We start from the raw sequence: 111948 nt of genomic DNA on the forward strand, positions 1-111948 counted from the left end.
GGCCGACAGCGGATAGTGCGCGCCCTGCTTGGTCAGGACGGGCAGGCCGGCGTTCGGCATGCAGGACAGCGGGATGCGCGCGTTGCGCGCCAGGTAGCGCAGGTGCTCGCTCATCTCGGCGGGACCCGTCGCGCAGTTCAGGCCGATCATGTCGATGCCCAACGGCTCCAACGCCGTCAGCGCCGCGCCGATCTCCGAGCCCAGCAGCATGGTGCCCGTGGTCTCGACGGTGACGGAGCAGATCAGCGGGACGGAGATGCCGAGCGCCTCCATGGCGCGGCGGGCGCCGATGATGGAGGACTTCGTCTGGAGCAGGTCCTGGGTGGTCTCGACGAGGAGGGCGTCGGCGCCGCCGGTGATCAGGCCCTCGGCGTTGATCTGGTAGGCGTCGCGGATCTGGGCGTAGGTGATGTGGCCCAGGGTGGGCAGCTTGGTGCCGGGGCCCATGGAGCCGAGGACCCAGCGCTGCTGTCCGGTGGAGGCGGTGTACTCGTCGGCGACCTCGCGGGCGATGCGGGCGCCGGACTCCGACAGTTCGAAGTTGCGTTCGGGGATGTCGTACTCGGCCAGGGCGGCGAAGTTCGCGCCGAAGGTGTTCGTCTCGACGCAGTCGACGCCGACGGAGAAGTAGGCCTCGTGGACCGAGCGGACGATGTCCGGGCGGGTGACGTTCAGGACCTCGTTGCAGCCTTCGAGCTGCTGGAAGTCCTCCATCGTCGGGTCCTGCTCCTGGAGCATCGTTCCCATGGCTCCGTCGGCGACGACCACGCGGGTGGCGAGCGCCTCTCGGAGGGCGTTCGCCCGGGTCTGGGTGTCTGCGGGCGGGTTCGGCAACGAGGCCATGGTTGAGCTCCCTGGGATGCGACGGCTGTCGGCTTTGCACCCCCTCGTGTCAAGGGTGCACGCGGTCAGGGTAACCGTGTGGCAGTGGACCCGGTGGGGGCGTCCCACGTGGCGGACTGCATTCTGTGCGCGGGACTACGCGGGTGGTGTGACGGTGTGCACTGTCCGCAGGAATCGCCCAACCATGCACGAGGTCGGCATCGACCGATAGTGTTCAGCATTGTCGAACTACGTCAGCAGGAGGCTGCGCGATGGCACGGAACATCCAGTCGCTCGAACGAGCCGCTGCGATGCTGCGGCTCCTGGCGGGCGGGGAGCGCCGGCTGGGACTGTCGGATGTGGCGTCGTCCTTGGGTCTGGCCAAGGGCACGGCGCACGGGATCCTGCGCACCCTGCAGGCCGAGGGTTTCGTCGAGCAGGACCCGGCGTCGGGGCGCTACCAGCTGGGCGCGGAGCTGCTGCGCCTGGGCAACAGCTATCTGGACGTGCACGAGCTGCGCGCCCGCGCGCTGGTGTGGACGGACGACCTGGCCCGGGCGAGCGGCGAGAGCGTGTACGTGGGTGTGCTCCACAAGAGCGGGGTGCTGATCATGCACCACGTGTTCCGGCCGGACGACAGCCGTCAGGTGCTGGAGGTGGGGGCGATGCAGCCGCTGCATTCCACGGCCCTGGGCAAGGTCCTGTCGGCCTGGGATCCGGTCGCGCACACCCAGGTGGTGGAAGTGGAGCGGGAGTCGTTCACGCCCCGCACGGTCACGGACGCGGCGGGTTTCGAGGAGGTCCTGGACCTGACCCGGGCGCGCGGCTGGGCCGCGGACGTGGAGGAGACCTGGGAGGGCATCGCCTCGGTGGCGGCGCCGATCCTCGACCGGCGCCGGATGCCGGTGGGCGCGGTGGCGGTCGCCGGGGCCGTGGAGCGGGTCTGCGGGGAGGGCGGGGAGCCCCGGGCGTCGCTGGTGGCGTCGGTCCGGGACTGCGCACGGTCGGTTTCGCGCGATCTCGGGGCGGGCCGGTTCTGAGCTTGACTTGATTCGTTCGGCCCACCCGAGGGGCGCTTCTGGCGCTCTTTGGGTGGGTTTTTTCGTTTCCCGATCGCCCGATGGCCTGATTTGGGCGATCGTACCGCGTGGTAACGATCCGGTTCTTTGACCTGGCCAACCCTTGACGCGTTCTTCATTCAGGCGGAAAACTGCCGTTCATCGGTCGGCATTGTCGAACACCTACCGGCAATACGCGTTAGGCTATGGCGAGGCCAAGGACCGGTGCAGCACTCACCGAGTGTGTGGACCACCGGAGGGACCCGGTGTCCGCCCACCCCTGGACGTAAGACAAAGGAGTCGCGGGTGTCCAGCTCCGACATCTTCATCGGCGAGACCATCGGTACCGCCCTGCTCACTCTGCTCGGTGGTGGCGTCTGCGCCGCCGTCACCCTCAAGAGCTCCAAGGCCCGCAACGCGGGCTGGCTCGCGATCACCTTCGGCTGGGGATTCGCCGTACTGATCGGCGCCTACGTCTCCGCTCCGCTCTCCGGGGCCCACCTGAACCCGGCGGTCACGTTCGGCATAGCCGTCAAGACCGGCGAGTGGGGCGACGTCCCCGTGTACCTCGCGGGCCAGCTCCTCGGCGCCATGCTCGGTGCCGTCCTGATGTGGATCACGTACTACGGCCAGTTCCGCGCGCACCTGTCCGACCCGGAGCACATCCGCGACGCCAAGCTCGGCCCCGAGGACCCGCACCCGCACGACCAGGCCGGCCCGGTGCTCGGCGTCTTCTCCACGGGCCCCGAGATCCGTAATGTCGTCCAGAACCTCGCGACCGAGATCATCGGCACCGCCGTCCTGGTGCTGGCCATCCTGACCCAGGGCCTCCAGGACGACGGCAAGGGACTCGGTGTCATAGGCGTCCTGATCACCTCGTTCATGGTCGTCGGCATCGGCCTCTCGCTGGGCGGTCCGACCGGCTACGCCATCAACCCGGTCCGCGACCTCGGTCCGCGCATCGTGCACGCCCTGCTCCCGCTGCCCAACAAGGGCGGTTCGGACTGGGGGTACTCCTGGATCCCGGTCGTCGGCCCGCTCGTCGGTGCCGTACTCGCCGGTGGTCTGTACAACCTCGCGTTCGCCTGATCAGCACCTGCAGCGCTCGTAAGATCCGCACCGCACTCCTGATTCCGCCAACTCACCAGACCTGCCAGGAGCAGCCATCATGACCAGCAGCACCGGCCCCTTCATCGCCGCGATCGACCAGGGCACCACTTCCTCCCGCTGCATCGTCTTCGACCGCGACGGGCGCATCGTCGCCGTCGACCAGAAGGAGCACGAGCAGATCTTCCCGAAGCCGGGCTGGGTCGAGCACGACGCCGCGGAGATCTGGACCAACGTCCAGGAGGTCGTCGCCGGAGCCATCGCCAAGGCGGAGATCACCGCCGCCGACGTCAAGGCCGTCGGCATCACCAACCAGCGCGAGACCACCCTGCTGTGGGACAAGAACACCGGCGAGCCGGTGCACAACGCGCTGGTCTGGCAGGACACCCGCACCGACGCCCTGTGCAAGGAGCTCGGCCGCAACGTCGGCCAGGACCGCTTCCGCCGCGAGACGGGCCTCCCGCTGGCCAGCTACTTCGCCGGCCCCAAGGTCCGCTGGCTGCTCGACAACGTCGAGGGCCTGCGCGAGCGCGCCGAGGCGGGCGACATCCTCTTCGGCACCATGGACTCGTGGGTCATCTGGAACCTCACGGGCGGCGCCCGGGGCGGCGTGCACGTCACCGACGTCACCAACGCCTCGCGCACCATGCTGATGAACCTGCACACGCTGGCCTGGGACGACAAGATCGCGGAGTCCATGGGCGTCCCGCTCAACGTCCTCCCCGAGATCAAGTCCTCCGCCGAGGTCTACGGCCACGTCAAGGACGGCGTCCTCGCCGGTGTCCCGGTCGCCTCGGCGCTCGGTGACCAGCAGGCCGCCCTCTTCGGGCAGACCTGTTTCGCCGAGGGCGAGGCGAAGTCCACGTACGGCACCGGCACGTTCATGCTGATGAACACCGGCGACAAGATCATCAACTCCTACAGCGGCCTGCTGACCACGGTCGGCTACCAGATCGGCGACCAGCAGCCGGTCTACGCCCTGGAAGGCTCCATCGCCGTCACCGGCTCGCTCGTCCAGTGGATGCGCGACCAGATGGGCCTGATCAAGTCGGCCGCCGAGATCGAGACCCTGGCCTCCTCGGTCGAGGACAACGGCGGCGCCTACTTCGTGCCGGCCTTCTCCGGCCTGTTCGCCCCGTACTGGCGCTCCGACGCCCGCGGTGTGATCACCGGCCTGACCCGGTACGTCACCAAGGCGCACATCGCCCGTGCCGTCCTGGAGGCCACCGCCTGGCAGACCCGCGAGATCACCGACGCCATGACCAAGGACTCCGGCGTCGAGCTGGCGGCCCTCAAGGTCGACGGTGGCATGACCTCCAACAACCTGCTGATGCAGACGCTCTCGGACTTCCTGGACGCCCCCGTGGTGCGCCCGATGGTCGCCGAGACCACCTGCCTCGGCGCCGCCTACGCCGCCGGCCTGGCCGTCGGCTTCTGGCCCGACACCGACGCCCTGCGCGCCAACTGGCGCCGCGCGGCGGAGTGGACCCCGCGGATGCCCGCCGAGCAGCGGGACCGCGAGTACAAGAGCTGGCTCAAGGCCGTGGAGCGGTCCATGGGCTGGGTCGACGACGAAGACGCCAGCTGACCGCACCGGCTGACGAATCGACGAGGAGCTAAAGAGACATGAGCAGCCCGCAGAGCGTCCCCACCCTGGGTACGCACCCGACAGCCGGTTCCCACGCGAGCCGCGCCGAGACCCGTGAGCAGTTGGCCAAGGCCACGTACGACCTGCTGGTCATCGGCGGTGGAATCCTGGGCACCTCGGTGGCCTGGCACGCCGCGCAGTCGGGTCTGCGGGTCGCCATGGTGGACGCCGGCGACTTCGCCGGCGCCACCTCCTCCGCCTCCTCCAAGCTCGTCCACGGAGGTTTGCGCTACCTGCAGACCGGCGCGGTCAAGCTCGTCGCGGAGAACCACCACGAGCGCCGGGTGCTGGCCAAGGACGTGGCCCCGCACCTGGTCAACCCGCTGACCTTCTACCTGCCCGTGTACAAGGGCGGTCCGGTCGGTGCGGCGAAGCTGGGCGCGGGCGTGTTCGCGTACTCGGCGCTCTCGGCCTTCGGTGACGGGATCGGCAAGGTCATCTCGCCGGCCCGCGCCGTCGCCGACAACCCGGGCCTGAAGACGGACAACCTGAAGGCCGTCGCGGTCTACTACGACCACCAGATGAACGACTCCCGCGTCGCCGTCATGACGGTCCGCGCGGCCGTCGAGTCGGGTGCGGTCGTCCTCAACCACGCCGAGGTCACCGGGCTGCGCATGACGCGCGGCCGGGTCTCCGGAGCCGAACTCAAGGACCGCCTGGACGGCACCGAGTTCGGTGTCGACGCGCGGGTCGTGCTCAACGCCACCGGCCCGTGGGTGGACCACCTGCGGCGCATGGAGGACAAGCACTCCATGCCGTCGATCCGGCTGTCCAAGGGCGCGCACATCGTCATGAAGCGCAAGTCGCCGTGGAAGGCCGCCATGGCCACCCCGATCGACAAGTACCGCATCACGTTCGCCCTGCCGTGGGAGGACCAGCTGCTCCTCGGTACGACCGACGAGGTCTACGAGGGCGACCCGGCGGACGTGCGCGCCACCGAGTCCGACATCCAGCAGATACTCGACGAGGCGGCGTTCTCCGTGAACGACGCGGACCTCGACCGTTCGCTGATGACGTACGCCTTCGCGGGCCTGCGGGTGCTGCCCGGCGGCCCCGGTGGCGTGGAGAAGGCCAAGCGCGAGACGGTCGTCTCCGAGGGCGCGGGCGGCATGCTGTCGGTGGCCGGCGGCAAGTGGACGACGTACCGTCACATCGGCCGTGTGGTCATGGACAAGCTGGCCAAGCTCCCGGGCAGCCCGCTGACCGAAGACATGGAGCCGGCGAAGTCGCTCGTGCGCCGGATCCCGCTGCCCGGTGTCGCAAACCCGAACGCGGTCGCGCACCGGCTGCTGGTGGACCGTGAGCCCGGTACCCGGATGGACCCGCTGACGGCCCGCCACCTGGCCTCGCACTACGGCTCGCTGGCCTTCGACATCGCGCGCATGGCGAACGAGGACCCGGCGCTGGCCGAGCGCATCCACCCGGACGGCCCGGAGATCTGGGCGCAGGTCGCCTACGCCCGTGACAACGAGTGGGCCGAGACGGTCGACGACGTGCTGCGCCGCCGCACGACGGTGACGGTCCGCGGTCTGGACGACGCCTCCGTGCGCGCCCGCGTCGAGGAGATGCTGGGTCACAAGGCATAGCTCCCGCGCAGGTGGGGAAGAGGGGCGGTTCCGAGGGGAACCGCCCCTCCGTCGTGGGCTGTGGTCGGTGCCACCTCAAGGCTTAGGCTGGCCCACGTACGCAAGGGAACTTCGGAAGGAGACCTGGGTGATCGAGCTTGAGGGCGTGCCCGAGCTGATCGACCCGGTCATGGTGGCCGCGTTCGAGGGCTGGAACGACGCGGGTGACGCCGCCTCCGGTGCGGTGGCGCACCTGGACCGGGAGTGGAAGGGCGAGGTCTTCGCGGCTCTGGACGCCGAGGACTACTACGACTTCCAGGTCAACCGGCCGACGGTGTGGCTGGACAACGGGGTCAGGAAGATCACCTGGCCGACGACGCGGCTGTCCGTGGTCCGGATCGGCGGTGCGAAGCCGCGTGACCTGGTGCTGGTGCGGGGCATCGAACCGTCCATGCGGTGGCGGTCGTTCTGCAACGAGCTGCTCGGCTTCGCGCACGAACTGGGCGTGGAGATGGTGGTCATCCTGGGCGCGCTGCTCGGGGACACCCCGCACACGCGGCCCGTGCCCGTCAGCGGGGTGACCTCGGACGCCGACCTGGCGCGGACGATGGACCTGGAGGAGACGAAGTACGAGGGTCCGACCGGGATCGTGGGCGTGCTGCAGGAGGCTTGCACGCACGCGGGCGTTCCCGCGGTGTCGCTGTGGGCGGCGGTGCCGCACTACGTGTCCCAGCCGCCCAACCCGAAGGCGACGTTGGCACTGCTCAACCGGCTGGAGGACCTGATCGACATCAGGATCCCGCTGGGCGAGCTGCCGGAGGACGCGCGGGCCTGGCAGCTGGGCGTGGACCAGTTGGCCGCCGAGGACAGCGAGGTGGCGGAGTACGTCCAGACGCTGGAGGAGGCGCGGGACACGGCGGACCTGCCGGAGGCGTCCGGGGACGCGATCGCCCGGGAGTTCGAACGGTACCTGCGGCGGCGGGATCCTTCCGCCACCGCGGACCCGGGCGACGGGTCGTACCTGCGGGACACCGCCGGCGGTCTGAGCCGGCCGTCGAAGCGCAAGCCGGAGCCGGAACCGCCGGCGGCGACCGCGCCCGAAGGGGGCGCCGCCGGCTCCGACAGCGGGGTGGAGGAGGAGGCGGGGCCGTCCGGGACCGCGGGGACGCCCGAGGCGCCGGAGAAGCCCGAGGCCCCCGAGGCACCGGGCTCCTCCCCCGACGCCTGAGGCGTGTGGCGCACGTCCCGCCCGGCAGTCGTACGAGAAACGCCGGACCGGCCGCTTCCGCGGCCGGTCCGGCGTTTCTCGTTCCGCCCGGGGGCGGGCTGCTGCTAGAGGGCGACGCCGAGCAGGGCGTCGACCGTGCGGGAGACCAGGCCGGGGGCCGATTCGTCGTCTCCGTCGGTGGCCAGCTGGAGTTCGACCCAGCGGTCCACGGCGGCCAGTGCTGCGGGGGCGTCCAGGTCGCGGGAGAGGGCCTCGCGGACCTCCTCGACCAGGGCGTCCGCCGGTACGCCGTCCGGGCGCGAGACCGCCGCGCGCCAGCGTTCCAGACGGGCCACGGCCTCGGCGAGGACGGCGTCCGTCCACTCCCAGTCGGCCCGGTAGTGGTGCGACAGCAGGGCGAGGCGGATGGCCGCCGGGTCGACCCCGGAGCGGCGCAGCGTCGAGACGAAGACCAGGTTGCCCTTCGACTTCGACATCTTCTCGCCGTTCAGGCCGACCATGCCCGCGTGGACGTAGGCCTTGGCCATCGGGAACTCGCCCGTCAGCGCCTGGGCGTGCGAGGCACCCATCTCGTGGTGCGGGAACGCCAGGTCGGAGCCGCCGCCCTGGATGTCGAAGCCCATGCCCAGGTGGTCCAGGGCGATGGCGACGCACTCGATGTGCCAGCCGGGTCGGCCGCGGCCCAGCGAGCCGCCGTCCCAGCTCGGGTCGCCCTCGCGGGCGGCCATCCACAGCATCGGGTCGAGCGGGTTCTTCTTGCCCGGGCGGTCCGGGTCGCCGCCGCGCTCCGCGGAGAGCAGTCGCATCGCCTCGGCGTCGAGGTGGGAGACCCCGCCGAAGTGCGGGTCGGACTCCACGGAGAAGTAGACGTCGCCCTCGAGCTCGTAGGCGGCGCCCGCGTCGCGGAGGCGCTCGACCAGCGGCACGATGCCGGGTATGGCCTCGACCGCTCCGATGTAGTGCTGCGGAGGCAGCATCCGCAGGGCGGTCATGTCCTCGCGGAAGAGGGCGGTCTCACGCTCGGCGAGCTCGGTCCAGTCGTGTCCGTCGCGCAGCGCCCGCTCGAGGAGCGGGTCGTCCACGTCCGTGACGTTCTGGACGTAGTGGACCTGCCGCTTGTTGTCGAGCCACACGCGCTGAACGAGGTCGAACGCGTTGTAGGTCGCCGCGTGACCGATGTGGGTCGCGTCGTACGGGGTGATCCCGCAGACGTAGATACGGGCGACGGGACCGGGGGCGAGGGTGATCGTCCCCCGGGTCGCGGTGTCGTGGATCTGGAGGTCGCGGCCCTTGCCGGGCAGGGCGGGGACCTCAGAAGCGGGCCAGGCATGCATGCCTTGAGACTAACCGGACGAGTGTTCCGGAAACGAACCGGAGGAGCACTCTTGGCCTGATCCGCGCTCTTGCCGTCTGGCCGGTTCTGTGCGTCCCGGGCCGCGCCCGGTCAGACCGGGGGCCAGGGGATGGCGGGCCACTGCCCGGAGGGCTGCGGATGGGTCCCCGTGCGCAGCAGAGCGGCCACGCGGGCCCGTACGGCGTCCAGCTCGGCGTCGGTGATCAGTTCGGCCAACCGGGTGGCGAGCGGCTCTCCCGCGGCCAGCTGGGACTCCAGGGAGAGCAGCACCGTGCGGGCCTCGTCGGTGAGGGGCTCCCCCGCCCAGCCCCAGAGCAGGGTGCGCAGCTTGTCGTCGGCGTGGAAGGTCACGCCGTGGTCGATGCCGTAGAGCCGGCCGTCGGGGGCGGGCAGCAGGTGGCCGCCCTTCCGGTCGCCGTTGTTGATCACGGCGTCGAGTACGGCGAGGCGGCGCAGCCGGGGGTCGTCGGCGTGCACGAGGAGGGCGGTGCGGCCCTCGCCGACCTCGGCGAGGGCGACCGGCTTCCAGCCCTCCGCCGCCTCCTCGCCCTCGACGAGCGCGAGGAGTTCCGCCTCGGGCGTCTCCCCGGAGTCGATCCAGTGCTGGACCATGCCCTCGCCGTACGGTCCGTCGCGCAGGACGGTGGCGGGGACCAGGCCCCACCCGGTGGCCTCGGAGACGAGGTAGGCGGCGCGTTCGCGGCGGGCGAGGTTCCCGTCGGGGAAGTCCCACAGCGGGCGCTCGCCCTTGACCGGCTTGTACACGCAGTCCGCGCTGCGGCCGTCGTGGGCGACGGTGCACAGCAGGACCGCGTTGGAGGCCTCGGCGATGCGTCCTCGTACGGTGAGCTCACCGCGGGTGAGCAGCTCCTCGATCGGGGTCACGGCGCTCACGCCTGGCGCCGGTAGCCGTTCTGGCGGGGGCACACGTGTCCCTCGGGGTCGAGCGGGAGGCTGCACAGGGGGCACGGGGGCCGGCCCGCGTTGACCACGTCCAGGGCCCGCTTGGCGAAGGCGCGGGCCTGTGCGCCGGAGAGGCGCACCCGGAGCATCGGCGGGCCGTTCTCCTCGTCCTGGAGGAGGCGTTCCTCGGCTTCGGCGAGGTCCTCGTCGGAATCGGCGTCGAGTTCGACGAGCGCCTGGGCCTCGACGATCATCCGCTGTTCCTCGCCGTCCCAGGCGAGGGCCATGGTGCCGACCCGGAACTCCTCCTCGACGGGTACGTCGAGGGGCGCCGTGTCGGCGGCCTCGGTGGAGGCGACGGCGGGTACGGGGGCGTTGCCGCCGGTGCGCCGCACGACCTCGTCCAGCAGCTCGTCCATCCGCTCGGCCAGCGCCGCCACCTGGGTCTTCTCCAGGGAGACGCTGGTGACGCGGGTACCCACGGAGGCCTGCAGGAAGAACGTACGGCGCCCAGGCAGACCGACCGTGCCGGCCACGAAGCGGTCCGGCGGGTCGTAAAGGAACACCTGACGGGGCACGTCCAGTCTCCAAGTCTCAGGCGTGGGCGGGTCCGCGCACGCGTATCGGCCCTGCCACCCTACTGCTCCGTTCGATCACGCCGCGCCCGCGCCGCCCCCCACCACGGCGTTCCCGGCGCCTTCGGACTCGCCCTCGGCGGCCGGGGCCGGCCGCGGGACCAGCGGGGCGAGGTCGCCGGTGTCGCCCAGGCGCAGCAGGAAGGGGCGGGTGGGGGTGTAGCGGACGGCGGTGACCGAGCAGGGGTCGACGTGGATCCGTTGGAAGAGGTCGAGGTGCATGCCGAGCGCGTCGGCGACGAGGGACTTGATGATGTCGCCGTGCGAGCACATCAGGAACACGGCGTCGCTGCCGTGCTCGTCCTCGACGCGGGTGTTCCATTCCCGTACGGCGTCCACGGCTCGGGCCTGCATGGCGCGCATGGACTCGCCGCCGGGAAAGGCGGCGGCCGAGGGGTGCTGCTGGACGATCTTCATGAGGGGTTCCGCGGCGAGTTCGGAGAGTTTGCGGCCCGACCAGTCGCCGTAGTGGCACTCGCCGATGCGTTCGTCGGTGTGCAGGGGCAGCTCGGGGCGGGCGGCGAGCAGCGGGGCCAGGGTTTCCCGGCAGCGCTGGAGGGGGCTGGTGACGGCGGCGGCCAGCGGTACCCCGGCGAGCCGGCCGGGCAGCGCGTCGGCCTGCCCGGCTCCGTGTTCGTCGAGGGCGACTCCCGGAGTCCATCCGGCGAGCAAGCCCGCGGTGTTGGCGGTGGAACGCCCGTGCCGTACGAGGATCAACGTGGCCATGGGAACAGGGTAGGGGTGTCGCCCTGGTGCGGGCCGGGCGGCGGCGGGGGAGAATGCGCCGCGTGATTGTCGACTGCGCGATGTACCGTGACGGCCGCCGTTCCGCGGCGCCCCGTGATTTCTCGGACGCCCTGGCCGAGGCACGGGCCCGCGGCGACGCCTTCGTCTGGATCGGCATGCACGAACCCACGGAGGCGGAGTTCGAGCACGTGAGCCGGGAGTTCGGGCTGCACGCGCTGGCGGTGGAGGACGCGCTGACGGCGCACCAGCGGCCGAAGCTGGAGGTGTACGACGATTCGCTGTTCGTCGTCCTGAAGCCGGTGCTCTACGACGACGAGGCGGACACCGTCACGACGGGTGAGCTGATGGTGTTCATCGGGGACTCCTTCGTGGTCACGGTCCGGCACGGCGAGGGCGCGGCGCTGGCCGCGGTGCGCCACCGGTTGGAGCAGGATCCGCGGGTGCTGCGGCACGGCCCGACGGCGGTGCTGTACGCGGTGTCCGACGCGGTGGTGGACCACTACATCGAGGTGGCCGCCGAACTCCAGGGCGACCTGGAGGAACTGGAGGCGGAGGTGTTCGCCCCGAACGCCCAGGACTCGAAGAACACGGCGTCCCGGATCTACGGCTTCAAGCGGCAGGTGCTGGAGTTCCGCCGGGCGACGAGCCCGCTGCTCCAGCCGATGGACCGGCTCGCCTCCGGGCACGTGCCGTTCGTCCACGAGCACGCGCAACCCTTCTTCCGGGACGTGGCCGACCACCTGACGAAGGCGAACGAGTACGTCGAGGGCCTGGACCGGCTGCTGTCGGACGCGCTGGCCGCGCACCTGGCGCAGATGGGCGTCCGGCAGAACGACGACATGCGCAAGATCTCCGCCTGGGCGGCGATGGCCGCGGTCCCGACGATGGTCGCGGGCATCTACGGGATGAACTTCGAGGACATGCCGGAGCTGCGGCAGGGTTGGGGCTACCCGGGTGTGGTGGCCCTCATGGTCGCCGTGTGCCTGGGTCTGCACCGGATGTTCAAGCGCCGCGGCTGGCTGTGAGGGCGGGTCGGACGAACCACCGGGCGGGCCGCGGCGGCCCGGTCAGGCGAGTCCCGCGGCGGGCACCGGGGCGCCGCCGAGGGCGTCGACCCGCTCGGGCGGGGTCAGGCGGACCGCCCGGTGCCAGCCGCTGAAGCGCTCGTACGCGTACGCGGCGCGGATGCCGGCGGCGAGGGCGGCGGACTTGGTCGCGGGCCAGCGCAGCAGTCGGCCCATGTGGTCCATGACGGCGAGGCTGACGTCCCGGTGGACGGCGATCTCGGCGAGGGCGCTCTCGCGCAGGATCCGGTGGATGGCGCGGCCGTGCCCCCGGCGGGCGAGGCGCAGCAGTTCCTCGTGGCAGTAGGCGAGGTGGTTGTCCTCGTCGGCGCTGATCATGCGGACGGCCCTGCCGAGCTCGGGGTGGTCGCCGAAGTGCCGGACGAGCATGACCATCTGGTCGGCCGCGCGCTGCTCGGTGACCCGGCTGTGCGCGAGGTAGACGACGATGTCGTCCTCGGTCAGCGGCCGGTCGCCGCGCAGCTTCTCGTGGGCGAGGCCGATGCCGCGGCGCTCCAGCAGCATCGTGTAGTCGGTCTCGGGGGGCACGGGTACGGGCGCCAGGTCGCGTTTGCGCAGCAGGGCGTGGAAGATCCTGCCGTGCTTGTCCTCGTCGGCGCCGTGCCGGGTGATCTTGGGGGTCAGGTCGCGCATCGAAGCGGGGACGAGGGCGGCGATCCGGGCGTTCTCCCAGCCGCCCTGGGACTCCCCGCTGGCGGCGATGGAGCAGAACAGCTGGAAGGACTCGTCGTGCTCGACGATCTCCTGGAACAGGCTGCGGGCAGAGAGCATGGAACGAGTCAAATGCGGATCGATCGGGCGGGCAACCGAGGAGGCCGCCCGACTCGGCCGAATGAACGAAATCGGCGACCCGGCGCGAGGGCGTAACCCGGGGGCCGCGCGGGGCGTTGTTGGCTGTGTCGGCCGTGGCGGGGAAGACCCCCCGAGCCCCCACCACGGCCGCAGACCTGATCACGGAGCCGCGCGCACCCCGCGCGGCTCCGTCGTCGTGTCAGGGGCCCGAGGGCCCCGCGTCAGGCGAGGCCGGCGAGCTCCAGGGCCTCGGTACCGGCCCGCAGGGCGGCGATCCGCTCGTCCAGGGTGAAGCCGGCCGGGGCCAGGGTGAGGGTGGTGACCCCGGCGTCGGCGTAGGCGCGCATGCCGTCGGCGATCCGCTCGACGGAGCCCAGCAGGGTGGTCGAGTCGATCAGGGAGTGGGGGACGGCCGCTGCCGCGCCGGTCTTGTCGCCGCCGAGGTACTTGGTCTGGATCTCGGCGGCCTCCTTCTCGTAGCCCATGCGCTGGGCGAGCTGGTTGTAGAAGTTCTGCTTCGGGCTGCCCATGCCGCCGACGTACAGGGCGGTGTAGGGGCGGAACATGTCGGCGAGGGCGTTCACGTCCTCGCCGAGGGCCAGCGGCACCGTCGGGCAGACGTCGAAGCCGTCCATGGTCAGGCCGGCCTTCTCGCGGCCCGCCCGGATGTGGCGCAGGGCCGTCTCCTCCAGGTGCTCGGCCGCCGGGAAGATCAGCAGGGCGCCGTCGGCGATCTCGCCGGTCTGCTCCAGGTTCTTGGGTCCGATGGCGGCGATGTAGAGCGGGATGTGCTCGCGCTCCGGGTGGACGGTGAGCTTGAGGGGCTTGCCCGGGCCGTCGGGCAGCGGGAGGGTCCAGTGGGCGCCGTCGTAGGACAGCCGCTCGCGGGTCATCGCCTTGCGGACGATCTCCACGTACTCGCGCGTCCGGGCCAACGGCTTGTCGAACTTGACGCCGTACCAGCCCTCGGAGACCTGCGGTCCCGAGACGCCGAGGCCGAGCCGGAAGCGGCCCTTGGTGAGCGAGTCCAGGGTGGCGGCGGTCATCGCCGTCATCGCGGGCTGGCGGGCCGGGATCTGGAAGATGGCCGAGCCGACGTCGATCCGCTCCGTCTGGGCCGCGACCCAGGCCAGCACGGTGGCCGCGTCGGAACCGTAGGCCTCCGCGGCCCAGCAGACGTCGTAGCCGAGCCGGTCGGCCTCCTGGGCGACGGAGAGGTTGTCGGCGTCCATGCCCGCACCCCAGTAGCCGAGATTGATGCCGAGCCGCATGTGTCGTCCCCTAACGGTGAAGCCGATTTACCGATCAGTAACGTGGGTCTGCGGGGGACTGTAGCGCGCCAAGGTCTTCCGCGTCAGCGCCCCAGTAGTCTCAGCGCTCATGGAGCAGAGGCATCTCGGCCGCACCGGACTGCGCGTCTCCCGGATCGGCCTCGGCACCCTGACCTGGGGCCGTGACACCGGCGAGGAAGCCGCCGCCGAGCAGTTGAAGACGTTCTGGGAGGCGGGCGGCACGCTCGTCGACACGGCCGACGTGTACGGCGGCGGCGAGGCCGAGTACCTGCTGGGGCAGTTGGTGGCCGGGCTGGTGCCGCGCCGCGACCTGGTCATCGCGACGAAGGCCGGCAGCGTGCCGGATCCCGACCGGCGGTTCAACGCTTCGCGCGGGCACCTGCTGGCCGCCCTCGACGACTCCCTGGATCGCCTGGGCACCGATTACGTGGACCTGTGGCAGGTCCACGCCTTCGACCCGCTCACCCCGTTGGAGGAAACCCTGCAGACGCTGGACCTCGCCGTCAGCAGCGGCCGGGCCCGCTACGCCGGGGTGTCCAACTTCAGCGGCTGGCAGCTCTCGAAGGCCGCGACCTGGCAACTGGCCGTGCCGGGGGTGCGGACCCGGCTCGCCTCGACGCAGATGGAGTACTCGCTCCTCCAGCGGGGCGTGGAGCGGGAGGTGCTGCCCGCCGCGCTGGACCTGGGCATGGGCCTGCTGCCCTCGTCGCCGCTGGGTCGCGGCGTGCTGACGGGCAAGTACCGCGACGGCACGCCGGCCGACTCCCGGGGCGCCTCGGAGTCCTTGGCCGGCTTCGTGGACCCGTACCTGGACGAGCCGGCGGGCCGGATCGTCGACGCGGTGGTCACCGCCGCCCAGGGGTTGGGGGTGACGCCGCTGCACGTGGCGCTGTCGTGGGTACGGGACCGGCCGGGGGTGGTCGCCCCGATCGTCGGCGCGCGGACCTCGGCGCAGCTCGGGGCGGCGCTGTCGGTGGAGGCCCTTAGTCTTCCCGAGGAGATCTGCCGTGCGCTGGACGACGTTTCCGTCCCGGTGCACCGCTACCCCGATCAGGACTGGAGCACGTTGTGAGTACGGACCCCGAGACCACCGCCGCCGCCGCGCCCGCTGCCGCGGAGGAAGGGGCCGGGGCCGGCGGGGCCGCGCCCGAGGACCCCGCGACGCCGCAGGCCCACCCGGAGCCCGAAGCCGACCTCGGCCCGGAGCCGTCGGAGGGCGCGCGGGACGGGGACGCGCCGGAGGCCGGGGCCGGATCCTCCGCAGCCGGCGAGCCGGGCGGGGACGCCGACGTCGAGGCCGACGCAGCGACCGCGGGCGCCGGGCGGGGCGAACCGGACGACGGGACTCCCGACGGGGACGCCGATGCCCGGGGGGCAGCAGCGACCGCGGGCGCCGGGGAGGACGAGCCGGACGACGGGACTCCCGACCGGGACGGCGACGTCCAGGCGTCTCCCGCGACCGCCGGAGACGGTGAACCGGACGAGGGCACTGCCGGCGAGGACGCCGCCGAGGGCGGGACCGCCGCCGCGGGCGTGGAGGGGGCGGCGCCCGCGCTCACCGAGGCGCAGGCCGAGCTGGCGGCGCAGAAGGTCGAGCGGGAGCGCATCGCGCGGCGCAAGGCCGAGCGGGAGGCTCCCGTCGAGGCGGGCGCCAAGCTCAGCGGGAAGGCCGCCGACCTGCTGGCCGCCGTACGGGCCGTGGAGAGCGGGGCCGCCCCGGACCCGGTGTACTTCGACGAGGCGCCGGCCGCACCCCGCAAGGCCGCCCCCGCTCCCCCGTCGCAGCCCCGGCCCGTGCCGGCCGCCGCGGAGCCCGCCGCCGCCGAGATCGAGGGCGTACGGGCCGTGCTGGCGCGCGGTGGCGCCCCCGAGGCGCTGGCCGGGCCGGCCGCCCGAATCCTCGGCGAGGGCGCCGCGGCACGGCTCGTCGAGGACCCGTGGCGGCTGCTGGCCGTCCCGGGTGTGCGCCCGACCCAGGCGGACGGCTTCGCGCAGGCGCTGCTGGGCGCCGAGGCCGGCCCCGCCGACGAGCGCCGCGGCGCCGCCCTGGTGGGCTGGCTGTTGGACCGCGCCGCCGAGAAGGGGCACACCGCCCTGGAGACCCCGGTGCTGGAGAAGGCCCTGGCGCAGTACGGGGTGCCGGAGCCGGCCGTAGCCCTCGAACACGCCGTCGGCGAGGGCGCGGTGCTCGTGTTCGAGGAGCCGCTGGACGGCCCCACGCCGAGCCCCGCCGCGGACGCCGACGAGGCGGCCGGGGAAGCGGAGCGGCCCGTACGGGTCCTCGTGGGGCTGGAGGAGTACGCCCTGGCCGAGGAGAGCCTCGCCGACGGGCTGGCCCGCCTGGCCGCCGGCGTCACCGCCCCCGCCGACTGGTCGCGGGCCGCCGGCGGCCCCGGCGCCGAGCTGATCCGGGCCGTCGCCGGCCACGGGGTGGTCGCCCACACCGGCGGCGAGGCCGCCCGTACCGAGCCGCTGGCGCTGCTGGAAGCGGCCCGGAAGCTGGGTCTGCGGGCCGTGCTGGCCGCGCACGCCCCCGGCCCGGACCGGGTCACCCCGGCCGGACTGCTGGCCGGGACGCAGGGGCCCGGACGGGACACCGACGGCCGGTTCGAGCTGGACCTCCTCGTGGTGCTGGACGCCCCCCAGCTGGACGTGGAGACGGCCGCCGCCCTGGTGGAGTCCGTCCCGGACGGCGCCCGCCTGGTGCTGTCCGGGGACCCCGGCGTGCTCGGGTCGGCCGGTCCCGGGCGGGTGTTCGCCGACGTACTGGCGGCCCGGTCCTGGCCGCAGGTCGTGTCCCGGACGCCGGACCCCGGCCCGGTCGGCGAGCTGGTCTCGGGCATCGGCATCGGGGAGCTGAACCAGGTCCACGCCCCCGGCAAGGAGGTCGTCATCGTCCCGGTGCAGGACGCCGGTGAGGCGGTGCACCGCACGGTGCAGCTGGTCGCCGAGTCGGTGCCGCGCGCCTTCGGGATCCCGGCCGAGGCCGTGCAGGTCATCACCCCGGGCCACGGCGGCTCGGCGGGCACCCGCGCGCTGAACGCGGCCCTCAAGGAACGGCTCAACCCCGGCCCCGGCCGGTTCGGCGGGTTCGACCCCGGTGACCGGGTCGTCCACGTGCCCTCCCCCGGGCGGGCGCTGCCGGGCCGGGTGGTGTCGGCCGACGCGGAGGGGCTGCACCTGGACCTCGCGGGGGCGCCGTTCGTCGTACCGAAGGAACGGGTCGAGTCCCAGGTGCGGCACGGCTGGGCCGTGACGGCGCACCAGGCCGTCGGTAGGCGCTGGCCGGCCGTGGTGGTCGTCCTTCCGGGCGACGCCGCGCAGGCCCTGTCCCGGGACTGGGTGTACACGGCGTTCGGGCGGGCGGAGCGGCACCTGTCCGTCGTCCACGGGGTGGACCAGGCGCTCCCGAACGCGGTGGCCCAGGTCCTGCCGAAGCCCCGTACCACCCGACTCACGGGCCTGTTGCGGGCCTTGACGGCCGCTCAGGAGGCCGCGCCGCAGTAACGGGAAGCGGGACCGGAGACGGAACGCCCCCGCCCGGATCGGGCGGGGGCGGCGCACGCGTCGGGGCGGGATCAGGCCGGGGTGAGCCCGTGCTCGGCCGCCTCCTCGAACTCCTCCGGGTCCTCGGGACCCTCGGGGTCCTCGGGGTCCTCGTCGAACACCGAGCTGACGTCGAAGCGGTGCAGCACGTCCTGCGGGTCGGTCTGCCCGAAGGGCGCGTCGAGCCAGTCACCCGGTTCCGCGACCTCTTCGAGCGCCGCGATCCAGAGGGTCGAGTCACCCTCCTCCAGTCCGAACTCCTTGTAACGGGAGGCGATCTCGTCGGGCTCGTACTCCCCGAAGAGCACGCCGAGCGCACCCGCCGTGCCGCCGTCGTCGACGAACTCGGATTCGCGGTCGTGCGCGGCGACACGCTCGGCCTGGGCGATCAGCCGGGCCGGTTCGACGACGGCGTAGTCGCGGCGGATGAACACGCTGAAGGCAGCGGGTTCCGCCGGCCCGGTGTACGGAACTCCGTCCTCCGGTGTGGGGATCTCGAACGGGGTGACCTCGTCGTAGCGGTCGTAGAGCAGTTCGTCGTATTCCTCGGCGGCGGCGGCGAGTTCGTTGAAAGCGGCGTAGACGGCCGGGTCCTCGTCCCCGATCCTGCTCTCGACCGCGGCGAGGTGGCGGTCGAGAGCGGCCTTGACCGCCTCGGCGGCGGCGCGGACCTCGGCAACAGTGGGCAGAGCGGCATCAGACATAGTGCAGACGCTATCCGTAGCGGGGCTCTGCCCGCACAATAGATGCGATGCCGGAATACGAATTCGTCGACGTGTACGTGCCTCGCGGGACCCCCCGCCAGGAGGCGACCCGACTACTGACCGACCACGCCGAGTACGGGCACTGGGAACTGGACCGCCTGACGCTCCACCGGGACGGCAGCCGCAGGGTGCGGTTGCGCCGCCGGATCATCCGCCAGGTCCGCGCGACCTGGTGACGCGGGCCCCGGGAGCGGGACCCGCGTCGGGTACGTCCGTCAGGCGGCGTTGCGGGCGCGCCGGTAGAGCACGGCTCCGGCGAGCAGCAGTCCGCCCGCGAGCGGCACTCCGGCCGTGAGCGCGTCACCGGCGCCCGTGGCCGCGAGGCCGCCCGTTCCCTGACCGGGGGCCTGGCCGGACACCTGGCCTCCGGGGCCGCCGGGCGTCTGCCCGCCCGGACCACCGGGATTCCCACTGCCGGGATTCCCACTGCCGGGGTTGCCACCTCCGGGGGTGCCGCCGCCCGGGGTCCCGCCGCCGGGGTTCCCACCACCCGGGGTCCCGCCGCCGGGGTTCCCACCACCCGGGGTGCCGCCGCCGGGGTTCCCACCACCCGGGGTGCCGCCGCCGGGGTTCCCACCACCCGGGGTCCCGCCGCCGGGGTTCTCGCCACCCGGGTTGCCGCCGCCCGGGGTCCCGCCTCCGGGCGTGCCCCCACCGGGGTTGCCACCGCCCGGAGTGCCACCGCCGGGCGTGCCCCCACCGGGGTTCTCACCACCCGGCGTGCCACCGCCCGGGGTCCCGCCGCCCGGTGTGCCCCCACCGGGGTTCCCGCCGCCCGGGTTGCCCGGGTGGTCGTCGCACGGCTCCTCGTGGCCGCCGCCGCCCGGGTGGTCCGGCTTGCCCGGCGGGCGGTGCTTGCCCGACTCGTTGGCACAGCCGTTCCCGAAGGCCGGGTTCAGCAGGGCGATCACGTCGACGGTGTTGCCGCAGAGGTTCGCCGGCACGTCCACCGGGGCCTGCAGGTTGTTCCCGGACAGCACGCCCGGCGAGTTCGTGGCCTGGCCGGACGCTCCGGAGGCCGCCTGCGCCTGGCCACCGGCCAGCGCGAGCACACCCCCCGCGGCCGCCATGGTGATCAGCGTCTTCCTGGTGACCTTGATCGGTCGTCGCATCTGTACTCGTCCCCTGTTGGTACGTCGACGGCCGCCGCGCGGCGGCCGGGCCGTCCAGGCTCCCCCGCCTGGTACGCCGAAAAGTCGATGGAACGGGCCTGAAAGCCCGGCGGCCCCGGAGCGCTGGTGAGCGCTCCGGGGCCGGGTCTTCAGACGCGTCAGGCGTTGACGCAGGTGTTGCCGAAGGCCGGGTTCAGCAGGCCGATCACGGAGATCGTGTTGCCGCAGACGTTCACGGGGATGTGGACCGGAACCTGGACGACGTTGCCGGACAGGACACCGGGGGAGCCGATGGCCGCACCCTGGGCACCCGCGTCGGCGACGGCCAGACCCGCGCCCGCGAGAACCAGACCACCGGTAGCAGCCGCAGCGGCGACAACCTTCTTGAGCATTGTTCCTCCTAGTAGGCAAGTGCGGTCCCAGCCGCGGACCGCACCACCTGTAACGAGGAGTTCCCACCGGGGCTACGAGCGTATGAGCGCATTCACTCTTCCCAGTGGAATCCGCACACCTTCCCGATTCCCCGGCGTTAGGAGTGGCCGGTCACGCGTTGTCGATGAAACGGTCGAGGACGCGGACGCCGAACTTGAGCCCGTCGACCGGTACGCGCTCGTCCACGCCGTGGAACATGCCGGCGAAGTCCAGCTCGGGGGGCAGCTGGAGCGGGGCGAAGCCGAAGCAGCGGATGCCGAGGTCGTCGAAGGACTTCGCGTCCGTACCGCCCGAGAGCATGTACGGGACGGCCCGCGCGATGGGGTCCTCGGCCTTCAGGGCGCCCTGCATGGCGTCGACGAGCTTCCCGTCGAAGTCCGTCTCCAGGGCCTTGTCGCCGTGCACGTCCTCGTACTTCACGCGCGGGCCGAGGATCCGGTCGAGGTCGGCGAAGAACTCGTCCTCGTAGCCGGGCAGGAAGCGGCCGTCGACGTGCGCCGTGGCCTGGCCGGGGATGACGTTGACCTTGTAGCCGGCGCCGAGCATCGTCGGGGCGGCCGAGTTGCGCAGGGTCGCGCCGACCATCTTGGCGATGCCACCGAGCTTGGCGAGGGTCTCGTCCATGTTGTCGGGGTCCAGCGGGGTGCCGAGGGCGTCCGAGAGCTCGTCCAGGAACGACCGTACGGTCTTGGTGACGCGCACCGGCCACTGGTGGCGGCCGAGCCGGCCCACGGCCTCGCAGAGTTCCGTGATGGCGTTGTCGTTGTTGGTCATCGAGCCGTGGCCCGCGGTGCCCTCCACCGTCAGCCGCATCCAGTGCATGCCCTTCTGCGCCGTCTCGACGAGGTAGAGGCGCAGGTTCTCGTTCACGGTGAAGGAGAAGCCGCCGACCTCACCGATCGCCTCGGTGACGCCCTCGAAGAGGCCGGGGTGCTTGTCGACGAGGTGGCGGGCCCCGTAGATGCCGCCCGCCTCCTCGTCGGCGAGGAAGGCCAGCACGATGTCGCGCGGGGGCTTGCGCCCGCTGCGCATGCGGTCGCGCACGACGGCCAGCGTCATCGCGTCCATGTCCTTCATGTCGACGGCGCCGCGGCCCCACACGCACCCGTCGGCGATCTCGCCCGAGAAGGGGTCGTAGGTCCAGTCGGCGGCGTTGGCCGGGACCACGTCGGTGTGCCCGTGGATCAGCAGGGCCGGCCGCGAGGGGTCCTCCCCCTCGATCCGGGCCACGGTCGAGGCGCGGCCCTTGTGGGACTCGAAGATCTGCGGCTCCAGACCCACCTCGGCCAGCTGCTCCGCGATCCACTCGGCCGCCTTGCGCTCGCCCGGGCCCGAGTGGTCCCCGTAGTTGCTGGTGTCGATCCGGATGAGGTCCCGGCAGAGGTCGACGACCTCGTCCTGGCCGGAGACGGTCCTGCCCGCGCCCGATTCGCTCACGCTGTTCCTCCCACTGATCAGTACCGGCTACCTCCCCATCCTCGCCCTCTGCGGCGCTGCGCCCAAGGGCGTGTCCGGGTCACCGGGGGGTGTGATCGGGCCCCCGGAATGTTTGGTAATGTTTTCCACGTCGGAACGGCCCGCGAGGGACGCGAGACAGACACCTTGTCCGGGTGGCGGAATGGCAGACGCGCTAGCTTGAGGTGCTAGTGCCCTTTATCGGGCGTGGGGGTTCAAGTCCCCCCTCGGACACAAGAAAGAAGGACCCCGCCGCGGCGGGGTCCTTCTTCGTTTCCCGCCCGCGGGGGACGAGGAAGGGGCTCCGGCCCGGGATCCGATCCCGGGCCGGGGCCCCTCGTACGCGCCTGGGGTCAGCGGCGGGAGGCCGCTATCTCCGCCACCCGGCCGCGGACCAGGAACCAGCCGCCGACCAGGGCGGCGCCGATGACCGGCACGAACAGGACGGTGGTGCGGCCGACGCCCCCGTCGCACCACATCAGGACCAGGACCGTGACGAGGAAGAGCAGCGTCACGATCTGGGTGTACGGGGCCCAGGGCAGCCGGTAGGACGGGCGCTCCAGCCGGCCCTGCTTCGCCCTCCGCCAGAAGTGGAGCGAGCAGAGCATGACCATCGCCCAGGTGCCGAGGATGCCGAGCGAGGCGAAGTTCAGGACGATCTCGAAGGCGTCCTCGGGCATCAGGTAGTTCAGGCCGACGCCGGCGATGCCGAAGGCGGCGGTGAAGAGGACGCCGCCGTAGGGGACCTTGCCCTTGTTCATGACGCCGGTGAACCTGGGGGCGGAGCCGGACATGGCCATCGAGCGCAGGATCCGGCCGGTGGAGTAGAGGCCGGAGTTCAGGCTGGACAGGGCGGCCGTCAGGACGACCAGGTTCATGATGCCCGCGGCGCCCGGGACGCCGAGCTTGTCGAAGACGGTGACGAAGGGGCTCTGGCCCTCCGAGTAGGCGGTGTACGGGAGCAGCAGGGCCAGCAGGACGACCGAGCCGACGTAGAAGATGCCCACGCGCCACATGATCGAGTTGATCGCCTTCGGCATGATCTTCTCGGGGTTCTCGGTCTCGCCCGCGGCGACTCCGCAGAGCTCGACGGAGGCGTACGCGAAGACCACGCCCTGGATGACCAGGAGCATGGGCAGGACGCCGACGGGGAAGATGCCGCCGTTGTCGGTGATGTTGGCGAGGCCCGGGGTGTTGCCGTCGATGTCGTGGCTGGTGGCGACGAGGTAGATGCCGACGAGCAGGAAGATCGTCAGGGCGGCCACCTTGACCAGGGAGAACCAGAACTCCATCTCGCCGAAGTACTTCACCGAGATCAGGTTCGCGGTGAGGACGACGGCCAGGGCGATGAAGGCGAGCACCCACTGGGGGACGTCCGTGAACATCGACCAGAAGTGCGCGTAGGTCGCCGCGGCCGTGATGTCGGCCACGGTGGTGGTGGACCAGTTGAGGAAGTAGAGCCAGCCCGCCGTGTAGGCGCCCTTCTCCCCCATGAACTCGCGCGCGTAGCTGACGAAGGCGCCCGAGGAGGGGCGGTAGAGGACCAGCTCGCCGAGGGCGCGGACCACGAAGAAGGCGAAGACGCCGCAGACCGCGTAGGCGATGGCGAGCGAGGGGCCCGCTCCGGCGAGGCGGCCGCCGGCGCCGAGGAACAGGCCGGTGCCTATCGCCCCGCCGATGGCGATCATGTTGATGTGGCGGGACTTCAGGTCCTTGCTGTAGCCCTCGTCACCGGCGTCGACGGGGCGGGAATGCGCCTCGGCGGGAGCCTCGGTCAAGGTGCGGTCACTCATACGGACTTCGCCTTCGTGGGTGGGACAGGCAGGGCGGGAGCGCCGCGCGGGGGAGCCGGGTGGTGTCCCCCGTGCCGCGATCCGGTGGTTTTGTCGCCCCAGGAGACCATGAGGCTCCGTTCCCGCAAAAATCGGCTCCCTGCACGCACAAGCCCCCGGCGACCATGGAAACGGTCTCCGGGGGGTTCGTAGGGGCACGAATGCGAGGTGGATCGGGTCAGTCGTGCGGGGTGGACTCCGCCGCCTGGTCGAGCCGGAAGGCCTCGTTGCCGAGGCCGATGCGGGCGTGGACCTCGGGGCGGCGGGACTTCAGGTACAGCCCGTGGGCCAGGCCGCCCAGCGCCGCGACGGCGATGATGGCGGGCAGCGCCCAGCTGAGCGCGGAGCCCTTCTCGGCGCCGACCAGGACGGCGAAGTCCTTGACGGTGTAGAGGGCGATCCCGACCAGGGCCAGCCCGGCGAGGCCCGCCGCGACGAGCCGCCAGACCTGGGCGCCGGCGGTGCCGCGCCGGACGAAGAAGGCGATGACGGCGAACGAGGACGCGGCCATCAGGACGGTCACGCCGAGGGCGCCGACGCTGCCCATCCAGGTGAACAGGTGCAGGACGGGCGCGGTCGGGTCGCCCGTCGGCAGGTCGTCGGTGAGCGCGAAGACCGCGACGACGACGGCGGCGATGCCGGTCTGCAGCAGGGAGCCCGTGGCCGGGGCGCCGGTGCCGGGGTTGGTGCGGCCGAAGCGGGCCGGGAGCAGGCCCTCGCGGCCCATGGCGAAGGCGTAGCGGGCGACGACGTTGTGGAAGCTCAGCATCGCCGCGAACATGCCGGTGACGAAGAGCACGTGCAGGACGTCGGTGAAGACGGCGCCGAGTCGGGCCTCGGTCAGCTCGAAGAGCAGTCCGGGGCCGGAGGCGGCGGCGGCGTCGGTGATCGCGGCGGGGCCGGTGGCGACGGTCAGGGCCCAGGCGCTGAAGGCGAAGAAGAGGGCGACGAAGCCGACGCCGAGGAACATCACGCGGGAGACGACGATGTGCGGCTTGCTGGTCTCCTCGGCGTACACCGGGGACTGCTCGAAGCCGACGAAGGCGGCGATGCAGAAGCACAGGGCGGTGCCGAGGCCGGCGCCGGACAGGGTGCTCGGGTCGAAGGCGGTGAGGGACAGGCCCTCGGGGCCGGGCTTGCCGAGGGCGGCGGCGTCGAAGACGACGACGAGGGCGCACTCGATGAGGAGCAGGACGCCGAGCACCTTGGCGTTCAGGTCGATCTTCAGCCAGCCGAGCGCCCCGGTGGCGGCGACGGCGAGCAGCGCCGGGATCCACCAGGCGAGCTCGATGTCGAGGTAGGTGGCGAAGAGGCCGGATATCTCGAAGCCGAGGATGCCGTAGACGCCGACCTGCATGGCGCTGTACGCGACGAGGGCGACGACGGAGGCGCAGGCTCCGGCGGTCGGGCCGAGGCCGCGGGCGATGTAGGCGTAGAAGGCGCCGGCGTTGTGGACGTGTCGGCTCATCTCGGCGTAGCCGATGCTGAACAGGGCCAGGACGACGCCGAGGATCACGAAGAGCAGTGGCTGTCCGACGATGCCCATGACCCCGAAGATCGTGGGCATGACGCCGGCGACGACCATCAGGGGCGCGCTGGCCGCGAGTACGGAGAGCAGCAGTCCGGCCGTGCCGAGCCGGTCGGCGCGCAGGGCGCGGTCCTCGCCCTTGTACGTGCGGATCTCGGTCGGTTCGCTGAGCGTGGTGGATCTGCCCGTCGGCATGGCGGGGCGTCCTTTCGGGAGCGGTCTGCGGGGACGGTCGTAGGGGTGTCCGAAGTGGCGCTAGGCGGTGCCGAGCGCGACGCTGCGCGCGGCGAGGAAGGCCTTGTGCGGGTCCCGGTCGGGGTAGGACCAGGGCGCCGGGGTGGCGTGGGCGCCGATGCGGTGGAAGAGGGCGGCGGCCTCGGCGGAGCGGCCCTCGCAGAGCTTGGCGTGGGCGAGGAAGTTGAGGTCGACCCGGTTGCGGGGGTGGTCCTCGCGTTCCCACTCCAGCCACCAGTCGAAGGCGGAGCGCAGCACGGTGCGGGCGCGACGGCCGGACCAGTGCTCGGCGGCGGCCTCGGGGGTGGCCCGGCCCTGGGCGGCGGCGAGGACCCGGTAGCGCTCGGCGTGGGCGATGACGGGGAGCACGGCGAGCGGTGAGTCGGCCGGGGATTCCTCGGCGGCCCAGGCGGCGAAGTCGTAGACCTCGTGGAGGGGGTCCTGGCCGGTGGCGGGGGTGCGTTCGGCGAGCCGGGCGACCATCAGGTGGTGGGCGTGGTGGTGCTCGCGGTGGCGGGCGCGGACCTGGTCGAAGTGCCGGCTGAACTCCTCCTCGGTGCCGAAGGTCCCCGAGAGCATGAGCAGGCCCAGCCAGGGGGTGGGGTCGGCGGGGAGCAGTCCGGCGGCGCGGCGGCAGGCCTCCTCGGCGGACTCGGGGGTGCCCTTGTGCCGCAGGGCCGTGAAGACGGTGGCGCAGGCGAGGAGGGTGGCGGCGTCGGCGCTGTCGGGTTCGGCGAGCAGCCACTCGCGGGCCCAGGCGGTGGCGGCCGGGGTTTCGGCCAGGACGACGACGCGGTGGCCGCGGCGGTCCCAGTCGTCGCCGGTGCCCACCAGGAGGGCGCGCGCCCTGGCCCATCGACCTTGCGCGAACTGGGTCCGTACGTCGACGAGTTCGGTGTCGCACAGGGCCGGGTCGAAGAGCTGCGCGTCCCGCTTGCGGGCGCGGCCGAGGGGCGGCGGAGGCGGGGACATCCGCGGGTTCCCTCCAGGGCGCGGGCGCGGGCGGACGTGCGCGGGGAGGCGCACGGGGTGGTGGGTGGTGCGGTGGTGCGGGTGGGATCATGCCGGTGAGAACTCGGATGATCACATACAGCTAAGCGGTACGCACAGCTCCACGTCAAGGTCCAGTCCACTGCGTGGCGGGTTTCAACTGGTCTTCCCGAGGGCCGAGTTGGGGTGCCACGAATATCGCTCGGAAGGGGCGGGGGCGGTGGTTAAGGTGGCCCGATGGCATCCCTCGACGATCTTCCTCCCTATCTCCTCGGCTTCCCCGGCCCGCTGCGCGACCAGCTGGTCGCGGCGGTGCTGAGCGGCGCGAAGACCAGTACCACCGGTCTCCTCGCGCAGTACGAGGCCGAGGGCGAACCGCTGCCGGTGCCCGGGGACCGGGCCGTCCTGGTCGACTCGGACGAGGCGGGCTCGGCCGTGGTCGAGGTCACCGGCGTGGAGGTACTGCGGTTGGCGGACGTCCCCCTGCGACACGCCCTCGACGAGGGCGAGGGCCATGCGTCGGTGGCCGAATGGCGCACGGCACACGAGACGTTCTGGCACTCCGAGTCGGTGCGCGCGGCGATCGGCGACCCGGAGTACACGGTCGACGACGACACCCTCGTCGTCATGGAGCGGTTCCGGGTCACCGAGCGGCTCGTCTGACGGCCGGGCCGGGCGCGGGACCGGGCGCCGGGTCAGCCCACCGCCTTCGCCGCGGCGCGGCCCGCGGCGCGGCCCGAGAAGATGCAGCCGCCGAGGAAGGTGCCCTCCAGGGCGCGGTAGCCGTGGACTCCCCCACCGCCGAAGCCGGCCGCCTCGCCGGCCGCGTAGACCCCGGGGAGCGGGTCGCCGGCGGGGGTCAGGACGCGCGAGGAGAGGTCCGTCTCCAGGCCGCCGAGGGACTTGCGGGTCAGGATCGAGAGCCGGACGGCGATCAGCGGGCCCGCCGCGGGGTCCAGGATCCGGTGCGGGGCGGCGGTGCGGATCAGCTTGTCGCCGAGGTAGCGGCGGGCCCCGTGGATCGCCGTCACCTGGAGGTCCTTGGTGAAGGGGTTGGCGATCTCCCGGTCGCGGGCGACGAGTTCGCGCCGGACGGTGGCCTCGTCGAGGAGGTTCTCCTTGGTGACGGCGTTCATGCCGCGCACCAGCGCCGACAGGTCCCGCTCGACGACGAAGTCGGCTCCGTTGTCCATGAAGGCCTTCACCGGGCCGGGTACGGCCTGCCGGGCGCGGGTGATGACGTCACGGACGGACTTGCCCGTGAGGTCCGGGTTCTGCTCGGAGCCGGAGAGGGCGAACTCCTTGCCGATGATGCGCTGGTTGAGGACGAACCAGGTGTGGTCGTGGCCGGTCCGCATGATGTGTTCGAGGGTTCCGAGGGTGTCGAAGCCCGGGAAGAGCGGTACGGGCAGCCGCCTGCCGGTGGCGTCCAGCCACAGGGAGGACGGGCCGGGCAGGATCCGGATGCCGTGGCGGGCCCAGATCGGGTCCCAGTTCTCGATGCCCTCGGTGTAGTGCCACATCCGGTCCTTGTTGATGTGGCTGGCCCCGGCGTCCTCGGTGATCCCGAGCATCAGCCCGTCCACGTGCGCGGGCACGCCGGAGAGCATCCGCTCGGGCGGGGTGCCGAGGCGGGCGGGCCACTGCCGGCGGACGAGGTCGTGGTTGCCGCCGATGCCCCCGCTGGTCACGATCACGGCTTGGGCCCGCAGGCTGAAGGTGCCGGCGGCCTCGCGGCTGCTCGCGGCCCCCCGTACGGCGTCCGAGGGGGCCAGGACCTCCCCGGTGACGGTGTCCACGGTCCCCGCGGTCGAGGCCAGGCCGGTGACGCGGTGGCGGAAGGCGAGCCGGACCAGCCCGCGGGCGACCCCGGCGCGCACCCGGCGCTCGAAGGGAGCCACCAGGCCGGGGCCGGTGCCCCAGGTGATGTGGAAGCGGGGTACGGAGTTCCCGTGTCCGTTGGCGTCGTAGCCGCCGCGCTCCGCCCAGCCGACGACGGGGAAGAAGCGGACGCCCTGCGCGTGCAGCCAGGGCCGCTTCTCGCCGGCCGCGAAGTCGACGTACGCCTCGGCCCAGCGGCGCGGCCAGGCGTCCTCCTCGCGGTCGAAGCCGGCGGTGCCGAGCCAGTCCTGGTGGGCGAGTTCGCGGGTGTCCTTGATGCGCATGCGGCGCTGTTCGGGCGAGTCCACGAAGAACAGGCCGCCGAAGGACCAGTGGGCCTGGCCACCGATCGACTGCTCGGGTTCCTGGTCGACGAGGATGACCTTGCGGCCCGCGTCGACGAGCTCGGCGGTGGCCACGAGGCCGGCGAGCCCCGCTCCGATCACGATCACGTCAGCGTCGTACGTCATGCGTTGCCCGTCCTCCGGTGTCGGTGGTGGGGCAGATCCTTGGCTACGGAGCGGTAACCAGTCAACAGCGGTGGTTGGATGGACCGTGTGGATGCCGCAGATGAAGTACTGGACGTGGTGGACCGGGACGACCGGGTCATCGGGCGGGCCCCGCGGGGCGAGGTGTACGCCCGGGGGTTGATCCACCGGTGCGCCTTCGTCCGGGCGACGGACGCGCGGGGGCGGGTCTTCGTGCACCGCCGGGTCGCGTCGAAGCTGGTCTTCCCCTCGTACTACGACATGTTCGTGGGCGGGGTGCTGGGCGCCGGCGAGGACTACGCGGGGGCCGCGCTGCGGGAGGCCGAGGAGGAGCTGGGGGTGCGGGGGCTGGAGCCGCCGGCGCCGCTGTTCAAGTTCCTGTACGAGGGTCCGGGCGGGTCCTGGTGGTCCTCGGTGTACGAGGTGCGGTGCGAGGCGCCGGTGTCCCCGCAGGTCTCCGAGGTGGACTGGCACGCCTGGCTGACGCCCGAGGAACTGGAGCGGCGGGTCGCGGACGACACGGGGTGGGCCTGGGTGCCCGACGGGCTGGAGGCGTACCGGCGGCTGCGGGAGTTCGGGGCGGCGCGCCAGTAGATTGGGTGGGTGATCGACTTCGTCAAGGACGTGCGCCTCTGGTTCGCACCATCGCGGCTGAGGGACGAGGGCGAGACCCCCGACTACCGCTTCTCGCTGGCCAACGAGCGGACCTTCCTGGCCTGGATCCGCACCGCCCTGGCCCTGGTGGGCGGCGGGTTCGCGGTGGACCAGTTCCTGCCGGACCTGCGGTGGGGTGTGCGGATCGGGATGGCCTTCGCGCTGCTGGCGGTGGGCGCCGCGTGCGCCCTGCGGGCGGTGAGCCACTGGACGCGCTGCGAGCGGGCCATGCGGCGGGGCGAGGACCTGCCGCTGTCGCGGTTCCCCGTGGTGCTGAGCCTGTGCGTGGGGCTGGTCGCGGTGGTGATGGTCGCCGTCGTCCTGCTGGGCTGGACGTCGGGGCGGTGAGCGCCGCCGGCGAGGTCCGCGACGCGGGGCTGCAGCCGGAGCGGACCCGGCTCGCGTGGCGGCGCACCACGCTGGCCTGTTCCGTCGTGGCGGTCCTGGCCGTGCGGCAGGCGCTGCGGGGAACGGGCAGTGCGACGGAGGTGGCGGGGGCGGCGGTGACCGTCCTGATCTGGGTCGCCTTCCTGTGGGTGGCGCACCGGCGGATGCGGGGGTTGGCGGCGGCCCGCCCCCGGGGGCTCGCGCCGCGGGCGGCCCTGGGAGTGGTGGCGTGCACGGTGGCGCTGGCGGTCCTCGCGGTCGCGGTGATCCTCTGAGCGGCGCCGGCGCCGGTCCACCCACCCGCGCACCCGCGACACGGGAGCGGACACAGCGGGTGTTCCGGGGCGAATCGCACTAGCCTCTGCGCCATGACGACCCTGCACCACGAGCACCCGACGCACCAGCACACCCACGGCCCGGACTGCGGGCACCAGGCCGTCTCCCACGGCGACCACGTCGACTACGCGCACGACGGGCACCTGCACCGGGAGCACTCCGGGCACTGGGACGAGTGCGAGACCCCGGGGCACACGACGCACGAGGCCCACCCGCACGCGCACGGATCGGACTGCGGTCACGACTCCGTCCCGCACGGCGACCACGTCGACTACCTGCACGACGGGCACCGGCACGCCGAGCACGAGGGCCACTACGACGACCACTGACCCCGCCCCCGGTCCCGCCCTCCCCGGGCGGGACGCCGGGTGGCAGGATGCCGACGGACCGTCACAGCGACCCGGGGAGAGTCCGGATGTCCGTCGAAGAGCCGTACCTCGTCCAGCCCGCGCCCGGCGTGTACGCGTACGTCCAGCCGGACGGCGGCTGGTGCCTGAACAACGCCGGGTTCGTGAGTGACGGCGGGCGGACCCTGCTCGTCGACACGGCCGCCACCGAACGGCGGGCGCTGGCCCTGCGCGAGGCCGTCGCCGCGGCCGGGGTGCCGCTGCCGCGGACGGTGGTGAACACGCACCACCACGGCGACCACACCTACGGCAACGGCCTCTTCGCCCCCGAGGCGGTGATCATCGGGCACGAGGCGGCGCGGGCGGAGCAGCTCGCCGCCGGGCACCAGTTGGAGCTGATCTGGCCCGCGACGGACTTCGGCGCGATACGGATCACCCCGCCCGACCTGACGTACGCCGACCGGCTGGTCCTGCACGTCGGCGGGATCGAGGTGCGGGTCCTGCACCCGGGTGTCGCGCACACCACCGGGGACTCCGTCGTGTGGTTGCCCCGGCAGAAGGTGGTGTTCACCGGCGACCTGGTCTTCGCGGGCGGCACGCCGTTCCTGGCGATGGGGTCGCTGTCGGGGTCGCTGCGCGCGCTGGAGCGGCTGCGGGAGCTGGGCGCGGAGACCGTCGTGCCGGGCCACGGGCCGCTGACCGATCCGTCGGCGTACGAGGCCACCGAGCGGTACCTGCGCCACGTCGGCGAGCTCGCCCGGGAGGGTCGGGCGCGGGGGCTGACCCCGCTGGAGACGGCGCGGGGGGCCGACCTGGGCGAGTTCGCCGCCTGGCGGGAGAGCGAACGGCTCGTGGCGAACGTCCACCGGGCGTACGCGGAGCTGGCCGGGGAGCCGGAGGGGGCGCCGCTGGACCTCCTCGCGCTGCTCGGGGACATGACGGTGATGAACGGCGGGACGCCGATCCTGTGTCACGCGTGAGGTGAGCACGCCGGCGCCGGGACACCGGCGCCGCGCCGGGCCCCGCACGAGGTGATCCGGTACGGCCGGAAGGGGTTTCCCGGCGCCACCCCCTGGACGGCATACCGACTGGTCGGCATGATGGCTTCCGGGCGCTCAGCCCGTTGCCGTCCACTCCGTACGGAGGTGCCCAGCATGACCCCAGTCCCGGATGATCCGCGAGGCCTCGACCTGGAGCGGCTGCGCGGCCGCCTCGACGCCGAACTGCCCGGCCTCGTCACCGGTCCGCTGAGCGGCCGACTGATCGAGGGCGGCCGTTCGAACCTGACGTACGCGGTCACCGACGGCGCCGGACGGTGGGTGGTGCGCCGCCCGCCGCTCGGCCACGTCCTGGCCACCGCGCACGACATGCGGCGCGAGCACCGGGTGATCGCCGCCCTCCACGGGACGGCCGTGCCCGTGCCGCGGGCGCTGCTGCTGTGCGAGGACGAAGCCGTCCTGGGGGCGCCGTTCTACGTCATGGAGCACGTGGACGGCGTCCCGTACCGGACGGCCGACCAGCTCGCCGGGATCGGGCCCGACCGCACCCGGCGGGCGGTGCTCGGCCTGGTGGACACCCTGGTCGACCTGCACGCGGTCGATCCGGACGCGGTGGGCCTGGGCGACTTCGGCCGGCCCGAGGGCTTCCTGGAACGGCAGGTGCGCCGCTGGGGCAAGCAGCTCGCGGCCTCCCGGGGGCGGGAGCTCGCCGGGATCGACGAACTGTGCGAGGAACTCGGCCGGACGCTGCCCGGCTCCCCCGCTCCGACGGTGGTGCACGGGGACTTCCGGCTGGACAACGTACTGATCGGCGGGCCCGACGACACGATCCGGGCGGTGCTGGACTGGGAGATGTCCACGCTCGGCGACCCGTTGACCGACCTCGGACTGCTCGTCATGTACAGCTCCGACCTGGGTCTCACCGATTCCCCGGTCAGCACCACGAGCCGGGCCCCGGGCCATCCGGCGCCGGCCGAGCTGATCGAGCGCTACGCCGCGCGCTCCGGGCGGGACACCGGCGCCATCGCCTGGTACACGGCCTTCGCCTGGTTCAAGCTCGCGGTGATCCTCGAAGGCATCCACTACCGCTACACGCTCGGGCAGACCGTCGGTGCGGGCTTCGACCGGATCGGCGAGCTCGTCCCGGTCTTCATCGAGCACGGTCTGACCACACTCGAAGAACTTCAGGAAGGCTGAGGAGCTCCCCATGGACTTCGCATTCGACACCCGGACCGAGGAACTCCGCGAGCGGCTGCTCGCGTTCATGGAGGAGTACGTGCACCCGGCGGAAGCCGTCGCCGCCGAGCAGCGCGCGCGGCTGGCCTCGCCCTGGGACACCCCGGCCGTCTTCGGTGAACTGAAGGCCGAGGCGCGCCGTCAGGGCCTGTGGAACCTGTTCTTCGTCGATCCTCCCGGCGCGGCCGGCGAGGGGTACGGGGCCGGGCTGACCAACCTCCAGTACGCCCCGCTGGCCGAGATCACCGGCCGCAGTCCGCACCTGGCGCCGATGGCGACGAACTGCGCGGCCCCGGACACCGGGAACATGGAGCTGCTCGCGCAGTTCGGGAACGAGGCGCAGAAGAAGCAGTGGCTGGAGCCGCTGCTGGCGGGCGAGATCCGTTCCGCGTTCGCGATGACCGAGCCCGAGGTCGCCTCCTCGGACGCGTCGAACATCGAGACGCGGATCGAGCGGGTGGGTGACGAGTACGTGGTCACCGGACGCAAGTGGTACATCTCCGGTGCGATGAACCCGGACTGCAAAGTCTTCATCGTGATGGGCAAGACCGACCCGGAGGGCGCCGATCCGCGCCGCCGGCAGTCCATGGTCCTGGTCCCGCGCGACACCCCGGGCGTGGAGGTCCGGCGGGCCATGAAGGTGTACGGGTACGAGGACCACGACCACGGCGGGCACGCCGAGGTGGTCTTCGACGGGGCCCGGGTGCCGGTGGGGAACCTGATCGGTGAGGAGGGCGGCGGCTTCGCCATCGCCCAGGCCCGGCTGGGTCCGGGCCGGATCCACCACTGCATGCGGCTGATCGGAATGGCGGAGCGGGCCATCGAGCTGATGTGCCGGCGAGCGGTGGAGCGTGCGGCCTTCGGACGGGAGTTGGCCGCCCAGGGGGTCGTGCGGAACTGGATCGCGGACGCGCGGGTCACCGTCGAGCAGTTGCGGCTGCTGGTGCTGAAGACGGCTTGGTTGATGGACACGGTGGGCAACCGGGGGGCGCACACGGAGATCCAGGCCATCAAGATCGCGACCCCGCGCGCGGTGGTCGGGATCCTGGACCGGGCGGTGCAGCTGCACGGCGCCGGCGGGGTGAGCCAGGACTTCCCGCTGGCCGAACTGTGGGCCGCCGCGCGGACCTTGCAGCTGGCCGACGGACCCGACGAGGTGCACCAGCGCTCGCTCGCGCGCCGCGAGCTGAGGAAGTACGAGGGCGGCCGGCCCTGAAAGTGGGGCATTCGTGCGGGAGTTCGGGTGAACGTGTGTGCACGGTGAAGGCGATGCGGGGGGCCTTTTAAGAAACCTTGTTGAATAAGGCCGAAAGGCAGGGGCGATCTTGATTTGCGCCTGTCAATCGGAACAGGGTTCTCCAGAAGGTTCGACGCCCCACACGTCACCCACGAGGAGAACCCTCCACATGGCAACTCACAAGCGTTCGCGCGGTTTCCGTTACGCGGCCATCGGTGCGGGAGCCGCCACCGCGGTCGCCGTGACCCTGATCGCCACCCCCTTCGCGGGGGCGGCGGCGCCGGCCGAGGGCACGGTCTACGGACTGGGCGCCCCCGGTGCGATCAGCGGAAGCTACGTCGTCATCCTCGACGCATCCGCGGACAAGGCGAAGCTCGCCAACAAGTACGGAGGCGAACTGCAACGCAGCTACGGCTCCCAGGTCAACGGCTTCTCGGCCTCCGGGCTGAGCGAGACCGAGGCCAAGCGGCTCGCGGCGGACCCTGCCGTCGGCAAGGTCGTGCAGAACAAGAAGTTCACCATCAAGGCCAGCCAGCCCAACCCGCCGTCCTGGGGGTTGGACCGGATCGACCAGAACGCGCAGGGGGGGGACAAGAAGTACGACTACCCCGACAAGGCCGGTGAAGGGGTCACGGCGTACGTCATCGACACCGGCATACGGGTGACCCACGAGGACTTCGGCGGTCGCGCCACGCACGGCTTCGACGCCGTGGACAACGACGACAGCGCCGACGACGGCAACGGCCACGGCACGCACGTCGCCGGGACCGTGGCGGGTACCGCGCACGGCGTCGCCAAGAAGGCGAAGCTGGTGGCGGTGCGGGTGCTGGACGACAACGGCTCGGGCACCACCGAGCAGGTCGTCGCCGGCATCGACTGGGTCACCAAGAACCACTCGGGCCCCTCCGTCGCCAACATGAGCCTGGGCGGCGGCGCCGACGAGGCGCTCGACGAGGCGGTGCGGCGTGCGGTCGCCGCGGGCGTCGCGTTCTCCGTCGCGGCGGGCAACGAGTCGAGCGACGCGGGTCAGGGTTCGCCCTCCCGGGTCACGGAGGCGCTGACCGTGGCGTCGAGCACCATCGACGACGCGCAGTCCGACTTCTCCAACTTCGGCTCCGTGGTGGACCTCTACGCTCCCGGCTCGGACATCACCTCGGCCTGGAACGACAGCGACACCGGCACCAAGACCATCTCCGGCACCTCGATGGCCGCCCCGCACGTGGCGGGCGCCGCCGCCCTCTACCTGTCCGGGCACCCGTCCTCGACCCCGGCGCAGACCGCGGCGGCCCTGACCGCGGCGGCGACCGCGGGCGCGGTGACCAACCCGTCGTCCGGCACGGCGAACAAGCTGCTGAAGGTCGCCCCGTAACGGGTGACCGGACGTAGCCGATCCAACGGTTACGACGGACCGGCCCGCCTTCCGGCCCGCCCCGACCAGGGGCGCGCCGGGGGCGGGCCGGTCCGCGTGCGGGGGCCGGGCGGCCCCGCCGGGACGGGACCTTCGCCCCGCGGGGTCCCGGGCGAACCGGTCGGAGGGGTCCCGCACGGTGGGCTATATTCGGAACATCCCCCCACCGAAGGTGCATATCGCCATGCCCAGCTCCACCCTGACCCCGGCCGCCCCCGCCCCCGCCGGTCCGATCTCCGCAGGGGCCACGGCCCCGCAGGCCGGCTCCCCGCAGGCGCAGGCGCCCCGTGTCGCCAATCCCGGGCCGCTGGGCCTGGCCGCGTTCGCACTGACCACCTTCGTGCTCAGCCTCTTCAACTCCGGCCTGATCGCGGACACCGCGCTGAGCGCGGTCGTCCTGCCGCTCGCCCTCTTCTACGGCGGTCTCGCGCAGTTCGTCGCCGGTGCGATGGAGTTCCGCCGCGGCAACACCTTCGCCACCACGGCGTTCGTCTCGTACGGCGCGTTCTGGATGTCGTTCGCGGGCTACGTGAAGTTCGTCGTCCCGACGCTGCCCGCCGGCCAGGCGCACATCGCGACCGGCTGGTTCCTCATCGCCTGGTTCGTCTTCACCTCGTACATGGCCGTCGCCGCCCTGAAGCTGGACCTGGCGCACCGGCTGCTCTTCACCGTGCTCGCCCTGACCTTCCTCTTCCTGGCGCTCGGCGACCTCACCCGGGTCGCCGCCCTCGGCCATGTCGGCGGTTTCCTCGGCCTGCTGTGCGCGGGCATCGCCTGGTACGTCTCCTTCGCCGTGGTGGCCGAGGAGACCTGGGGCCGCAAGGTCCTTCCGCTGGGCTGAGGACCCGGGGCCGGATCAGGCGGGGCCGTCGGCGGCGAGCAGGCCGGCGGCCGCGTCGATGACCTCGTCCAGCACGTCGCGGGAGCGCTCCAGATCGCCGATCATCCGCTCGATCCGCTCCCGCTCGGCGGTCAGTTCGGCCACCAGCAGCGGAGTGGCGCGCACCGACGGGCCGCCGTCCTCGTCGCGCATGCAGGGCAGGATCCTGGCGATCCTCTCGCTGTGCAGTCCGGCCGCGTACAGCTCCTGGATCCGGATCACCCGGTCGACGGCCCGCTCGGGGTAGTCGCGGTGGCCGCCCGGCGTCCGGTCGGACACCAGCAGGCCCTGTTCCTCGTAGTAGCGCAGCGACCGCGCGCCGACCCCGGTGCGCGCCGCCAGTTCACCGATCCGCATGGTCCGTCTCCCCGCCCCAAGGCCTTGAACCTGACATCAATGTGAGGTTCTACGGTACCGGCATGACGCACACCGAGCAGGTACCCGCCGCCTCCCGCCTCTTCGAACCCGTCCGCCTCGGCGGCCTGGAGCTGCCCGGTCGCCTGGTGATGGCGCCACTGACGCGCAACCGCGCGGACGCCGACGGGGTGCCGGGCGCGCTCATGGCCGCCCACTACGCGCAGCGCGCCTCGGCCGCTCTGATCATCGCCGAGGGCACCACGCCGAACGCCGTCGGGCAGACGTACCCCCACATCCCCGGCATCCACTCCCCCGCGCAGATCGCCGGCTGGCACCGGGTCACCGACGCCGTGCGCGCCGCCGGCGGGCGGATGTTCCTCCAGCTCCAGCACGGCGGCCGGGTCGGGCACCCCGACACCAGCGGACACGTCCCGCTCGCCCCCTCCGCGGTCCGCTTCCCCGAGCCGCTGCACACCCCCTCCGGGTTCCAGGACGCCGTGCCGCCCCGCGAGATGACCGGCGAGGACATCCGGACCACCATCGCCGACTTCGCGACCGCCGCCCGCAACGCCGTCGCGGCGGGGTTCGCCGGCGTGGAGGTGCACTCCGCCAACGGCCACCTGCTCCACCAGTTCCTCTCCCGGAACACGAACCGCCGCACCGACGAGTGGGGCGGTCCCGTACGGAACCGGATCCGCTTCACCGTCGAGGTGGTCCGGGCCGTCATCGGGGCGATCGGCGCGGACCGGGTGGGCGTACGCGTCTCCCCCGGCCTGGGGGTCAACGGCATCGAGGAGGGCGACACCGAGGAGATCTACCCGGTGCTCACCCGGGCCCTGGCCGAGCTCGGGCCGGTGTACCTGCACCAGGTGTACGCCGACCCGGACCTGCCCGCCTTCGCCGCGCTCCGCGCGGCCTGGCCGGGCACCCTGATCGCCAACCCCGCGCTGTCGCGCGAGGAGGTCGCGGGCGACGGCGGCAGGCTGCGGGGCGAGCGGCTGCTGGAGGCGGGCGCCGACCTGATCGCGCTGGGCCGGGGGTTCCTCGCCAACCCCGACTTCGTGGAGCGGCTGCGCACCGGGGCCCCGCTCAACGAACTCCGCCCGGAGTTCCTGATGCACGTGCAGGGCGCCGAGGGGTACACCGACTACCCGGCCCTGGCCCGGGTGTGAGCGGGCCGGCCGCTCAGGGGCGCAGGGAGCGCAGCAGCAGGTCGGCGAGGTGGTCGGCGACCTGGTGCGGGGTGAGCGGGCCGTCCGTGCGGTACCAGGTGGACAGGTGGTGGACGGAGCCGAAGTAGAAGTCGACCACCAGGTCTGCGGGCGTGGCGGCGGCGAACACCCCGGTGCGCTGGCCCTCCTCGACCAGGGCCCGGAAGCGCTCGTGGTAGCGCCTGCGCTCGGCCCTGACCTGCTTGTACTTCTCCGGGCTGAGCTGGTGCATCGACCGGAAGAAGATCATCGCGTCGTCGAGGTTCTCGATGGTGGTGACCACCACGTCGGCGGCCGCGGCCCGCAGCCGCTCCTCGACGGGGGAATCGGATCCGGCCACCGCGTCGAGCCGCTGCTGCTGGAGGCGCAGCATGCGCGCGTACACCTCGTGCAGCAGGTCGTCCTTGGACCCGAAGTAGTGGTAGAGCGCCCCCTTGGTGACGCCGGCGGCCTCGACGATCTCCTGGACGGAGGTGCGGTCGTAGCCACGCTCGGCGAACAGCCTGGTGGCCACGGCCAGCAACCGCTGCGGTACCGGGGTCTCCCGGTTGTTGTCCGCCGGCTCCGTGGTGGTCCTGGCCGTCATGGCGCTCGCCTTCCTTTCCTGATCCCTGACCTGCTGCGTCGTACGACCATCCGACTGTTTTCAGCCTCGCTCGCGCAGTTCCCGTCGCAGGATCTTGCCACTGGTCGTCCGGGGAAGAACAGGCAGGATCTCGACTTCGCGCGGGTACTTGTACGCGGCGATGCGCTCGGCGCAGTGGGCGACCAGTTCGGCGGGCTCCGCCGAGGCGCCCGGGCGCAGGCTCACGTACGCCTTCACGCTCTCCCCGCGGTACGGATCGGGGACCCCGACGACGGCCGCGTCGAGGACGGCCGGATGGGTGTGGAGGACGTCCTCCACCTCGCGCGGCCAGACCTTGAATCCGGCGGCGTTGATCATGTCCTTCTTCCGGTCGACCACGTAGAGCCAGCCGTCCGCGTCCATGAAGCCGACGTCCCCGGTGCGCAGTTCGCCGTCCGGGAAGGCCTTCGCGCTCTCCTCGGGCAGACCCCAGTAGCCGGGCACGACCTGGGGGCCGCGCACGGCGATCTCGCCGCTCTCGCCGAAGGGCACCTCCGCGCCCCGCTCGTCGAGGATCCGTACGAGGGTCTGCGCGCCGGGGACACCGACCGAGAGGGTGCCGGAGACGGGGTCGACGGGGGCTTCGAGGTGGGCCGGGACCGAGGCGCAGGGGGCGGTGCACTCGGTGAGGCCGTAGCCGTTGCGCAGGTAGAAGCCGAGGTCGGCGCGCAGCCGCGCGACGAGCGCGGGCGGGAGCGGTGCGCCGCCGGAGGAGACGACCCGGAAGGAGGCGAAGTGGTCGCGGGTGACGGCGGGGTGGGCGGCGAGCGCGATGAAGGCGGTGGCCGGTCCGATGGTGTACGCGGGGCGGTGTTCGAGGAAGGCGTCCAGGACGACGCCGGCGTCGAAGCGGTGGGCGAGGACGAGCGTGCCGGCGTTGGTGAAGCAGGCGGCGAGCTCGCAGACCATGCCGGTGATGTGGAAGAGCGGGGCGAGGGCGAAGTAGCCCGCGCCCTCGGGGAGGGGGTGTCCGGTGACCTGGCGCGTGGCGTTGTACGTGAGGGCGCCGTGCGGGTTCAGGGCGCCCTTGGGGGCGCCGGAGGTGCCGGAGGTGTAGCTGATGAGGGCGGTGTCGGAGGCCGTCAGTCGGGGGTCGGGCGGGGCCGGATGTCCCCGACGGGCCACCTCGGCGAGGTCTGCGGGGGCGGGGGCCGGGGGGTGCGGGGGTTCGGCTTGCGGGGGCACGGCGGGCGCGGACCCGGCGGATACGGGCTCGGCGGACGCGGGCTCGGCGGGCGCGGGTCGCTCGGGCAGGACGCGGGGGTCGTCGCGGGTCTGGAAGTCCCGGTCGCGGGCGGTCAGGACGGTCCGTACGCCGGTCCCGCGCACCGCCTCCCCCAGGTACGCCGCCCAGGCCGGCTCCGCGCAGACCAGCGCGGCGGCGCCGCAGTCGCGCAGGGCGCGGCGGACCTCGGCGGCCTTGTGCATGGGGTTGAGCGGGACGACCACCGCCCCGGCCTTCCACGCGGCCAGCACCGCGAGCACGAAGTGCGGGGTGTTCTGCAGCATGACGGCGACCCGGTCGCCCCGACCGACGCCCTGCGCGGCGAGGTGCCCGGCGAGGGAGTCGGAGAGGGCGTCCGCCTCCGCGTAGTCGATCCGGCCGTCGAAGTACGCGAGGGCCGGGCGGCCGGGGGCACGGGCGACGGCCGCCCGGAAGGCGTGCAGCACGCTGGGCTGCGGCGAGACCCCGGCCAACTGGGCCGGACTCAGCTGCCGCAGCCAGGGGCGGGCGGCGTACCGGGAGGCGGCGGCGGGCAGCGGGTCGACCGGAGCCTCGGGCGCCGGATCGACGCCGGGCAGCGGGTCGGCCGGGCCGTCGAGAGCGGGGACTTCGACGGCCGCTGTTTCGACGGCCGCCGCCTCGCGCGCCGGGGTCACGAGGACTCCCACTTGCGCTGGAGATGGTTCATGCCACTCAGCCAACGGTCGGGTTCCGTGGCGCGCGCGGCGTAGTAGTCCGCCACCTCGGGGTGCGGGAGGATCAAGAACCGGCCCTTCTCCATGCCGTCGAACAACGCTTCCACGACCGCGTCGGGCTCGATCGCGGTCGGCGCCAGGACGAGCTCGCCCGCCGATCCGGCGGCGGTGAGCATGTCGGTGCGCACCCCTTGCGGGCAGATGGCGTGGACCGACACGCCCCGGTGGCGGTAGGTCAACGAGAGCCATTCCGCGAAGGCGAGGGCGCCGTGCTTGGTGACACTGTACGGCGCCGCTCCGATCATGGTCAGCAGTCCCGCGGCCGAGACGGTGGACACGAAGCGGCCACCGCCCCGCTCCAACCAGTCGGGCAACAGGGTCCGGGCGGCGCGCACGTGGGCCATGACGTTGGTGTCCCAGGCCGCTTCCCAGACCGCTTCGTCCGCGAAGGCGTCGCCGCCGGAGGCGAGGCCGGCGTTGGCGCAGTAGACGTCCACGGCGCCGCCCAGCGCTTCCCGTGCCTCGGCCACGACCGTCGAGGCGTCACCCGGTACGGCGATGGCCCGGGGGCCGATCGCGTCCGCCACGGACTTGGCCTTGGCGGGGTCGAGGTCGTTGACGACGACGCTCGCCCCCTCGGCGGCGAACCGGTGGGCGAGGGCCGCGCCGATGCCGCCGCCCGCGCCGGTCACGACGACTCGCTGGTCCTGGTACGCGCTCACGGGGGTCACCTTTCGTCGCTGCCCTGAGGGCCGGTCCCGGGCAGACTAACCAGTCGGTATGCCCGGCCGGAAGGGGTGCGGCCCCCTCGGCGGTACGCGGCCCGCCCCGACCGCGCGTGCGGGCGGGGCGCTGGACGGCGTGGGTCGGGCGGGATCCGCGGGGGCCGGCCTAGCGTGGCGGGATGACGCTGTCACGACGCGGGGTGCTGGGACTGGCGGGGGCGGCCGGGGCCGTGGGTGCCCTGGGGACGGGCGCGGGTTCCGCGGCGGGCGCGGGTTCCGCGGCGGCCACGGCTCCCCGGGCGGAGCGGGTGCGCACGGGGTTCGAGCAGCTCGCCGCCGACGGGTACGCGGCGCTGGCCGGTCAACGGATCGGGGTGGTCACCAACCCCACCGGGATCACCGCCGACGCCCGCCACCTGGTCGACGTGCTGCACGCGGACGAACGGGTCGACCTGGTCGCGGTGTTCGGGCCGGAGCACGGTTTCCGCGGCACCGCGCAAGCGGGCGGCTCCGAGGGCGCGGGGCGGGATCCGGCGACCGGGCTGCCCGTGTACGACACGTACGCCACCAGCGGTCAGCAGCTCGCCGACCTCTTCACGAAGGCCGGCATCGACACCGTCGTCTTCGACATCCAGGACGTGGGAGCGCGGTTCTACACCTACGTATGGACCCTCTACGACTGCATGCGCGCGGCCGCCCTCGCGGGCAAGGCGGTGGTCGTGCTGGACCGACCGAACCCGATCGGCGGGCGGCGGGCGGCCGGACCGGTGCTGGAGCGGCCCTACGCGAGCTTCGTCGGCCGGGAGCCGATCGCGCTCGCGCACGGGATGACCGCGGCGGAGCTGGCACTGCTGTTCAACGGCGAGTTCCTGGGCGGTACGGCCTTCCCGCAGGGGCCGGTGCGGCTGCGCACGGTGCGGATGGCGGGCTGGCGGCGGGAGTCGTTCTTCGGGGCGACCGGACTGCCCTGGGTACCGCCGAGCCCGAACGTGCCGACTCCGGACACCGCGCTGGCGTACGCGGGGACCTGCCTGTTCGAGGGGACCAACCTGTCGGAGGGCCGGGGCACCACCACCCCCTTCGAGGTGGTGGGGGCGGAGGGCGTCGACCGGCGGTGGGCCGAGGCGGCGAACGGCCTGGAGCTGCCCGGAGTGTGGTTCCGGGAGACCTGGTTCACCCCGTCCTTCTCCAAGCACGCCGGGAAGGTCTGCGGCGGGGTCCGGCTGATCGTGCACGACCGGGACGCCTTCGATCCGGTGCGGACCGGGATCGGACTGCTGGTCACCGCGCGCCGGGAGTGGTCCGGGTTCGCGTGGCGCTCCGACCACTGGATCGACCGGCTGACGGGCTCGGGCCGGGTGCGCGCGATGGTGGACGCCGGGGCCGGGGTGCGGGAGATCGTGGACGACTGGGCGGCCGGACTCGCGCGTTTCGCGGCCGTACGGGAGAAGTACCTGCTCTACCCGTGAGCGCCGGGCGGCCGTCCCCGATCCGGGACGTCGCGGGGCTGGTCGGGCGGCCCGCGCGGCGGGATGCTGCAAGCACCACAGGCGCGGCGCGGAGGGGGACCTCATGGCGGGTGGACGGCCGGGCGGATCCGATGGCGGGGCGGGAGCGGGGGGCGGGAGCCGCACCCGGGCGGGGAGCGGGGGCTTCACCGGGGCGACGGGGAACCGGTCCTCGGCGGTGACCGGGCGCTGGAGCGCGGTCGGCGTCACGGCGGCCGGCTCGGCCCCGGCCGCCGCGGGCATCGGCGTCGGCCCGTACCGGGAGCTGACCTTCGACGCGCAGGGCGACGTGGATCCGGCGGCCCGGGAGACGGTGGCCCGGATCGAGGCGACGGACCTGCTGGTCTTCGCGCACGGTTGGAACAGCGACAGGTCGACGGCGACGCGTCTCTACGACCGGTTCTTCGCCCCCTTCCCCGAGCTGGTGGGGACGGGGGTACGGCTCGGGTACGTGGGCGTCGTCTGGCCGTCGATCCGGTTCTCCGACGAGCCGATACCCGACTTCGAGGCACGCGGCGCGCCGGCCCCGCCGGGCTTCGGAACGGCCCTGGACCACGACACGCGGCGGGCCCTCGCGGGGTTCTGGCCGGGCCGCGAGGCGGAACTCGACCGGATCGCCGAGCTGTTGGAGGGTCGCCCCGACTCGGCGGCCGCGCTCGTCGAGTTCGGCGCGCTCGTACGGGAGCTGCTGCGGGCCGACCGGGTCGGCACGCCCGTCAACCTGCTGGGCCCGATGCCGGCCCCGACGCCGGCCGGGGTGTCCGGCGGGGCCGCGCGGCATGACGTACCGGCCATTTTCGCCGAGGACGTGCTGGCGGTCTGCCGGACCCTCGCGGACGCGCTGGAGCAGGTCGGAGGCGGACGGGGCGCCGGCCCGGACGCCGTACCCGTACCTCCCGGGGCGCCGGGCCTCGCGCTCGGGAGCGGGCTGCGGTCCCTGTGGAGCGGGGCCAAGGAACTGCTGCGGCAGGCCACGTACTACGAGATGAAGAAGCGGGCCGGGGTGGTCGGGGAACTCGGGCTCGGACCGGTCCTGGCGGACCTGGCCGGACGCCGGCCCGCTCTGCGGGTCCACCTCATCGGGCACAGCTTCGGCGCCCGCGTGGTCTCCTTCGCGCTGCGGGCGCTCCCCGACGGGGGACGGAACCCGAAGTCGTTGACGCTGCTCCAAGGGGCTTTCTCCCACTACGCCTTCAGCGACCGGCTCCCCCACGACGCACGCCGCGGCGGGGCCCTGCGCGGGCTCCAGCGCCGGGTGGACGGACCGGTCGTGGCCTGTCATTCCGCGCACGACTCCTCGCTCGGGGTGTTCTATCCGCTGGCCTCCCGGATGGCGGGGGATTCGGCCGGACTTCTCGGTTTCGACGAGCGGTGGGGCGCGATCGGGCACGACGGGGTGCGGGCCGTGCCGGGCGCGCCCCGGCTGGGCCTCGCCGCCGCGCTGCGCGACGGGCTGCCGGAGAGCGGCTGCGTCAGCGTCGACGCCGGGTCCGTGGTGCGCCGGGGCGGGGCCCCGTCGGGGGCGCACAGTGACATCTGCCACGAGGAACTGGCCCGGCTCGTGGTGTCCGCGGGGCGCATGGGGCGCTGAGTTCCGGCCATGTGCCACCCACACGCCTCGACCGCCCCCGCATGCGCCCACATCCCGCAGGGCATGTTGGGCACGTCGGGGCGGGCTGCTTCGTTCGACGGAGTGGCACGGGCACGGGTGTGGGGGGACGGCGGAGGTGAAGGTGCGATGGCGGGTTTTCGAAGTCTGGCCTATCAGGTGCGCGACGCGCGCAACGACCGGGCCCTGCGGCGCCATTCGCTGCGCCGGTGCCTGGAACGGTTCGCCCCGTACGGGCACCGCGCGACGTGGTGGCACCTGTGCGACCGGCACGGGATCGCTCCCGAGGACCGGGGTGCGGACCCGTTGCGGCTGGTCGCGGCGCTGGAGGAACTGGAAGAGGCGCGGGCGGTCTGGTTGGAGTACGAGAGGCAGTTCGCGGCGCGACGCAGACGGGAGAAGCACGACGGGGTGCGTCGCCCGGAGTGGGCCTGGGGCGGCAACGGGGACGCGGTGGTGCGCTGCGCCGACCCGTGGGTGCGGCCCGAGGGCACGCTGGGCGAGGTACTGCGGCGGCTGGTGACGGCGCTGGAATCGGAGCCGGGCACCTCGTGTCCGGTGTGCGGCGAGGAGGAGCTGCGCTGGCCGGCCGTACCGGCGGCCCGGCACGGCGACTGGGCCGGGGCGTGGTCGTGGGACGGGCCGGTGTGCGGGGGCTGCGGCATCGTGGTGCCCAGACCGGCCCTGGCCTACGCGGCGGTGGTGCACCCGGCCTCGGCGGACGCGGCATGAGCGGATCGGGAGCCGCGGCGGGCCGGGCGGTCGGGCCGGCCGGTCGGGGCGTGGCGCTCCAGGTCGGGCTCAACGGGTCGCGAGGCGCCGCCGACGGGGCGGCCGTACCGATGTCACCGCGGGCGCTGGCGGAGTCGGCGCTGGCCGCGGTCGCCGCCGGGGCCGGCGAGGTACTGGTGCACCCGCGGACCCCGTGCGGCCGGGAGAGCCTCTCGCCCCGGGTGGTGGGGCCGCTGCTGGAGGAGCTGCGCGGCGCGGGGGTCCGCGTACCCCTGACGGTGCCCGCTTCGCTCGCCGCGGAGCCGGATCCGGCGGGGCGGCTGGAGCGGGTGCGGGGCTGGGAGGTGCTGCCGGACCGGGCGACGGTGTCCTTCGCGGAACCCGGCGCGGGCGAGCTGGGTCTGGCCCTGCTGGCCCGCGGGGTGGCGGTCGACGCGGTGGTACCGCTGGGCGGCGGTGCCGGACCCGAGCCACTGGCCCGTTTCCTGGCGTGGGCCCCGGCCGACCACAGGCGGGTGCGGCTGGTGGCCGAGCCGGCGCGGGCCGATCCCGAGTTGGTGGCGGGGCTGCGGTGGCTGCCTCCCGTGCCCCTGCTGCTCTACGGGAGGGACGGAGCCGCGTGGCCGGTGTTGCGGCTGGCCTCCCGGTGCGGCGCCGGTGCACGGATCGGCGTAGGAGAGGTCCTTCACCTGCCGGACGGCCGCCCGGCGCGGTCGAATGCCGAACTGGTGGCGGCGGCCCTGGAGATCACGGCCGAAACCTCTCCGGCGGGGGCGCCGGCGTCCGCCGGTCGGGCGGGGCGGTGAGTACCGGCGGGGCGGCGTCAGCGGGCGAGTCGTGAGCCGGTCATGCGGTCGCCGAAGACGTCGTCCGGATTGGACAGCGCGCAGGTCTTCATGGAGAGGCAGCCGCAGCCGATGCAGTCCGTCAAACGGTCGCGCAGGCCGCTGAGTTGCTCGATGCGCTGGTCGAGTTCGGAGCGCCAGGCCTCCGACAGGAGGGCCCAGTCCTCGCGGTTCGGCGTGCGCCCCTCCGGCAGTTTGGACAGCGCCTCGCCGATGTCGGCGAGCGGGATACCCACCCGCTGGGCGGCGCGCACGAACGCGACCCGGCGCAGCGCGTCACGGGTGTAGCGGCGCTGGTTGCCGGAGGTGCGGCGGCTGCTGATCAGGCCCTTGGTCTCGTAGAAGTGGAGCGCTGAGACCGCGGCTCCGCTGCGCGCGGACAGCTGACCGACGGTGAGTTCGTGGATCTTCTCGGGAATCTGCGGCACCCTGCCGAGCCTAGTCGGAGGCGCGTTGACATTCACACACGCGGAGCAGCATGCTGAGCAAGCGCTTATTCGCCTGAGCGCGCCGGCGAAGACGCGGGAAGAGCGTGTGGGAGACGTCGACAGACAGGGGCAGGGCATGACCGGACCGAGGATCTTCACATCCGCCGAGGAACTGCGCGCCGGCATCGGCGAGCCGCTCGGCCCGAGCGGATGGCTGGAGGTGGACCAGAAGCGGATCGACCTGTTCGCCGACGCGACCGGCGACCACCAGTGGATCCACGTGGACCCCGAGCGGGCGGCTTCCGGGCCGTTCGGTTCGACGATCGCGCACGGCTACCTGACGCTGTCGCTGCTGCCGAGCCTGGTGCCGCAGATCATGCTGGTCGAGGGCATGCGGATGGGCATCAACTACGGCGTGGACAAGGTCCGTTTCCCCGCCCCGGTGCCGGTCGGTTCACGGCTGCGCGCCACCGCGGTGATCACGTCGGTCACCGAGGTGGGCGAGGGCGTACAGGTCGCCGCGACGGTGACCGTGGAGCGCGAGGGCGCCGAGAAGCCGGTGTGCGTGGCGGAGTCGGTGTCCCGCTACTACTTCTGAGCGGGTGGCGCCTGGGGCGTGCCCACCATGCGCAGCACGAGGTCGGCGTAGAGCGCGCCGACCTCGTCGGGCGTGCGCGGTCCGGCCGCGCTGAACCAGCGGGCCACGTCGATGCACAGGGACAGCACGGCGAGGGTGGTGCCCGGGACGTCCGGCACCGCGAACTCCCCCGCCCGCACGCCGTCGGCGAGGATCCGCCGTACGGCCGCGTCGCTCTGTCGGCGCAGGGCCACGATCTCCGAGCGGTGCTCCGGAGCGAGGGCGTCGAGCTCGTACTGGACCACGCGCGCGGTGGTGTGGTGCGCCGCGTGCCAGCCGACGAAGGACCGCACGGCGCCGTCGAGCCGTTCGGCGGCGGTGCCCGGTCCGCAGGCGGCGGTTTCCAGGATCTCCAGCGCCTTGTCGTGACCGATGCGACTGATCCGGTGGAGCAGTTCTTCCTTGGTCTTGTAGTGGATGTAGAGCGCGGCCGGACTCATCCCGGCCCGGCCGGCGATGTCCCGGGTGGTGGTCGCGTGGTAGCCGCGCTCGGCGAAGGCCTCGACGGCGGCGACGAGCAGCCGCCGCGCGGCGTCGGGGGTGACCTCCGACCACGGCTGGTATCCGCCGGTTTCCGCCGCGCTGTCCATGGCCCGTCCACCTCTTCCTCTTGTAGGAAGGAACACCTTACCGGAGGGTGAGCAAGCGCTTAGCCGCTCCGGGCGGGCGGGGGGCGGGGGCGGCTCGACGGAGCGCCTCGGGCCGCAGGGTCAGCGGTCCTGGGCGGGGGGCTTCGGCGCGAAGGGGTCGTAGCCCGTCATGATCTTCTCCATCCGGGCCTGGTCGACGCGGGTGACGATCTGCGTCACCTCCTGGCGGTCCCTGATCACCTTGGCGAGGGTGAACGCCGAGGTGGTGAGGTAGAGCACCGCGATGCCGAGGAAGGCACGGACCCAGCCGTCGGCGTCCATGTTGTAGATCCCCAACGCCACCGCGGCGATGGCGACGCCGAAGGAGGCGACGGCCTGGCCGTAGTAGGCCCCCGTGTTCTGCTGCTTGACCGGTGTCTCGTTCATGGGTCCAGCATCGGCGGCGGCGGCCGGGCGCACATGGGCGCACGTACTCAGCCGGGTACTCAGAAGGCGGAGACCCCCGTGCGGGCGCGGCCGATCAGCAGCTTCTGGATCTGACTGGTGCCCTCGTAGAGGGTCATCACGCGGGCGTCGCGCAGCAGTTTGCCGACGGGGTACTCGTCGATGTAGCCGTAGCCGCCGTGCACCTGGAGGGCGTTGCCGGCGGCGCGCACGGCGGCTTCCGACGCGAAGAGCTTGGCGGTGGAGGATTCGGTGGCGAAGGGCTTGCCCCGGTCGATGAGGTCGGCGACGCGCCAGGTCAGCAGCCGGGCGGCGTCGACGTCGACCGAGATGTCGGCGATGAGTTCCTGGACGAGCTGGTGGTGCGCGATCGGCCTGCCGAACTGCTCGCGCCGCGCGGCGTACGAGACGGCCGCGTCCAGCGCCGCCTGGGCGATGCCGACGCAGCCCGCGGCGACCGACATCCGGCCCTTGGCGAGCGCCGACATGGCGACGGAGAAGCCCTTGCCCTCGGGGCCGAGCATGGCGGAGGCGGGCACGCGGACGCCGTCGAGGACGAGTTCGGCGGTGGCCTGGCCGCGCAGGCCCAGCTTGCCGTGGACCTCGCGGCGGGTGAGGCCGGGGGCATCGGCGGGCACGAGGAAGGCGGAGATCCCGCGGTGGCCGGGGGTGTCGTTGGTGCGGGCGAAGAGGAGGACGACGTCGGCCCAGGTGCCGTTGGTGATGAACATCTTGCTGCCGCTGATGACGTACGCGTCGCCCTCGCGCACGGCCCGGGTGGTCAGGTTGCCCGCGTCGGAGCCGGTACCGGGCTCGGTCAGGCCGAAGCAGCCCAGGGCCTCGCCGGAGCACAGGCGGGGCAGCCAGTCCCGCTTCTGCTCCTCGTCGCCCCAGGCGGCGATGGTCTTGGCGACGAGGCCGAGGGAGACGGAGACGATGCCGCGCACGGCGGAATCGCCGCGGCCGAGTTCCTCGGTGACCAGGACGTAGGAGAGGTGGTCCCCGCCCGAGCCGCCGTACTCCTCGGGCACCGTCAGGCCGAGGAACCCGAGGTCGCCGAGCTTCTTCACGATGCCCCGGTCCACGCTCTCCGCCCGGTCCCACGCGGCGGCGTACGGGACGATCTCGCGCTCGGTGAACGCGCGGGCCAACCGGCGTACGGCGCTCTGCTCCTCGCTCGGCTCCAGGTTCACCGGGCACCTCCGGGGCGTCTCGACCGGCCTTTAACTAGCACCGGTAGTTTATGGCGGGCAGGCCCTACTATGTGGCGCATGGCCAGACCGCGCAAGCCCCTCCTCAGTCGAGCCCGCATCGTCGAGGCGGCGGGTGCGCTGGTGGACGCGGAAGGCCTGGAGGCGCTCTCGACGCGCCGACTGGCCGCAGCTCTCGGCGTCAGCGGGCCGTCCCTGTACAACCACTTCCGCACGAAGGACGAGATCCTCGAGGCGGTGGCCGACGCGGTGAGCGCGCGGGTCGACCTGTCGATGTTCGAGGACTGCCGGGACTGGCGACGGGCGCTGCACGCCTGGGCGCACTCGTACCGTGACGCCCTGTCGGACCATCCGAACATCGTGCCGGTGCTGGCCCGGGGGCCGGGCCGGCGGCCGGCGGGACTGCGGCTGGCGGACTCGGTGTTCGGCGCGATGACGGAGGCCGGGTGGCCGCCGGCGCACGCGACCCGGATCGGCGCGCTGATGCGGTACTTCATCCTGGGCTCGGCGGTGGCCTCGTTCGCCGGCGGTTTCGTCGACGACGAAGCGGCGTACGACCCGACGGACTATCCCCACCTGGGCCAGGCCCACCTGCTGGCGGAGCGGCGCAGCGAAGTCGACGAGGGCGCCTTCGAAACGGGTCTGGCCGCCCTGCTCGACGGCCTGGCCCTCCAGTTCGACGCTCTGAGCCCCGACTCCCCCTGACCCCCGCCCGCGCCCCGGCGCGGGCGGGGTGGGGCGGGGCGGAACCGGGCGGGTGAAACGCGCCGGGGCGGGTCAGAAGATGACCAGCGAGCGGCCTCCCTTGCCCGCGAGCATCGCCTCGAACGCGGCCGGGATGCCGTCGAGGGTGATCCGGTCGGTGACCAGGCCGCCGAGGTCGAGGCGGCCCGCGCGGACGTGGTCGGCGATCACCGGGAGGTCCCGGGCGGGGTCGCTGTTGCCGTAGACGCAGCCGCTGAGCGTGCGCGCGAAGTGGAAGATCTCCAGCGCGTTGAAGGTGATCTGCTGCTCCTTGCCGCCGATGCCGACGACCGTCGTGCGGCCGCCCCGCCGCGTCGACTCCCAGGCCGCGCGGATGCTCTCCGCACGGCCCACGCACTCGATGGCCACGTCCGCGCCCCGCCCTCCGGTGACCGCGCGGACCTGCTTGGCGGTGGTGTCCGAGGCGAGCACGAACTCGGTGGCGCCGGCCGCACGCGCCAGCTCCTCCTTGGCCGGCGAGACGTCCACGGCGACGATGGGACCCGCCTGGCCGATCCGGGCCGCCTGGAGCGCGGCCAGGCCGACGCCGCCGGCGCCGAACACCACCACCGACTCGCCCGGGAAGAGCTGCGCGCTGTGGTGGACGGCGCCGTAGCCGGTGAGGACGGCGCAGCCGAGGAGGGCGGCGTCGGTGAGCGGGATCCCGGCGGGCGCGGGCAGCACGCAGTTCGCCGCGACGACGGTCTCCTCGGCGAAGGCGGCGACGTTGAGCCCGGGGTGCAGCTCGGTCCCCTCGGCGTCATGGGCGTGGACGGCCCCGACGCCGGTCAGCGCCTTGGCGCAGAGCCAGACCTCGCCGATCAGGCAGTGGTGGCACTCCCCGCAGGACGGAGCCCAGTTGAGGACCACGCCGTCCCCCGGGGCGACGTGGGTGACGCCCTCGCCGACGGCGAGGACCGTTCCCGCTCCCTCGTGTCCGAGGACGGCCGGGACGGGCACCCGCATGGTGCCGTTGGTGAGGGAGAGGTCGGAGTGGCAGACCCCCGCTGCGGCGAGGCGCACCCGGACCTGGCCGGGGCCGGGCTCGGGGAGCACGATCTCCCGTATCTCCAGCGGGGCTCCGACGGCGGGCAGGACGGCGGCGCGGACCATGATCTTTTCTCCGTCTCGGGCGGTCAGAACTGCAGGGACTTGGTCTGGAGGTACTCCCCCAGACCGTGCGGGCCCAGTTCGCGGCCGACACCCGACTGCTTGTACCCACCGAACGGCGCGCGCACGTTGAAGCGGCCCCCGTTGATGTCCACCTGCCCGGTGTCCATGCGGCGGGCGAACGCCACGGCCGTTTCCTCGTCCCCGGCCCACACCGCGCCGCCCAGTCCGTAGACGGTGTCGTTGGCGATGCGCAGGGCGTCGTCCTCGTCCTCGTACGGCAGGATCGCCAGCACGGGGCCGAAGATCTCCTCCTGGGCGATGGTCATCGCGGGGGTGACGTCCGCGAAGACCGTCGGGGCGACGAAGTACCCCTGTTCGTGGGGGCTGTCGAGGCCGCCCGCGACGAGGCGCGCGCCTTCCTCGACGCCCTTGGCGATGTACGCGCGGACGCGGTCGCGCTGGGTGGCGTTGACGACCGGGCCGAGGCGGGTGCCCGGGTCGCGGGGGTCCCCGGACGGGTACTTGGCGACGGCGGCGGTCGCGAGGGTGACGGCCTCCTCGTACTGGTCCCGGTGGACGAGCATGCGCGTGAGGGCGTTGCAGCTCTGACCGGAGTTGTTCATGACGTGGCCGACGCCCACCGCGACGGCCTTGGTGAGGTCCGCCCCGGGCAGGATGACATTGGCCGATTTGCCACCCAGTTCGAGGGCGACGCGCTTGATCGCGGCACCGGCTATCGCGCCGATCTTCTTCCCGACGGCGGTCGAGCCGGTGAAGGAGACGAGGTCGACCCCTTCGTGCTCGGCCAGGGCCTGACCGGCGACCGGACCGGTTCCGGTCACCAGGTTGAAGACCCCGGCCGGGATGCCCGCCTCGTGCACGGCTTCGGCGAAGAGCTGTGCGGTCAGCGGGGTGTCCTCGGCGGGCTTGAGGACGACGGTGCAGCCGGCGGCGAGTGCGGGTGCCACCTTGGCAACGATCTGGTGCAGCGGGTAGTTCCAGGGCGTGATCGCCCCGACCACACCGACGGGCTCCAGCAGGACGGTGGAGTTCCCGATCCGCTCCTCGAAGGCGTACGAGGCCCCCAGCTCGGCGTACGAGCCGGCCACCGCGATCGGCGATCCGATGTGCACCGCCTCCGCGAAGCCGAGCGGGGAACCGAGCTCGGCGGTGACCGTCTCGGCCAGCTCGCCCTTACGGGCCACCAGTACGTCGCGCAGCGCGCCGATCAGGGCCGCCCGGTCGGCCGGGGCGGTGGCGGCCCAGCCGGGGAAGGCCGCGCGGGCGGCCCGTACGGCCGCGTCCACGTCCTCGGCACTGCCCGCCGGCACCTCCGCGATCACCTGCTCGTCCGCCGGGTTGACGACCTGGATCCGGCCGGCGCCGGCTGCGGGCACCCACGCCCCGCCGATGTACATCCCGTCCTGGGCCTTCATGGCATTCCTCCCGAGCACGCACGAGCGCGTAGACCTGACGTCACCAACACCCTACAAACTAGCGTCGGTAGTTTTCCGGGCGCCAGGGGTGGCCCGGATCAGATGATGCCGAAAAGCATCCCCGCCGCGAGGACGACGAGGGAGGTGAGGGCCGCCCACTTCACCGTGAAGCGGGTGTGGTCGCCGAACTCGACCTTGGCCATGCCGACGAGCACGTAGACGGCCGGGACCAGCGGACTGGACATGTGGAGGGCCTGGCCGACCAGGGAGGCGCGGGCGATCTCCAGCGGGGACACCCCGTGGGCGGCGCCGGCCTCGGCGAGTACCGGCAGGACGCCGAAGTAGAAGCCGTCGTTCGACATGAAGTAGGTCAGGGGCAGGCTGAGCAGTCCGGTGACCAGGGCCATGTGCGGGCCCATGCCCTCGGGGATGGCCCCGACCAACCAGTCCGCCATGTCCTTGACCATGCCCGTACCGGTGAGGACCCCGGTGAAGACGGCGGCCGCGAAGACCATGCCCGCCACGTTCAGCACGTTGTCGGCGTGCGCGGCGAGCCGGGCCTTCTGATCGGGCATGTGCGGGAAGTTCACGGTGAGCGCGAGGGCGGCGGCGAGCAGGAAGAGCACCGGGATCGGCAGCAGCTCCATGATCATGGCCGTCAGCAGGGCGATCGTCAGACCCGCGTTGAACCAGTAGAGGCGGGGGCGCAGCGTCGCACGGTGGGGGTCGAGGCCCTGGAATCCGTCGGTGTCCGGCGGGACGTCGGTCGGGGCGGAGCCGGTCGGGGCGGAGCCGGTCGGCTGATCGGTACGTGCGGGCCGGTCGGCCTCGGCTCCGTCCGTTCCGGGTACGCCGCCGGAGGCCGGGGGGACGGCGCGGGCGCCGGAAGCGTCGGCGCCGCCGCCGGTACGGGCGCCGGCCGGAACCAGGACCTCCGTACCGACCGCATCAGCGCTCTCCTCACCCTCCCGGCCGGGCATCACCAGGGAGCCGACCCGGCGGCGCTCCTTGACGCCCAGGACGTAGGCCAGGGCGAAGACGAAGAGCAGGCCGACGGCGAGGGCGGGGATCATCGGGACGAAGATGTCGCCGGCGTCGAGCTTGAGGGCCGTGGCGGCGCGGGCCGTGGGGCCGCCCCAGGGAAGGGTGTTCATGACGCCGTTGGCGGTCGCCGCGACGCCGGTCATGACCACCAGGCTCAGGCCGAGCCGCTTGTACAGCGGGTACATGGCAGAGACCGTGATCATGAAGGTGGTGGAACCGTCCCCGTCGAGCGAGACGATGGCGGCGAGCACGGCCGTACCCACCACCACCCGCATCGGGTCGGCCTTGCAGAAGCGCAGGATGCCGCGCACGATCGGGTCGAAGAGGCCGACGTCGATCATCAGCCCGAAGTACACGATGGCGAACATCAGCATCGCGGCGGTCGGCGCGAGCTTGCCGACCCCGTCGATGACGTAGTCCCCGAGATGCGCGCCCTTGCCGGCGAACACGCAGAAGAGCGCGGGGATGAGCACGAGCGCCGCGATGGGCGACATTTTCTTCAGCATGATCAGGACCAGGAAAGTCGCGATCATGGCGAAGCCGAGGAAGGTCAGCATGCAGGGAACGTAGGTGCCCCCTGCTGCGCCCAACAAGATGTCCGCGCGTGAGCAATACGAGCAAAACCCCAGCTCAGGGCAGGGGTGCCAGGTGGACGGGGAAGGCGTTGAGCACCGCCGTGCCGGACAGGGGGTCCAGCCGGGTGCCGTCGAGCAGCTGGTTCACATTGGCGCCGGGGTCGGCGGCGGCCACCGAGAGCCGGGTGCCGGACCGGTCGTGTCCCCAGCCGTGCGGGAGGCTGACCACGCCCGCGCGGACGGTGTCGGTGACCTCGACGGGTACGTCCAGGCTGCCGCCGTCCGCGCTGATCCTGGCGCGGCCGCCGTCGGTGAGGCCGTGGCGCGCCGCGTCCACGGGGTGGACCTGGAGGGTGCACCGGTTGGAACCTCCGGTGAGGGCCGGGACGTTGTGCAACCAGCTGTTGTTGGACCGCAGGTGGCGGCGGCCCACGAGCACCAGGGCGGCGGGGCGTTCGGCGAGCGCCGCGCGGAGCCTGGGGAGCTCGGCCGCGATCGGGTCCGGGAGCAGCTCGATCCTGCCGCTGCGGGTCCTGAGCACGCCGGGAAGCCGGGGCCCCAGCGGGCCCAGGTCGATGCCGTGCGGGTGGGCGAGCAGCCGTTCGAGACTCAGGCCGGCTCCGTACGCCGTCCCCGTCCCCCCGGGGTCGGCGCCCCCGTCGGGGGCGGCGCCCCCGGGCGCGCCGAACCGGTCCCCGTACGGGCCGAGTCGGAGCATCAGGTCGAGCCGCCGCTCGGGGCCGTTTTCGCCGGTGAGGAGTCCGGCGAGGCGTTCGGGGTCCGCTCCGTGCAGCGGTGAGTGCCGGTCGGAGGTCTCCTTGGCGAGGGCGGCCCGGATGGCGAGGTCGTCCACGGCGGAGGGCTCGGCGGCGCCGTGCATGCCCGATACGGCGAGGACGAGGCGGGCGTGGATCTCGCACTCGTCGAGCCGGTCCGCTTCCAGGGGTACGGCCGGGCGGGTGTAGCGGACCTGGTTGTGGACGGCGAAGCCGTTGAAGGCGAAGTCATGGTGCGCGCTCTGCGAGGGCGGCGGCGGGGGCAGGACGACGTGGGCGTGGCGCGAGGTCTCGTTGAGGTACGGGTCGACGCTGATCATGAAGTCGAGTCCGGCGAGGGCGGCGTCGAGCCGGCGGCCGTCGGGGGCGGACAGCACCGGGTTGGCCGCGATGGAGATCAGGGCGCGGATCCGCCCCTCGCCGGGCGTCTCGATCTCCTCGGCCAGTGCCGCACTGGGCAGCTCGCTCTTCACCTCGGGGTGAGCGCTGACCCGGCTGCGCCAGCGGCCGAGCGCGAACCCCCTGCCCGGCCCGGCGGGACGGGGCCGCGGGCCGGCCGCGGCGAGCGGGAAGAGGGCTCCGCCCGGGCGGTCGAGGTTGCCGGTGAGGATGTTCAGTACGTCGACCAGCCAGCTGGCGAGCGTCCCGTGCTCGACGGTGCAGCTGCCGATCCGCCCGTAGACGGCGGCGGTCGGCGCGGCCGCGAGATCGCGGGCGAGGGCGCGGATCTCGGAGGCCGGGAGGTCGCAGGCGGGGGCGGCGGCCTCAGGGGTGAAACTCCCGAGGGCGTCCGCGAGTTCCCGGAGTCCGTCGAGGTGTTCGGCGAGCGGGCCGGGATCCGCGAGCTTCTCCGTCAGGAGGGTGTGCGCGAGGGCGGCCAGCAACAGGGCGTCGCTGCCGGGGCGCGGGGCGAGGTGACGGTCGGCCAGCCGGGCGGTGCGCGTACGGCGCGGGTCGACGACCACGAGCGTGCCGCCGCGGGCGCGCAGCGCCTTGAGTCGGCCGGGGAAGTCGGGGGCGGTGCACAGGGATCCGTTGGATTCCACCGGATTGGCGCCGAGGATCAGGAGGAAGTCCGTACGGTCCAGGTCGGGGACCGGGATGGCGAAGGGGTCTCCGAACAGGAGCCCGCTGGACACGTGTTTGGGCATCTGATCGAGGGTGCTGGCGGTGAACAGGTTGCGGGTGCCCAGGGCGTTGACCAGCAGCGGCGGGTAGAGGGCGCCGGCCATGGTGTGGACGTTCGGGTTTCCGAGGACGACGCCCACGGACTGTGCTCCGTGCTCGGCGACGAGCGCCGGCACCGCGGCGGCGATGGCGTCGTAGGCCTCCTCCCAGCCGGCTTCCCGCAGGCGTCCGTCGCGGCGGACGAGGGGGCCGCGCAGCCGGTCGGGGTCGGCGTCGAGTGCGCCGAAGGCGGCGCCCTTGGGGCAGATGAACCCGCGGCTGAAGACGTCGTCACGGTCGCCGCGGGCGCCGGTCACGGCGGTGCCCTCGATGGTGAGGGTGAGACCGCAAGTGGCCTCGCAGAGCGGGCAGATGCGCGGGGCGGTGCGGGGCATGGACGCTCCTGGGAGGCGGCAGGCTGCGGCACGGACACGACCCGGGCCCGACCACGGGGGTGGCGGTCGAGCTTCGGCGCCCCGAGCATACCGACCGGTAGGGACGGGCGGGAGGGGTCCGCGGTGACGGGCTGCGGGCAGGCGCGGCCGGCCCGCGCCGGATCAGCGGAGGGGGAGCCGTCCTGCGCCGGATCAGCGGAGGGCGCGGCCGGCCCGCGCCGGATCAGTCGAGGACGCGCGCGAGGTAGGCGCGCATCATCGCCCGGGTTTCGGCGACGATGCCGGGGTCGCCGGCCGGGTCCGTCCGGAAGGCGAGCTGGATCAGCGCGTCGGTCGCCTCGACGGCGACCAGGACCGCCCTGCGGAGGTCGGCGTCGGGGGTCAGCCCGAGGTGGGCGCAGAGCAGTTCGGTGAGCCGGGCGGCGACCTGGTGGTTGGGGTCGGAAGCCGGGCCGTCGACGGGCGGCGCGGGCACGCCGAAGTCGACCAGGGCGAACCCGGGCACGCTGCGCTTCATGGCCAGGTACTCGTCCAGCACCGCGTCGACCGCCGGCTGCCAGGGGCCGGCGGGCAGTTCGGCGAGGCGTCGCCGGATGCCGTCGGCATAGCGGTCGAGGTTGCGGTGGGCCAGGGCGACGGCCATGGCCCGCTTGTTGCCGAAGAAACGGTAGACCGAGCCGATGGGCACTCCGGCGCGCACGGCGACGGCCCGGGTGCTGAGGTTCTCGTAACCCGTCTCGTCGAGCAGTTCGGCGCAGGCGTCGAGGATCCGCACGAGGCGGTCGGCGCTGCGCTGCTGGACGGGGGTCCGGCGCAGGGGATGGGCGGGAGGCACGGTGTCCATCATGCCGCTCCTGGCTTCTCGGTCCAGCGTTCCGGCCTTCTCGCCCCGCTCCCCGGGCGGTCAGTTGAGCAGGAGGGCGAGCCCGCCGACGGTGTACGCGATCATCAGCGCGAGCAGCGGGAGTTGACCGGCGACGGCTTTGGCCGGCGGGAAGAGTCGTACCGAACGGTCGTGCGCGGCGATCACTCCGAGTACGTGTCCGGTGACGACGGCGACGACCTGAAGGGCCGCGAGCCCCCCGGGACTCAAGGGGGGACTGGGATCGGGGCCGTTGTCAGTGCCGAGTGCGATGCTCACTGTGCGTGGTCCTTCGGTGACCAGGAGGGAGAAGTAGTGGGCGATCAGATAGCCGAGGGCGATCGGCACGAGTGAGTGCGCGAAGGCGGTCAGCGGGCCGGGGTGCGGTCCGGCGACGAGGCGGGTGGCCGCCGCGCACAGGCAGTAGAGGGTGGCGACGAGAGCGATGGAAGCGAGCAGTCCGAGGGTGGCCGTGGGGGTGCGGCCGAGGGGGGAGGTCTGAACGACGTTGATCCAGGAGGGGTTGTCGCTGTAGCCGTCGTAGGCGGTGGAACCGAGGAGGACACAGGCGGTGGCGACGAGTCCGGGCCGCTCGGGCGTCGCGTCGAGTCCGTGGAAGGGGTTGCGCAGGACCAGGCGGCCGTCGCTGCGACGGCCGAGCACGGCGAGCCGGGCCAGGAGGCCGGAGTACGCCTCGAAGGCGTCCGCGTCGGTGAACCAGCGCTCGCCGTGGCGGGCGGCGAGGAGCAGGTGGACGGCCGCGTAGCCGATGAGGGCGATCAGGAGGGTGGTGGTGGATGCGGGATCGGGGGCGACGAGCTCCAGCCAGGTGAAGCCGAACAGGCCCACGGCGGCGGGCCATTGGCCCAGCCGGGCGGGCAGGGGGCGGCCGGGACCGGGCGGGCGGCCCCGGAGTCGGGCCCGACCTCGGGAGAGGAGGCGGTGGAGGGTGCGCAGCGGGTTGACCAGGCGCCAGACGGGGCCGAGGAGGAGGGAGGCGGGCACGAGGCCGACCCAGAACAGGACGTAGACGGCCCCCGGCGCGGGGTTGCGGGTGGGGTCGTCGGGACCGAGGAGGAGGTGGAGGAGCACGGCGAGGGCTGCGGCGAGGCCGAGTCCGCGCAGGGTGAGGCGGGTGGCCGGCGCGTCGGCCACCCGCTGGAACCCGGCGGGCAGGGCGAGACCGGAGCGGTCGCCGCGGAAGCGGGACACGGACCAGAGCAGGCCGAGTGCCAGGAAGGAGACGAACAGGGCGGTGAAGGCCCCGGCGAAGGCGTAGAAGGGGGAGATGGGCAGGTCGTGCTGGGATCCGATGCCGTGCGCCAGCAGGGTCGACGGGTCGGCCGGGTGAAGGACCACGCCCTGGCCGGACCCGCCGAGCGGGCTCGCGCCGGGGGCGGCGCCGGGGGCGAGTCCGGCGGCGATCCCGGTCGGGATGTCGAGGGGGCTCGCGGTAGGGCTCGCGGCGGTGATCCCGATGTCGGGCCACGCACCCGGACCACCGTCCGGCCCTGTGCCGCCGGAGGTGAACGGGCCGGGTGCGGCGGCGCCGGTGGCGGTGCCGGCGGGGGCGGCGCGGGTCATCGGACGACGAGTTGGGTCAGGAGCAGGCCGGACGCGTGGGTCTCGACCTCGAAGAGGCCGGTGCGGTCGGCCGTCAGGACCAGGGTGGCCTCCTGGCCCGCGGGCAGGGCGAGTTCCTTGTCGTAGCCGTGGACGTGGAGGGTGTCGGCGCGGTCACTGGTGACGCGCAGGGCCACGCTCTCACCGCGCTTGAGCTCGGTGCGGTCGGGGGCGGGGTGCACCTTGCCGTCCCGGACGGCCAAGGTGACGGTCCGGTCCACCTCCGGGGCGCCGGTGGTGCTCGGGGTGCCGGTGGCGCTCGGGGTGTCGGCCGGGTGGCTGTGCTCGCCGCCCGCGGGCGGCGCGGCCAGCGGGACGGCCGCCTCGATCGCCTTGCCGGCGACGGCCCAGGCGGTGTGGTCGTCGGCGTACAGCCGGACGGTCAGGGTGTGCGGGCCCTGCGGTACCTGCGCCGCGGGCAGGTGGAACCAGGGGCCGTACACCCGGGCCAGTTTGCGCCCGTCGAGTTCGAGGTGGGCGTGGCCGGCGCCCGGGAGGGCGCCGCCGCCGGCGCTGTCGGGGGTGAAGCGGAAGTTCGTCAGGGCCAGGTGGAGGTTCCAGCCGTCCTCCGAGTCGGGGCGTGCGGTGAGCCGGACCTCCGGCGCGCCCTGCGCGGGGACCTCGCGCAGGCGGTGGCCCGTACCGTCCCGCGCCTCCAGGAGGGTCCCGACTCCGCCGGACGCCTCTTCGTGGGTGGTGCCGGGCTTGTGGTGGGTCGTGGCCCGGCCCCCGCAGCCCGACACCGCACCGCAGGCGAGCAGCAGGAGGACGGCCACCAGCGCGGCCACCCGGCCGGCCCGGCGGGACGGCTTGGTGCTGCGGGCCGTGCGGTCGCTGCGGGCCGTGCGGTCGGGTATCCCGCACGCGTCGCACCGGACGCGGTCTTCGGGGCGGACGCTCACTGCGGACCTCCGGTCCTGGTACGGGTCGTCGTACGTCCGTCGGGTGTCACGGGGCGGGAGTCGCCTCCGTGGTGAGCGGCGGGGGTGGGGCGGCCGGGGTCGGGGCCCGGTCGCCCTCCGGGGCGTCGCCCGGGCCGGCGGGGCGGGCCGGGGCGGGCGGGCCCGGGCGGGCCGAGGCGACGACGGCCCACAGCACCCACACCACCGCGACCAGGGCCCGTACCCAGGCGGGGCTCAGCGGGGTCCAGGGGATCATCAGGACGGCCTTGTCGAACGCGTCGAGCAGGGTCAGGGCCCCCAGGACCAGGGTGAGGCGCGCCAGCCAGGGGCGCTCCGCGCGCAGGACCAGCCCGGCGCCCGTCCACCACAGGCCCAGGAGCAGCAGGGCGAGCGCGGGGACGAAGGTGTCCACGAGGGGCATCGTGGATCCGGCGACGTCCAGGGCGAGCCCGGCGAGGCCCAGCAGGGAGGCTGCCGCGCCCAGTCGGGAGCCGGTCAGTCGGCGTCGCCACAGCACGCCGCCGACCAGCAGCAGTACGGCGGCCACGCCCAGCGCCAGCTGGGTCTCGACCCGCTCCGCACCGCGGGCTCCGTACCAGTCGCAGCCCGCCGGAAGCTTGCGCGCCTGGACGTTGTAGTCCGCGCAGACGAGCAGTTGGGCGAGCTTCACCGGTTCGCCGACCAGTCGGGCCGAGGCTCCGCTGACGTCGCCGCGGGCCGATCCGCACTGCGGGAGCGTGCCCGGGGTGGAGCCGTCGGGTCCGTCCTGCCAGCAGTTGCCCCTGCCCTGACCGTCCCACCAGACGTCCGTGCCGTTGGGGCGGGAGGCACCGGACTTGTCCTTGCCGAGGACGTTGCCGGCGTACCGGTTGTGGTGGGAGGTGTCGGTCTGCTTGGACCACTCCTCCTCGCCGCGGATGAAGGCGGGGACGGCGCTGAGGAAGAAGCCCGCGCGCTTGTGCCCGTACACCCAGTTGTCCTCGTACAGGTTCCAGTTGCCGCCCGCGGTGATGATGCCGGTGCCGGGCGGCATGGAGATCTGCGGGCAGACCACGCCCTGTTCGTAGCCGCGTTCCGCGGGCGGTTTGGCGCAGGTGTCGTCGGCGACGTAACGGTAGTAGTCCTGGTTGTTGTCGTGGATCAGGTTCCGTTCGAACCGGGCGTGGTTCTGCGGGAGGCCGGGGTGGCCGGGAAAGGCGCTGTCCATCGAGGCGCCGCCCATGTTCTGGTCGAACTCGTTGTCGTGGACCCACACGGAGTCGCCCGCGGTGCCGGAGTAGCCGACCATGTTGTGGTGGCTGCGGCAGCCGGTGATCTCGATGGAGTAGCGGGGGACGTCGTAGCCGCGGCCGTCGTTGATGTTGGAGGCGCTGCCGGGGTAGATGCCGGAGTCGCCGTTGCCGTACGACTCGCAGTTCTTGTACAGGCCGTGGTCGCTGGCGAAGGTCAGGAAGCCGTACTCGTCGTTCCAGCGGGTCAGGACGTCGTCGATGACGAAGCCGTCGCCCGCGAGGACGTACAGCGAGTTGAAGGTGGTGCGCTGCGCGGTGAAGTTGCGGAAGTAGATGCCGTTGGAGCGGTCGGCGCGCAGTCCGTTGAGCTTCTGGTACTTGGCGTCGATGATCACGTCCGTGCGGGAGGCGCCGGTGCCCTCGATCTGCAGGTCGGTCTTGCCGAGGATCGCGACGAGGTTCTGGTTGTGCCGGCACCGCGCCTGCTGCTCGTAGGACAGGATCTGGTAGCCGAAGGAGGAGTTGGGGGCCTTGAGGGCGGCGCACTCCCCCGTCGGCTTCGGGAGCGAGGGCTCCTCCTCGTAGAGGCCGGGGAGGATCGCGATGTTCATGCCGGGGCGGTCGACGGCGTCGACCGCCTCCTGGAGGTGGCGGTAACCACTCTTCTCGCACTGCTCGTACAGGGTCAGGTTGCGTTGCCGCAGGGCGTCGGGGAAGCCGGCCGTGCGGCGTTCGAAGGCGGCCCGGTCGGTCTTGCAGACCAGCAGGTCGGGCGCGGTGGAACGGTACTGCGGGACGGAGCCGGTGCCGTCGGGGAAGGTGACGGGGCGCTCCTCGTGCGCGCGGGCGGCGGGCGCGGCGACGAGGAGGGACAGGAAGGCGAGGAGGGCGGCGAGGAGCGCCGCCGGCACGGCAGGGAACCTGCGGGTCCACGACATGCGCGAGAGAGTAGAGCAATGTTCATCTTTTTGGATCCCCCTCTGCGGGAATCCGTCCGCCCCCTGTTCGGGCGAGGGGGCGTTGACGGCGGGGTCGCGGAATCCTACTGTCAGGCATAGGATTCCTTCGACGGAGTGGGAGCAGCACATGAGTGAGCAGGCCAGGAAGACGGCGGAGGGGCTGGAGTACCTCACCGGCTTCGGCAACGAGCACAGCTCGGAGGCCGTGCCCGGCGCTCTCCCGCACGGACGGAACTCGCCCCAGCGCGCCCCGCTCGGTCTCTACGCCGAGCAGCTCAGCGGCAGCGCCTTCACCGAGCCGCGCGCCGACAACCGTCGCTCGTGGCTGTACCGGATCCGCCCGTCGGCCGCGCACCCGGCCTTCGTCCGCGTCGACAACGGCGCCCTGCGCACGGCGCCCTTCACCGAGTCGGTCCCCGACCCCAACCGGCTGCGCTGGAACCCGCTGCCCGACCCGGCGCCCGGCACCGACTTCCTGGACGGCCTGTGGACCCTGGGCGGCAACGGCGACGCCGCCCAGCGCAGCGGCATGGCCATCCACCTCTACGCCGCCAACGCCCCGATGACGGACCGGGTGTTCAGCAGCTCCGACGGCGAGCTGCTGATCGTCCCCGAGCGCGGCGGCCTGCTGCTGCGCACCGAGCTCGGTCTGCTCGGCGCCGGCCCCGGCGAGGTGGCGCTGATCCCGCGCGGGGTCCGGTTCCGCGTCGAGCCGCTGGACTCCGAGGGCGGGCCCGCCCGTGGGTACGTCTGCGAGAACTACGGCCGGCCCTTCGAGCTGCCCGACCTGGGCCCGATCGGCGCCAACGGCCTCGCCTCGGCGCGTGACTTCCGGGCCCCGGTGGCGGCGTACGAGGACAGCGAGCGCCCGACCCGGGTGGTCAACAAGTTCTGCGGCAACCTCTGGTCGGCGACGTACGACCACTCCCCGCTCGACGTGGTCGCCTGGCACGGTACTCACGTCCCGTACGTGTACGACCTGCGCCGCTTCAACGTCATCGGGTCGATCAGCCACGACCACCCGGACCCGTCCATTTTCACCGTGCTGACCTCGCCGTCCGACACCCCCGGACTCGCGGGCGTCGACTTCGTGGTGTTCGCGCCGCGCTGGCTGGTCGGCGAGGACACGTTCCGGCCGCCGTACTTCCACCGGAACGTGATGAGCGAGTACATGGGCCTGATCGAGGGGGCGTACGACGCGAAGGCGGAGGGCTTCGTCCCCGGCGGCGGCTCGCTGCACAACATGATGTCGGCGCACGGTCCGGACCGGGAGACCTTCGACCGGGCGAGCGCCGCCGAGCTGAAGCCGCAGAAGATCGACGACGGCCTGGCCTTCATGTTCGAGACCCGCTGGCCGATCACCGCGACCCCGCAGGCGGCCGACGCGGACCACCTCCAGCGCGGATACGACGACGTGTGGCAGGGTCTCGAACGCCACTTCCGCGCCTAACATGCGCATGCGCGCGCGGGAACGGGACGGAACGGGGACGGGGGCGGGAACAGTGCGGGAACGGGGGCGAGGGCAGAACCCGCAGGGCCGGCGCGACGCCGGCCACGCGCCCGACCCGCCGCCCCCCGCATCCGCCCCTGCCCCGCCGCGCACCGCATGACGTCCAGCCAGCCGTACGGAGAACCACCCGTGACCGCCTTCGCACCCGACTCCCTCGTACTGAACCGGAAGCTGCCGCTCTGGTATCAGGTGTCGCAGTCCCTGCGCGCCTCGATACTCGGCCGCACCCCGGACGCCTCGCTGCGGCTGCCGACCGAGGAACAGCTCGCCGAGCACTACGGGGTGAGCGTCCTGACGATGCGCCAGGCGCTCAAGGAGCTGGAGGGTGAGGGCCTGATCAGCCGGCACCGGCGGCGCGGGACCTTCATCGAGCCGGGCGCGCGGCGGGGCGCCCCGGTGCGGCTGCTCGGTTCGGTGGACGCGATCGTGGCGCAGCAGTCCGGCGAGCGGACGACGATCCTCGGCCACGAGCGCACCCCGGTGTCCGGGGAGCTGCTGGAGCACTTCCCGGACACGCCCGAGGTGGTCACGTACCGCAGGCTCCGGTACGACGGCGAGAGCGACGAGCCGTCGAACTGGGCGGAGAACGCGGTGCGCCCGGACCTCGCCGAGGGCGTGGACCTGGCGGATCTGGCGCGGTGGCCGATGACGAAGGTGCTGCGCGACGTGGTCGGCGTGCGGATCAGCAGGATCACGGACACGGTCGAGGCGCGGCTGGCGGACCCGGTGACGGCCGAACTGCTCGGGGTGCCGTTGCTGAGCCCGATCCTGCACTACACGGGCGTGACCTACGACGCGGACGGACGGGTGGCCGACGTGGCCCGCATCCGTTACCGGGGCGACCGGTTCTCCTTCACGGTGACGGTCGACGCGCCCTGAGCCCGTCGACGCCCTGAGCCCGTCGACGCGCCCCGGGGACGGGCCCGAAGCCCGGGCGTGCGCCCCGAGCCCCGGGGGCGAGCCCGGGCGGTGCCTCGGGCGCCGCCGTCACTTCCGGTCGTCGTCGTCCGTCGCGCGTTCGCCCTCGGCCTGGGAGGGGGTGGTGCGCGTGGTCTGCGGGTGGCGTTGCCTGCGCTGGGTCTCGTCCATGTCCTCGTCGAGGCGCTCGCCCTCGGCCTGCGAAGGCGTCGTGTACTCGTCGTACTGACTCATGGCCGCTCCTCCGTCGGTACGGAGGGGCACACATGCCGCATGTACCCCATAAGGAGCGTAACGCTTCGGCCAGGACGGGGCCCGGCCCCGTGGGGCGTCGCTACCATCTGCCGGGTGAGCGCTGAGACACCGCCGCCGAACCCGCTGCTGGACGATCTGATGCCCTGGGCCGTGGGCGGCCTGCGCCTGGGCCGGGACTGGGTCGCGGCGCCCGACCCGGCCACCCTGCGGGCCCGCTGGACGGCCCTGACGGGCGCCGAAGGGGCCGAGCGGGAACGGCTGTTCCGCCCCTCCCGGAGCCGTACGACCGCCTCCGGCGCCGCCGCGCTGCCGGGGCAGCGTTCCGCGACGGCCCGGTTCGCCGACGCGCCCGGCCCGTTCCCCGAACCCGTACGGGTGCTCCGCGCCCCCTTCGACGAGCAGTGGCTGTTGCCCGACCAACGGCTCATCGACGCGGCGCGGCCGGAGCTGTGGCGGGTCCGGGACGGGTACCAGCTGTTCGCGGTGGAGACCCCGGAGCTGCTGGTCACGGCCCACCTCCCGGCGGGCCGGCTCGGCCGGATCCGCCCCCTGCACCGGCGGCCGGGCGGCGCCGAGCCGAACCTGGCGCCGGGCCTGCTGACGCTGCTGGGCGAGCGCCACGGCGGCTGGGTCACCCCGCAGGACGTGCTGTGCTGGATCCTCGCCGCGGGCCGCCCCGGACCCCGGGGGTACGAGGTGCCCCTCGCCGCCGATCCGGAGCGTTGGCGGGTCGGGCTGGAGCTGGGGCACCGGCTGCTGTCCGTCCAGCTGCGCGGGGCGCGGGGCGGGGAGCCGCCGAGGCTGCCCGGCGGGCGCCGGCCGTACGTCCGGGCGGCGGTCACCGGATGGCCGGACGGCCTCGGCTACGACCCGCAGACGCGGACGCTGACCCTCGGGGACGGAGTCGTCGCCCCCGTGCCGGAGGCGGCGTGGGAGTACGAGGCCCAGGGCGTCCGCGTGCTGGAGGCCTGGTTCGCCGCCCGCCGCGCACACCGGGCGCCGGACGCGGACGGGCTGGACGCGCTGGGCCCGGCCGGGTGGCCGCAGGCCTGGACCTCGGAGCTGCTCGCCCTGGTGACGACCCTGGCGCTGCTGGCCGAGCTGGCCCCGGAGCGGGCCGCGTTCGACCCGGGGCCGCTGCTGGCGACCTCGGAACTCGTGGCGGGCGGGGTGCTGCCGCCGCCGCGCTCCGCCCGCCGGCCCGCCTCCGTGCTGGACCACCAGGAGGAGGGCCCGGGCGGTCAGTTCGCGCTGCTGTGACCTCCGGACCCGCCCGCACACGGCCCGCGCGGGAACCCGTACGCGTACGAACGGGGGCGAACCGTCGGCGCCACGTCCCTCGCCCGGTGACAGGCCGGGGCCTCCCGGGATAGGGATCGGTGTCATGGACACCAACTCACGCCCCCCGCACGAGCCCCAGGCCGAACCCGAGCCCCTCCCCCTCGCCGGCCTCACCGTCGTCGCCGTCGAGCAGGCCGTCTCGGCGCCCTTCGCCACCCGCCAACTCGCCGACCTCGGCGCTCGCGTGATCAAGGTCGAGCGTCCCGACGGCGGGGACTTCGCCCGCGCCTACGACACCGCCGCCCACGGCCTGGCCTCCCACTTCGTGTGGGCCAACCGCGGCAAGGAGTCCCTGACGCTCGACCTGAAGGACCCGCGCGGCCTGGCGGTGCTGCACCAACTGCTCGACGGCGCCGACGTCTTCGTCCAGAACCTGGCGCACGGGGCCGCCGCCCGACTCGGGCTCGACGCGGCCACCCTGTGCGCCCGCTACCCGCGACTGATCGCCGTGGACGTCTCCGGCTACGGTCCGCAGGGCCCGTACGCCCACAAGCGGGCCTACGACATGCTCGTGCAGTGCGAGGCGGGCCTCGTGTCGGTGACCGGCACCCCGGACGAGCCCGTGAAGGCCGGGATCCCCGCCGCCGACATCGCGGCGGCCATGTACGCCTTCTCGGGCGTCCTCGCCGCGCTGCTGCGCCGCGGGATCACCGGGCGCGGCGGCCCGGTCGAGGTCTCGATGCTGGACTCGCTCGCCGAGTGGATGGGGCATCCGCTGCACCACACGATGCACGGCGGGGAGCAGCCCGTACGGACGGGCCTCGCGCACGCCGTGATCGCCCCGTACGACGCCTACCCGACGGCGGACGGGGACCGGGTGCTGCTGTCGGTGCAGAACGACCGGGAGTGGCAGCGGCTGGCGCGGCAGGTGCTGGGGCGGCCGGACCTGGCCGAGGACCCGGCGTTCGCGACGAACGCGGCGCGCACCCGGGGCCGCGCGGAAACCGACGCGGTGGTGGCGGGGGCGCTCGGGGCGCTGGGGGCGGACGAGGCGGTCCGCCGGCTGGAGGAGGCGGGGATCGCCTGCGCGCGACTGAACTCGGTGGCGCGACTGGCCGGGCATCCGCAGCTGGCGGCCCGCGACCGCTGGCGGGAGGTGGACTCGCCGGTGGGCCCGCTGCGGGCGTTGCTGCCGCCGATCGGACTGCCGGGCGGCGCGGCACCGCGCATGGGTGCGGTGCCCGCGCTCGGCCAGCACGACGAGGCCCTACTGCGCGCCCTGGGGATGACGGGCGCGCAGATCGCGGGACTGCGCCGGGACGGTGTGATCGCCGAAGGCCGGGGAGACGCCGGCGAGTAGGGACGGGTGCCGGGGTGCGGCCGGAGCGGCCGGCTGCACTACGGGGGCAGTTACGAGCGGCGGCTGCCGAAGAGCGTGCGCCGCAGCCTGCGCAGCGGGGCGAAGAGCGCGACGCGCGCGCTCCGGCTCCGCTGGACGTGCGTGTGGTCGCGGGACGTGAGCTCACGCATCAGCAGGGTCGCCTCGGCGGCCTCGTGGTGCGGGACGGCGGGGCCGCCCAACACCGCGAGATGGCGGTCGAGGCGCGAGCTTGTCGCTTTGCTGCCGCAGGTGATGGCAGGCACGCGGGGCGGCCTGCTGCGCATTGCTATCTGTTCCATGTCTCTCCCCACCCGTACGAGGGCACCCGGCCCGGGCAGGTTAACCCTATCGCCCCCGCGTCGCGCCCGGGTATCCCGGTGGTGTGAATTACCCCTGTCCTTACGGGTAGTTGACGATTACTCAACGGAGTCAATCGTCACTCTCCGCACAAATCGGCCCACTTGGGGAGTCCTGTGGAGATTGACGTCACGACAGGGGCCGACGAACACGTCCTGCGCTAACTTGGAGTGATCGCTCGGTGACGCATGGGGGTACGCGTGAGTGGGAACGAAAGTGACGACGCCGCGCGTGTCGTCGCCGGACGGTACCGGCTGCTCGGTCCGCTCGGCCGCGGGGGCATGGGCATCGTGTGGCGGGCCCGGGACGAGGTACTGGGTCGCGAGGTCGCCGTCAAGGAGGTGCGCGCGCCCGCCGGGACGGACGCGGCCGGGGTGGCGCGGATGTACCGGCGCCTGGAGCGGGAGGCCTGGGCGGCGGCCCGCGTCTCGCACCGCGGGGTCGTCACCGTCTACGACGTCGCGAACGAGGACGGCCGGCCCTGGATCGTGATGGAGCTGGTGCGCGGGCTCTCCCTGGCGGAGGTGCTGGAGGCCGAGGGGCCGATGAGCCCCCGGCGGGCGGCGCACCTCGGTGAGCAGGTGCTCGCCGCGCTGCGCGCCGCTCACGAGGCGGGAGTGCTGCACCGCGACGTCAAACCGGCCAACGTGCTGCTCGCCAACGACGGGCGGGTGGTGCTGGGCGACTTCGGCATCGCGAGCCTGGAGGGCTCCTCCGCGATCACGATGACCGGCGAGGTCATCGGCTCCCCCGAGTTCCTGGCCCCGGAACGGGCGCTCGGGCGCGATCCGGGGCCGGAGTCGGACCTGTGGTCGCTCGGGGTGCTGCTCTACGCGGCTGTGGAGGGGGTCTCGCCGTTCCGGCAGGACACCCCGCTGTCGACGCTCCAGGCCGTGGTGGACGGGGAGTTGCCGCCGCCCCGCCGGGCCGGCGCCCTGGAGCCCGTCCTGGAGGGACTGCTGCGCAAGGATCCGGAGCGGCGGTTGGACGCGGCGCGGGCCACCCGGATGCTGCGCGTCATCGGCGCGGGCGGCGCCGTACGGGACTCCGACGCTCCGACGGCGGGGCCCGGCGGCACGGCGGCCACCGCGGTGCTGCGCCAGGAGGGCGGTGGCGGCCCGTACGGCGGGGCCACGCCGCCGATGCCGGTGTCCGGGCCGGCCCGCGCGGGCGGGCCCGGTCCGGGTGGTGGGCCGGCCCCGCGGGAGGGGAACGCGGGGGTGGTGCTGACCCTGGGCATCGCGGTGATGCTCGTGGCCCTGGGGGTGCTGGCGTGGCTGCTGCTGAGGGACCCGCCGAGCGGTGACGACGGCCGGGGCGCGGGGGCGGTGACCCCCTCGGCGCCGGCCCCGACCTCCGCGCCGCCGTCCGCCCCGTCCTCCGCACCGGCCTCCTCGGGAACGGCTGCCGCGCAGGCCGTCACCGTGTACGCCCACACCCTGCGCGCGGCCTACGCCGGGAGTTGCCCGCCGCCCGCGGTGGGGGCGCCCGCCTTCACCGCCACCCTCGAAGTGGCCCGTACCCCGGCCGTCCTGGAGTACCGCTGGGCCACGCGCGGCGGGTCGGCCGGGGGCGAGGAGTGGCAGAGCCTCACGTACGAGGAGGGCGGGCCCCGGACCCGCCAGCTGTTCCACACGGCGACCGGGTACCGGGCGGGGGCGACCCTGGACGACGCGGTGCGGATCGAGGTGCGGCAGCCGGCGCGGACGGAGTCGACGTGGCTGGGGTTCTCGGTGGCCTGCGCGGCGCCCTCACCGACGCCGACCCCGACGCCCGCACCGACCCCGACCCCGACACCGACGGGCGGATCGCCCTCGGCCTCCGGGACGCCGGACCCGTCGGCGTCACCGGATCCGACGCCCTCGGGGGCGTCGGATCCGGAGCTCGCCGCCTGAGGAGCGGCCCGCGGTCAGGCCTTGGACGTGAAGACGGGCAGGTAGCCGCCGGATTGCCCGGCGGCCGTGGGGTGGTACGACTCGCCGATGTTGAGCCAGTTGAGGCTGTGCAGCCACGCGTTGCCGGAGCAGATCTCGTGGCCCGTGAAGGCGCCGGCGACCGAGGCGTAGGTGAAGCCGTGGTCGGCGGCGCGCTTGGCGATGGCGGCGTTCAGGTGGTCGGCCGCGCCGTTGATGGCGGAGCGTTCGCCCTCGGTGAGGCCGGTGACGCAGTTGCCGTTCAGCTTGTAGAAGCGGGGATAGCCGATGACGACCACTTTGGCGCCGGACGCGCGGCTGCGGATGGAGTTGTAGACCTGGTCGAGCTGACCGGGCAGCGTGGAGTCGACGTACCCCTTGGCCTGGTTGACGCGGTTGACGCAGGTGGACTCCGACTGGAGCACACAGGTCGTCATGACGTCGGAGAATCCGGCGTCGTTGCCGCCGATGGTGATGCTGACGAGGTCGGTGCCGGAGTTGAGCGGGCCGAGCTGGTTGGCGAGGACGTCACCGGTACGGGCGCCCGAGCACGCGGTGAAGGAGAAGGTCTGCGGGGAGTGGGCGGCGGCCCACAGGGCCGGGTAGGCGCGGTTCGTGCGCTTGCAGTTGCCGCTCCCGCTGTCGTAGTTGCCGGCGCCGACGCCGGAGGAGTAGGAGTCGCCGAGGGCGACGTATCCGAAATCGGCCTGGGCGGCGGACGCCTGGCCCGCGCCGAACAGGGCGGCGCCCGCGGCGAGGACCAGGGAGGAGGCGAGTGCTGCGAAGCGCGACATTCTCATGCTCATGTGTGCGGCTCCTTGTGGGGGTTACTCCTGAGTCCGTGGTACAAGCAGCCGGGGCATTCTGTAAGTGTTCATGCCAAGAATGTTCGGGGTGGGAACGCGCCGGAATCTTCACCCCCGATGCGTTTGAAGAGGGAATTCGGGCACCCGATCCGGCGAAACACAGGTGCAGGAGGCCAGTTCGTGCCGGATCATGGGCGCCATGCCAGCAGACCCGCATGACGTGCTGCCGATCCGGCTCAATGTCGACGACAGCGATTCGCCGTCGGACGTCGTCGACGCGCTGTTCCTGGGCCGCTTCGCGTCCGGCGAACAGCCCTATTCGCAGAGCGTGTCGATCGAACGGGTGAAGGCGGAGGCGACCCTGCTGCCACCGCGGGCGACCGTCCTGCGCTCGGCGCGCGACACCGACCGCAGCGCCACCCTCGCCGAGGGCGAGGGCTGGACGCTGCTGGTCTCCCGCTGGAGCCGGGGCGCCGACGTGACCGTGACGGCGGTCAGCGACGAGGTGGCGGAGCGGATCCTCGGCGAAGCCACGGACGGGGCGCAGGACGAGCCGGAACCGCAGCCGGAGAACGTCACGATGGGCTTCTGGTACGTCTCCCCGCGCCGCGGTCCGTACCGCACGACCCGGCAGATCTCCGCGGGCACCTGGGACGAGGTCCGACCCAACTACACGGCTCCGGTGGCCGGCGCGATGGACCGGCTGATGAAGGTCACCCCGGACGACATCGCCGGACGACTGCTCCTGCTGCACGGGCCGCCCGGCACCGGCAAGACCTCGGCGCTGCGCACGCTGGCCCGGTCCTGGCGGGACTGGTGCCAGGTGGACTGCGTCCTGGACCCCGAGCGGCTGTTCAACGACGTCGGCTACCTCATGGACATCGCGATCGGCGAGGACGAGGGCACGGCGAAGGGCCGCTGGCGGTTGCTGCTGCTGGAGGACTGCGACGAGCTGATCCGCGGCGAGGCCCGGCACACCGCCGGCCAGGCGCTGTCACGGCTGCTGAACCTGACGGACGGTCTGCTCGGCCAGGGCCGCAACGTCCTGGTCGGCGTCACCACCAACGAGGACCTGGAGCGGCTCCACCCGGCGGTGGTCCGGCCGGGCCGCTGCCTGGCCCGCATCGAGGTCGGCCGGCTGACCCACGGGGAGGCGGTGGAGTGGCTCGGCACGGACGAGGGCGTGTCCCGCGAGGGCGCCACCCTGGCCGAGCTCTTCGCCCTGCGGCGCGGCACGGGCCCGGCAGCCGTCCTGCCGGCGCAGTCCCACGACAGGGAAGCGGGCCTCTACCTCTGACGCCTGTGGCGTCCGGGAGGGCCCTGACCGGCCGGCCGCGCTACTGCCCGTACCGGGCCCGCAGGGCCTCCGTGGCCGCCTCCAGGGCCTGCTCCCGGGTCAGGCCCAGCCGGTGGGCACGCTCCGCGTAGGCCTGCGCGGCTCCGGCCGCCTCGCGGGCCGCGCCCTCCCCGGCCGCCGCGACGAAGGTTCCGTTGCGGCCCCGCGTCTCGATGACCCCGTCGGCCTCCAGGGCCCGGTACGCCTTCGCGACGGTGTTGGCGGCCAGGCCCAGTTCCTCCGCCAACCCCCGCACGGTGGGCAGCTTGAAGCCGGCCGGCAGCTTCCCGGACCGGGCCCGGTCGGCGATCTGCGCGCGCAGCTGCTCGTAGGGGGCGGGCGAGCCCGCCGCGCCGTCAAGGGTGATCTTCAGGTTCGTCGGGGTCACCCGGCCGATTCTCCCCCATCGCCGGGTAATTCGGAGGCGGCCCCCACCCCCGCGCCCGTAGCGTCGGTCCCATGATCCCCACGATCCGCGACCTCCGTACGGGCGACGTCGCCGACGCCGAGTCCGTCGTCCGGGTGCGGCGCTCCGCGCTCCCCTTCATGATCACCACGGCGGCGGGAGTGGCCCACGAGCTCACCTCCGCGCATCCCGACAGCCACCACCGCGTCCTGCTCGCCGAGACCCCGGACGGCCTGCCCGTCGGCACCGTCGCGGTGGGCGTCGCACACCGGGGAACCGAGCCCGGGCAGGCGTACTTCAACGCGTACGTCGACCCCGCGCACCGCGGCCTGGGCACCGGCGGCCTGCTCGTACGGGCGGCCGAGGAGCACTTGGCCGCGCTGGACGTGGTGGACACGTACGCCTGGGTGCTGGACGAGCCGGAGCACCGGGCGTTCGCGGAGCGGCGCGGGTACCGACCGAGCCGTTCGGCCCACTTCCTGCGCCTGGACCTGACGGCCGGCACCCTGCCGCCGCTTCCCGCGGAACGGCCCGCCGGGGTGGAGCTGCGCCCGGGCAGCGCCTTCGACGCGGATCCGCGTCCGCTGTACCGGGCCGACGCCGAGGCGACGGCCGACGAGCCGGGTGACGTACCGGTCGGGTTGGACGACTACGAGGACTGGCTGGACGACGTCTGGCTGAACCCGGCCCTCGACCACGAACTGACCACGGTCGTCCTCGTCGACGGGGTCGTGGCGGCCTTCTCCGCGGCGCACACCGACGGCGCCACCCGGTACGGCTCGGCGATGACCGGCACCCTGCGCGCGTTCCGCGGCCGGGGCCTGGCCAAGCTCGCCAAGACCGACTCGCTGCACCGGGCCCGCGCCGCGGGCTACCGGGAGGCGTTCACCGGCAACGACGCCGGGAACCAGCCGATGCTCGCCATCAACAGGTGGTTCGGGTACGAGATCTGCGCGTCCGAGACGCGCTGGACGAAGAGGACGGGAACCGCGTGATGACCACTCCCCGATGGACGGTCACCCTGACCAAGGCGGGCCGCACCAAGATCCGTTATCCGGCGACGGAGGTGGCCGACGACGGCGACCGGATCTCCGTACGCGCCCCGTGGGCGGCCGAGGGCGTCAAGGACTTCGGCTTCGTGCGCTTCGAACCCGGTGACGTGTTCGTCGAGCACTTCTGGCGCACGCGCTGGTACGCGGTGAAGGAGGTGTGGACCGGCGAGGGCGTGCTGAAGGGGTGGTACTGCGACATCACGCGCCCGGCGGTGGTCCGCGAGGGCGAGATCCTGGTCGAGGACCTGGACCTCGACCTGTGGGTGTCCGCGGACGGGGCATCGGTGCTGCGGCTCGACGAGGACGAGTTCGAGGCGAGCGGCCTGCGCACGAGCGACCCCGAGGCGGCCGCCCGGGCGGTCCGCGCCCTGGACGCGCTGGAGGACCGGGCCAGGACCCCCGAGGGCCTCGCCCCGCTGCTCCCCTAGGCGACCCGGGCCCCGTACGGCCCACCGCGCGATCGGGATGGGGCGGGCCTACGCTGGGGTGGTTCGCAGGGTTCCCGGACGACCGGAGACTGCCGTGACGCCAGCCCACATCCGGCTCCGCCGGGCCTGCGCGACCGCCGCCGCGGCGGGTCTGTTCGCCGCCCCGGCGCTCGCGGGCCCCGCGTACGGGGCCGCGTCCCCGGCGCGCTCCTCCGCCTCCGCCTCCTCCGCCGCCCCTTCACCGGCCGCCGACACCGAGTTCCCGCAGCTCACACCTGCCGTCGCGGCGCGGCTGGACACCGCCCTGCGCCAGGTCATGCGCGAGACGGGGGTGCCGGGCGCGATCGTGGGGCTGTGGGCGCCCGGCAAGGGGAGCTACGTCAGGACCTTCGGCGTGGCGGACAAGGCGACCGGCGCCCCCATGACGACCGGGCTGCACGTCCGCATCGGCAGTGAGACGAAGACGTTCACGGTCACCGCCCTGCTCCGTCAGGTCGACCGGGGCACGGTCCGCCTGGACGACCCGATCGGCACGTACGTCGAGGGCGTGCCGAACGGGGACCGCATCACCCTGCGCGAACTCGCGGGGATGCGCAGCGGGCTCTTCAACTACAGCCTGGACCCGGACTTCATCAAGCGGCTCGAATCCGCACCGGAACAGCCCATGACGCCTCGGCAGTTGCTCGACTACTCGTTCAAGCACCCCGCGCAGTTCGCGCCGGGCGCGCGGTTCGACTACTCGAACACCAACCTGATCCTCCTCGGCCTGGTGCTGGAGAAGGTGACGGGCCGGCCCCTGCACGAGGTCATCGAGCGGGAAGTCATCGAACCGGCCGGGCTGCGCAGCACGGTCTTCCCCACGGGCGCGGCGCTGCCGGTCCCGTACGCGCACGGCTACACCGACCAGACGCCCTCGGGCAGGACCGTGGACGCGACCGACTGGAACCCCTCCTGGGCGTGGGCCGCCGGCGCGATGGCATCCGATCTGAACGACCTGCGCAGTTGGGCCCGCACCGTCGCCACCGGCACCCTCCTGAAGCCCGCGACGCAGGCCGAACGCTTGCGGACCACGCCGATGAACATCCCGGGCGACGGCTACGGCCTGGGCATCTTCAACATCCAGGGTTGGATCGGCCACAACGGCTCGATCCCCGGGTACGAGGTCCTCCCCGTCCACCTGCCCGAGGCGGGGGCCACCATGGTCATCCTCCTCAACACGGACAACCTCCACCAGGGCCAGGAACCCAGCACCCTCTTCGGCGAGGCCGTGACGAGCATCGTCACCCCCGCCCACGTCTACCCGGGCCACAAACCCGTGGCCCCGCAGAGCCGCTGACGTGCCGCGCGGTCGGACACGCGTAGGAGCGTGTCGAACCCCTCGGTAGTCTGCGTCGTCATGACGCGCACGTGGATCCTGCCGATGCTGCTCGCGCTCTGCGGCGCACTCGTTTCGACCGGACTGCTCCTCGGCGGGAGCCCCGGTGAAGCGGTGGCGTTCCTGCTGGTGTTCGTGCTGCTCGCGGGCGTGAACTCGCCCCTGGTCTTCCCGAGGTCAACGGGTGCGCTGGAGGCGCGGCGCCGCAGCGCGGTCGATGGTCGACCGGTCGTCTTCTGGCGGCCGGGCTGCGCGTACTGCATACGACTGCGCATCCGGCTGGGCCGCGACGCCCGCCGGCTGCACTGGGTCAACATCTGGCGGGACCCGGCAGCGGCGGAAGCGGTGAGGGCGGCCAACAACGGCAACGAGACCGTGCCGACCGTCGTCGTGGCGGGCCGGCCACACACCAACCCCGATCCCGAGTGGGTGCGCGAACAGGTCTCCCCTTCCGCCTGATCGAGCAGTGGGCACGCGAACCTCGGGGCATGGCGGGGAGCCGGTCCGGGAGCAACCACCGGCGGCACGGAACGGATCCACCTGGACCTACACGGGCACTCGGGAGCCGGATCCCGAGGCACGGGAGGGCGCGAAACCCCCGCTACCTGAGCCCCCGCTTACCCCTTCCTTAAGTGGAGCCTAAGGATCAGCTTTCGGGGGCTCGGGGAGGGGGAACGGCTGGTTCGGCGGGCTAGCTTGGCGGGGCCAGGGAGGGCCGGGGACGGCGCCGGGTCCCGATTCGGGGGCGGCGCCGCGCAGTCCGGGCCCACTGGCGCACCCTGCCCCGTGCCCGAAGGAGTTCCCCCATGCCCGTACGCCGCACCGCCACCCGGATCGCCGCCGTCGGTCTCGCCCCGCTCGCGGTGGCCGCGTACGCCACCGTGCCCGCGGCCGCCCACGGCTCGATGACGGACCCGGTCAGCCGGGTGGCGGCGTGCTACGCGGAGGGGCCGGAGTCCCCGAAGTCGGCTGCGTGCAAGGCGGCCGTCGCGGCGAGCGGGGCGCAGGCGTTCTACGACTGGAACGCGGTGAACATCGCGAACGCGGCCGGGCAGAGCAAGTCCCTGATCCCCGACGGGCAGCTGTGCTCGGCGGGCAACCCCAAGTACAAGGGCCTGGACCTGCCCCGCGCCGACTGGCCGGCCGGCCCGATGACGGCGGGCGCGCACACCTTCCGCTACAAGGGCACCGCCCCGCACAAGGGATCCTTCGAGCTGTACGTGACGAAGGACGGTTACGACCCGACGAAGCCGCTGAAGTGGTCCGACCTGGAGGCGGCGCCGTTCGCGAAGGTCACCGACCCGGGGATGCAGAACGGCGACTACGTGTTCAGCGGGACGGTCCCGAAGAAGACCGGCCGCCACCTCGTCTACAGCGTCTGGCAGCGCTCGGACAGCCCGGAAGCCTTCTACAGCTGCTCGGACGTGGTCTTCGGCAAGGACAACGGCGGTTCCGCCGGCGGCGGTACGACGACGCCCGCCCCCGGTGGCAAGCCGAGCGCCTCCGCGAGCGCGCCGACCGGTACGAAGCCGAGCGCCAAGCCGGGCACGGGCACCTCCGCCCCGGCCACGGACGGCTCCGGCACGCCCGCCACCGGCGGGGAGGCCCCGAAGCCGCAGGCTCCGACGGACCAGCAGATCGCCGACGGCGCGGACAAGTCCTCCGTGGAGCACAACGGTCACGGGGACGACGACCCGAAGACGAACGCTCACGCCGGCGGCCCCGCGCCGCTCGCGTCCTCCACGCCGGTCGCCGTCAAGGGCGACAACCTCGCGGAGACCGGCGGCAGCAGCACGACCCCGACGATCGCGATCGCCGGCGCGGGCGCGCTGGCCGCCGGGGCGGCCGTGCTGTTCGGGCTGGCCCGCCGTCGGGCCGGCGCGGGCCGTCACGGCCGCTGACACCGAACCCGGGTCGGGGCCGAGGGCCCCGACCCGGGTGTCACGATCCACGGCGCCGCCCCAACGGCGCCCTCCCGCCGCGGGCCACCTGCGCGTCAGTCGAAGACCGACGCGCAGGTGGTCCGTTCGGCGTTGGCCGGGTCGAGGGCGTTGAGCGCCTCGTGCCAGGTGAGCCGGTCGGTCAGGGCGATGGTGACGTGCTCGGAGAAGTCCAGGGCGCACAGGTCCTGGAGCACGACGTTGCGGACGTTCGGTCCGTCGAGGAACTGGCTCCGGTACGGGGTGACGACCTGGTCGTACCGGGTGGAGATCACGGTGTACTTCACCCCGGGGACGGTGTCCCCGCCCGCGTTGAGCCGGGTCAGGAAGGCGGATCCGGCGATCTGGTCGGCGAGGCCCGGGGTCGCGGTGCTGATCAGGTCCTCGGCGCCGGGGAAGTACGGGAGGAGTTGGGTGAGGCCGAGGAGGGTCGTGCCGTGGTTGTCGGGGGCGATGCCGACGAGCGCGTTGACCTTGGCGGCGCCGCCGAGGAACTTCAGGTAGTGGCGCGGCATCATGCCGCCCTGGGAGTGGCCGACGATGTCGGTCCTGGCGGCTCCGGTGGCGGCGAGGACCTTGTCGACGAAGACGTCGAGCTGGCCGGCCGACTTGTCGATGGGGCCGAGGCCGTGGAAGAAGGGGACTCCGGGGAGCTGCCCGTAGTCCAGGGAGTAGACGCAGTACCCGCGGTGGACGAGGTACGGCGCGAACCCGAGCCAGTTGTCGACGGAGTTGCCGAGGGTGCCGTGGACGAGGACGACGGGGCGGGGGTGCGCGGCGGACGGTTTGCAGGACCAGTTGTTCCAGCCGCTGCTGGGTGCGTTCGCCGCCTGCGCCGCGCCGGTGGGGGCGACGAGGGCGGCGGCGGTGAGGGTGAGGACGGCCAGCGGGCGGAGCAGGCGTCTCCAGGGCAGCATCGTGTGATCTCCTTGCGGGTCAAGGGGAATGCGTGGGGGTTCGTCCCGTGATCCGGATCACAAGGTGGGGCTGCTGCCGCTAAATTACGGGTGAGTAGCAAGACAGGGAAGTTACGCGTCGGTAAAAACTCGCGTGTCGAGTCCTTCTCCAGTACCGCTCGGGAACAATGGACGCCCCCGAACCCCAGGTTGAGGTGAGCACGGCCATGCAGAGGGCCCCCGGCGCCGGTACCGCACTCGCCGCTCCCCCGGCCCTGGCGGCCGATCCGCTCGTCGCGGCCGTCACGGAGACCGCCGTGCGCGTCCTGCGGCCCGAGGCGGAGCGGACGGCCGAGGCGGGGGTGCCCGTCAGGCACCTGGAGGCGCTGACCGCCTGCGGTGCGTACGGGCTGATCGGATACGAACCGGCGCCGGGGAGCGGTCTTACGCCGCGTCAGGTGGGCCGGGAGGTGCACGAGGTGCTGGCGGCGGTGGATCCGTCGACGTGGTTCGTGTGGACCCAGCACGTTCCCTTGGCCAAGGCGCTGCTCGCGGCCGCCGGCCCGGTGGGCGCCGCGCTGCGCGAGGAATGGCTGCCCGCGCTGGCCGGTGGCACGCGGCGGGCCACGGCCGGCTTCGCCTTCCTGCGCCACCCGCGCCCGCCGGTCACCGCCGAGCGGGCGCCGGGCGGGTGGCGGTTGTCCGGCCGGGCCCCGTGGGTGACCGGGTGGGAGCTGGCCGACTCCCTGTTCGTCGGGGCGGTCACCGCCTCCGACGAGGTGCTCCTCGCGCTGGTCGACCGCGTACCGGACGGGGGCATGACCGCCGTCGCGGGGGCCCCGCTGTGGGCGATGGGGGGTACGCACACGGCGTCCGTGGAGCTGCGCGACGTCCACGTGCCCGACGCCCGGGTGCTGGGCCTGGAGCCGAGGGCCGACTGGATCCGGGCGTACGACATGGAGAACGCCGATGCCCAGCCCGCGATCTTCGGCCAGTTGCGGGCCACGGCCGACTTCCTGCTCGCGTCGCCCCCGTACGAGGACCTCGGCGCGCGGGTCGCCCGCCGGACGGCCGGGCTGCGGGCCCGGGCGTACGCGCTGCGGGACGAACTCGCGCCGGGCGAGGGGACGGCGGAGCGCCTCACCCTGCGGGCGGCCTCGTTGGACCTGGCCGTGCGGGCCGCCGCGACCTGCGTGGCCGTGGCGGGCGGCCGCGCGATCCAGTACGGGCACACCGCCGGCCGGCTCTCCCGCGAGGCCCAGTTCCACCTGATCCAGGCCCAGACCACGTCCCTGCGTACGGAAACGGCCCGGCTGATGCTCGAAGACCTGTGAGTCAGGCCGCGACCGCCCCGGGGGCGTGACCCGCCAGGAAGGTGGAGGCCGGCCTGACCGTGCCCGGTCCGAAGCGGGCGTTGGCCCGGTCGACGGCGGCTTCGACGGTGAGGCGGGATTCGCGGACGGGGTCGAGGGAGAGCTGCCGGGTGACGCCGGCCGCGCCGGTGAGGTCCTCGGCGCGCAGCGTCATACCGGTCAGTCGGGCCCGTTGGAGTCCCGCCGCCCGCATCAGGCGGTACGCGAGGGTGCGCAGGTCCTCGTCGTGGGCGGAGGCTTCGGTGAGCCGCCGGGACCTCTCCCAGCGGGTGCCGTCCGCGAAGTGGAGGGTCAGGACCAGGGAGCGGGCGGCCTGCCGGCGTTCGCGCAGGCCGGCGCCGAGCCGGACCACGAGGGCGAGCAGCGCGGCCCGGGCGTGGGGGCCGTCGAGTTCCTGGCGGGTGAAGCGGGTGCGCACGACGGCGGTGGCGGGCAGGTCCCGCGGGGTGACGGGGCGGGGGTCGATGCCGCGGGCGCGTTCGGCCGCGGTGCGACCGGCCCGTTTGCCGAGGATCCGTTCCAGGACTCCGGACGGGACCCGGGTGAGCGCCCCGACGGTGTGCAGCCCGTACCCGCGCAGCGCTTCGGCCTGCCGGGCCCCGAGTCCGTGCAGCGCTTCCACGGGCAGGGGTGCGAGGAACGCGGCGACCTCGCCCTCGGGCACGGCGAGGACGCCGCCGGGTCCGGGGATCCGCGCGGAGGCCGTGGCGGCGACGGCCCAGGTGGTGGAGACGCCGATGCGCACGTCGGTGCCGAGCCGGGCCACGGCGCGCAGTCGCACGACCTCGGCGATGCGGGTGGCGTCGGCGGCGAAGTACCGCTGGGCACCGCGCGCCTGGACGAGGGCGGCGCGCGGCGGCAGGGCCTGGACGAGCGGGGAGAACTCGCGGAGCAGGTCCAGGACCTCGCGGTAGCCCCGCTCGGGGAGCCCCGGGGCGCAGCGGACGTGCAGGATCGCGGTCATCCGGCGCTCCCGGGGCTGGAGTGCCACAACTTGCGCCCGGTCGCGGCGCCTTCGCCGGGCGGCCGGAGGTCGGCCCACGGGTTCATCTCGTAGCCGGTCGGCAGGTGGATGCGGCGACCGGAGTCGCCGGGGCCCTGGGTCAGGGGTTCGGCGAGCCGGGCGGTGACGGCTTCCAGGCCGCTGCTGCCGCGCAGTTCGGCGAGGGCGGCGAGGTCCCAGGCGGCGGCGCCGACCACGCTGAGGCTCTGCGGTCCGCGCCGCTGCACGACTCCTCGTACGAGGAGCAGGAAGGAGTGGAAGACGGTGTGCGCGCAGGCTTCCTGGCTGTCGTCGAAGAAGGCGAGGTCGACCAGGCCGGTGCCGTCGTCGAGGGTGGTGAAGATGACGCGGCGGCCGGAGCGGATCGGCGGGGTCTGGGTGGCGGCCTTGGCGCCCGCGACCAGGACGGTCCGGCCGTGGTCGGTGTCCCGGAGGCGGCGGGCCGGGGTGACGCCGAGTTCGGTGAGGAAGGCGTGGTGGTCGCCCATGAGGTGGCGTGAGACGTCCATGCCGAGGATGCCGAGTTCCGCGCTGAGCCGTTCGGCGTCGCCGAGATCGGGCAGGCCGACGCGGGCGGTGGACCTGCCCCCTTCCAGCGGGAGTTGGGTGCTCCCGGCGCTTGTGGTGCCCGCCGCGCCCGAGGCGCGTTGCGCGCCGTGCAGTTCCGTCAAGTGCAGCATCAGATCACGGCGGTTCGCGCCGAAGCAGTCCAAGGCGCCGACCTGGGCGAGGCGTTCGGCGACCGGGCGGCCGGGGCGGGCGCGGTCCCAGAAGTCGCGCAGGGAGGCGTAGGGGCGGCCGGCCTCGATGCGCCCGACCTCGGCCTCACTGATGCCGTGGACGTCGGAGAGGGCCAGCCGGATTCCCCACCGGTCCGGCCGACCGGACACCAGTTCGATTCGATGGGCGGCCGCCGACCGGTTCACGTCGAGCGGGAGCACGGGCACTCCCCTGCGCCGGGCGTCGGCCAGCAGCAGCCGCTTGGGGTACATGCCGGGGTCATGGGTCAGCAGTCCGGCGTAGAAGGCCGCCGGGTGGTGGGTCTTGAGCCAGGCCGACTGGTAGGTGGGCACGGCGAAGGCCACCGCGTGCGCCTTGCAGAAGCCGTAGCTGCCGAAGGCCTCGACGATCTCCCAGGTGCGGGCGATCACCTCGGGCGAGTAGCCGCGCCCGCCGGCCGCCGCCGCGAACCAGACCTTGATCCGCGCCTGCGAGCCGGGGTCGGACAGTCCGCGCCGGACGCGGTCCGCCTCGTCGCGACCGCACCCCGTCATGACGTGCACGATCTCGATGATCTGCTCGTGGAAGACGACCACCCCGTACGTCTCCCGCAGCGCGTCGGCGAGGTCCGGGTGGGGGAAGCGGACGGGGGCCCGCCCGTGCCGGGCCTCGATGAAGGGCCGCACCATGTCGGCGGCGACCGGACCCGGCCGGAACAGCGAGATGTCGACCACGAGGTCGTGGAACGTGGCGGGCTGGAGCCGCCCCACCAGGTCGCGCTGCCCCGGGGACTCGATCTGGAAGCAGCCCAGCGTCTCGGCGGAGCGGATCAGCTCGTACGTCGCCGGGTCGCCCGGCGGCAGCTGCGCCGGGTCGTCCAGGTCGAGTTCCCGCCCGGTCTCCCGGCGCAGTTCCGCGACCGCGTGCGCCATCGCGGACTGCATGCGGACGCCCAGCACGTCGAGTTTGAGCAGCCCGAGGTCCTCCACGTCCTCCTTGTCGAACTGGGACATGGGGAAGCCCTCCCCGCTGGTCGGGACGACGGGGGTGCGGGCGAGCAGCGAGGCGTCCGAGAGGAGCACCCCGCACGGGTGCATGGCGCTGCCGCGCGGCAGCGCGTCCAGCGCCTCGACGAGGTCCCAGAGCCGACCGTACGACTCCCCCCGCACGGAGCGCAGTTCGGGCAGTTCCTCCAGTGCGGCGCGGGCGTCGCGGGCCCGGATGTGCGGGAAGGCCTTGGCGAGCCGGTCGACGGCGGCCGGGTCCATGGACAGGGCGGCGCCGACGTCGCGGATGGCGTGCCGGACCCGGTAGGTCTCGGGCATGGAGACGGTGGCGACGCGTTCGGTGCCGAAGCGGGCGATGATCCGGCGGTAGACCTCCAGCCGGCGGGCGGACTCCACGTCGATGTCGATGTCGGGCAGGACGCGGCGGCGCTTGGAGAGGAAGCGTTCCATCAGCAGGCCGTGCTCGACGGGGTCGGCGTGCGCGATGCCGATGAGGTGGTTGACCAGGGAACCGGCGCCGGAGCCGCGGGCGGCCACCCGGATGCCCATGTCGCGTACGTCGTCCACGACCCGGGCGACCGTCAGGAAGTACGAGGCGTAGCCGTGGTGGGCGATGACGTCGAGTTCCTCGTGCATCCGGTCCCAGTACGCGCGGTCGCCGGCGTGGCCGCGCAGCACCATGCCGGCCGCGGCGCGGGAGGCGAGGACCCGCTGGGCGGTGCGGTGGGCGGCGCCGACGAGGCGGGCCTCGGGGAAGTGCACGGAGCCGATGCCGAGGTCCTCCTCGGGGTCGACGGAGCAGGCCTCGGCGGTCTCCCGGGTACGGGCGAGCAGGCGTCGGGCGTCGGCGGGGCGCAACCCGGCGGCTTCGGCGATCCGGTCGGCGGCCTCGGCCATGGCGGCGGGGGCCTTGAGCCAGCGTTCGCCGCTGTCGAGGGGGCCGCGGGGGTCGACGGGGACGAGCCGGCGGGCCGCGTCGAGGACGTCGGCGACCGGACCCTGGCCGGGGTCGGCGTACCGGACGGCGTTGGTCAGCACGGCCGGGACGCCCTGCTGTTCGGCGAAGCCGACCGTACGGGCGGCCAGCCGCAGCGAGCCGGAGCCGGTACCGGTGCGGCCGTGGTGGACGGCCTCCAGGCGCAGGGAGTCCCCGTAGACCTCCCGCCAGGGCGCGAGCAGCCGGGCGGCGCGGTCGGGCCGGCCCGCGGCGAGGGCCCGGCCGACTTCGGAGCCGGGACCGAGCAGGACGAACACCCCGTCGCCGCGCAGGGCCTCCCGGGGCAGCAGCGGCGCCCGGGTGCGGGGGCGGACGCCGGCGTCGGCCCCGGGGCCGGTCGCGCCCGGATCGGCGGCGGCGCCCGCCGCGTGCGCGGCGGTGACCATCCGACACAGCTCGGCCCAGCCGGTGGCTCCGTCCCGGGCGAGGAAGACGGCGCGCGCGGCGGACTCGTCCACGAAGGCCCCGCCCTTGACCGGGGCGCGCCGCCGGTACGGGGCACCGCCCGGCGCGGACGCCGCGTCCCCCGAAGGGCCGCCCGCGTCCACCGCCGGAGCCACCGCCAGGTCCACTCCGAACAGGGGCCGGATGCCGGCTCCCGCGGCGGCCTTCAGGAACCGCACCGCGCCCGCGAGGGTGTCGCGGTCGGTCAGGGCGAGGGCGTCCATGCCCCGCTCGACGGCGCGTTCCGCCAGTCGTTCCGGGTGGGAGGCTCCGTAGCGCGTGGAGAACCCCGAAACGGTGTGCAGATGCGTAAAACCGGGCACCCGCGGCCTCCTGCTTCCTTCGATGCCCCCCGGCTCCTTCGGTCTGTCCCCGCTCTCCACCATAGAGCAATTCGAATATTCGTGCGAAACACTTGTTCGGTCATCCGTTCGGTCCTCCCCTGCTGCGCCGCGCCCCCGACACGCCGAGCGTGGGAGGCATGACCCAGCCCTCCCGGAGCACCGACCCGGGTCCGCCCGGCAGCTTCCTCGCCGAGATCAAGGACGCCGTGACCGTCCGGGCCGCCCTGCTGGTCCTGGGCGTACTGGCCCTTCAGCTGGCCTTCATCACCTCCTACATCGGGGCCTTCCACCACCCGAAGCCCAGCGGGATCCCGCTCGCCGTGGCCGCCCCCTCCGGCCCGCTCGCCCAACGGACCGCGCAACAGCTCGACGGGCTGCCCGGCAAGCCGCTCGACACCCGGGTGGCGACGAACGAGGTGGACGCCGTCCGGCTGATCCAGAACCGCGACGTGGACGGGGCCCTGGTCGTCGACCCGGAGGGCACCACCGACCGGCTGCTCGTCGCGGGCGGCGCCGGAGCCTCCCTCTCCCAGGCCATCGAGGAGGTCGTCGGCCTCGCCGAGAAGAGCCAGGGACGTACCGTCCGGGTCACCGACGTGGCCCCGTCCGCCGCGGGTGACGGACGCGGCCTGAGCTCCTTCTACCTCGTCGTCGGCTGGTGCGTCGGCGGGTACCTGTGCGCCGCGATCCTCGCGATCAGCGCCGGGGCCCGGCCCGCCAACTCCGCCCGCGCCGTCATCCGGCTCGGCGCGCTGCTCGCGTACGCGATCGTCGCCGGACTGCTCGGCGCGGTCATCGCGGGCCCCGTCCTGGGCGCGCTGCCCGGCTCCCTGATGGCCCTGTGGGGCCTCGGCGCCCTGGTCGTCTTCGCGGTCGGCGCGATCACCCTGGCCCTCCAGGGGCTGGCGGGCGTCGTCGGCATCGGCCTGGCGATCCTGCTGGTCGTCGTGTTCGGCAACCCGAGCGCGGGCGGCGCCTACCCGTACCCGCTGCTCCCGCCGTTCTGGAGCGCCATCGGTCCGGCCCTGCCACCGGGCGCGGGCACCTACGCCGCGCGTTCCATCGCCTACTTCAAGGGCAACGGCGCGGGCGGGCCGATGCTGGTGCTGGCGGCCTGGGCGGTGGTCGGTTCGGTGGTCACGATCGCCTGCGCGGCCTTCCGCAAGGGCAGGCCGGGAGCCGCCGTGGGCAGCGGGCTCGACGACGACTCCCCCGCCGTCGCCCGGTTCGCCGACGACCCAGCCCCGGGGCGGTGAACACCCCGGTGATCCGGAACCGGACCACCGGCCGGACCACCGGCCGGAGCGGCCTGTCGGCCGCGCCCGGGGCGACGTACGCGCCCGAAGACACCCCGGGACGTGATCCGTGCCCGGCAGCCCCGGTCAGCGGAAGTCGGCCGGGTCCGGGATCCGCAGGATGCGGGCGGCGCGGGCGACTTCGGCGTCGTACACCTGGAAGTCGACGCGCAGGCCGTCGGGGGCCCGGTACTCCAGCACGTGCATGCCCGGACGCAGGCCGGTGCGGACCGCTGCCCGGCCGCCGCAGGGCAGTACGACGGCCCTGCGCAGCGGGGCCTTGAAGACCGCGCCCGCGCCGTCCGCGCCGGGGCCGAGCTTCCCGTAACCGAAGACCCGTCGCCGGACGCCCTGTCGCCACCGAGCCCGGCAGGGGATCGGCACGGTCGCGCCGTCGGCGGCGGACGCCGTCCGTGCCTCGGCCCGGCGGGCCACCGTCCTGCGCGCCAGCCACCCCGCCGGCGCCACGAGCAGCACGATCAGCGCCGCCTCGATCAATGTTTCCATCGTCCCCACCCCCGAAGAGCGCTGCCGCGACGGCAGCGCTCCACCCTACGAAGGGTCCGCGGCGGGCGTCAGGCGATCCGGTGGACCACTTCGCCCGCCACCACCACCGTCTCGGCGACCGTGCCGGGGATGCGCTCCGGGGCGATGGCGAGGATGTCGCGGGACAGCACGACGAAGTCGGCGGCCTTGCCCACGGTCAGCGAACCGCGGTCGGCCTCCAGGAAGTTGGCGTGGGCGGAGCCCATCGTGTAGCCGTACACGGCGGTCCGTACGTCCACCGTCTCGGCCGGCTGCCACGGGTCCCCGCCGTTCAGCGGGCGGCGGGTGACCGCCGTGTAGATGCCGACCATGGGGTCCATCTCGGCCACGTTCCAGTCGCTGGAGAACGCCAGCACGGCGCCCGCCTCGTGCAGGCTGCGCATCGGCCAGGCCTTGTGCCAGCGGTCCTCGCCGACGTTCTCCGCCCAGTCCTGGCCGGGACCCGCGATCTCCGGGGCGCAGTGCCGGGGCTGCATGCAGGCGACCACGCCCAGCTCCGCGAAGCGGGGCACGTCCTCCGGGTCCAGGCACTCCACGTGCACGACCTGGTGGCGGGCGTCGCGCGGGCCGTTGACGGCGCGGGCGTGCTCCACCGCGTCGAGGACGGTGCGGATGCCCCGGTCGCCGGTGGCGTGGACGAAGCACTGGAAGCCCCGCGCGTCCAGCCCGGCCAGCAGCTCCGCGAACTCCTCGGCCGGGTAGAAGGTCTCGCCCCGGTGCTTGCCGCAGCCGGTGTACGGCTCCAGCAGGGCGGCCGTACGGGGCTCCACCACGTCGTCGATGTACAGCTTGAGCGGGCCCACCCGCAGCCGGTCCCCGGCGTACCTGCGGGCGGCGGCGGCGAAGGCGTCGAGTTCCGCCTCCGTGGTGCCGCGCGGGTGGAACAGCGCGGCGACGATCCGCGAGCGCAGCCGACCCTCGGCGCGGGCCCGCTCGTACAGTTCCAGGTCGTCGAGGGAGTTCTGCGGTTCCACGACCGTGGTGATGCCGAAGCCGATGGCGTCGTCGAGGCTCTTGGCGAGGCGCCCGTACTGCCGGTCGGGCGAGGCCCACGGCACGCCGAGGTCGCGCAGCGCGCGGTGGCCGTCCAGGGAGAGCCCCTTGATCGCGAAGTCCTTGACGAAGCCGGTGGGCTCGCCGGTCGCCGGGTCCACCGCGGCGGTGCCGAAGGGCAGGTCCGTTTGTTCGCGGGTGACGCCCAGGCGGCGCATCGCGGCGGTGTTCAGCCAGGCCGTGTGCACGTCGTACGAGAGGACGATCGCGGGGGTGTCGCCGGTGACCGGGTCGAGGTCGGCGGCGCAGGGCATCCGGCCGCCGGGGATGGCCGAGTAGTCGAAGGCCTCGGCCTCGATCCAGGGGGCGTCCGGGTGGGCCTCGTGCCAGGTCCCGATGCGGTCGAGGATCGCCTCCAGGGTCCGTACTCCGGCCAGCTGGACGCAGGCGTCGTCGGAACCGAGCCGGACGTGGTTGTGGGCGTCGATGAAGCCGGGCAGGACCAGCTTCCCGCCGGCGTCGATCCGCTCGGTGTCCGGGCCGGCCCAGGCCCCGGCCCCGGTGTCGGGGCCCACCCAGACGATCCGGCCGTCGTGCACGGCGAGGGCCTCCGCCTCGGGCAGCTCCGCGTCCACGGTGTGGATGCGGGCTCCGGTGAGCAGCAGGTCGGCGGGGAAGGGCTGCTGTGCCATGGGGTGGTGCTCCTGTGCAGAGGGGTGGGACGGGGAGGGGTGGGACGGGGAGGGGGGAGGCGGCGTCAGGCGACCGGGGCGTACGAGGGCACGCGCCGGGCCAGGGCCCAGTAGGTGAGCCCGGAGACGACCGCGCCCAGCAGGGTGAGGTCGGCGCCGCCGAGGGGGGCCACCAGCGGCCCGGTCCACAGGGCGGAGTCGCAGGTCAGGGCGGAGAAGGTGAGGCCGGCGAGGAGGGCGGCGAGGCCGGCCGGATGGTAGCCGGAGCGGTACCAGTAGGCGCCTTCGCTGCCGGAGTGCAGCGCCTCGGCGTCGTAGTGGCAGCGGCGCAGCAGCATGTCGGCGAGGAAGACCCCGCCCCAGGGCGCGAACACGATGATCAGCAGGGAGAGGAAGGAGAGCAGGGAGGTGGTGAAGTCGGTGAGGAAGAGGGCGGCCAGGGAGCCCGCGGCGGTGACGGCGGCGCTGATGACGATGGCGCGGGCGCGGCTCCAGGGAATGCCGAGGACCTGGAGGTTCAGGCTGGAGGAGTAGAGCGTGATGATCGAGTTGGTGACGGAGCCACCGAGCACGAGGGCCAGGAACAGGGGCTGGAACCAGCCGGGCAGCAGGCTCTCGGCCCCGGCGACGGCGTCGGTCATGTCGGTCTGCGTGGCCGCGGCGACGCCCGCGACGCCGAGGGCCACGGAGGAGACGAAGCCGCCCAGCGCGCCCATCCAGGTGATCGACTTCAGCGAGGTCGTCCGCGGCAGGTAGCGGGTGTAGTCGGCGGGCATCGGCAGGTACGAGAACGGTCCCGCGAGCATGACGACGAAGGCGAGGCTCCACCCGGACAGGCCGGGGGCCGCGGCCGGCGCGGAGGTGTCGGCGCCGGGCAGCACGAAGAGCAGCAGGACGCCGAATCCGGCGGCCAGGACGTAGGCCATCCACCGCTCGGCGAACTGCACGGTGGCGTGCCCCCACATGGCGACGGCGAAGGTCAGCGCGAGGGTGACCGTGAGCGCCAGGGCGCGGACCGCGGTGCCGCCGCCGAGGCCGACCTCGGCGAGGAAGACCTCCAGGGCGAGCGTCCCGACCACGGTGTTGACGATGGTGTAGCCGATGCTCACCACCCAGTTCAGGACGCCGGCCGGGAAGTTCCCGCGGACCCCGAAGGCCGCGCGGGAGATGACCAGGGTGGCGGTGCCGGTGCGGATGCCGCTGAGGCCGGCGGCGCTGATCGCGAAGAAGGACAGGCCGCTGATCACGACCACGGCGGTGGCCTGCCAGAAGGACAGGCCGAAGGCCACGGCGAGGGCGCCGTTGATCACGTAGGTGAAGGTGAGGTTGGAGCCGAACCAGAGCCAGAAGAGGTCCTTCGCGCTGCCGTGCCGCTCGGCGTCGGGGATGGGGTCGATCCCGTGGGTCTCGACCCGGAACACCTCGTCGACGTCGGCGCTCTCCTGCTGTCTCATGGCGTGCCCCTGACTCGGCTATGAACCTTGAATGACGTTCTAAGTTCTTGAATGGCATTCAAGATGCGTGCTGGACGGCGGCCCCGTCAAGACCCTGTCCGGGATAAGGTCGGGCCAGGAAGATCGGAAAGGCGGACCGGTGGCTGGAGCGGCACGGCGGCGCGACGGGCGGATCGCCCAGGAGCGGATGCTGGAAGAGGCCATGGCGGCGATCGCCGAGGACGGCCTGGCCGCGCTCACCATGTCCGCGCTCGCCGAGCGGCTCGGCACCAGCGGCGGCCACATCCTGTACTACTTCGGCAGCAAGGACCGGCTCCTGCTGGAGGCCCTGCGCTGGAGCGAGGCCCAACTCGGCTCAGAGCGCACGGAACTGATGGGCCGTCGGGTCACTGTCCAGCGCAAGCTCACCCTCTTCGTGGAGCTGTACCTACCGCTCGGACCGCGCGACCCCCGCTGGACTCTGTGGATCGAGCTGTGGGCCCGTACCGCTTCGAACGAGCCGCTCAAGGCCGCCCAGGAGGAGATCGACGAGGGCTGGCAGCGGGACCTGGAGGCACTGCTGACCAAGGGCGTGGAGCAGGGCCGGTTCGCCCCGCTGGACGTACCCGCCCGGGCCTCGGAGCTGCTCGCCCTGCTGGACGGGCTGAGCACCCGCGTGGTGCTGGGCCAGCGCGGCGCCGACCGGGCCACCGCCCTGGAACGGGCCCGCTCGGCGACGGCCCTGCTGATCCCGACCCCGCTCAGGGTCCCGCCGGCGTAGAGCGCACAGCCCCGCCACCGCACCACCCCACACACGCACCGCACCGTCCCCACCCGCACCACACCATCCCCACCCGCCCCGCCCCGCACCGTTCCGGCGGGCTCCCCCGGCACGCCGAAGGGCCCGCCCGGGTCCTGCCGGCCCGGGCGGGCCCCTGCGTGGTGCGGCGGTGCGGGCTACTCCCGCTCGCCGGCGGCCTCACCGGCCGGGGTGCCCTCGGCGTTGCCGTAGTAGGCCTGCCGCATGAGCCGCTTCATGTCGTCGATCATCGGCATCCGCGGGTTGGCGGGGGCGCACTGGTCGGCGTAGGCGTTCACGGCCTGGACCGGGAGGGCTTCGACGAAGGCCTGCTCGTCCACGCCCTCCTCGGCGAAGGAGGCGGGGATCCCGCACTTGGCGCGCAGCTCCTCGACGGCCCGGGCGTAGGACTCGACGCCCTCGGCCGGGGTCGCGGCCGGCAGTCCGAGCATCCCGGCGATCTCCTGGAACCGCTCCGGAGCCCGGTAGACCTCGGCCTTCGGCCACGGGGTGGCCTTGTGCGAGACGGTGCCGTTGTGCCGGATCACGTGCGGCAGCAGGATCGCGTTGCTGCGGCCGTGGGCGACCTTGAAGGTGTTGCCCAGGGTGTGGGCCATGGCGTGCACCAGACCGAGGAAGGCGTTGGCGAAGGCCATGCCCGCGATCGTCGAGGCGTTGTGCATCTTCTCGCGGGCCTCGGGGTCGTTCGGTCCGTCGACCACGCACCGCTGGAGGTTCTCGAAGATCAGCTTGATGGCCTGGAGGCAGAGGCCGTCGGTGTAGTCGTTGGAGTACGCGGACACGTACGCCTCGGTGGCGTGGGTCAGGGCGTCGAAGCCGGAGTCCGCGGTCACCGTGGGCGGCAGCCCCATGGGCAGGACCGGGTCGACGATGGCGACGTTCGGGGTCAGCGCGTAGTCGGCGAGCGGGTACTTCTGGGCCGCGGCCGGGTCGGAGATGACCGCGAAGGGAGTGACCTCGGAACCGGTGCCGGAGGTGGTCGGGATGGCGACCATCCTCGCCTTCTCGCCGAGCGAGGGGAACGTGTAGGCGCGCTTGCGGACGTCGAAGAACTTCTCCTTGGTGTCCGCGAACTCGACCTCGGGGCGCTCGTACATCAGCCACATGATCTTCGCGGCGTCCATCGGCGATCCGCCGCCGAGGCCGATGATCGTGTCGGGCCGGAAGTCGCGCATCATCGCCGCGCCGGCCCGGACGGTGGCGAGCTCCGGGTTCGGTTCGACGGTGTCGATGACCTGGATGGCGACGGAGCCCTCGCGGGCGCCCAGGATGTCGGTGACCTTCCGCACGAAACCGAGGTCGACCATGTTCTTGTCCGTGACGATCGAGACCCGGCCGATGCCCTCCATCTCGCCGAGGTAGCGGATGGAGTTGCGCTCGAAGTAGATCTTCGGCGGGACCTTGAACCACTGCATGTTGTTGTTGCGCCGTCCGATCCGCTTGACGTTGATCAGGTTCACCGCGGTGACGTTGTTGGACACCGAGTTGTGGCCGTAGGAACCGCAGCCGAGGGTGAGCGAGGGAAGGAAGGCGTTGTAGACGTCGCCGATGCCGCCGAAGGTGGAGGGCGAGTTGGCGATGACGCGGACCGCCTTGACCTTGCGGCCGAACTCCTCGACGAGGGCCTCGTCCTCGGCGTGGATGGCGGCGCTGTGCCCCAGCCCGTGGAACTCGACCATCGCGGCGGCCAGTTCGAGTCCGTGGTCGGTGTCGGAGGCCTTGAGGGCGGCCAGCACCGGGGAGAGCTTCTCGCGGGTCAGCGGCTCACTCTCGCCGACCTCGTCGCATTCGGCGAGCAGGATCGAGGTTCCCTCGGGGACGTTGAAGCCCGCCTGCTCGGCGATCCACAGCGGGGACTTGCCGACGACCGCCGGGTTGAGCTTGGCGCCCGAGCAGTCGGCCGCGTGGGCCGTGGTGCCGAAGACGAACTGCTCCAGCTTGGTCTTCTCGGCGGCGCTCACCACGTGGGCGCCGAGCCGCTTGAACTCCGCGAGGCCCTGCTCGTAGATCTCCGCGTCCAGGATGACGGCCTGCTCGGAGGCGCAGATCATGCCGTGGTCGAAGGCCTTGGAGAGCACGATGTCGTGGACCGCCCGGCCCAGCTTGGCGCTCTTGTGGACGTACGCGGGGACGTTGCCCGCGCCGACGCCCAGGGCCGGCTTCCCGCAGGAGTAGGCGGCCTTGACCATGGCGTTGCCGCCGGTGGCCAGGATGGTGGAGACGCCCGGGTGGTTCATCAGGGCGGCGGTGGCCTCCATCGACGGGGCGGTGACCCACTGGACGCAGTTCTCCGGGGCGCCGGCGGCGATCGCGGCGTCGCGCACGACGCGGGCGGCCTCGGCGGAGCAGTTCTGCGCGGAGGGGTGGAAGGCGAAGATGATCGGGTTGCGGGTCTTCAGGGCGATCAGCGCCTTGAAGAGGGTGGTCGAGGTCGGGTTGGTGACCGGGGTCATCGCGCAGACGACGCCGACGGGTTCGGCGATCTCGGTGATGCCGTTCAGCTCGTCGCGGCGGATGACGCCCGCGGTCTTCAGCCCGCGCATCGAGTTGACCACGTGCTCGCAGGCGAACAGGTTCTTGACCGCCTTGTCCTCGAAGAGGCCCCGCCCGGTCTCCTCGACGGCGAGCTCGGCGAGGTCGCCGTGCCGGCCCAGCGCCGCGAGGGAGGCCTTCTTGACGATGTGGTCGACCTGCTCCTGGTTGAACGACTCGAACCGGCCGAGCGCCGCGAGCGCCCCCTGGACCAGCCCGTCCACCATCTCGTTGGCCCGCATGGCAGGACTCCTTCATTTCGACCTTTTCCTGATGTCTCCATTCGACACCCGAAAGCGGAAGCGGCGGCGCCGAAAAAGCCCTGACCAGGGGGGACGAAGGGCCGTTCACGCCCGTTCACTCCCCGTCGCGCACGCCCCTGACCTGCTGGAACAGTGGAGGACCAAAGACCCCTGCGCGCTTGTGAAAACTTTCACAAGAATTTCCCGGAGAGTGCGCCCTATCGCGTTCCCCGACGGAAGAGCACAATCAGCCTGACCGACAGCCCGCACCCATGTGAGGGAGGGAGCGCGTGCGCCAAGAGGTGCGCACCGCCGACGGACGCGTCCTGATGACGGAACGCTGGGGCGACCCGGACGGCAAGCCCGTCTTCCTGCTCCACGGCACCCCCGGCAGCCGCCTGGGCCCCGCCCCCCGGGGCATGGTCCTCTACCAGCGGCGGACGCAGCTCATCGCCTACGACCGACCCGGCTACGGCGGCTCCGACCGCCACCGGGGCCGCACCGTCGCCGACGTGGCCGAGGACGTCGCCGCCATCGCAGACGCCCTCGGCCTGGACACCTTCACGGTGGCCGGTCGCTCGGGCGGCGCCCCCGGCGCCCTGGCCTGCGCCGCACTCCTGCCCGACCGGGTCACCCGCACCGCCGCCCTGGTCCCCCTCGCCCCGCGGGACGCGCAGGACCTGGACTGGTTCGCGGGGATGGCCGCCTCGAACGTACGGGAGTACACCACCGCCTCCGACGACCCCGAGGAGCTGGCCGCCCGGCTGATCCCGCGCGCCGACGGCATCCGCCGGGACCCCGGGCGGCTGCTGGACGAACTGCGCCGGGAACTGACCGACAACGACCGCATGATCGTCTCGGACGCGGGGCTGCGCGCGATGCTGCTGCGCAACTACCGCGAGGGGCTGCGCACCTCCGCCTGGGGCTGGATCGACGACGCCCTGGCCTTCAGCGCCCCCTGGGGGTTCGACCCCGCCGACATCCGCTGCCCGGTGCTCCTGTGGCACGGGGAACTCGACGTCTTCTCCCCCGTGGGCCACTCCCGCTGGCTGGCCCGGCGCATTCCCGGGGCCACCACCAGCATCGACCCGGCCGCCGCCCACTTCGCGGCGCTGCGCGCGCTGCCCGACGTACTGACCTGGCTCCTGCGCGACCTGCCCGCGCCCCCGCTCGACACCCGCCAACCCGCCTGAGCCGACGTCAGCCGGCGGCGGGGTGTTCGGGGTCGTAGTTCGTCAGGACGCAGTCGGGCACGGAGGCGAGCTGCTCCCGGTAGCCGGAGGGAGTGGTGAACCCGGGCACGCAGTTCAGGTAGAGGAACTGGGCCTGGTAGAGGCCGTAGTGGACGCTCTCGTCGTTGCTCTCCACCGCGACGTTCTCGCCGACGAGCAGTTTGCTCGCGGTGGCCTTGATCCGGCCGTCGTCCTTCAGGTCCGCCAACTGCGCCTCCTTGGCCTTGTTCTGGAGCTTCTCCATGTCCCCGACCATGTCGAGCCAGTTGAGGCGGTGCGCCCGTCGCTCGCCACCCGGTTGGCCGCACAGGGCGCGACTGGTGACGCCCCAGGCGAGCGGGTCGCCCTGCACGACCGGCAGGTAGTCGATCGACTCGATGGACACGGTGTCGGGGTCCGTGAAGAACCGGGTGCAGTCGGCGCTGGAGTGGACGAGCTTGCGCAGCTCGTCGATGTTCGCGGCCCGCGCCAGCCCGGAGCCGGCCTGCTTCGGCCGGGCGGACTTGCCGGAGGCCGTCGGGGTGGGTTCCGTCGGGGCCTGTGAACCCGGTCCGTCGGTGGCCGCGGAGGGTGAGGGGGAGGCCCCCGCGGATGCGGCGGAGGGGCCGGGGGCCGCCGCGTCCCGGGTGCTCGGCTCGGATCCCTCGCACGCCGTGAGCGCGGCGAGACAGAGGAGAACGGTGGCTGCGGCGGGTATCCGCTGGTGGCGCATGGCGCTCATTTCGTCGTCACGGCAGGTCACGGGTTGGTGGCGTGGACATGCTAGGCGTCGATGACATCTTGATCAAAAAGGTGGGTCGGCGGGGCGGTCCGGGGTCGGGTCGAATGTCGCGGAGGGCGTCGGGGCGGGTGCCGGGACGGGCGTCGGGGCGGGTGCCGGGAAAAAGGATCTTGACGTGTGGCAAACGGCCGAATGCCGGCTCCTGAGAAATGCGCCACGCTTTCCATAGAACGCTTGACCAGGCGTCATGTCTCGGTTGCCAATGGGGTGTGGCCGAGTAAAGTCCACGCTTGACGGCAGCAACGCGCTGGCGTCTCCCCCGCCCATTTCACATGGCCTCCCCGAGGACGGTGTCGTGAACACTTCCGCAACCCCCCCGACCAGCACGGACAGGGACCGTCGGGTCCCGCTCGCGCGGATCGACGTCCGCAGTGCGGCCGCCGCCGTGACGCTCGGCCGGATGCTTCCCTCGGAATCCGGTCATCACGTCCAGGCACCGATCTTCAACTCTGCGCTCTGACCCGGAAGTACGCGCTCTAGACTGGCGAAATGACCGGCCTGATCGCATTTCGCGAGATCGTCCTGAAGGTTCACAGCAGATGCGATCTCGCTTGTGATCATTGCTACGTCTACGAACACGCAGATCAGAGCTGGCGGGCCCGTCCGAAGGTGATCTCCCCCGGGGTCATTTCCCGGACCGCGTCACGGCTCGCCGAACATGCCCGTGACCATGCCCTCCCCTCCGTCACGGTGATCCTCCACGGAGGGGAACCCCTGTTGGCGGGCACCGCCCGACTCCGCCTCGTGTGCGAGGAGTTCACCCGCGCCCTCGCCGGCACGGCCGCCCTCGACCTGCGGATCCACACCAACGGGCTCCAGCTCAGCAGCCGTTACCTGGACCTCTTCGCCGAGTACGGCGTCCGGGTCGGCATCTCCCTCGACGGGGACCGCGCCGCCAACGACCGCCACCGCCGCTTCGCCGACGGCCGTACGAGCCACCCGCTGGTCCTCGCCGCGGTCGACCTGCTCCGCTCCGAGCCCTACCGCCGGCTCTACCAGGGCCTGTTGTGCACGGTCGACGTGGCCAACGACCCCGTCGCCGTCCTGGACGCCCTGGTCGAGCTGGAGCCGCCCCGGGTGGACTTCCTGCTCCCGCACGCCACCTGGGCCACCCCGCCGGCCCGACCCGACGGCGCCCCCGACGCCTACGCGCGCTGGCTGCTGCGGGTCTTCGACCACTGGGACCGGCTGGGGCGGCCGGTACCCGTACGGCTCTTCGAGTCCCTGCGCTCCACCCTGCGCGGCGGCCCCAGCCTGACCGAGTCCCTCGGACTCGCGCCGACCGACCTCGTCGTCGTGGAGACCGACGGGTCCCTGGAGCAGGTCGACTCGCTCAAGAGCGCCTACGAGGGCGCCGCCGCCACCGGGTTCAACGTCTTCGACCACTCCCTCGACGAAGTGGCCGCCCACCCCGGCGTCCGGGCCCGCCAACTGGGCCTGGCGGGCGTCAGCGACACGTGCCGCCGCTGCCCGGTCGTACGCTCGTGCGGCGGCGGCCTCTACACCCACCGCTACCGGGAGGACGGACCCACCGGGCCCGGCTTCGACCACCCCTCCGTCTACTGCTCCGACCTGCGCGAACTCGTGGACGGGGTGGAGGGGCGGACCGCGGCCCGCGAGGCCGCCCCCGAGCTCGCCGACCCCGCGGCACTCGCCCGGTCCCAGGCGGAGCTGACCCGGGTCCTGCTGGCCCGTCTGCACGAGGACCTCGCCGCCGACCCCGAATGGCTGCGCGCCTGGGAGTCACTGTCCGGGGTCGAAGCCGCCGGAGAGGCGGGCGCGGACGCCCTGGACGCCGTGCTGGACCACCCCTTCACCCGGACCTGGGTGCTCGCGGCCCTCGACACCGCCCGGGACGGTCGCCCGGACGGCCCCGGCGCGGCCCGCAGGCTCGCCGCGCTGAGCGCCGCCGCCGTGCTGCGGGGCGGGCTCGCCCTGCCCGCCGAAGTGGCCTACCGGGACGGCGAGGTGTACCTGCCGACGCTGGGCCTGCTCCGACTCGGGGAACCCGGCACGGACGGACGGGCCGCCCTGCGCGCCACCGACGAGGGGTACGCCGCCCGGGACGGCCGCGCCGAGCACCGCTTCGGCCCGGCGGCCGGCGACGCCCGCTGGTTCCCCGTACGGACCTGGTCCCCGGGGCCGGACGCGGCTCCGGTGGCGCTGGAGGACCTCGATCCGCACCGCAACTGCTTCGCCCGCCCGCCCAGGCTCCGCCTAGGGGCCGGGGAGGCCGACGCCTGGCGCAGCCGGCTCGGCGCGGCCTGGGCACTGCTGCACCGCACCGTCCCCGGGTTCGCCCGGGCCGCCGGCGCGGGGCTGAGCACGCTGACCCCGCTGGCCGGGGGCCCGCGGGCCGGGGGCTGGGGCGAGGCCGGACGACACGGGCCGGGGGCGCTCGGCGTCCCGTACGGGGCCGGGGTGCGGGAGACGGCCCTGGCCCTGCTGACCGGTCGGCGGCGGGCCCGGCTGCGGGAGCTGACCGAGGTGGCCGACCTGTACGCGCTGGACGGGGCCTGGCAGCACCCCTCGCCGTGGCGGGAGCGTCCGGTACCGGTGTCCCGGCTGCTGGCCGACGTGCACGAACGGGTCGCGGTGGAGGCGTACCGCCGGGCCACCGCCACCCACGAGCCGGACGGGGCGGACCGCATCCAGCGGGCACTGGAGCGGCTGGCGGGGGCGGCGGAGCTGACGGTGACCGGCAAGCGGCTGGTGGAGGAGTTGCACTGGGAGCTGAAGGCGGTCGACGCGTGAGCGCTCCCACGCCCCCGGCCGGCCGCACCCCCGGCCCGCTCGCGCTCGCCGTGCAGCTGCGGCTGCTCGGCGTGCGCCCCCGCGCGCGGCTGCTGGTGCACGCCGCGCTGGGCGGCACCGGCCTGCGCGCCGAGACCCTGCGCGACGCCCTGACCGGGCTCCTCGGTCCGCACGGCACCCTGGTCGTCCCGGCGTTCACCCCGGAGAACTCGCTGACCTCCACCGCCCACCGGGCGCGTACCGCGGGGCTGGACGAGCCGGGTGTACGGGCCTTCCGCGCCCGGATGCCCGCCTTCGATGCGGACCGCACGCCGAGCCGGGGCATGGGCGCCTTCGCCGAGGCCGTACGTACCGCGCCGGGCGCCGCGCGCAGCGACCATCCGCAGACCTCCTTCGCCGCGCTCGGCGCGGGCGCGCGCGAACTGTGTTCCGGGCACCGGCTCGAAAACCACCTCGGCGAGGAGTCGCCCCTGGGAAAGCTGTGTTGGGAGGGGGGTCAGGTTCTGATGATCAATGTGGGCTTTGCGTCCTGTACCGCTTTCCATCTCGCGGAGTACCGAATTCCGAAGCCCCCCTTGCGCATGTACGACTGTGTGGTGAAGGTGAACCTTCCGGGGGGAAGTGGTGGTCAGCAGGGGGGAGAGTGGACCACCTTCGAGGACGTCGCACTGGACGACAGCGATTTCGCCGTGATCGGCGGCGCATTCCCGGATTCCCGGGTGCGCAGGGGGCGGGTGGGAGGGGCTCCGGCCATGCTCTTCTCCATTCCGGACGCCGTCGACCACGCAATGAACTGGATGACCGAAAACAGACGCTGATTGACTGAACGATGAGGGGATGTGGCGAAGCAGCTCCGGAATGATGTTTCTTCGCTCGCATCTTCGGGACGGGGGTCGTGTGCCCGCATCAGTGCAGCCGTATTTTTTTCTCAGTTATGCGCATACACCGAGGTTCGGGGCCGGCGGTCCCGATCCCGACATGTGGGTCGAGCGCCTCTTCCGCGATCTCTGCAGCCACGTCATGGCACTGACCGACCTGCCCGCCGGATCGGACGCCGGCTTCATGGACCGCGAGATACGCAGCGGCGAGGGCTGGTCGGAGCGGCTCGGGGCGGCGCTCGCCACCTGCCGGGTCTTCGTCCCCCTGTTCTCGCCGCGCTACTTCGCCAGCGAGATGTGCGGGAAGGAGTGGTTCGCCTTCGCGCAGCGCGCCATCCAGCACGGCGCGGTCAGCAACGAGCGGGCCGAGGCCATCGTGCCCGCGCTGTGGGTGCCCGTTCCCCCCTCGCAACTACCGGGGCCGGCCGAGCGGTTGCAGTTCAACCACAACACCTTCGGCGAGCGCTACGTCACCGACGGGCTGTACGGGCTGATCAAACTGCGCGGGTACGCCGAGCAGTACGAGCGGGCCGTCTACGAGCTCGCCAAGCGCATCGTGCGGGTGGCCGAGACCGTCCGACTCGAACCCGTCCGTCCACTGGACTACCGGGTGGTGCCCAGCGCCTTCGGTCCCAGCGGCAGCCCGGCCCGCACGCTCCACGTGACCGTGGCCGCCGCCTCCCGGCACGACCTGCCCGACGGCCGCAGCCCCGAGTACTACGGGGAGAGCGCGCTGGACTGGAACCCGTACCACCCGGTCTCGCAGCGGCCCATCGCCTACGTGGCCGAGGACCTGGTCAAGAACCTCAACTACCGCACCACCATGTCGTCCTTCGACGACGAGTCGGGCCACTTCGACAGCAAGCAGCCGCCGACCCGGCCGGAGATCCTCATCGTCGACCGCTGGGCCGTGGAGGACGAACACCGCCGCCGCCGGCTGGCCGCCTTCGACCAGGAGGCCAGGCCGTGGATCAACGTGGTCGTGCCCTGGAACCGCTACGACCACCAGGGCCGGGCCAAGGAGGCCGAACTGGCCCGGAGGCTGGAGGAGACCCTGCCCGTCAAGATGGGCCAGGGCCGGGCCGCCTGCCGGGCCGCCGCGAACGGGGTGGCCAACATGGAGACGCTCGGGCAGATCCTGCCGCAGGTGGTCGAGGCCGCGGCCCAGCAGTTCCTCAGACACGCGCAGGTCTACCTCCCGGCGGGGAACAGCACCACCGAACGCCCGCGGCTGCTGGGGCCGATGGGGATGGGCGGCCCGCCCCTCCCCCCACCGGCCCCCTTCCCGCCCGACGCCCACGGCGGGCGCGGGGGGTCACGCGGGGGCCCGCAGGCGGGACCGCACGGCGGGCGGCACGGACCCGAAGGACGCGCAGGGCACGACGACCCACACGACACCGACCGGGGGGACGCGGATGACAGCGAGTCGTGACGACCGAGACGGACGCATCGTCACCTTCTATTCGTACAAGGGCGGCACCGGCCGGACCATGGCGCTGGCCAACACCGCCTGGATCCTGGCCGCGAACGGCAAGCGGGTGCTCGCCGTGGACTGGGACCTCGAGGCGCCCGGCCTGCACCGCTTCTTCCACCCCTTCCTGGACCCCTCCACGCTCGGGGCCACCACCGGGGTCATCGACCTGATCAGCGAGTACGCGTGGGCCGCCACCAGCCCGGTGCAGCGCGCGGACGACTGGCACAAGGACTACGCCCGGATACAGCCGCACGCCGTCTCGCTCACCCCGGAGAACCTGGGCTGGGAGTTCCCGGACGGCGGCACCCTCGACTTCGTCTCGGCGGGCAAGCAGAACCGCGAGTACTCGGCGACCGTGTCCACGTTCGACTGGGACAACTTCTACGACCGGCTCGGCGGCGGCCTCTTCTTCGACGCGTTACGCGCGGACATGAAGCGCGCCTACGACTACGTCCTGATCGACAGCCGCACCGGCCTGTCCGACATCGCCGACATCTGCACCGTCCACCTCCCCGACGTGCTGGTCGACTGCTTCACCCTCTCCGACCAGTCCATCGACGGCGCCGCCTCCGTCGCCCGGCAGATCGACGAGCGCTTCAACGACCGGGGCATCAAGATCTACCCCGTGCCGATGCGCATCGACGAGGGCGAGAAGGAGAAGGCCGACGCGGGCCGCGCGCTGGCCCGGATCAAGTTCGACCGCTTCCCGAACGGCCTGATCGGCGACGAACTCACCTCGTACTGGGGCGCGGTGGAGATCCCGTACCGCCCCTACTACGCCTACGAGGAGACCCTGGCCACCTTCGGCGACGAGGCCGGGCTCACCAACTCCCTGCTCTCCGCCTTCGAGCGGCTCACCACGGTGGTCACCGAGGGCGAGGTCACCTCCATGCCGGCCATCGGCGAGGAGGTCAGGTTGCGGATCAGGGACGCCTTCACCCGGCGGCGCCCGGCCCTGCCCGCCGACCTGTTCCTGTCCTACGTCGCCGAGAACCGGATGTGGGCCGACTGGATCGAGTCGGTGCTCACCCGGGCCGGCTTCCGGGTCGTCCCCCGGGACGTGTCCGCCGAGCGGGCGCCGGCGCCGGCCGCGGCGGGCGCCGGCGACACCCTGGGCGGGACGGGCATCGGCGTCGACACCGCGGCCCGGACCGTGGTGCTGCTCTCGAGCGCGTACCTCAAGTCGGCGCGGGCCGTCGACGTCTGGAACCGGGCCGCCGCCGAGGACCCGACGGGCGGCCGGCGGCAGCTGGTGCCGCTGCGGGTGGGCGACGTACGCCTCGCGACGCCGTACATCGACCGCAACCCGGTGGACCTGTTCCGGCTGGACGAGGTGCACGCGGCGACCGCCCTGCTGCGGGCCGTGGAGCGGCCGATGGCGCTGCCCGACAGCGTCGCCGGCGCCTCCCATCCCGGCCCCCGCTTCCCGGGCACGGTCCCGAAGATCTGGAACGCGCCGCCCCGCAACCCCGGCTTCACCGGCCGCAGCATCGTGCTGGAGCGGATGCGCGACCAGCTCGGCGGCGGCATGGCCGTGGTGCTGCCGCAGCCGCAGACGCTGTACGGGCTCGGCGGCGTCGGCAAGACGCAGGTGGCGTTGGAGTACGTGCACCGGTTCATGGCCGACTACGACCTGGTGTGGTGGATCTCCTCGGAGCAGACCGACGACGTGGTCGCGGCCCTCGCGGAGCTGGCGGTACGGCTCGGGGCGCAGACCGGCGAGGACATGTCGGCGGCGTCCCAGGAGGCGATCGACCTGCTGCGGCGCGGGGTGCCGTCCTCGCGCTGGCTGTTGGTCTTCGACAACGCGGACGATCCCGAGACGCTCAAGCGGTTCTTCCCGCCGGGAGGTCCGGGGCACGTCCTGGTGACCTCCCGCAACCAGTCCTGGTCGCAGTACGGGGACGCGCTGCCGGTGGACGTGTTCCTGCGCGAGGAGTCCATCGAACACCTCCAGCGGCGCGCGCCCGGGCTCTCCCAGGACGACGCCGAGCAGGTGGCCGTGGCGGTCGGCGACCTACCGCTGGCCGTCGAGCAGGCGGGCGCCTGGATCGCGGAGACCGCGACGCCGGTGTCGGCGTACCTGGAGCAGCTGGCCCAGCAGGCGGCCCGGGTCCTCGGACTGAACCAGCCCCCCGGCTATCCGGAGCCGGTGGCGGCGACCTGGAACGTGTCGATCGAGCGGCTCCAGTCCCGCTCCCCCGCCGCGGTGCGGCTGTTGCAGCTGTGCGCCTTCTTCGCGCCGGAGCCGATCTCGGCGAACCTGCTGTACAGCAAGGAGATGATCGACGCGCTCAAGCCGTACGACGCCTCGCTCCAGGAGAAGTTGGTGCTGGGCCGGGTGATCCGGGAGATCGGCCGGTTCGCGATGGCCAAGGTCGACCAGGTGAGCAACAGCATCCAGGTGCACCGCCTCGTACAGGCCGTGATCCGGGCGCAGTTGACGGAGGAGGAACAGCGGGAGGCGCGGCACGCGGTGCACCGGATCCTGGCGGGTGCCCGGCCGGACGACGACGAGCCGATAGACAATCCGGAGACGTGGCCGCGGTTCAACACCATCTGGCCGCACCTGAGTCCGTCGGAGGCGCGGTTCTGCAAGGAGCCGGAGACGCGCAGGTTGCTGATCGACCGGGTCCGCTACCTGTGGAAGCGCGGCGACTTCAAGGCGGCGTACGCGCTGGGCGAGGAGCTGCGCGACACCTGGAAGGAGACGCTGGGCAACGACGACCTCCAGTACCTGTACCTGCGTTTCCACCTGTCCAACATCCTGCGGTCGCAGGGTCGTTTCGTGGAGGCGAAGGAACTCGACGAGGTGACGCTGGAGCGGCAGCGGACGGCGCTGGGTCCCTCGCACCCGCACACGTACATGACGACCAGCGGCCTGGCGATGGACCTGGGCGCGCTCGGCCGGTACGGGGAGGCGATGGAGCTGGCGACGGCGGCGCACGAGGGGTTCGGGCAGATCTTCCACGAGGCGCACCCGCGCACCCTGGCGGCCGCGAACAACCTGGCGCTGAACCTGCGCATGATCGGGCAGTACGCGCGGGCCCGGGAGATCGACCAGGAGGTCTTCGACCGGCGCACGGAGGTGCTGGGCCCGGACCACCCGTACACCCTGTCCTCGGCGCAGAACCTGGCCCGGGACCTGCGCGAGGTGGGCCGGTACGAGGACTCGGTGCAGTTGCTGGGACGGACGTACGAGATCTACAAGCGGCAGCTGGGCCGGGCCTTCCCGGGGACGCTGTCGGCGGCGAAGAACCTGGCGGTGTCGCTGCGGCGGGCGGGCGAACTGGAGGACGCGCTGCGACTGACGACGGCGACCCGGGCCCGGTACCGGGCCAAGTACACCTCGGTCAACCCGGACCTGCTGGCCTGCGAGCTGAACCTGGCCGCGGACCTGTTCGCGACGGGGGATCCGGGCGCCGCCCGGGACCTGGCGCAGGACGTGGTGACCGAGTACATGAAGGTGCCGGGCGCGCGGCACCCGTACACCCTGGCCGCGGCGAACAACCTGGCGGTCTTCCACTGGGGCACCGGGGCGGCCGAGACGGCCGAGTCGATGCTGCGGCTGACGATCGGGCACATGCGCGACGTGTTGGGCGACAACCACCCGCACACGATCTTCGCCCACCTGAACCTGGCGAACGCGCGGGCGGACCTCGGTGACCCGGAGGGCGCCCTGGAGTTGGAGCGGCTCTCGGTGTTGCGGCTGCGCGAGGCCCTGGGGGCGCACCATCCGGAGACCCTGGCGAGCGCGTCGAACATGGCGGTGAGCCTGGACATGATGGGCCGCAAGGAGGAGGCGGCCCGGGTACGGGCGGAGGCGGTGGCCGAACTGGCCCGGCTGCTCGGGGAGGACCACGGTCTGACCCGGTACGCCCGTGACGAGCGGCGGGTCCACCGGGACCTGGAGCCGCTCGCCGTGTGATCCGACGGAGGGCGGCGGGGGTTCCGCGACCGCGGGGCCCCCGCTGCCCGCCACCCGACAGCAGGGGGGCGCTGTGACCGACAGCATGACCTTTCGCAACGAGGACCTGCCGGCCCTCTTCCACCACACCGACCAGGCGGCGATCTCCCGGCAGCGGGAGTCCGTGAAGGCCACGCGCGCGCAGTTGCTGCTGCTGGTCGCGGCCGCCGGGGCCGCCGCACTGCCGTCCGGGCCCGCCGTGGGTCCGTTGCACCTGTTCGGGGCGCTGAGCACGCTGGCGTACGCGGGGGTGCTGGCCGTGGGCGTACGGGCGACGCGGCGGCGGGCGCGACCGCAGTGGCAACTGAACCGCAGCGCGGCCGAGTTCATCAAGTCGTTGGCCTGGCGGTACGCCGTGCACGGGGCGCCGTTCGGCAAGGAGACCGAGGGGGTGGAGGCGGCGTACCGCACCCGGTTGGAGGCGGGGCTCGCCGAACTGCGCAAGATGGGCTGGCAGGATCCGCGGGCCTCGGGGCCGGTGCCGGAGGGCGGTGAGATCACCGGGGCGATGCAGCGGCTGCGCGGGATGGACTACCAGGTCCGTCGGGAGACGTACGTACGGGACCGGCTGATCGAGCAGCGCACCTGGTACCGGCGCAGGACGGAGGTGTCGCGGCGGGCGACCCGGGTGTGGTCGTGGACGATCGTGCTGCTGACCTGTCTCGCCCTGCTGTTCGCCCTGTTCGGGGCACTGGGTTCGGGTCCGGGGCCGCGGCTGACGGCGTTGCTGAGCGCGGCGGCGGCGGCCGGGATCGCCTGGAACGAGGTGCGGCGCCACCATCCGCTGATCGAGGCGCACACCCTGATCGAGCAGGACCTGTCGGCGATGATGGTCGTGATGCAGACGACGATCACCGAGGCGCAGTGGCCGTCCAGCGTGTACGAGACGGAGCGGTACGTGTCACCGCAGCACACCGACTGGTTGGCACGGCACAGCAGTTGAGACGGCACGGCGGTCGAGGCGGCACGCCGGTTGAAACGGCACGGCGGTCGAGGCGGGGCTCGGGGCGGGGCGCGGCTCAGTCCCGGGCCACGCCCTCCCGCCAGATGACGGTGACGGGTTTGCCGAGGGCCCTGGCGTAGGCGACGATCTCGGCGGTGCCGCCGTGGCCGCGGGCGGGCAGGCCGTCCCAGACGGCGACGAGCCGGTCGCAGGAGTCGGCGATCCAGGTGCCGGCGGCGTAGTAGGCCTCGTCGGTGGAGCGGGGGAACGCCATCCGGACCTCCTGGGTGGCGCGCAGCCGCAGGCGCCGGTAGCCGGCGAGGGCGTCCGCGTCGTCGAAGGTCTCCTCGTAGTCGCCGCTGGGGATCACGACGGTGAGGTCGGCGCCGCGTTCCAGGGCGATGTCGGCGAAGAGCTGGTCGGCTCCGTCGGCGAGGCTGGAGAGCGCCTCCAGCGGCCCCTCGTGCGACGCCAGTAGCGCCCGCAGACCCTCCCTCACGTGTCCGAGGGCCTCGCTCGGGATGGTCCGGTGTCCGGTCACGCCGATGCGCTTCATGTGGAAACCTGCGTGCGGCAAACCTGCCTCCCCCAAGGACGCGAGCACCTGGACATCCTCCCAGAAGGCGGGAGGACGTCCAGGGGCGCGACGGGGGCGCGTGCGTCAGTAGACGCTGACCCCGTAGGCGTTCAGGGCTTCCACGACGGGCTGGAAGTAGGTCGTTCCGCCCGAGGAGCAGTTGCCGCTGCCGCCGGAGGTGAGGCCGACGGCGCGGGTGCCGGAGTAGAGCGGGCCGCCGCTGTCGCCGGGTTCGGCGCACACGTTGGTCTTGATCATGCCGTAGACCACGTCGCCGCCGCCGTAGTTGACGGTGGCGTTGAGGCCGGTCACCTTGCCGCTGTGGATGCCGGTGGTGGAGCCGCGCCGGGTGACGGACAGGTTGACGGTGGCGTTGATCGCGCTGGTGATGTCCTGGCTGCCGACGGTGCCGGGCGGGACGGGCGTGTTGCTCGCGTACTTGATCAGGCCGTAGTCGTTGGTCGGGAAGCTGGAGCCGGTGGTGGAACCGAGCACGTTGGTCTTGGCGGAGTTGGTCCACCAGGTGCCCGCGCCGTCGGTGCAGTGACCGGCGGTGAGGGCGTAGTAGTTGCTGCCGCTGCGCACGTTGAAGCCGAGCGAGCAGCGCCAGCTGGAGGCGTAGATGGCGTCGCCGCCGGAGGCGAGCTTGGTCAGCTTGCCGGGGGTGCGTTCGATGCGCAGGGCGCGGGCGTCGGCCCCGGCCTCGCGGCGGAGTCTGGCCAGGTCGGCGGCGCTGACGGTGGAGTCGGCGGTGACCACGAGGGTGCCGGTGGCGGCGTCGGTGTGCCAGGCGGTGCCGGCGACGTCGGCCCGTAGGACGGAGGCCTCGGCGGCGGCGAGCCGGGCGGCGCTGAAGCCGTTGTCGGTGGGTTCGGGTGCGGCGGCGCTGGCGGCCGTGGGGGCGGCGAGTGCGGCGACGGCGGCCAGGCCGGTGGCCGCCGCGAGCAGCCTGACACGGGTGATGCGATTGATCCTCACTGCACGTCCTCCCGGAAGGGGGTCGGGGGCCCGGCGGTCGTGGGGGTGCCGGAGCCCGTGAGCGGCGGTGGGGGCAGGGCGTGCGGGTGGGGTCGCACCCCGCACATTTTCGCCGTGCCCCTGACAAGTCCGCCGAATGACGCTGACGGGAGTGTCACGGCGTCAGATACCGGCGACAAGGGCGTCTTTCAGCCTCCGCTCCCCCGCCGCGACCGCGAAGGGCAGGGTGTTGCCCGGGGGCGGGAAGGGGCAGACGAAGTGATCGGCGAAGGCGCAGGGCGGGAGCAGGGCCCGGTTGAGGTCGACGGTGATGCTCCCGTCGGCGGCCGGGATCCCGGGCCGCAGGAACCGAAAGCGGTAGCTGGAACGGCCGCCGGTGGTGTCCCCGAAGACGGCCCAGAGGCTGCCGTCCTCGCCGTCCACGGCCACCTGGAGGGAGTACGGACTCCCCCGGTACGAGAAGCTCAGCTCGCCCCCGAGCCCGAGGCCGCGCTCGCGCCCGTCGACGTTCGCCACCTGGACCGTCCGGTCCTCGCCGTACGGTCGGAAGCGGCCGGGCAGCGCGAAATCGGGGTCGTACGCGGTGGCCTCGATCCCGGGGAAGGCCCGCCGGGCGGGCGCGGCGGGGTCGTAGGCGCGCAGCGCCCACTCCCCCTCCCGGCGGATCACGACGAGCCGCACGTCCCCGACGCGGACCCGGGAGTCCGCGGGCCGGCCCTCGTCGGCGTCGAGGACGGCGTCCCCGACGAAGGGCTCGCCGTCGAGCGTGAGCCCGTCCTCGGCGGTGGCGCTCAGCAGAACGCCGCCGTCGGTGGCGCGCCAGCGGCCCGGAACGGCCGGAATTCGACCTTCCGGGTGCTCGGTCCCGGCCTCGGAGAGCCAGTGGGTACCGGTCAGCGTCAGGGGTCCGTAGGGCCCGGAAACGGTGGCCGTCCGGTGCTCGTGCCACTCCCGCCAGGCCGTGGCGGCGTCATCGTCACTCATGGCGCTCAACCCTTCCACACGCGCCCGGGCGGGAATCCCCCGGTACGCCGTCCGGGTCCACGGAAACTGACGCAGTCTCAGGAAGCCGCCGGCCCGGCGCCTCGGCGCCCGCCGACCGTCAGCAGTCGCACCCGCAGCAGTTGCAGTCGCAGCACCCGCCGTCCCCGCCGCCGCTCCCGCCGCCCGAGCCGCCCGTGGGAGAGGAGTTCGGCCGGCAGCAGTCACAGCATTCGCAGGCGTCGCACCACGGGTCACGCTTCTTCCGCGACCACGGCCCCTCGTGCTCGGTGCAGCAGATCTGGCAGGTGCAGAACAGCCCGATGGCCACGGCGCAGCCCGCCAGCAGTCCGCGGCGCGGCTTCTGCCCGGAGGGGCCGCCGTGACCGCCCCCGCCTCCGTGGCCGCCGTGACCGCCACCACCACCCGGCCCCCACGGGCCGCCGGGGCCCATCGGCGGCGGCCCGGCCGGCCCGCCGGGGGTCGGCTGCTGCCCGTACGGGTTGCCGCCCGCACCTCCGTACGGTCCGCCCTGGCCGTACGGACCACCCGCGTACGGACCGCCCGCGTAGGGCCCGCCCTGGCCGTACGGGCCGCCCTGGGGCTGCCCGGGTCCGGGGTCCGCGGCGTTCGCCACGCCGTGCCGACAGGTGCCGGTCCCGAAGGCCCGGTCCACCGAGGTGCGCAGTTCGTGCACCAACAGCCGGTGGGCGAGTCCCGCGTCGGCGAACTCGACCTCGTCCAGCGACAGCCGTATCCCGTGCAGCGCGTCGTCGCACAGCCGGCGGGCCTCGGTCAGGGAGGTCCCGGTGGCGGTGAGCGGGTTCCAGGCGCCCGCCGCGGCGTCGGCGCTCTGGTCCTCGACCGCGTCCAGCAGGTGCGCGAGCCGCCCGAAGTACCGGCCGGCCTCGGCGAGCGCGGACCCGTTGCCTGGCCGCCCCGCGAGGATGGCGGTATGGGCGAAGGCGGCCGCGGTCGCGGTCTCCGTCGGCTCGGTCACCAGCAGCACGGAGGTGCCGCGCCCGGCCAGGGTCTCGATGCCGCCCTGCCGGTCCACCGCGTCGACGAGGACCGCCGTGTCGAAGCCGAGCGAGGCGCCGGTGCGGGCGCCGGCCCGGTCCCAGCCGCGGGCCACCTTGCGCGCGGCGGCGGCGATCGGGGCGCGGGCCAACAGCCCGTCCCGGTCGGCCACGTGGTCGCGCACCTTCGCGGACGCCAGTACGAGGGAGACGGCGGCCGCGAGCCTGGCCCCCTCGCCGTTCGCGACCGGGGCGGTCCGCATGCCGCGCAGCGGACAGGGGCCCGCCGTGCGCCGGGCGCCGGGCAGCGGACCCGACTGAGCCTCCGTCAGAACGGAGACGAGCAGCCCGTCGTAGTTCGTGACGATGCGTGCGAACTGACCGTGGTCACCACGAAGTGCCAGGCAGAGTCCACAAAGATGGGCCATCCACTCCGTTTTGAACCGCTCGCCGAGCCGGTGCGTGCAAGGTCTGACAATGCCGAACAATCCGGTTCCCCCGTGTGTGATCCGCGGTTTTCCCGGGCATCGTATCCAGCCAGGTCGTTCACCCGTACGCCGCAAGGGCTCACCCGGACGGCGGCGGCGGTCGTATTTTCACTCAGACAGCAGCGGCAGCCGCCCTGAATCCTTGACCGTGCAACGGATGTTCTGCACCAGTCCCGTCACGAAACCCCTGCGCGGCGACTATCCACTTGGCGCGTTGTCAGCATCATGGACGACCATAGGGGCAACGGAGAAGAAGAAGACTGGCCACGGTGAAAGGAGGCGTCCATGGGTTCGGTACGCAAGGCGAGTGCCTGGTTGGGTCTCGTGGAGGACAACGACGACGAGCGGTACTACGACGACGACTACGCGGAGGCGGTGGAGCGCCAGCAGGGCTCGGTCTCCGGCCCCGGCGACCAGTGGGTCACCGATCCCCGTGTGAAGGTCGCCTCCGAGTCGGCCGTCGAGCAGGGCCGGCGCATCGCGACGGTGACGCCGGACGGCTTCCGTGACGCCCGCGGCATCGGCGAGCTGTTCCGCGAGGGCGTCCCGGTCATCGTGAACCTGTCGTCGATGGACCCGGGCGACGCGAAGCGGGTCGTCGACTTCGCGGCCGGTCTGACCTTCGGCCTGCGCGGTTCGATCGAGCGGGTGGCGACCAGGGTCTTCCTCCTGACCCCGGCCGACACCCAGATCGTCAACGGTGAAGCGGGCGGCCGCTCGCGCGACTTCTTCAACCAGAGCTGAGCGGGGCCCTCACCGGAAGGCGTCGAGCCCGGTGAGTGCCTTGCCCAGCACCAACTGGTGCATCTCCACGGTGCCCTCGTAGGTGAGCACCGATTCGAGGTTGGTGGCGTGCCGCATCACGGGATATTCGAGCGAGATCCCGTTGGCACCCAGGATGGTCCGCGCGGTCCGACAGATATCGATGGCCTCGCGGACGTTGTTGAGCTTGCCGAAGCTGATCTGCTCCGGCCGCAGCGTGCCCGCGTCCATGCGCCGGCCCAGGTGGTGGGCGAGCAGGATGCCCTTGTGGAGTTCCAGTGCCATGTCCGAGAGCTTGGCCTGCGTGAGCTGGAACCCGCCGATCGGCCTGCCGAACTGCTCCCGCGTCCTCGCGTAGTCGAGCGCGGATTCGAAACTGGCGCGCGCCGCGCCCATGGAACCCCAGATGATCCCGTACCGCGCGTGGCTGAGGCAGCCCAGCGGTCCCTTGAGCCCGGTGACGCCCGGGAGCACCGCGTCCGCCGGCAGACGTACGTCGTCCATGACGAGTTCGCTGGTCACCGAGGCGCGCAGCGACCACTTGTGCTTGATCTCCGGCGCGGAGAACCCGGCCGTGTCCGTGGGCACGGCGAAGCCGCGGATGCCTTCGTCGGTCTGCGCCCAGACCACGGCCACGGCGGCGACCGAACCGTTGGTGATCCACATCTTGCGGCCGTTCAGCACCCAGTCGCCGCCGTCCCGCTTGGCGTGGGTGCGCATCGCCGCGGGGTCGGAGCCCACGTCGGGTTCGGTGAGTCCGAAGCAGCCGATCAGCTCGCCGGCCGCCATGCCCGGCAGCCAGCGCTGCTTCTGCTCCTCGGAGCCGTACTTGTGGATCGCGTACATGGCCAGGGAGCCCTGTACGGAGACCAGCGAGCGGATCCCGGAGTCGGCGGCCTCCAGCTCCAGGCAGGCCAGGCCGTACTGGACGGCGCTCGCACCGGCGCACCCGTAGCCCTCCAGGGACATGCCGAGGGCCCCGATCGAGCCGAGTTCGCGGGCCAGCTCGCGGATGCCGGGGAGCTCGCCGTCCTCGTACCACTGCGCGATGTGCGGCAGGACCCGGTCGGCGGCCCAGGAGCGGACGGTGTCGCGGACCGCGAGGTCCTCGGGGCCGAGGAGCTCGTCGAGGCCGAGCGGATCGGTGGGGACGAAGGGCGTCTTCGGCGCGGATGACGCAGACGAGGCGGACAAGAGGGGCCTCCCGGCAGGCACGTGGGCGAAACCTAGCAGTGCAAGTTTGTCGCCGGGCGCGCCCCGGGTCCACCCCCGACTTCCGGGGGCGTGCCGTCAGGCGGTGCGGCCGGGCCGCCCGCCGACGGCCGGGTCGCGTTCGGACGTGGCCGGCCCGGGGATCCGCGCGCCGGCGGTCGAGGCCGGGGCCGTCGACTGCGCGGGGAGCCGTACGGACCGCTCCGCTCCGGTTTCGCCTTCCCCGACCGGCTCGGTGTTGTCCATGGTGCGCGGCAGCTTGAGCGCCATGACGGCGCCCGCCAGCAGCAGCGCGGCGCTGACGACGAGGGTGACGTGCAGGCCCTGCACGAAGGAGTGCCGGGCGGCGGCGTAGAGGGACTCCCCCGCCGGGCCGCCGAGCCGGGCGGCGATCTGGTAGGCCTCACCGAGGGAGTGCGCGGCCCCCGCGGAGTCGGCGGCGGAGACACCGGGGACCTGGTGGAGTCCGGGCGCGTAGGCGGCGTTCATCACGCTGCCGAGCAGCGCGATGCCCATGCCCGCGCCGAGCTGGTACGAGGTCTCGCCTATGGAGGCCGCGCCGCCGGCGGTGGCCGACGGGGCCTCGCTCAGCATGGACTCGTAGGCGGCGAACAGAGTGGTCTGGAGGCCGAAGCCGAGCAGGACGAAGCCGACGGTCAGCAGCACGGGCCGGTCCTGCTGGCCCATCAGCGTCAGCAGCAGGACCGCGCCGGCGGTGAGCACGAAGCCCAGCGAGACCATCGTGCGGGGGCCGACCCGCTGGAGGGTGTACGAGCCGGTGGCGCCCGCGGCCATGGCGGCGAAGGTGAGCGGCAGCAGCCGCAGCCCGGTCTCCAGCGGGCTCAGGTGCAGCACCAGCTGGAGGTACTGGACGGCGATCAGTTCGAGGCCGACCAGGGCCAGCATGGCCAGCACGATGCAGCCGACGGAGGTGGAGAAGGCGGCCCGGGAGAACATCCGCATGTCGATCAGCGGGTGCTCGCGCCGCTTCTGGCGGCGCACGAAGAGGATCAGCAGGGCCGCGCCGACGGCCAGCGGGACCAGCGCCTCGGGGTCGGCGAGGTGCCGTTCGGCGCCGATCCGTTTGATGCCGAGCACCGAGCCGAGCACGCCCGCGGCGGCCATCAGCGCGCCGAGGACGTCCCAGGGGCCGTCGGAGGAGCCCTTGGACTCGGGCAACAGCCAGCGGCCGAGCGGGAGGATCAGGGCCATCAGCGGAATGTTGATGAGGAAGACGGAGCCCCACCAGAAGTGCTGGACGAGGAATCCGCCGAGCACGGGCCCGCCGGCCGCGCCGATCGCGGCGACGGCGGTCCAGATGCCGATGGCCAGGGCCCGCTCGCGCCGGTCGGGGAAGACCTGGCGCAGGATCGACAGCGTGGCCGGCATGATCATCGCGCCGCCGATGCCGAGCAGGGCGCGCGCGGCGATCAGGACCTGGGCGCTGTCGGCGAAGGCGGCGATGGCGGAGGCGACGCCGAAGAGCGCGTAGCCGAGGAGCAGGATCCGGCGGCGGCCGACGCGGTCACCGAGGGTGCCGAAGAGGATCAGGAGCGCGGCGCAGACCAGGGGGTAGGCGTCGACGATCCACAGGAGCTCCATCGCGCCGGGGCGCAGGTCCTCCGTGACGGAGGGGACGGCCACGTGCAGGATCGTCGCGTCGAGGGCGACGAGCACCAGGCTGACGCACAGCACCGCGAGGACCAACCAGCGGTTCGCCCCGCCGGAGACCGCGCCGAGCCGCTGCCGCAAGGAAGGGGTCCTGTCGCCGGTCATGTGCGTGCCCGACATGCATGTACCTCCCAGGTGATCCCTCACACTCGGCGGACCTGCGTCGTCGGCCCGCCGCGGGTGGTGCGCTTGCGGCGTCCAACGGGGTCCGGCATCGACACGCGAGTGAACGGTCAGCGTACGCGAGTTCGCGTGTCCGACACGTGGTCAAGCTCTCACCTCGGC

General features: G+C 73.1%; 97 protein-coding genes and 1 tRNA gene. 49 read left to right on the forward strand and 49 right to left on the reverse strand.

All coding sequences use genetic code 11. From position 1 onward, the window contains the following. Positions 1-843 (reverse strand): homocysteine S-methyltransferase family protein (locus ACFY0I_RS34715; protein ID WP_388903326.1); only part of this gene is annotated, 843 nt, incomplete at its 3' end. A 251-nt stretch (positions 844-1094) separates the two neighbouring features. Here ACFY0I_RS34715 and ACFY0I_RS34720 point away from each other — a divergent pair. From ACFY0I_RS34720 to ACFY0I_RS34740, 5 genes are all read left to right on the forward strand, one after another. Continuing rightward, positions 1095-1862, forward strand: coding sequence for an IclR family transcriptional regulator (locus tag ACFY0I_RS34720; protein WP_388903328.1), 768 nt, complete (start codon positions 1095-1097; stop codon positions 1860-1862). Positions 1863-2186: 324 nt separating this feature from the next. Then, positions 2187-2969: an MIP/aquaporin family protein gene (locus tag ACFY0I_RS34725; protein ID WP_388903330.1), complete on the forward strand. Its 783-nt coding sequence runs from the start codon at positions 2187-2189 to the stop codon at positions 2967-2969. A 79-nt stretch (positions 2970-3048) separates the two neighbouring features. Continuing rightward, positions 3049-4575 (forward strand): glycerol kinase GlpK, encoded by a 1527-nt coding sequence (gene glpK, locus ACFY0I_RS34730; RefSeq protein ID WP_388903332.1) that lies wholly within the window; start codon positions 3049-3051, stop codon positions 4573-4575. A gap of 38 nt (positions 4576-4613) precedes the next feature. Then, positions 4614-6221, forward strand: coding sequence for an FAD-dependent oxidoreductase (locus ACFY0I_RS34735; protein ID WP_388903334.1), 1608 nt, complete (start codon positions 4614-4616; stop codon positions 6219-6221). Between the two features lie 127 nt (positions 6222-6348). Then, complete coding sequence (locus tag ACFY0I_RS34740; RefSeq protein ID WP_388903336.1) at positions 6349-7428, forward strand: PAC2 family protein; 1080 nt, start codon at positions 6349-6351, stop codon at positions 7426-7428. A 104-nt stretch (positions 7429-7532) separates the two neighbouring features. Here ACFY0I_RS34740 and mshC read toward each other — a convergent pair whose 3' ends face one another. The 4 genes from mshC to ACFY0I_RS34760 form a co-directional block, all read right to left on the reverse strand. Beyond that, complete coding sequence (gene mshC / locus ACFY0I_RS34745) at positions 7533-8762, reverse strand: cysteine--1-D-myo-inosityl 2-amino-2-deoxy-alpha-D-glucopyranoside ligase (RefSeq protein WP_388903338.1); 1230 nt, start codon at positions 8760-8762, stop codon at positions 7533-7535. Positions 8763-8872: 110 nt separating this feature from the next. After that, positions 8873-9709: an SCO1664 family protein gene (locus ACFY0I_RS34750; RefSeq protein WP_388903339.1), complete on the reverse strand. Its 837-nt coding sequence runs from the start codon at positions 9707-9709 to the stop codon at positions 8873-8875. Further along, complete coding sequence (locus ACFY0I_RS34755) at positions 9673-10263, reverse strand: DUF3090 domain-containing protein (RefSeq protein WP_281205883.1); 591 nt, start codon at positions 10261-10263, stop codon at positions 9673-9675. The genes ACFY0I_RS34750 and ACFY0I_RS34755 overlap by 37 nt, the downstream gene beginning before the upstream one ends. Positions 10264-10338: 75 nt before the next feature. Further along, positions 10339-11046: a histidine phosphatase family protein gene (locus ACFY0I_RS34760; protein WP_388903343.1), complete on the reverse strand. Its 708-nt coding sequence runs from the start codon at positions 11044-11046 to the stop codon at positions 10339-10341. Positions 11047-11099: 53 nt separating this feature from the next. On the opposite strand from ACFY0I_RS34760, the gene corA reads away from it, so the two are divergent. Further along, positions 11100-12092, forward strand: coding sequence for a magnesium/cobalt transporter CorA (gene corA / locus ACFY0I_RS34765; protein WP_388903345.1), 993 nt, complete (start codon positions 11100-11102; stop codon positions 12090-12092). 42 nt (positions 12093-12134) lie between these two features. Here corA and ACFY0I_RS34770 read toward each other — a convergent pair whose 3' ends face one another. Together ACFY0I_RS34770 and ACFY0I_RS34775 are read right to left on the reverse strand one after the other, a co-directional pair. Beyond that, positions 12135-12923, reverse strand: a complete 789-nt coding sequence (locus ACFY0I_RS34770; RefSeq protein WP_388903347.1) for a ferritin-like domain-containing protein — start codon at positions 12921-12923, stop codon at positions 12135-12137. A 242-nt stretch (positions 12924-13165) separates the two neighbouring features. After that, positions 13166-14215 carry an LLM class F420-dependent oxidoreductase gene (locus ACFY0I_RS34775; protein ID WP_388903349.1) on the reverse strand — a complete coding sequence of 350 codons (1050 nt, stop codon included), beginning with the start codon at positions 14213-14215 and terminating at the stop codon, positions 13166-13168. Positions 14216-14324: 109 nt separating this feature from the next. Here ACFY0I_RS34775 and ACFY0I_RS34780 point away from each other — a divergent pair, with 109 nt between their 5' ends. Both ACFY0I_RS34780 and ACFY0I_RS34785 read left to right on the forward strand, forming a co-directional pair. Next, positions 14325-15308: an aldo/keto reductase gene (locus tag ACFY0I_RS34780; RefSeq protein ID WP_388903351.1), complete on the forward strand. Its 984-nt coding sequence runs from the start codon at positions 14325-14327 to the stop codon at positions 15306-15308. Next, positions 15305-17743: an ATP-binding domain-containing protein gene (locus ACFY0I_RS34785; protein ID WP_388903353.1), complete on the forward strand. Its 2439-nt coding sequence runs from the start codon at positions 15305-15307 to the stop codon at positions 17741-17743. The genes ACFY0I_RS34780 and ACFY0I_RS34785 overlap by 4 nt, the downstream gene beginning before the upstream one ends. Positions 17744-17814: 71 nt before the next feature. Here the strand turns inward: ACFY0I_RS34785 and ACFY0I_RS34790 are convergent, their stop codons facing one another. Then, the gene (locus ACFY0I_RS34790) at positions 17815-18486 is read right to left on the reverse strand and encodes a hypothetical protein (RefSeq protein WP_388903355.1); all 672 of its coding nucleotides are present in this window, start codon (positions 18484-18486) and stop codon (positions 17815-17817) included. A gap of 47 nt (positions 18487-18533) precedes the next feature. Here ACFY0I_RS34790 and ACFY0I_RS34795 point away from each other — a divergent pair, with 47 nt between their 5' ends. After that, on the forward strand, positions 18534-18722 hold the full coding sequence (locus ACFY0I_RS34795) for a DUF5703 family protein (RefSeq protein WP_281205875.1): 189 nt from the start codon (positions 18534-18536) through the stop codon (positions 18720-18722). A 39-nt stretch (positions 18723-18761) separates the two neighbouring features. Here the strand turns inward: ACFY0I_RS34795 and ACFY0I_RS34800 are convergent, their stop codons facing one another. The 3 genes from ACFY0I_RS34800 to ACFY0I_RS34810 all read right to left on the reverse strand — a co-directional run bounded on the left by ACFY0I_RS34800 (position 18762) and on the right by ACFY0I_RS34810 (position 21527). Continuing rightward, entirely contained in the window at positions 18762-19658 is an 897-nt protein-coding gene (locus ACFY0I_RS34800) for a chaplin (RefSeq protein WP_388903357.1), read from the reverse strand. Positions 19659-19816: 158 nt separating this feature from the next. Next, positions 19817-20050 carry a chaplin ChpH gene (gene chpH / locus ACFY0I_RS34805; RefSeq protein WP_362877285.1) on the reverse strand — a complete coding sequence of 78 codons (234 nt, stop codon included), beginning with the start codon at positions 20048-20050 and terminating at the stop codon, positions 19817-19819. A 151-nt stretch (positions 20051-20201) separates the two neighbouring features. Continuing rightward, positions 20202-21527: a M20/M25/M40 family metallo-hydrolase gene (locus ACFY0I_RS34810; protein ID WP_388903360.1), complete on the reverse strand. Its 1326-nt coding sequence runs from the start codon at positions 21525-21527 to the stop codon at positions 20202-20204. 167 nt (positions 21528-21694) lie between these two features. Between ACFY0I_RS34810 and ACFY0I_RS34815 the strand changes: the two genes are divergently transcribed. Beyond that, positions 21695-21779: transfer RNA gene (locus tag ACFY0I_RS34815), tRNA-Leu, on the forward strand. Positions 21780-21898: 119 nt separating this feature from the next. On the opposite strand, the gene ACFY0I_RS34820 is transcribed toward ACFY0I_RS34815, so the two are convergent. The 3 genes from ACFY0I_RS34820 to ACFY0I_RS34830 form a co-directional block, all read right to left on the reverse strand. Next, positions 21899-23338 carry an amino acid permease gene (locus ACFY0I_RS34820; RefSeq protein ID WP_388903362.1) on the reverse strand — a complete coding sequence of 480 codons (1440 nt, stop codon included), beginning with the start codon at positions 23336-23338 and terminating at the stop codon, positions 21899-21901. A gap of 217 nt (positions 23339-23555) precedes the next feature. After that, on the reverse strand, positions 23556-25100 hold the full coding sequence (locus ACFY0I_RS34825; RefSeq protein ID WP_388903364.1) for an APC family permease: 1545 nt from the start codon (positions 25098-25100) through the stop codon (positions 23556-23558). Positions 25101-25160: 60 nt separating this feature from the next. After that, positions 25161-26111 (reverse strand): hypothetical protein, encoded by a 951-nt coding sequence (locus tag ACFY0I_RS34830; RefSeq protein WP_388903366.1) that lies wholly within the window; start codon positions 26109-26111, stop codon positions 25161-25163. 255 nt (positions 26112-26366) lie between these two features. Between ACFY0I_RS34830 and ACFY0I_RS34835 the strand changes: the two genes are divergently transcribed. Further along, positions 26367-26792 (forward strand): ASCH domain-containing protein, encoded by a 426-nt coding sequence (locus tag ACFY0I_RS34835; RefSeq protein WP_388903367.1) that lies wholly within the window; start codon positions 26367-26369, stop codon positions 26790-26792. A 32-nt stretch (positions 26793-26824) separates the two neighbouring features. Here the strand turns inward: ACFY0I_RS34835 and ACFY0I_RS34840 are convergent, their stop codons facing one another. Beyond that, positions 26825-28480, reverse strand: coding sequence for an FAD-binding dehydrogenase (locus ACFY0I_RS34840; protein ID WP_388903369.1), 1656 nt, complete (start codon positions 28478-28480; stop codon positions 26825-26827). Positions 28481-28558: 78 nt separating this feature from the next. On the opposite strand from ACFY0I_RS34840, the gene ACFY0I_RS34845 reads away from it, so the two are divergent. From ACFY0I_RS34845 to ACFY0I_RS34885, 9 genes are all read left to right on the forward strand, one after another. After that, a complete protein-coding gene (locus tag ACFY0I_RS34845) occupies positions 28559-29092 on the forward strand; it encodes an NUDIX hydrolase (RefSeq protein WP_388903372.1) in 534 nt (177 codons plus the stop codon). Positions 29093-29101: 9 nt separating this feature from the next. After that, the gene (locus ACFY0I_RS34850) at positions 29102-29500 is read left to right on the forward strand and encodes a YidH family protein (RefSeq protein WP_388903374.1); all 399 of its coding nucleotides are present in this window, start codon (positions 29102-29104) and stop codon (positions 29498-29500) included. Next, entirely contained in the window at positions 29497-29814 is a 318-nt protein-coding gene (locus tag ACFY0I_RS34855) for a DUF202 domain-containing protein (RefSeq protein ID WP_388903375.1), read from the forward strand. The genes ACFY0I_RS34850 and ACFY0I_RS34855 overlap by 4 nt, the downstream gene beginning before the upstream one ends. A 93-nt stretch (positions 29815-29907) precedes the next feature. Further along, positions 29908-30204: a hypothetical protein gene (locus ACFY0I_RS34860; protein WP_388903378.1), complete on the forward strand. Its 297-nt coding sequence runs from the start codon at positions 29908-29910 to the stop codon at positions 30202-30204. An 86-nt stretch (positions 30205-30290) separates the two neighbouring features. Then, positions 30291-31202, forward strand: a complete 912-nt coding sequence (locus ACFY0I_RS34865) for an MBL fold metallo-hydrolase (protein WP_388903381.1) — start codon at positions 30291-30293, stop codon at positions 31200-31202. 174 nt (positions 31203-31376) lie between these two features. Continuing rightward, a complete protein-coding gene (locus ACFY0I_RS34870; RefSeq protein ID WP_388903384.1) occupies positions 31377-32417 on the forward strand; it encodes a phosphotransferase family protein in 1041 nt (346 codons plus the stop codon). Between the two features lie 10 nt (positions 32418-32427). Continuing rightward, on the forward strand, positions 32428-33672 hold the full coding sequence (locus ACFY0I_RS34875; protein WP_388903386.1) for an acyl-CoA dehydrogenase family protein: 1245 nt from the start codon (positions 32428-32430) through the stop codon (positions 33670-33672). Positions 33673-33862: 190 nt separating this feature from the next. Then, a complete protein-coding gene (locus ACFY0I_RS34880) occupies positions 33863-35062 on the forward strand; it encodes a S8 family serine peptidase (RefSeq protein ID WP_388903387.1) in 1200 nt (399 codons plus the stop codon). Between the two features lie 223 nt (positions 35063-35285). Then, on the forward strand, positions 35286-35942 hold the full coding sequence (locus ACFY0I_RS34885) for an acetate uptake transporter (RefSeq protein WP_388903389.1): 657 nt from the start codon (positions 35286-35288) through the stop codon (positions 35940-35942). A gap of 15 nt (positions 35943-35957) precedes the next feature. On the opposite strand, the gene ACFY0I_RS34890 is transcribed toward ACFY0I_RS34885, so the two are convergent. Further along, positions 35958-36338, reverse strand: coding sequence for a MerR family transcriptional regulator (locus ACFY0I_RS34890; RefSeq protein ID WP_388903392.1), 381 nt, complete (start codon positions 36336-36338; stop codon positions 35958-35960). A 62-nt stretch (positions 36339-36400) separates the two neighbouring features. On the opposite strand from ACFY0I_RS34890, the gene ACFY0I_RS34895 reads away from it, so the two are divergent. Further along, complete coding sequence (locus ACFY0I_RS34895; protein WP_388903395.1) at positions 36401-37510, forward strand: alkene reductase; 1110 nt, start codon at positions 36401-36403, stop codon at positions 37508-37510. A gap of 13 nt (positions 37511-37523) precedes the next feature. Here ACFY0I_RS34895 and ACFY0I_RS34900 read toward each other — a convergent pair whose 3' ends face one another. From ACFY0I_RS34900 to ACFY0I_RS34910, 3 genes are all read right to left on the reverse strand, one after another. Next, positions 37524-38135 carry a TetR/AcrR family transcriptional regulator gene (locus ACFY0I_RS34900; protein WP_388903397.1) on the reverse strand — a complete coding sequence of 204 codons (612 nt, stop codon included), beginning with the start codon at positions 38133-38135 and terminating at the stop codon, positions 37524-37526. A gap of 60 nt (positions 38136-38195) precedes the next feature. Beyond that, positions 38196-39935, reverse strand: a complete 1740-nt coding sequence (locus ACFY0I_RS34905; RefSeq protein WP_388903589.1) for a class I adenylate-forming enzyme family protein — start codon at positions 39933-39935, stop codon at positions 38196-38198. Positions 39936-40051: 116 nt separating this feature from the next. Then, positions 40052-40825, reverse strand: a complete 774-nt coding sequence (locus ACFY0I_RS34910; protein WP_388903400.1) for an SDR family oxidoreductase — start codon at positions 40823-40825, stop codon at positions 40052-40054. A 173-nt stretch (positions 40826-40998) separates the two neighbouring features. Here ACFY0I_RS34910 and ACFY0I_RS34915 point away from each other — a divergent pair, with 173 nt between their 5' ends. From ACFY0I_RS34915 to ACFY0I_RS34930, 4 genes are all read left to right on the forward strand, one after another. Next, a complete protein-coding gene (locus ACFY0I_RS34915; RefSeq protein WP_388903402.1) occupies positions 40999-42288 on the forward strand; it encodes an exo-beta-N-acetylmuramidase NamZ domain-containing protein in 1290 nt (429 codons plus the stop codon). 217 nt (positions 42289-42505) lie between these two features. After that, positions 42506-43918 (forward strand): serine-threonine protein kinase, encoded by a 1413-nt coding sequence (locus ACFY0I_RS34920; RefSeq protein ID WP_388903404.1) that lies wholly within the window; start codon positions 42506-42508, stop codon positions 43916-43918. Positions 43919-44065: 147 nt separating this feature from the next. After that, positions 44066-44668 carry a hypothetical protein gene (locus ACFY0I_RS34925; RefSeq protein WP_388903406.1) on the forward strand — a complete coding sequence of 201 codons (603 nt, stop codon included), beginning with the start codon at positions 44066-44068 and terminating at the stop codon, positions 44666-44668. Further along, positions 44665-45474, forward strand: a complete 810-nt coding sequence (locus ACFY0I_RS34930; RefSeq protein ID WP_388903408.1) for a 3-keto-5-aminohexanoate cleavage protein — start codon at positions 44665-44667, stop codon at positions 45472-45474. The genes ACFY0I_RS34925 and ACFY0I_RS34930 overlap by 4 nt, the downstream gene beginning before the upstream one ends. Positions 45475-45491: 17 nt before the next feature. Here ACFY0I_RS34930 and soxR read toward each other — a convergent pair whose 3' ends face one another. Next, on the reverse strand, positions 45492-45941 hold the full coding sequence (gene soxR, locus ACFY0I_RS34935) for a redox-sensitive transcriptional activator SoxR (RefSeq protein ID WP_388903410.1): 450 nt from the start codon (positions 45939-45941) through the stop codon (positions 45492-45494). A 136-nt stretch (positions 45942-46077) separates the two neighbouring features. Here soxR and ACFY0I_RS34940 point away from each other — a divergent pair, with 136 nt between their 5' ends. Then, a complete protein-coding gene (locus tag ACFY0I_RS34940) occupies positions 46078-46539 on the forward strand; it encodes a MaoC family dehydratase (RefSeq protein WP_388903412.1) in 462 nt (153 codons plus the stop codon). Here the strand turns inward: ACFY0I_RS34940 and ACFY0I_RS34945 are convergent. From ACFY0I_RS34945 to ACFY0I_RS34955, 3 genes are all read right to left on the reverse strand, one after another. Beyond that, positions 46530-47168, reverse strand: coding sequence for a TetR/AcrR family transcriptional regulator (locus tag ACFY0I_RS34945; RefSeq protein WP_388903414.1), 639 nt, complete (start codon positions 47166-47168; stop codon positions 46530-46532). The genes ACFY0I_RS34940 and ACFY0I_RS34945 overlap by 10 nt on opposite strands. Before the next feature lie 120 nt (positions 47169-47288). Further along, positions 47289-47594 (reverse strand): YiaA/YiaB family inner membrane protein, encoded by a 306-nt coding sequence (locus ACFY0I_RS34950; protein ID WP_281205844.1) that lies wholly within the window; start codon positions 47592-47594, stop codon positions 47289-47291. A 59-nt stretch (positions 47595-47653) separates the two neighbouring features. Further along, on the reverse strand, positions 47654-48805 hold the full coding sequence (locus tag ACFY0I_RS34955) for an acyl-CoA dehydrogenase family protein (RefSeq protein ID WP_388903416.1): 1152 nt from the start codon (positions 48803-48805) through the stop codon (positions 47654-47656). A gap of 69 nt (positions 48806-48874) precedes the next feature. Here ACFY0I_RS34955 and ACFY0I_RS34960 point away from each other — a divergent pair, with 69 nt between their 5' ends. Further along, the gene (locus ACFY0I_RS34960) at positions 48875-49528 is read left to right on the forward strand and encodes a TetR/AcrR family transcriptional regulator (RefSeq protein ID WP_388903418.1); all 654 of its coding nucleotides are present in this window, start codon (positions 48875-48877) and stop codon (positions 49526-49528) included. A 72-nt stretch (positions 49529-49600) separates the two neighbouring features. Here the strand turns inward: ACFY0I_RS34960 and ACFY0I_RS34965 are convergent, their stop codons facing one another. The 8 genes from ACFY0I_RS34965 to ACFY0I_RS35000 form a co-directional block, all read right to left on the reverse strand. Further along, on the reverse strand, positions 49601-50680 hold the full coding sequence (locus ACFY0I_RS34965; RefSeq protein WP_388903420.1) for a Zn-dependent alcohol dehydrogenase: 1080 nt from the start codon (positions 50678-50680) through the stop codon (positions 49601-49603). 23 nt (positions 50681-50703) lie between these two features. Continuing rightward, complete coding sequence (locus ACFY0I_RS34970; protein WP_388903422.1) at positions 50704-52116, reverse strand: aldehyde dehydrogenase family protein; 1413 nt, start codon at positions 52114-52116, stop codon at positions 50704-50706. 98 nt (positions 52117-52214) lie between these two features. Next, the gene (locus ACFY0I_RS34975; protein WP_388903424.1) at positions 52215-53717 is read right to left on the reverse strand and encodes a citrate:proton symporter; all 1503 of its coding nucleotides are present in this window, start codon (positions 53715-53717) and stop codon (positions 52215-52217) included. A 73-nt stretch (positions 53718-53790) separates the two neighbouring features. Continuing rightward, positions 53791-56073, reverse strand: coding sequence for a molybdopterin-dependent oxidoreductase (locus ACFY0I_RS34980; RefSeq protein WP_388903426.1), 2283 nt, complete (start codon positions 56071-56073; stop codon positions 53791-53793). 223 nt (positions 56074-56296) lie between these two features. Further along, entirely contained in the window at positions 56297-56917 is a 621-nt protein-coding gene (locus tag ACFY0I_RS34985) for a TetR/AcrR family transcriptional regulator (RefSeq protein ID WP_388903591.1), read from the reverse strand. Between the two features lie 60 nt (positions 56918-56977). Further along, positions 56978-58519, reverse strand: coding sequence for a hypothetical protein (locus ACFY0I_RS34990; RefSeq protein ID WP_388903428.1), 1542 nt, complete (start codon positions 58517-58519; stop codon positions 56978-56980). Next, positions 58516-59346 (reverse strand): hypothetical protein, encoded by an 831-nt coding sequence (locus tag ACFY0I_RS34995; protein WP_388903592.1) that lies wholly within the window; start codon positions 59344-59346, stop codon positions 58516-58518. The genes ACFY0I_RS34990 and ACFY0I_RS34995 overlap by 4 nt, the downstream gene beginning before the upstream one ends. 160 nt (positions 59347-59506) lie before the next feature. Then, a complete protein-coding gene (locus ACFY0I_RS35000; RefSeq protein WP_388903430.1) occupies positions 59507-61630 on the reverse strand; it encodes a right-handed parallel beta-helix repeat-containing protein in 2124 nt (707 codons plus the stop codon). Positions 61631-61778: 148 nt separating this feature from the next. Here ACFY0I_RS35000 and hmgA point away from each other — a divergent pair, with 148 nt between their 5' ends. Then, on the forward strand, positions 61779-63101 hold the full coding sequence (gene hmgA, locus ACFY0I_RS35005) for a homogentisate 1,2-dioxygenase (RefSeq protein WP_388903432.1): 1323 nt from the start codon (positions 61779-61781) through the stop codon (positions 63099-63101). Between the two features lie 189 nt (positions 63102-63290). Further along, the gene (locus ACFY0I_RS35010; RefSeq protein ID WP_388903434.1) at positions 63291-64040 is read left to right on the forward strand and encodes a GntR family transcriptional regulator; all 750 of its coding nucleotides are present in this window, start codon (positions 63291-63293) and stop codon (positions 64038-64040) included. 108 nt (positions 64041-64148) lie between these two features. Here the strand turns inward: ACFY0I_RS35010 and ACFY0I_RS35015 are convergent, their stop codons facing one another. Continuing rightward, a complete protein-coding gene (locus ACFY0I_RS35015; RefSeq protein ID WP_388903437.1) occupies positions 64149-64313 on the reverse strand; it encodes a hypothetical protein in 165 nt (54 codons plus the stop codon). Positions 64314-64472: 159 nt separating this feature from the next. On the opposite strand from ACFY0I_RS35015, the gene ACFY0I_RS35020 reads away from it, so the two are divergent. Both ACFY0I_RS35020 and ACFY0I_RS35025 read left to right on the forward strand, forming a co-directional pair. Next, a complete protein-coding gene (locus tag ACFY0I_RS35020; RefSeq protein WP_388903594.1) occupies positions 64473-65594 on the forward strand; it encodes a type ISP restriction/modification enzyme in 1122 nt (373 codons plus the stop codon). A gap of 124 nt (positions 65595-65718) precedes the next feature. Continuing rightward, positions 65719-66975, forward strand: coding sequence for a CaiB/BaiF CoA transferase family protein (locus tag ACFY0I_RS35025; protein ID WP_388903439.1), 1257 nt, complete (start codon positions 65719-65721; stop codon positions 66973-66975). A 50-nt stretch (positions 66976-67025) separates the two neighbouring features. On the opposite strand, the gene ACFY0I_RS35030 is transcribed toward ACFY0I_RS35025, so the two are convergent. Continuing rightward, positions 67026-67295 (reverse strand): hypothetical protein, encoded by a 270-nt coding sequence (locus ACFY0I_RS35030; protein WP_281205829.1) that lies wholly within the window; start codon positions 67293-67295, stop codon positions 67026-67028. A 246-nt stretch (positions 67296-67541) separates the two neighbouring features. On the opposite strand from ACFY0I_RS35030, the gene ACFY0I_RS35035 reads away from it, so the two are divergent. Continuing rightward, positions 67542-69248, forward strand: coding sequence for a protein kinase (locus ACFY0I_RS35035; RefSeq protein ID WP_388903442.1), 1707 nt, complete (start codon positions 67542-67544; stop codon positions 69246-69248). A 14-nt stretch (positions 69249-69262) separates the two neighbouring features. On the opposite strand, the gene ACFY0I_RS35040 is transcribed toward ACFY0I_RS35035, so the two are convergent. Beyond that, positions 69263-70066, reverse strand: coding sequence for an SGNH/GDSL hydrolase family protein (locus ACFY0I_RS35040; RefSeq protein ID WP_388903596.1), 804 nt, complete (start codon positions 70064-70066; stop codon positions 69263-69265). Positions 70067-70271: 205 nt separating this feature from the next. On the opposite strand from ACFY0I_RS35040, the gene ACFY0I_RS35045 reads away from it, so the two are divergent. Next, complete coding sequence (locus ACFY0I_RS35045) at positions 70272-71369, forward strand: DUF5925 domain-containing protein (protein ID WP_388903443.1); 1098 nt, start codon at positions 70272-70274, stop codon at positions 71367-71369. A 40-nt stretch (positions 71370-71409) separates the two neighbouring features. Here ACFY0I_RS35045 and ACFY0I_RS35050 read toward each other — a convergent pair whose 3' ends face one another. After that, positions 71410-71796 carry a GntR family transcriptional regulator gene (locus tag ACFY0I_RS35050; RefSeq protein WP_388903445.1) on the reverse strand — a complete coding sequence of 129 codons (387 nt, stop codon included), beginning with the start codon at positions 71794-71796 and terminating at the stop codon, positions 71410-71412. A gap of 71 nt (positions 71797-71867) precedes the next feature. On the opposite strand from ACFY0I_RS35050, the gene ACFY0I_RS35055 reads away from it, so the two are divergent. The 5 genes from ACFY0I_RS35055 to ACFY0I_RS35075 all read left to right on the forward strand — a co-directional run bounded on the left by ACFY0I_RS35055 (position 71868) and on the right by ACFY0I_RS35075 (position 76570). Further along, positions 71868-72809 (forward strand): GNAT family N-acetyltransferase, encoded by a 942-nt coding sequence (locus ACFY0I_RS35055; RefSeq protein WP_388903447.1) that lies wholly within the window; start codon positions 71868-71870, stop codon positions 72807-72809. Further along, positions 72809-73294 carry a DUF402 domain-containing protein gene (locus ACFY0I_RS35060; RefSeq protein ID WP_388903450.1) on the forward strand — a complete coding sequence of 162 codons (486 nt, stop codon included), beginning with the start codon at positions 72809-72811 and terminating at the stop codon, positions 73292-73294. Before ACFY0I_RS35055 ends, ACFY0I_RS35060 begins: the two co-directional genes overlap by 1 nt. A 94-nt stretch (positions 73295-73388) precedes the next feature. Next, positions 73389-74630 carry a serine hydrolase domain-containing protein gene (locus ACFY0I_RS35065; protein ID WP_388903452.1) on the forward strand — a complete coding sequence of 414 codons (1242 nt, stop codon included), beginning with the start codon at positions 73389-73391 and terminating at the stop codon, positions 74628-74630. Between the two features lie 60 nt (positions 74631-74690). Continuing rightward, positions 74691-75128 carry a glutaredoxin domain-containing protein gene (locus ACFY0I_RS35070; RefSeq protein ID WP_388903454.1) on the forward strand — a complete coding sequence of 146 codons (438 nt, stop codon included), beginning with the start codon at positions 74691-74693 and terminating at the stop codon, positions 75126-75128. A 347-nt stretch (positions 75129-75475) separates the two neighbouring features. Then, complete coding sequence (locus ACFY0I_RS35075) at positions 75476-76570, forward strand: lytic polysaccharide monooxygenase (RefSeq protein ID WP_388903456.1); 1095 nt, start codon at positions 75476-75478, stop codon at positions 76568-76570. A gap of 95 nt (positions 76571-76665) precedes the next feature. On the opposite strand, the gene ACFY0I_RS35080 is transcribed toward ACFY0I_RS35075, so the two are convergent. Continuing rightward, positions 76666-77526: an esterase/lipase family protein gene (locus ACFY0I_RS35080; RefSeq protein WP_388903458.1), complete on the reverse strand. Its 861-nt coding sequence runs from the start codon at positions 77524-77526 to the stop codon at positions 76666-76668. Positions 77527-77732: 206 nt separating this feature from the next. Between ACFY0I_RS35080 and ACFY0I_RS35085 the strand changes: the two genes are divergently transcribed. Further along, a complete protein-coding gene (locus tag ACFY0I_RS35085) occupies positions 77733-78839 on the forward strand; it encodes a hypothetical protein (protein WP_388903460.1) in 1107 nt (368 codons plus the stop codon). Position 78840: 1 nt separating this feature from the next. Here ACFY0I_RS35085 and ACFY0I_RS35090 read toward each other — a convergent pair whose 3' ends face one another. Then, positions 78841-79842: a hypothetical protein gene (locus ACFY0I_RS35090; RefSeq protein ID WP_388903461.1), complete on the reverse strand. Its 1002-nt coding sequence runs from the start codon at positions 79840-79842 to the stop codon at positions 78841-78843. Next, positions 79839-83372, reverse strand: a complete 3534-nt coding sequence (locus ACFY0I_RS35095; protein ID WP_388903463.1) for a DNA polymerase III subunit alpha — start codon at positions 83370-83372, stop codon at positions 79839-79841. The genes ACFY0I_RS35090 and ACFY0I_RS35095 overlap by 4 nt, the downstream gene beginning before the upstream one ends. 158 nt (positions 83373-83530) lie before the next feature. Here ACFY0I_RS35095 and ACFY0I_RS35100 point away from each other — a divergent pair, with 158 nt between their 5' ends. Beyond that, positions 83531-84649 carry a DUF3533 domain-containing protein gene (locus tag ACFY0I_RS35100; protein WP_388903465.1) on the forward strand — a complete coding sequence of 373 codons (1119 nt, stop codon included), beginning with the start codon at positions 83531-83533 and terminating at the stop codon, positions 84647-84649. Positions 84650-84775: 126 nt separating this feature from the next. On the opposite strand, the gene ACFY0I_RS35105 is transcribed toward ACFY0I_RS35100, so the two are convergent. The 3 genes from ACFY0I_RS35105 to ACFY0I_RS35115 all read right to left on the reverse strand — a co-directional run bounded on the left by ACFY0I_RS35105 (position 84776) and on the right by ACFY0I_RS35115 (position 88373). Then, positions 84776-85195, reverse strand: coding sequence for a hypothetical protein (locus tag ACFY0I_RS35105; protein WP_388903467.1), 420 nt, complete (start codon positions 85193-85195; stop codon positions 84776-84778). 68 nt (positions 85196-85263) lie between these two features. Further along, positions 85264-86919: an amidohydrolase gene (locus ACFY0I_RS35110; RefSeq protein WP_388903468.1), complete on the reverse strand. Its 1656-nt coding sequence runs from the start codon at positions 86917-86919 to the stop codon at positions 85264-85266. Between the two features lie 65 nt (positions 86920-86984). Further along, positions 86985-88373, reverse strand: a complete 1389-nt coding sequence (locus tag ACFY0I_RS35115; protein ID WP_388903471.1) for a purine-cytosine permease family protein — start codon at positions 88371-88373, stop codon at positions 86985-86987. Between the two features lie 139 nt (positions 88374-88512). Here ACFY0I_RS35115 and ACFY0I_RS35120 point away from each other — a divergent pair, with 139 nt between their 5' ends. Continuing rightward, positions 88513-89133, forward strand: a complete 621-nt coding sequence (locus ACFY0I_RS35120; RefSeq protein ID WP_388903473.1) for a TetR/AcrR family transcriptional regulator — start codon at positions 88513-88515, stop codon at positions 89131-89133. Positions 89134-89309: 176 nt separating this feature from the next. Here the strand turns inward: ACFY0I_RS35120 and adhE are convergent, their stop codons facing one another. Next, positions 89310-91946 (reverse strand): bifunctional acetaldehyde-CoA/alcohol dehydrogenase, encoded by a 2637-nt coding sequence (gene adhE, locus ACFY0I_RS35125; protein WP_388903475.1) that lies wholly within the window; start codon positions 91944-91946, stop codon positions 89310-89312. Between the two features lie 329 nt (positions 91947-92275). Here adhE and ACFY0I_RS35130 point away from each other — a divergent pair, with 329 nt between their 5' ends. Beyond that, the gene (locus ACFY0I_RS35130) at positions 92276-93139 is read left to right on the forward strand and encodes an alpha/beta fold hydrolase (protein WP_388903599.1); all 864 of its coding nucleotides are present in this window, start codon (positions 92276-92278) and stop codon (positions 93137-93139) included. A gap of 7 nt (positions 93140-93146) precedes the next feature. Here the strand turns inward: ACFY0I_RS35130 and ACFY0I_RS35135 are convergent, their stop codons facing one another. Further along, positions 93147-93899 carry a hypothetical protein gene (locus ACFY0I_RS35135; RefSeq protein ID WP_388903477.1) on the reverse strand — a complete coding sequence of 251 codons (753 nt, stop codon included), beginning with the start codon at positions 93897-93899 and terminating at the stop codon, positions 93147-93149. Positions 93900-94254: 355 nt separating this feature from the next. Between ACFY0I_RS35135 and ACFY0I_RS35140 the strand changes: the two genes are divergently transcribed. The 6 genes from ACFY0I_RS35140 (at position 94255) to ACFY0I_RS35165 (ending at position 103975) form a co-directional block, all read left to right on the forward strand. Continuing rightward, on the forward strand, positions 94255-94419 hold the full coding sequence (locus tag ACFY0I_RS35140; protein WP_388903479.1) for an FXSXX-COOH protein: 165 nt from the start codon (positions 94255-94257) through the stop codon (positions 94417-94419). Between the two features lie 29 nt (positions 94420-94448). Then, positions 94449-96713: a radical SAM/SPASM protein FxsBH, inactivated beta-hydroxylase extension form gene (gene fxsBH / locus ACFY0I_RS35145; RefSeq protein ID WP_388903481.1), complete on the forward strand. Its 2265-nt coding sequence runs from the start codon at positions 94449-94451 to the stop codon at positions 96711-96713. Positions 96714-96763: 50 nt separating this feature from the next. After that, positions 96764-97531 (forward strand): aminoglycoside N(3)-acetyltransferase, encoded by a 768-nt coding sequence (locus ACFY0I_RS35150; protein ID WP_388903483.1) that lies wholly within the window; start codon positions 96764-96766, stop codon positions 97529-97531. 43 nt (positions 97532-97574) lie between these two features. Continuing rightward, positions 97575-99023 carry a TIR-like protein FxsC gene (locus ACFY0I_RS35155; RefSeq protein ID WP_388903601.1) on the forward strand — a complete coding sequence of 483 codons (1449 nt, stop codon included), beginning with the start codon at positions 97575-97577 and terminating at the stop codon, positions 99021-99023. Beyond that, positions 99007-102993: an FxSxx-COOH system tetratricopeptide repeat protein gene (fxsT, locus tag ACFY0I_RS35160; protein ID WP_388903485.1), complete on the forward strand. Its 3987-nt coding sequence runs from the start codon at positions 99007-99009 to the stop codon at positions 102991-102993. Before ACFY0I_RS35155 ends, fxsT begins: the two co-directional genes overlap by 17 nt. Positions 102994-103078: 85 nt before the next feature. Beyond that, positions 103079-103975, forward strand: a complete 897-nt coding sequence (locus ACFY0I_RS35165) for a DUF4231 domain-containing protein (RefSeq protein ID WP_388903604.1) — start codon at positions 103079-103081, stop codon at positions 103973-103975. 76 nt (positions 103976-104051) lie between these two features. On the opposite strand, the gene ACFY0I_RS35170 is transcribed toward ACFY0I_RS35165, so the two are convergent. From ACFY0I_RS35170 to ACFY0I_RS35185, 4 genes are all read right to left on the reverse strand, one after another. Next, positions 104052-104531, reverse strand: coding sequence for a hypothetical protein (locus ACFY0I_RS35170; RefSeq protein ID WP_388903487.1), 480 nt, complete (start codon positions 104529-104531; stop codon positions 104052-104054). A 105-nt stretch (positions 104532-104636) separates the two neighbouring features. Next, positions 104637-105530: a S1 family peptidase gene (locus ACFY0I_RS35175; RefSeq protein ID WP_388903489.1), complete on the reverse strand. Its 894-nt coding sequence runs from the start codon at positions 105528-105530 to the stop codon at positions 104637-104639. 162 nt (positions 105531-105692) lie between these two features. Continuing rightward, positions 105693-106514 carry a DUF1684 domain-containing protein gene (locus ACFY0I_RS35180; RefSeq protein WP_388903491.1) on the reverse strand — a complete coding sequence of 274 codons (822 nt, stop codon included), beginning with the start codon at positions 106512-106514 and terminating at the stop codon, positions 105693-105695. 118 nt (positions 106515-106632) lie between these two features. Next, a complete protein-coding gene (locus ACFY0I_RS35185; RefSeq protein WP_388903493.1) occupies positions 106633-108018 on the reverse strand; it encodes a DUF5685 family protein in 1386 nt (461 codons plus the stop codon). Between the two features lie 285 nt (positions 108019-108303). Between ACFY0I_RS35185 and ACFY0I_RS35190 the strand changes: the two genes are divergently transcribed. Beyond that, positions 108304-108762 carry a cell division protein SepF gene (locus ACFY0I_RS35190; RefSeq protein WP_388903496.1) on the forward strand — a complete coding sequence of 153 codons (459 nt, stop codon included), beginning with the start codon at positions 108304-108306 and terminating at the stop codon, positions 108760-108762. A gap of 9 nt (positions 108763-108771) precedes the next feature. Here ACFY0I_RS35190 and ACFY0I_RS35195 read toward each other — a convergent pair whose 3' ends face one another. Next, positions 108772-109974 (reverse strand): acyl-CoA dehydrogenase family protein, encoded by a 1203-nt coding sequence (locus ACFY0I_RS35195; protein ID WP_388903499.1) that lies wholly within the window; start codon positions 109972-109974, stop codon positions 108772-108774. A 96-nt stretch (positions 109975-110070) separates the two neighbouring features. Beyond that, positions 110071-111783, reverse strand: a complete 1713-nt coding sequence (locus tag ACFY0I_RS35200; protein ID WP_388903501.1) for an MFS transporter — start codon at positions 111781-111783, stop codon at positions 110071-110073. Positions 111784-111948 lie beyond the last annotated feature (165 nt).

This window comes from Streptomyces sp. NPDC001568 (genome assembly GCF_042893755.1).
GTDB lineage: Bacteria > Actinomycetota > Actinomycetes > Streptomycetales > Streptomycetaceae > Streptomyces.

Excerpts from the sequence above, each read along its gene's own strand:
- ACFY0I_RS34720 (WP_388903328.1), top strand. The coding sequence starts at position 1,095 with ATGGCACGGAACATCCAGTCGCTCGAACGAGCCGCTGCGATGCTGCGG.
- glpK (WP_388903332.1), top strand. The coding sequence starts at position 3,049 with ATGACCAGCAGCACCGGCCCCTTCATCGCCGCGATCGACCAGGGCACC.
- ACFY0I_RS34735 (WP_388903334.1), top strand. The coding sequence starts at position 4,614 with ATGAGCAGCCCGCAGAGCGTCCCCACCCTGGGTACGCACCCGACAGCC.
- mshC (WP_388903338.1), bottom strand. The coding sequence starts at position 8,762 with ATGCATGCCTGGCCCGCTTCTGAGGTCCCCGCCCTGCCCGGCAAGGGC.
- ACFY0I_RS34760 (WP_388903343.1), bottom strand. The coding sequence starts at position 11,046 with ATGGCCACGTTGATCCTCGTACGGCACGGGCGTTCCACCGCCAACACC.
- corA (WP_388903345.1), top strand. The coding sequence starts at position 11,100 with ATGCGCCGCGTGATTGTCGACTGCGCGATGTACCGTGACGGCCGCCGT.
- ACFY0I_RS34770 (WP_388903347.1), bottom strand. The coding sequence starts at position 12,923 with ATGCTCTCTGCCCGCAGCCTGTTCCAGGAGATCGTCGAGCACGACGAG.
- ACFY0I_RS34775 (WP_388903349.1), bottom strand. The coding sequence starts at position 14,215 with ATGCGGCTCGGCATCAATCTCGGCTACTGGGGTGCGGGCATGGACGCC.
- ACFY0I_RS34780 (WP_388903351.1), top strand. The coding sequence starts at position 14,325 with ATGGAGCAGAGGCATCTCGGCCGCACCGGACTGCGCGTCTCCCGGATC.
- ACFY0I_RS34790 (WP_388903355.1), bottom strand. The coding sequence starts at position 18,486 with ATGTCTGATGCCGCTCTGCCCACTGTTGCCGAGGTCCGCGCCGCCGCC.
- ACFY0I_RS34795 (WP_281205875.1), top strand. The coding sequence starts at position 18,534 with ATGCCGGAATACGAATTCGTCGACGTGTACGTGCCTCGCGGGACCCCC.
- ACFY0I_RS34800 (WP_388903357.1), bottom strand. The coding sequence starts at position 19,658 with ATGCGACGACCGATCAAGGTCACCAGGAAGACGCTGATCACCATGGCG.
- chpH (WP_362877285.1), bottom strand. The coding sequence starts at position 20,050 with ATGCTCAAGAAGGTTGTCGCCGCTGCGGCTGCTACCGGTGGTCTGGTT.
- ACFY0I_RS34820 (WP_388903362.1), bottom strand. The coding sequence starts at position 23,338 with ATGAGTGACCGCACCTTGACCGAGGCTCCCGCCGAGGCGCATTCCCGC.
- ACFY0I_RS34825 (WP_388903364.1), bottom strand. The coding sequence starts at position 25,100 with ATGCCGACGGGCAGATCCACCACGCTCAGCGAACCGACCGAGATCCGC.
- ACFY0I_RS34830 (WP_388903366.1), bottom strand. The coding sequence starts at position 26,111 with ATGTCCCCGCCTCCGCCGCCCCTCGGCCGCGCCCGCAAGCGGGACGCG.
- ACFY0I_RS34835 (WP_388903367.1), top strand. The coding sequence starts at position 26,367 with ATGGCATCCCTCGACGATCTTCCTCCCTATCTCCTCGGCTTCCCCGGC.
- ACFY0I_RS34840 (WP_388903369.1), bottom strand. The coding sequence starts at position 28,480 with ATGACGTACGACGCTGACGTGATCGTGATCGGAGCGGGGCTCGCCGGC.
- ACFY0I_RS34845 (WP_388903372.1), top strand. The coding sequence starts at position 28,559 with ATGGACCGTGTGGATGCCGCAGATGAAGTACTGGACGTGGTGGACCGG.
- ACFY0I_RS34860 (WP_388903378.1), top strand. The coding sequence starts at position 29,908 with ATGACGACCCTGCACCACGAGCACCCGACGCACCAGCACACCCACGGC.
- ACFY0I_RS34865 (WP_388903381.1), top strand. The coding sequence starts at position 30,291 with ATGTCCGTCGAAGAGCCGTACCTCGTCCAGCCCGCGCCCGGCGTGTAC.
- ACFY0I_RS34870 (WP_388903384.1), top strand. The coding sequence starts at position 31,377 with ATGACCCCAGTCCCGGATGATCCGCGAGGCCTCGACCTGGAGCGGCTG.
- ACFY0I_RS34875 (WP_388903386.1), top strand. The coding sequence starts at position 32,428 with ATGGACTTCGCATTCGACACCCGGACCGAGGAACTCCGCGAGCGGCTG.
- ACFY0I_RS34880 (WP_388903387.1), top strand. The coding sequence starts at position 33,863 with ATGGCAACTCACAAGCGTTCGCGCGGTTTCCGTTACGCGGCCATCGGT.
- ACFY0I_RS34885 (WP_388903389.1), top strand. The coding sequence starts at position 35,286 with ATGCCCAGCTCCACCCTGACCCCGGCCGCCCCCGCCCCCGCCGGTCCG.
- ACFY0I_RS34890 (WP_388903392.1), bottom strand. The coding sequence starts at position 36,338 with ATGCGGATCGGTGAACTGGCGGCGCGCACCGGGGTCGGCGCGCGGTCG.
- ACFY0I_RS34895 (WP_388903395.1), top strand. The coding sequence starts at position 36,401 with ATGACGCACACCGAGCAGGTACCCGCCGCCTCCCGCCTCTTCGAACCC.
- ACFY0I_RS34900 (WP_388903397.1), bottom strand. The coding sequence starts at position 38,135 with ATGACGGCCAGGACCACCACGGAGCCGGCGGACAACAACCGGGAGACC.
- ACFY0I_RS34915 (WP_388903402.1), top strand. The coding sequence starts at position 40,999 with ATGACGCTGTCACGACGCGGGGTGCTGGGACTGGCGGGGGCGGCCGGG.
- ACFY0I_RS34925 (WP_388903406.1), top strand. The coding sequence starts at position 44,066 with ATGGCGGGTTTTCGAAGTCTGGCCTATCAGGTGCGCGACGCGCGCAAC.
- ACFY0I_RS34930 (WP_388903408.1), top strand. The coding sequence starts at position 44,665 with ATGAGCGGATCGGGAGCCGCGGCGGGCCGGGCGGTCGGGCCGGCCGGT.
- ACFY0I_RS34940 (WP_388903412.1), top strand. The coding sequence starts at position 46,078 with ATGACCGGACCGAGGATCTTCACATCCGCCGAGGAACTGCGCGCCGGC.
- ACFY0I_RS34945 (WP_388903414.1), bottom strand. The coding sequence starts at position 47,168 with ATGGACAGCGCGGCGGAAACCGGCGGATACCAGCCGTGGTCGGAGGTC.
- ACFY0I_RS34950 (WP_281205844.1), bottom strand. The coding sequence starts at position 47,594 with ATGAACGAGACACCGGTCAAGCAGCAGAACACGGGGGCCTACTACGGC.
- ACFY0I_RS34960 (WP_388903418.1), top strand. The coding sequence starts at position 48,875 with ATGTGGCGCATGGCCAGACCGCGCAAGCCCCTCCTCAGTCGAGCCCGC.
- ACFY0I_RS34965 (WP_388903420.1), bottom strand. The coding sequence starts at position 50,680 with ATGGTCCGCGCCGCCGTCCTGCCCGCCGTCGGAGCCCCGCTGGAGATA.
- ACFY0I_RS34970 (WP_388903422.1), bottom strand. The coding sequence starts at position 52,116 with ATGAAGGCCCAGGACGGGATGTACATCGGCGGGGCGTGGGTGCCCGCA.
- ACFY0I_RS34975 (WP_388903424.1), bottom strand. The coding sequence starts at position 53,717 with ATGCTGACCTTCCTCGGCTTCGCCATGATCGCGACTTTCCTGGTCCTG.
- ACFY0I_RS34980 (WP_388903426.1), bottom strand. The coding sequence starts at position 56,073 with ATGCCCCGCACCGCCCCGCGCATCTGCCCGCTCTGCGAGGCCACTTGC.
- ACFY0I_RS34985 (WP_388903591.1), bottom strand. The coding sequence starts at position 56,917 with ATGGACACCGTGCCTCCCGCCCATCCCCTGCGCCGGACCCCCGTCCAG.
- ACFY0I_RS34990 (WP_388903428.1), bottom strand. The coding sequence starts at position 58,519 with ATGACCCGCGCCGCCCCCGCCGGCACCGCCACCGGCGCCGCCGCACCC.
- ACFY0I_RS35000 (WP_388903430.1), bottom strand. The coding sequence starts at position 61,630 with ATGTCGTGGACCCGCAGGTTCCCTGCCGTGCCGGCGGCGCTCCTCGCC.
- hmgA (WP_388903432.1), top strand. The coding sequence starts at position 61,779 with ATGAGTGAGCAGGCCAGGAAGACGGCGGAGGGGCTGGAGTACCTCACC.
- ACFY0I_RS35015 (WP_388903437.1), bottom strand. The coding sequence starts at position 64,313 with ATGAGTCAGTACGACGAGTACACGACGCCTTCGCAGGCCGAGGGCGAG.
- ACFY0I_RS35020 (WP_388903594.1), top strand. The coding sequence starts at position 64,473 with ATGCCCTGGGCCGTGGGCGGCCTGCGCCTGGGCCGGGACTGGGTCGCG.
- ACFY0I_RS35025 (WP_388903439.1), top strand. The coding sequence starts at position 65,719 with ATGGACACCAACTCACGCCCCCCGCACGAGCCCCAGGCCGAACCCGAG.
- ACFY0I_RS35030 (WP_281205829.1), bottom strand. The coding sequence starts at position 67,295 with ATGGAACAGATAGCAATGCGCAGCAGGCCGCCCCGCGTGCCTGCCATC.
- ACFY0I_RS35035 (WP_388903442.1), top strand. The coding sequence starts at position 67,542 with ATGGGGGTACGCGTGAGTGGGAACGAAAGTGACGACGCCGCGCGTGTC.
- ACFY0I_RS35040 (WP_388903596.1), bottom strand. The coding sequence starts at position 70,066 with ATGAGAATGTCGCGCTTCGCAGCACTCGCCTCCTCCCTGGTCCTCGCC.
- ACFY0I_RS35045 (WP_388903443.1), top strand. The coding sequence starts at position 70,272 with ATGCCAGCAGACCCGCATGACGTGCTGCCGATCCGGCTCAATGTCGAC.
- ACFY0I_RS35055 (WP_388903447.1), top strand. The coding sequence starts at position 71,868 with ATGATCCCCACGATCCGCGACCTCCGTACGGGCGACGTCGCCGACGCC.
- ACFY0I_RS35060 (WP_388903450.1), top strand. The coding sequence starts at position 72,809 with ATGACCACTCCCCGATGGACGGTCACCCTGACCAAGGCGGGCCGCACC.
- ACFY0I_RS35070 (WP_388903454.1), top strand. The coding sequence starts at position 74,691 with ATGACGCGCACGTGGATCCTGCCGATGCTGCTCGCGCTCTGCGGCGCA.
- ACFY0I_RS35075 (WP_388903456.1), top strand. The coding sequence starts at position 75,476 with ATGCCCGTACGCCGCACCGCCACCCGGATCGCCGCCGTCGGTCTCGCC.
- ACFY0I_RS35080 (WP_388903458.1), bottom strand. The coding sequence starts at position 77,526 with ATGCTGCCCTGGAGACGCCTGCTCCGCCCGCTGGCCGTCCTCACCCTC.
- ACFY0I_RS35085 (WP_388903460.1), top strand. The coding sequence starts at position 77,733 with ATGCAGAGGGCCCCCGGCGCCGGTACCGCACTCGCCGCTCCCCCGGCC.
- ACFY0I_RS35090 (WP_388903461.1), bottom strand. The coding sequence starts at position 79,842 with ATGACCGCGATCCTGCACGTCCGCTGCGCCCCGGGGCTCCCCGAGCGG.
- ACFY0I_RS35100 (WP_388903465.1), top strand. The coding sequence starts at position 83,531 with ATGACCCAGCCCTCCCGGAGCACCGACCCGGGTCCGCCCGGCAGCTTC.
- ACFY0I_RS35105 (WP_388903467.1), bottom strand. The coding sequence starts at position 85,195 with ATGGAAACATTGATCGAGGCGGCGCTGATCGTGCTGCTCGTGGCGCCG.
- ACFY0I_RS35110 (WP_388903468.1), bottom strand. The coding sequence starts at position 86,919 with ATGGCACAGCAGCCCTTCCCCGCCGACCTGCTGCTCACCGGAGCCCGC.
- ACFY0I_RS35115 (WP_388903471.1), bottom strand. The coding sequence starts at position 88,373 with ATGAGACAGCAGGAGAGCGCCGACGTCGACGAGGTGTTCCGGGTCGAG.
- adhE (WP_388903475.1), bottom strand. The coding sequence starts at position 91,946 with ATGCGGGCCAACGAGATGGTGGACGGGCTGGTCCAGGGGGCGCTCGCG.
- ACFY0I_RS35130 (WP_388903599.1), top strand. The coding sequence starts at position 92,276 with ATGACGGAACGCTGGGGCGACCCGGACGGCAAGCCCGTCTTCCTGCTC.
- ACFY0I_RS35135 (WP_388903477.1), bottom strand. The coding sequence starts at position 93,899 with ATGAGCGCCATGCGCCACCAGCGGATACCCGCCGCAGCCACCGTTCTC.
- fxsBH (WP_388903481.1), top strand. The coding sequence starts at position 94,449 with ATGACCGGCCTGATCGCATTTCGCGAGATCGTCCTGAAGGTTCACAGC.
- ACFY0I_RS35155 (WP_388903601.1), top strand. The coding sequence starts at position 97,575 with ATGTTTCTTCGCTCGCATCTTCGGGACGGGGGTCGTGTGCCCGCATCA.
- fxsT (WP_388903485.1), top strand. The coding sequence starts at position 99,007 with ATGACAGCGAGTCGTGACGACCGAGACGGACGCATCGTCACCTTCTAT.
- ACFY0I_RS35165 (WP_388903604.1), top strand. The coding sequence starts at position 103,079 with ATGACCTTTCGCAACGAGGACCTGCCGGCCCTCTTCCACCACACCGAC.
- ACFY0I_RS35170 (WP_388903487.1), bottom strand. The coding sequence starts at position 104,531 with ATGAAGCGCATCGGCGTGACCGGACACCGGACCATCCCGAGCGAGGCC.
- ACFY0I_RS35180 (WP_388903491.1), bottom strand. The coding sequence starts at position 106,514 with ATGAGTGACGATGACGCCGCCACGGCCTGGCGGGAGTGGCACGAGCAC.
- ACFY0I_RS35190 (WP_388903496.1), top strand. The coding sequence starts at position 108,304 with ATGGGTTCGGTACGCAAGGCGAGTGCCTGGTTGGGTCTCGTGGAGGAC.
- ACFY0I_RS35200 (WP_388903501.1), bottom strand. The coding sequence starts at position 111,783 with ATGTCGGGCACGCACATGACCGGCGACAGGACCCCTTCCTTGCGGCAG.